Origin of the sequence: Streptomyces sp. NPDC052396, from assembly GCF_044593195.1 — a bacterium.
Lineage (GTDB): Bacteria > Actinomycetota > Actinomycetes > Streptomycetales > Streptomycetaceae > Streptomyces.
Genome location: NZ_JBIUAW010000005.1, coordinates 329,629 through 439,202 on the forward strand (window position 1 = coordinate 329,629; position 109,574 = coordinate 439,202).

109 protein-coding genes, 2 pseudogenes and 2 riboswitches (1 of these 113 running past the window's edge) are annotated in these 109,574 nt (G+C 71.1%); of the genes and pseudogenes, 64 read left to right on the forward strand and 47 right to left on the reverse strand.

All coding sequences use genetic code 11. The annotated features are described in order from the left end of the window. Window positions 1-129: 129 nt before the first annotated feature. From ACIHFE_RS15440 to paaA, 7 genes are all read right to left on the reverse strand, one after another. Complete coding sequence (locus ACIHFE_RS15440) at window positions 130-294, reverse strand: hypothetical protein (RefSeq protein ID WP_400106620.1); 165 nt, start codon at window positions 292-294, stop codon at window positions 130-132. A gap of 105 nt (window positions 295-399) precedes the next feature. Then, window positions 400-1,500 carry an acyl-CoA dehydrogenase family protein gene (locus ACIHFE_RS15445; protein ID WP_400106621.1) on the reverse strand — a complete coding sequence of 367 codons (1,101 nt, stop codon included), beginning with the start codon at window positions 1,498-1,500 and terminating at the stop codon, window positions 400-402. Between the two features lie 58 nt (window positions 1,501-1,558). Beyond that, window positions 1,559-2,635 (reverse strand): 2Fe-2S iron-sulfur cluster-binding protein, encoded by a 1,077-nt coding sequence (locus ACIHFE_RS15450; protein WP_400106623.1) that lies wholly within the window; start codon window positions 2,633-2,635, stop codon window positions 1,559-1,561. Continuing rightward, complete coding sequence (paaD, locus tag ACIHFE_RS15455) at window positions 2,635-3,147, reverse strand: 1,2-phenylacetyl-CoA epoxidase subunit PaaD (RefSeq protein ID WP_400106625.1); 513 nt, start codon at window positions 3,145-3,147, stop codon at window positions 2,635-2,637. Before paaD ends, ACIHFE_RS15450 begins: the two co-directional genes overlap by 1 nt. Continuing rightward, a complete protein-coding gene (gene paaC / locus ACIHFE_RS15460) occupies window positions 3,141-3,848 on the reverse strand; it encodes a 1,2-phenylacetyl-CoA epoxidase subunit PaaC (protein ID WP_400106626.1) in 708 nt (235 codons plus the stop codon). Before paaC ends, paaD begins: the two co-directional genes overlap by 7 nt. Beyond that, a complete protein-coding gene (gene paaB / locus ACIHFE_RS15465) occupies window positions 3,845-4,135 on the reverse strand; it encodes a 1,2-phenylacetyl-CoA epoxidase subunit PaaB (RefSeq protein WP_400106628.1) in 291 nt (96 codons plus the stop codon). The genes paaC and paaB overlap by 4 nt, the downstream gene beginning before the upstream one ends. Then, window positions 4,132-5,082 carry a 1,2-phenylacetyl-CoA epoxidase subunit PaaA gene (gene paaA / locus ACIHFE_RS15470; RefSeq protein WP_400106631.1) on the reverse strand — a complete coding sequence of 317 codons (951 nt, stop codon included), beginning with the start codon at window positions 5,080-5,082 and terminating at the stop codon, window positions 4,132-4,134. The genes paaB and paaA overlap by 4 nt, the downstream gene beginning before the upstream one ends. 188 nt (window positions 5,083-5,270) lie before the next feature. On the opposite strand from paaA, the gene ACIHFE_RS15475 reads away from it, so the two are divergent. Both ACIHFE_RS15475 and ACIHFE_RS15480 read left to right on the forward strand, forming a co-directional pair. After that, window positions 5,271-5,951 carry a DUF5819 family protein gene (locus ACIHFE_RS15475; protein WP_400106633.1) on the forward strand — a complete coding sequence of 227 codons (681 nt, stop codon included), beginning with the start codon at window positions 5,271-5,273 and terminating at the stop codon, window positions 5,949-5,951. Continuing rightward, window positions 5,948-7,144, forward strand: coding sequence for an HTTM domain-containing protein (locus tag ACIHFE_RS15480; protein ID WP_400106635.1), 1,197 nt, complete (start codon window positions 5,948-5,950; stop codon window positions 7,142-7,144). Before ACIHFE_RS15475 ends, ACIHFE_RS15480 begins: the two co-directional genes overlap by 4 nt. Here the strand turns inward: ACIHFE_RS15480 and ACIHFE_RS15485 are convergent. Together ACIHFE_RS15485 and ACIHFE_RS15490 are read right to left on the reverse strand one after the other, a co-directional pair. Continuing rightward, a complete protein-coding gene (locus tag ACIHFE_RS15485; protein WP_400106637.1) occupies window positions 7,129-7,974 on the reverse strand; it encodes a phosphotransferase in 846 nt (281 codons plus the stop codon). The genes ACIHFE_RS15480 and ACIHFE_RS15485 overlap by 16 nt on opposite strands. 9 nt (window positions 7,975-7,983) lie before the next feature. After that, window positions 7,984-8,922 carry a radical SAM/SPASM domain-containing protein gene (locus tag ACIHFE_RS15490; protein ID WP_400106639.1) on the reverse strand — a complete coding sequence of 313 codons (939 nt, stop codon included), beginning with the start codon at window positions 8,920-8,922 and terminating at the stop codon, window positions 7,984-7,986. Window positions 8,923-9,638: 716 nt separating this feature from the next. Here ACIHFE_RS15490 and ACIHFE_RS15495 point away from each other — a divergent pair. Next, complete coding sequence (locus ACIHFE_RS15495) at window positions 9,639-10,838, forward strand: helix-turn-helix domain-containing protein (RefSeq protein ID WP_400106641.1); 1,200 nt, start codon at window positions 9,639-9,641, stop codon at window positions 10,836-10,838. Between the two features lie 174 nt (window positions 10,839-11,012). After that, complete coding sequence (locus ACIHFE_RS15500; RefSeq protein WP_400106643.1) at window positions 11,013-11,753, forward strand: TrmH family RNA methyltransferase; 741 nt, start codon at window positions 11,013-11,015, stop codon at window positions 11,751-11,753. A 60-nt stretch (window positions 11,754-11,813) separates the two neighbouring features. On the opposite strand, the gene paaN is transcribed toward ACIHFE_RS15500, so the two are convergent. Beyond that, entirely contained in the window at window positions 11,814-13,484 is a 1,671-nt protein-coding gene (gene paaN, locus ACIHFE_RS15505) for a phenylacetic acid degradation protein PaaN (protein WP_400106645.1), read from the reverse strand. A gap of 195 nt (window positions 13,485-13,679) precedes the next feature. Here paaN and ACIHFE_RS15510 point away from each other — a divergent pair, with 195 nt between their 5' ends. Further along, a complete protein-coding gene (locus ACIHFE_RS15510) occupies window positions 13,680-15,185 on the forward strand; it encodes a 3-hydroxyacyl-CoA dehydrogenase (protein WP_400106647.1) in 1,506 nt (501 codons plus the stop codon). Continuing rightward, window positions 15,182-15,775: a TetR/AcrR family transcriptional regulator gene (locus tag ACIHFE_RS15515; RefSeq protein WP_400106649.1), complete on the forward strand. Its 594-nt coding sequence runs from the start codon at window positions 15,182-15,184 to the stop codon at window positions 15,773-15,775. The genes ACIHFE_RS15510 and ACIHFE_RS15515 overlap by 4 nt, the downstream gene beginning before the upstream one ends. 90 nt (window positions 15,776-15,865) lie before the next feature. Here ACIHFE_RS15515 and ACIHFE_RS15520 read toward each other — a convergent pair whose 3' ends face one another. Continuing rightward, entirely contained in the window at window positions 15,866-16,366 is a 501-nt protein-coding gene (locus tag ACIHFE_RS15520; protein ID WP_400106651.1) for an Lrp/AsnC family transcriptional regulator, read from the reverse strand. A 181-nt stretch (window positions 16,367-16,547) separates the two neighbouring features. Between ACIHFE_RS15520 and pdhA (ACIHFE_RS15525) the strand changes: the two genes are divergently transcribed. From pdhA (ACIHFE_RS15525) to ACIHFE_RS15560, 8 genes are all read left to right on the forward strand, one after another. Next, on the forward strand, window positions 16,548-17,681 hold the full coding sequence (gene pdhA / locus ACIHFE_RS15525; protein WP_400106654.1) for a pyruvate dehydrogenase (acetyl-transferring) E1 component subunit alpha: 1,134 nt from the start codon (window positions 16,548-16,550) through the stop codon (window positions 17,679-17,681). Beyond that, entirely contained in the window at window positions 17,678-18,724 is a 1,047-nt protein-coding gene (locus ACIHFE_RS15530) for an alpha-ketoacid dehydrogenase subunit beta (RefSeq protein ID WP_400106656.1), read from the forward strand. Before pdhA (ACIHFE_RS15525) ends, ACIHFE_RS15530 begins: the two co-directional genes overlap by 4 nt. Next, window positions 18,712-20,082 carry a dihydrolipoamide acetyltransferase family protein gene (locus ACIHFE_RS15535; protein ID WP_400106658.1) on the forward strand — a complete coding sequence of 457 codons (1,371 nt, stop codon included), beginning with the start codon at window positions 18,712-18,714 and terminating at the stop codon, window positions 20,080-20,082. Before ACIHFE_RS15530 ends, ACIHFE_RS15535 begins: the two co-directional genes overlap by 13 nt. A 47-nt stretch (window positions 20,083-20,129) precedes the next feature. Next, window positions 20,130-20,978, forward strand: a complete 849-nt coding sequence (locus ACIHFE_RS15540) for an NTP transferase domain-containing protein (protein ID WP_400106660.1) — start codon at window positions 20,130-20,132, stop codon at window positions 20,976-20,978. Then, complete coding sequence (locus tag ACIHFE_RS15545) at window positions 20,975-22,471, forward strand: molybdopterin molybdotransferase MoeA (RefSeq protein WP_400106662.1); 1,497 nt, start codon at window positions 20,975-20,977, stop codon at window positions 22,469-22,471. The genes ACIHFE_RS15540 and ACIHFE_RS15545 overlap by 4 nt, the downstream gene beginning before the upstream one ends. Window positions 22,472-22,636: 165 nt before the next feature. After that, window positions 22,637-23,614 carry an NAD(P)H-quinone oxidoreductase gene (locus ACIHFE_RS15550; protein ID WP_400106664.1) on the forward strand — a complete coding sequence of 326 codons (978 nt, stop codon included), beginning with the start codon at window positions 22,637-22,639 and terminating at the stop codon, window positions 23,612-23,614. A gap of 80 nt (window positions 23,615-23,694) precedes the next feature. After that, window positions 23,695-24,072, forward strand: a complete 378-nt coding sequence (locus ACIHFE_RS15555) for a hypothetical protein (protein WP_400106666.1) — start codon at window positions 23,695-23,697, stop codon at window positions 24,070-24,072. A gap of 75 nt (window positions 24,073-24,147) precedes the next feature. Next, window positions 24,148-24,711, forward strand: a complete 564-nt coding sequence (locus ACIHFE_RS15560) for a bacterial proteasome activator family protein (protein ID WP_400106668.1) — start codon at window positions 24,148-24,150, stop codon at window positions 24,709-24,711. Between the two features lie 58 nt (window positions 24,712-24,769). Here ACIHFE_RS15560 and ACIHFE_RS15565 read toward each other — a convergent pair whose 3' ends face one another. Beyond that, window positions 24,770-26,380 (reverse strand): protein kinase, encoded by a 1,611-nt coding sequence (locus ACIHFE_RS15565; RefSeq protein WP_400106670.1) that lies wholly within the window; start codon window positions 26,378-26,380, stop codon window positions 24,770-24,772. Window positions 26,381-26,659: 279 nt separating this feature from the next. On the opposite strand from ACIHFE_RS15565, the gene ACIHFE_RS15570 reads away from it, so the two are divergent. Continuing rightward, complete coding sequence (locus ACIHFE_RS15570; protein WP_400106672.1) at window positions 26,660-28,240, forward strand: protein kinase; 1,581 nt, start codon at window positions 26,660-26,662, stop codon at window positions 28,238-28,240. Between the two features lie 11 nt (window positions 28,241-28,251). Here the strand turns inward: ACIHFE_RS15570 and ACIHFE_RS15575 are convergent, their stop codons facing one another. The 3 genes from ACIHFE_RS15575 to ACIHFE_RS15585 all read right to left on the reverse strand — a co-directional run bounded on the left by ACIHFE_RS15575 (window position 28,252) and on the right by ACIHFE_RS15585 (window position 30,483). Further along, on the reverse strand, window positions 28,252-29,280 hold the full coding sequence (locus ACIHFE_RS15575) for a phosphotransferase (RefSeq protein ID WP_400106674.1): 1,029 nt from the start codon (window positions 29,278-29,280) through the stop codon (window positions 28,252-28,254). A 15-nt stretch (window positions 29,281-29,295) separates the two neighbouring features. Continuing rightward, entirely contained in the window at window positions 29,296-29,721 is a 426-nt protein-coding gene (locus tag ACIHFE_RS15580; RefSeq protein ID WP_400106676.1) for a pyridoxamine 5'-phosphate oxidase family protein, read from the reverse strand. A gap of 102 nt (window positions 29,722-29,823) precedes the next feature. Next, a complete protein-coding gene (locus ACIHFE_RS15585) occupies window positions 29,824-30,483 on the reverse strand; it encodes a response regulator (protein WP_400106678.1) in 660 nt (219 codons plus the stop codon). Window positions 30,484-30,841: 358 nt separating this feature from the next. On the opposite strand from ACIHFE_RS15585, the gene pdhA (ACIHFE_RS15590) reads away from it, so the two are divergent. The 6 genes from pdhA (ACIHFE_RS15590) (at window position 30,842) to ACIHFE_RS15615 (ending at window position 37,550) form a co-directional block, all read left to right on the forward strand. After that, window positions 30,842-31,984: a pyruvate dehydrogenase (acetyl-transferring) E1 component subunit alpha gene (gene pdhA, locus ACIHFE_RS15590; protein ID WP_400106680.1), complete on the forward strand. Its 1,143-nt coding sequence runs from the start codon at window positions 30,842-30,844 to the stop codon at window positions 31,982-31,984. Continuing rightward, a complete protein-coding gene (locus ACIHFE_RS15595) occupies window positions 31,984-32,967 on the forward strand; it encodes an alpha-ketoacid dehydrogenase subunit beta (protein ID WP_400106682.1) in 984 nt (327 codons plus the stop codon). Before pdhA (ACIHFE_RS15590) ends, ACIHFE_RS15595 begins: the two co-directional genes overlap by 1 nt. 21 nt (window positions 32,968-32,988) lie before the next feature. Continuing rightward, window positions 32,989-34,509, forward strand: coding sequence for a dihydrolipoamide acetyltransferase family protein (locus ACIHFE_RS15600; RefSeq protein ID WP_400106684.1), 1,521 nt, complete (start codon window positions 32,989-32,991; stop codon window positions 34,507-34,509). A gap of 192 nt (window positions 34,510-34,701) precedes the next feature. Further along, window positions 34,702-35,499, forward strand: coding sequence for a helix-turn-helix domain-containing protein (locus tag ACIHFE_RS15605; RefSeq protein WP_400106686.1), 798 nt, complete (start codon window positions 34,702-34,704; stop codon window positions 35,497-35,499). A gap of 84 nt (window positions 35,500-35,583) precedes the next feature. Next, window positions 35,584-36,246, forward strand: coding sequence for a GntR family transcriptional regulator (locus ACIHFE_RS15610; protein ID WP_400106688.1), 663 nt, complete (start codon window positions 35,584-35,586; stop codon window positions 36,244-36,246). Further along, window positions 36,243-37,550: a nitrate/nitrite transporter gene (locus tag ACIHFE_RS15615; RefSeq protein WP_400106690.1), complete on the forward strand. Its 1,308-nt coding sequence runs from the start codon at window positions 36,243-36,245 to the stop codon at window positions 37,548-37,550. The genes ACIHFE_RS15610 and ACIHFE_RS15615 overlap by 4 nt, the downstream gene beginning before the upstream one ends. A 3-nt stretch (window positions 37,551-37,553) precedes the next feature. On the opposite strand, the gene ACIHFE_RS15620 is transcribed toward ACIHFE_RS15615, so the two are convergent. Then, window positions 37,554-38,384, reverse strand: coding sequence for a maleylpyruvate isomerase family mycothiol-dependent enzyme (locus ACIHFE_RS15620; protein WP_400107019.1), 831 nt, complete (start codon window positions 38,382-38,384; stop codon window positions 37,554-37,556). Window positions 38,385-38,482: 98 nt separating this feature from the next. On the opposite strand from ACIHFE_RS15620, the gene ACIHFE_RS15625 reads away from it, so the two are divergent. The 10 genes and pseudogenes from ACIHFE_RS15625 (at window position 38,483) to ACIHFE_RS15670 (ending at window position 45,257) form a co-directional block, all read left to right on the forward strand. After that, complete coding sequence (locus tag ACIHFE_RS15625) at window positions 38,483-39,262, forward strand: carbon-nitrogen family hydrolase (protein WP_400106692.1); 780 nt, start codon at window positions 38,483-38,485, stop codon at window positions 39,260-39,262. Between the two features lie 187 nt (window positions 39,263-39,449). Further along, complete coding sequence (locus tag ACIHFE_RS15630; RefSeq protein WP_400106694.1) at window positions 39,450-40,067, forward strand: hypothetical protein; 618 nt, start codon at window positions 39,450-39,452, stop codon at window positions 40,065-40,067. Window positions 40,068-40,269: 202 nt separating this feature from the next. Continuing rightward, the gene (locus tag ACIHFE_RS15635) at window positions 40,270-40,539 is read left to right on the forward strand and encodes a hypothetical protein (protein ID WP_400106695.1); all 270 of its coding nucleotides are present in this window, start codon (window positions 40,270-40,272) and stop codon (window positions 40,537-40,539) included. Then, on the forward strand, window positions 40,523-41,029 hold the full coding sequence (locus ACIHFE_RS15640) for a DUF6879 family protein (protein WP_400106697.1): 507 nt from the start codon (window positions 40,523-40,525) through the stop codon (window positions 41,027-41,029). The genes ACIHFE_RS15635 and ACIHFE_RS15640 overlap by 17 nt, the downstream gene beginning before the upstream one ends. 3 nt (window positions 41,030-41,032) lie before the next feature. Next, a complete protein-coding gene (locus ACIHFE_RS15645; RefSeq protein WP_400106699.1) occupies window positions 41,033-41,881 on the forward strand; it encodes a helix-turn-helix domain-containing protein in 849 nt (282 codons plus the stop codon). A gap of 93 nt (window positions 41,882-41,974) precedes the next feature. Further along, the gene (locus tag ACIHFE_RS15650; RefSeq protein ID WP_400106701.1) at window positions 41,975-42,280 is read left to right on the forward strand and encodes a hypothetical protein; all 306 of its coding nucleotides are present in this window, start codon (window positions 41,975-41,977) and stop codon (window positions 42,278-42,280) included. A 57-nt stretch (window positions 42,281-42,337) separates the two neighbouring features. Further along, window positions 42,338-42,451, forward strand: a pseudogene (locus ACIHFE_RS15655) (carbon-nitrogen family hydrolase); the annotation flags it as partial. 68 nt (window positions 42,452-42,519) lie between these two features. Next, a complete protein-coding gene (locus ACIHFE_RS15660; RefSeq protein ID WP_400106703.1) occupies window positions 42,520-42,936 on the forward strand; it encodes a prevent-host-death protein in 417 nt (138 codons plus the stop codon). Then, the gene (locus ACIHFE_RS15665; RefSeq protein ID WP_400106705.1) at window positions 42,933-43,358 is read left to right on the forward strand and encodes a cytotoxic translational repressor of toxin-antitoxin stability system; all 426 of its coding nucleotides are present in this window, start codon (window positions 42,933-42,935) and stop codon (window positions 43,356-43,358) included. The genes ACIHFE_RS15660 and ACIHFE_RS15665 overlap by 4 nt, the downstream gene beginning before the upstream one ends. Before the next feature lie 78 nt (window positions 43,359-43,436). Continuing rightward, the gene (locus ACIHFE_RS15670; RefSeq protein ID WP_400106707.1) at window positions 43,437-45,257 is read left to right on the forward strand and encodes an NHL domain-containing thioredoxin family protein; all 1,821 of its coding nucleotides are present in this window, start codon (window positions 43,437-43,439) and stop codon (window positions 45,255-45,257) included. Window positions 45,258-45,263: 6 nt separating this feature from the next. On the opposite strand, the gene ACIHFE_RS15675 is transcribed toward ACIHFE_RS15670, so the two are convergent. The 4 genes from ACIHFE_RS15675 to ACIHFE_RS15690 form a co-directional block, all read right to left on the reverse strand. Beyond that, window positions 45,264-45,488, reverse strand: a complete 225-nt coding sequence (locus ACIHFE_RS15675) for a hypothetical protein (RefSeq protein ID WP_400106708.1) — start codon at window positions 45,486-45,488, stop codon at window positions 45,264-45,266. Between the two features lie 77 nt (window positions 45,489-45,565). Next, window positions 45,566-46,195, reverse strand: coding sequence for a DUF4232 domain-containing protein (locus tag ACIHFE_RS15680; RefSeq protein ID WP_400106710.1), 630 nt, complete (start codon window positions 46,193-46,195; stop codon window positions 45,566-45,568). Window positions 46,196-46,269: 74 nt separating this feature from the next. Continuing rightward, on the reverse strand, window positions 46,270-47,559 hold the full coding sequence (locus ACIHFE_RS15685) for a M18 family aminopeptidase (RefSeq protein WP_400106712.1): 1,290 nt from the start codon (window positions 47,557-47,559) through the stop codon (window positions 46,270-46,272). A gap of 192 nt (window positions 47,560-47,751) precedes the next feature. Beyond that, window positions 47,752-49,578, reverse strand: coding sequence for an acyl-CoA dehydrogenase (locus ACIHFE_RS15690; RefSeq protein WP_400106714.1), 1,827 nt, complete (start codon window positions 49,576-49,578; stop codon window positions 47,752-47,754). 132 nt (window positions 49,579-49,710) lie between these two features. On the opposite strand from ACIHFE_RS15690, the gene ACIHFE_RS15695 reads away from it, so the two are divergent. Further along, entirely contained in the window at window positions 49,711-50,163 is a 453-nt protein-coding gene (locus ACIHFE_RS15695) for an SseB family protein (RefSeq protein WP_400106716.1), read from the forward strand. Window positions 50,164-50,184: 21 nt separating this feature from the next. Here ACIHFE_RS15695 and ACIHFE_RS15700 read toward each other — a convergent pair whose 3' ends face one another. Further along, entirely contained in the window at window positions 50,185-51,135 is a 951-nt protein-coding gene (locus ACIHFE_RS15700) for a trypsin-like serine peptidase (protein ID WP_400106718.1), read from the reverse strand. Window positions 51,136-51,207: 72 nt separating this feature from the next. On the opposite strand from ACIHFE_RS15700, the gene ACIHFE_RS15705 reads away from it, so the two are divergent. After that, window positions 51,208-52,164 carry a pirin family protein gene (locus ACIHFE_RS15705; protein WP_400106720.1) on the forward strand — a complete coding sequence of 319 codons (957 nt, stop codon included), beginning with the start codon at window positions 51,208-51,210 and terminating at the stop codon, window positions 52,162-52,164. Window positions 52,165-52,196: 32 nt separating this feature from the next. Here ACIHFE_RS15705 and ACIHFE_RS15710 read toward each other — a convergent pair whose 3' ends face one another. Beyond that, on the reverse strand, window positions 52,197-54,317 hold the full coding sequence (locus tag ACIHFE_RS15710) for a SpoIIE family protein phosphatase (protein ID WP_400106721.1): 2,121 nt from the start codon (window positions 54,315-54,317) through the stop codon (window positions 52,197-52,199). A gap of 150 nt (window positions 54,318-54,467) precedes the next feature. Here ACIHFE_RS15710 and aspS point away from each other — a divergent pair, with 150 nt between their 5' ends. Next, entirely contained in the window at window positions 54,468-56,228 is a 1,761-nt protein-coding gene (aspS, locus tag ACIHFE_RS15715) for an aspartate--tRNA ligase (RefSeq protein ID WP_400106724.1), read from the forward strand. A gap of 325 nt (window positions 56,229-56,553) precedes the next feature. On the opposite strand, the gene ACIHFE_RS15720 is transcribed toward aspS, so the two are convergent. From ACIHFE_RS15720 to ACIHFE_RS15735, 4 genes are all read right to left on the reverse strand, one after another. Beyond that, window positions 56,554-56,919 carry a DNA-binding response regulator gene (locus ACIHFE_RS15720; RefSeq protein ID WP_400106725.1) on the reverse strand — a complete coding sequence of 122 codons (366 nt, stop codon included), beginning with the start codon at window positions 56,917-56,919 and terminating at the stop codon, window positions 56,554-56,556. Window positions 56,920-56,991: 72 nt separating this feature from the next. After that, window positions 56,992-58,704 (reverse strand): methionine--tRNA ligase, encoded by a 1,713-nt coding sequence (gene metG, locus ACIHFE_RS15725; protein WP_400106727.1) that lies wholly within the window; start codon window positions 58,702-58,704, stop codon window positions 56,992-56,994. Window positions 58,705-58,833: 129 nt separating this feature from the next. Further along, on the reverse strand, window positions 58,834-59,082 hold the full coding sequence (locus tag ACIHFE_RS15730) for a hypothetical protein (protein WP_400106729.1): 249 nt from the start codon (window positions 59,080-59,082) through the stop codon (window positions 58,834-58,836). Further along, window positions 59,079-59,303 carry a hypothetical protein gene (locus ACIHFE_RS15735; protein WP_400106731.1) on the reverse strand — a complete coding sequence of 75 codons (225 nt, stop codon included), beginning with the start codon at window positions 59,301-59,303 and terminating at the stop codon, window positions 59,079-59,081. The genes ACIHFE_RS15730 and ACIHFE_RS15735 overlap by 4 nt, the downstream gene beginning before the upstream one ends. Window positions 59,304-59,785: 482 nt before the next feature. On the opposite strand from ACIHFE_RS15735, the pseudogene ACIHFE_RS15740 reads away from it, so the two are divergent. Then, window positions 59,786-60,037: pseudogene (locus ACIHFE_RS15740) on the forward strand (glycosyltransferase); the annotation flags it as partial. A gap of 68 nt (window positions 60,038-60,105) precedes the next feature. Here ACIHFE_RS15740 and ACIHFE_RS15745 read toward each other — a convergent pair. Genes ACIHFE_RS15745 through ACIHFE_RS15755 form a run of 3 tightly spaced genes read right to left on the reverse strand, consistent with a single transcriptional unit; the run spans window position 60,106 to window position 61,141 of the window. Further along, a complete protein-coding gene (locus ACIHFE_RS15745; protein ID WP_400106732.1) occupies window positions 60,106-60,399 on the reverse strand; it encodes a hypothetical protein in 294 nt (97 codons plus the stop codon). A 2-nt stretch (window positions 60,400-60,401) separates the two neighbouring features. Continuing rightward, on the reverse strand, window positions 60,402-60,716 hold the full coding sequence (locus tag ACIHFE_RS15750) for a hypothetical protein (protein ID WP_400106734.1): 315 nt from the start codon (window positions 60,714-60,716) through the stop codon (window positions 60,402-60,404). After that, entirely contained in the window at window positions 60,713-61,141 is a 429-nt protein-coding gene (locus ACIHFE_RS15755; RefSeq protein WP_400106736.1) for a DUF6247 family protein, read from the reverse strand. Before ACIHFE_RS15755 ends, ACIHFE_RS15750 begins: the two co-directional genes overlap by 4 nt. 356 nt (window positions 61,142-61,497) lie before the next feature. Between ACIHFE_RS15755 and ACIHFE_RS15760 the strand changes: the two genes are divergently transcribed. After that, window positions 61,498-62,445 carry a hypothetical protein gene (locus ACIHFE_RS15760; protein ID WP_400106738.1) on the forward strand — a complete coding sequence of 316 codons (948 nt, stop codon included), beginning with the start codon at window positions 61,498-61,500 and terminating at the stop codon, window positions 62,443-62,445. 68 nt (window positions 62,446-62,513) lie between these two features. On the opposite strand, the gene ACIHFE_RS15765 is transcribed toward ACIHFE_RS15760, so the two are convergent. Further along, window positions 62,514-63,170: a TetR/AcrR family transcriptional regulator gene (locus tag ACIHFE_RS15765; protein ID WP_400106740.1), complete on the reverse strand. Its 657-nt coding sequence runs from the start codon at window positions 63,168-63,170 to the stop codon at window positions 62,514-62,516. A 109-nt stretch (window positions 63,171-63,279) separates the two neighbouring features. Here ACIHFE_RS15765 and ACIHFE_RS15770 point away from each other — a divergent pair, with 109 nt between their 5' ends. Further along, on the forward strand, window positions 63,280-64,215 hold the full coding sequence (locus ACIHFE_RS15770; protein ID WP_400106742.1) for a zinc-binding dehydrogenase: 936 nt from the start codon (window positions 63,280-63,282) through the stop codon (window positions 64,213-64,215). Between the two features lie 14 nt (window positions 64,216-64,229). Here the strand turns inward: ACIHFE_RS15770 and ACIHFE_RS15775 are convergent, their stop codons facing one another. Both ACIHFE_RS15775 and ACIHFE_RS15780 read right to left on the reverse strand, forming a co-directional pair. Continuing rightward, window positions 64,230-64,736, reverse strand: coding sequence for a carboxymuconolactone decarboxylase family protein (locus tag ACIHFE_RS15775; RefSeq protein ID WP_400106744.1), 507 nt, complete (start codon window positions 64,734-64,736; stop codon window positions 64,230-64,232). A 91-nt stretch (window positions 64,737-64,827) separates the two neighbouring features. Beyond that, window positions 64,828-65,667, reverse strand: coding sequence for a class I SAM-dependent methyltransferase (locus ACIHFE_RS15780; RefSeq protein WP_400106745.1), 840 nt, complete (start codon window positions 65,665-65,667; stop codon window positions 64,828-64,830). A 129-nt stretch (window positions 65,668-65,796) separates the two neighbouring features. On the opposite strand from ACIHFE_RS15780, the gene ACIHFE_RS15785 reads away from it, so the two are divergent. Then, on the forward strand, window positions 65,797-66,342 hold the full coding sequence (locus ACIHFE_RS15785; RefSeq protein WP_400106747.1) for a hypothetical protein: 546 nt from the start codon (window positions 65,797-65,799) through the stop codon (window positions 66,340-66,342). A 41-nt stretch (window positions 66,343-66,383) separates the two neighbouring features. Here ACIHFE_RS15785 and ACIHFE_RS15790 read toward each other — a convergent pair whose 3' ends face one another. Both ACIHFE_RS15790 and ACIHFE_RS15795 read right to left on the reverse strand, forming a co-directional pair. Further along, window positions 66,384-67,469: a vWA domain-containing protein gene (locus ACIHFE_RS15790; RefSeq protein WP_400106749.1), complete on the reverse strand. Its 1,086-nt coding sequence runs from the start codon at window positions 67,467-67,469 to the stop codon at window positions 66,384-66,386. A gap of 123 nt (window positions 67,470-67,592) precedes the next feature. Continuing rightward, window positions 67,593-69,038, reverse strand: coding sequence for a carotenoid oxygenase family protein (locus ACIHFE_RS15795; protein WP_400106751.1), 1,446 nt, complete (start codon window positions 69,036-69,038; stop codon window positions 67,593-67,595). 271 nt (window positions 69,039-69,309) lie between these two features. On the opposite strand from ACIHFE_RS15795, the gene ACIHFE_RS15800 reads away from it, so the two are divergent. Beyond that, complete coding sequence (locus ACIHFE_RS15800; RefSeq protein WP_400106753.1) at window positions 69,310-70,506, forward strand: alpha/beta hydrolase; 1,197 nt, start codon at window positions 69,310-69,312, stop codon at window positions 70,504-70,506. A 21-nt stretch (window positions 70,507-70,527) separates the two neighbouring features. Here ACIHFE_RS15800 and ACIHFE_RS15805 read toward each other — a convergent pair whose 3' ends face one another. Together ACIHFE_RS15805 and ACIHFE_RS15810 are read right to left on the reverse strand one after the other, a co-directional pair. After that, on the reverse strand, window positions 70,528-71,604 hold the full coding sequence (locus tag ACIHFE_RS15805; RefSeq protein ID WP_400106755.1) for an alpha/beta hydrolase: 1,077 nt from the start codon (window positions 71,602-71,604) through the stop codon (window positions 70,528-70,530). A gap of 345 nt (window positions 71,605-71,949) precedes the next feature. Further along, window positions 71,950-72,849 (reverse strand): ScbA/BarX family gamma-butyrolactone biosynthesis protein, encoded by a 900-nt coding sequence (locus tag ACIHFE_RS15810; protein WP_400106757.1) that lies wholly within the window; start codon window positions 72,847-72,849, stop codon window positions 71,950-71,952. Window positions 72,850-73,125: 276 nt separating this feature from the next. Here ACIHFE_RS15810 and ACIHFE_RS15815 point away from each other — a divergent pair, with 276 nt between their 5' ends. Next, window positions 73,126-74,517, forward strand: a complete 1,392-nt coding sequence (locus ACIHFE_RS15815; protein ID WP_400106759.1) for an NDP-hexose 2,3-dehydratase family protein — start codon at window positions 73,126-73,128, stop codon at window positions 74,515-74,517. Then, window positions 74,514-75,476, forward strand: coding sequence for a Gfo/Idh/MocA family protein (locus tag ACIHFE_RS15820; RefSeq protein ID WP_400106761.1), 963 nt, complete (start codon window positions 74,514-74,516; stop codon window positions 75,474-75,476). Before ACIHFE_RS15815 ends, ACIHFE_RS15820 begins: the two co-directional genes overlap by 4 nt. Here the strand turns inward: ACIHFE_RS15820 and ACIHFE_RS15825 are convergent. Then, complete coding sequence (locus ACIHFE_RS15825) at window positions 75,462-76,031, reverse strand: TetR/AcrR family transcriptional regulator (RefSeq protein ID WP_400106763.1); 570 nt, start codon at window positions 76,029-76,031, stop codon at window positions 75,462-75,464. The two genes, ACIHFE_RS15820 and ACIHFE_RS15825, sit on opposite strands and share 15 nt — an antisense overlap. Before the next feature lie 165 nt (window positions 76,032-76,196). On the opposite strand from ACIHFE_RS15825, the gene ACIHFE_RS15830 reads away from it, so the two are divergent. Together ACIHFE_RS15830 and ACIHFE_RS15835 are read left to right on the forward strand one after the other, a co-directional pair. Further along, window positions 76,197-77,771 carry an MDR family MFS transporter gene (locus tag ACIHFE_RS15830; protein WP_400106765.1) on the forward strand — a complete coding sequence of 525 codons (1,575 nt, stop codon included), beginning with the start codon at window positions 76,197-76,199 and terminating at the stop codon, window positions 77,769-77,771. Window positions 77,772-77,794: 23 nt separating this feature from the next. Then, the gene (locus ACIHFE_RS15835; RefSeq protein WP_400106767.1) at window positions 77,795-78,370 is read left to right on the forward strand and encodes a dTDP-4-dehydrorhamnose 3,5-epimerase family protein; all 576 of its coding nucleotides are present in this window, start codon (window positions 77,795-77,797) and stop codon (window positions 78,368-78,370) included. A 1-nt stretch (window position 78,371) separates the two neighbouring features. Here the strand turns inward: ACIHFE_RS15835 and ACIHFE_RS15840 are convergent, their stop codons facing one another. Then, window positions 78,372-78,956 carry a TetR/AcrR family transcriptional regulator gene (locus ACIHFE_RS15840; protein WP_400106769.1) on the reverse strand — a complete coding sequence of 195 codons (585 nt, stop codon included), beginning with the start codon at window positions 78,954-78,956 and terminating at the stop codon, window positions 78,372-78,374. Between the two features lie 250 nt (window positions 78,957-79,206). On the opposite strand from ACIHFE_RS15840, the gene ACIHFE_RS15845 reads away from it, so the two are divergent. Both ACIHFE_RS15845 and ACIHFE_RS15850 read left to right on the forward strand, forming a co-directional pair. Further along, window positions 79,207-79,611: a rodlin gene (locus tag ACIHFE_RS15845; RefSeq protein ID WP_400106771.1), complete on the forward strand. Its 405-nt coding sequence runs from the start codon at window positions 79,207-79,209 to the stop codon at window positions 79,609-79,611. Window positions 79,612-79,797: 186 nt separating this feature from the next. Further along, window positions 79,798-80,211, forward strand: a complete 414-nt coding sequence (locus tag ACIHFE_RS15850; protein ID WP_400106773.1) for a rodlin — start codon at window positions 79,798-79,800, stop codon at window positions 80,209-80,211. Between the two features lie 69 nt (window positions 80,212-80,280). Here ACIHFE_RS15850 and ACIHFE_RS15855 read toward each other — a convergent pair whose 3' ends face one another. After that, entirely contained in the window at window positions 80,281-80,544 is a 264-nt protein-coding gene (locus tag ACIHFE_RS15855) for a hypothetical protein (RefSeq protein WP_400106775.1), read from the reverse strand. Between the two features lie 136 nt (window positions 80,545-80,680). Next, the gene (locus tag ACIHFE_RS15860) at window positions 80,681-81,076 is read right to left on the reverse strand and encodes a helix-turn-helix domain-containing protein (RefSeq protein ID WP_400106777.1); all 396 of its coding nucleotides are present in this window, start codon (window positions 81,074-81,076) and stop codon (window positions 80,681-80,683) included. 206 nt (window positions 81,077-81,282) lie between these two features. Between ACIHFE_RS15860 and ACIHFE_RS15865 the strand changes: the two genes are divergently transcribed. The 8 genes from ACIHFE_RS15865 (at window position 81,283) to ACIHFE_RS15900 (ending at window position 88,770) form a co-directional block, all read left to right on the forward strand. Next, entirely contained in the window at window positions 81,283-81,498 is a 216-nt protein-coding gene (locus ACIHFE_RS15865) for a hypothetical protein (protein WP_400106779.1), read from the forward strand. Between the two features lie 40 nt (window positions 81,499-81,538). Further along, a complete protein-coding gene (locus ACIHFE_RS15870) occupies window positions 81,539-81,757 on the forward strand; it encodes a hypothetical protein (RefSeq protein WP_400106781.1) in 219 nt (72 codons plus the stop codon). Between the two features lie 18 nt (window positions 81,758-81,775). Beyond that, a complete protein-coding gene (locus ACIHFE_RS15875) occupies window positions 81,776-83,722 on the forward strand; it encodes a hypothetical protein (RefSeq protein ID WP_400106783.1) in 1,947 nt (648 codons plus the stop codon). Further along, a complete protein-coding gene (locus ACIHFE_RS15880) occupies window positions 83,719-84,354 on the forward strand; it encodes a hypothetical protein (RefSeq protein WP_400106785.1) in 636 nt (211 codons plus the stop codon). Before ACIHFE_RS15875 ends, ACIHFE_RS15880 begins: the two co-directional genes overlap by 4 nt. 39 nt (window positions 84,355-84,393) lie before the next feature. Further along, window positions 84,394-85,095, forward strand: a complete 702-nt coding sequence (locus tag ACIHFE_RS15885; RefSeq protein ID WP_400106787.1) for a hypothetical protein — start codon at window positions 84,394-84,396, stop codon at window positions 85,093-85,095. A gap of 125 nt (window positions 85,096-85,220) precedes the next feature. Then, window positions 85,221-86,738: a hypothetical protein gene (locus tag ACIHFE_RS15890; RefSeq protein ID WP_400106789.1), complete on the forward strand. Its 1,518-nt coding sequence runs from the start codon at window positions 85,221-85,223 to the stop codon at window positions 86,736-86,738. A gap of 124 nt (window positions 86,739-86,862) precedes the next feature. After that, a complete protein-coding gene (locus tag ACIHFE_RS15895) occupies window positions 86,863-88,527 on the forward strand; it encodes a cytochrome bc complex cytochrome b subunit (protein WP_400106791.1) in 1,665 nt (554 codons plus the stop codon). A 6-nt stretch (window positions 88,528-88,533) separates the two neighbouring features. Beyond that, the gene (locus tag ACIHFE_RS15900; protein WP_400106793.1) at window positions 88,534-88,770 is read left to right on the forward strand and encodes a hypothetical protein; all 237 of its coding nucleotides are present in this window, start codon (window positions 88,534-88,536) and stop codon (window positions 88,768-88,770) included. Here ACIHFE_RS15900 and ACIHFE_RS15905 read toward each other — a convergent pair. After that, entirely contained in the window at window positions 88,733-89,731 is a 999-nt protein-coding gene (locus ACIHFE_RS15905) for an SGNH/GDSL hydrolase family protein (RefSeq protein WP_400106795.1), read from the reverse strand. The two genes, ACIHFE_RS15900 and ACIHFE_RS15905, sit on opposite strands and share 38 nt — an antisense overlap. Before the next feature lie 195 nt (window positions 89,732-89,926). On the opposite strand from ACIHFE_RS15905, the gene ACIHFE_RS15910 reads away from it, so the two are divergent. From ACIHFE_RS15910 to ACIHFE_RS15940, 7 genes are all read left to right on the forward strand, one after another. Continuing rightward, the gene (locus tag ACIHFE_RS15910; RefSeq protein ID WP_400106797.1) at window positions 89,927-91,132 is read left to right on the forward strand and encodes a PucR family transcriptional regulator; all 1,206 of its coding nucleotides are present in this window, start codon (window positions 89,927-89,929) and stop codon (window positions 91,130-91,132) included. A 130-nt stretch (window positions 91,133-91,262) separates the two neighbouring features. Further along, window positions 91,263-93,026: a DUF4328 domain-containing protein gene (locus ACIHFE_RS15915; RefSeq protein ID WP_400106799.1), complete on the forward strand. Its 1,764-nt coding sequence runs from the start codon at window positions 91,263-91,265 to the stop codon at window positions 93,024-93,026. A gap of 467 nt (window positions 93,027-93,493) precedes the next feature. Then, window positions 93,494-94,663, forward strand: coding sequence for a cytochrome P450 (locus tag ACIHFE_RS15920; protein ID WP_400107021.1), 1,170 nt, complete (start codon window positions 93,494-93,496; stop codon window positions 94,661-94,663). A 19-nt stretch (window positions 94,664-94,682) separates the two neighbouring features. Continuing rightward, window positions 94,683-94,877, forward strand: coding sequence for a ferredoxin (locus ACIHFE_RS15925; RefSeq protein ID WP_400106801.1), 195 nt, complete (start codon window positions 94,683-94,685; stop codon window positions 94,875-94,877). Window positions 94,878-94,885: 8 nt separating this feature from the next. Beyond that, window positions 94,886-96,046, forward strand: a complete 1,161-nt coding sequence (locus ACIHFE_RS15930) for an NAD(P)/FAD-dependent oxidoreductase (protein WP_400107023.1) — start codon at window positions 94,886-94,888, stop codon at window positions 96,044-96,046. A gap of 272 nt (window positions 96,047-96,318) precedes the next feature. Then, window positions 96,319-97,512, forward strand: coding sequence for a sensor histidine kinase (locus ACIHFE_RS15935; protein WP_400106802.1), 1,194 nt, complete (start codon window positions 96,319-96,321; stop codon window positions 97,510-97,512). Between the two features lie 2 nt (window positions 97,513-97,514). Further along, window positions 97,515-98,177, forward strand: coding sequence for a response regulator (locus ACIHFE_RS15940; RefSeq protein WP_400106804.1), 663 nt, complete (start codon window positions 97,515-97,517; stop codon window positions 98,175-98,177). A gap of 57 nt (window positions 98,178-98,234) precedes the next feature. Here the strand turns inward: ACIHFE_RS15940 and ACIHFE_RS15945 are convergent, their stop codons facing one another. Then, the gene (locus ACIHFE_RS15945; RefSeq protein WP_400106806.1) at window positions 98,235-98,813 is read right to left on the reverse strand and encodes a TIGR03086 family metal-binding protein; all 579 of its coding nucleotides are present in this window, start codon (window positions 98,811-98,813) and stop codon (window positions 98,235-98,237) included. Between the two features lie 113 nt (window positions 98,814-98,926). Here ACIHFE_RS15945 and ACIHFE_RS15950 point away from each other — a divergent pair, with 113 nt between their 5' ends. After that, complete coding sequence (locus ACIHFE_RS15950) at window positions 98,927-99,880, forward strand: helix-turn-helix transcriptional regulator (protein WP_400106808.1); 954 nt, start codon at window positions 98,927-98,929, stop codon at window positions 99,878-99,880. 158 nt (window positions 99,881-100,038) lie between these two features. Here the strand turns inward: ACIHFE_RS15950 and ACIHFE_RS15955 are convergent, their stop codons facing one another. Continuing rightward, window positions 100,039-100,260, reverse strand: a complete 222-nt coding sequence (locus ACIHFE_RS15955; RefSeq protein ID WP_390777377.1) for a hypothetical protein — start codon at window positions 100,258-100,260, stop codon at window positions 100,039-100,041. 219 nt (window positions 100,261-100,479) lie between these two features. Between ACIHFE_RS15955 and ACIHFE_RS15960 the strand changes: the two genes are divergently transcribed. Further along, the gene (locus tag ACIHFE_RS15960; RefSeq protein WP_400106810.1) at window positions 100,480-101,505 is read left to right on the forward strand and encodes a DNA-directed RNA polymerase subunit alpha; all 1,026 of its coding nucleotides are present in this window, start codon (window positions 100,480-100,482) and stop codon (window positions 101,503-101,505) included. A gap of 629 nt (window positions 101,506-102,134) precedes the next feature. Then, a riboswitch (cobalamin riboswitch) is annotated at window positions 102,135-102,331 on the forward strand. 33 nt (window positions 102,332-102,364) lie between these two features. Continuing rightward, complete coding sequence (locus tag ACIHFE_RS15965) at window positions 102,365-103,501, forward strand: HoxN/HupN/NixA family nickel/cobalt transporter (RefSeq protein ID WP_400106812.1); 1,137 nt, start codon at window positions 102,365-102,367, stop codon at window positions 103,499-103,501. 74 nt (window positions 103,502-103,575) lie between these two features. Here the strand turns inward: ACIHFE_RS15965 and ACIHFE_RS15970 are convergent, their stop codons facing one another. From ACIHFE_RS15970 to aceA, 4 genes are all read right to left on the reverse strand, one after another. Further along, window positions 103,576-104,073: an acyl-CoA thioesterase gene (locus tag ACIHFE_RS15970; RefSeq protein WP_400106814.1), complete on the reverse strand. Its 498-nt coding sequence runs from the start codon at window positions 104,071-104,073 to the stop codon at window positions 103,576-103,578. Window positions 104,074-104,087: 14 nt separating this feature from the next. Beyond that, on the reverse strand, window positions 104,088-106,409 hold the full coding sequence (gene metE, locus ACIHFE_RS15975; RefSeq protein ID WP_400106816.1) for a 5-methyltetrahydropteroyltriglutamate--homocysteine S-methyltransferase: 2,322 nt from the start codon (window positions 106,407-106,409) through the stop codon (window positions 104,088-104,090). A gap of 167 nt (window positions 106,410-106,576) precedes the next feature. Continuing rightward, window positions 106,577-106,802: riboswitch (cobalamin riboswitch) on the reverse strand. A gap of 92 nt (window positions 106,803-106,894) precedes the next feature. After that, window positions 106,895-107,764 carry a 3-hydroxybutyryl-CoA dehydrogenase gene (locus ACIHFE_RS15980; protein WP_400107026.1) on the reverse strand — a complete coding sequence of 290 codons (870 nt, stop codon included), beginning with the start codon at window positions 107,762-107,764 and terminating at the stop codon, window positions 106,895-106,897. Between the two features lie 99 nt (window positions 107,765-107,863). After that, window positions 107,864-109,144, reverse strand: a complete 1,281-nt coding sequence (aceA, locus tag ACIHFE_RS15985) for an isocitrate lyase (RefSeq protein ID WP_400106818.1) — start codon at window positions 109,142-109,144, stop codon at window positions 107,864-107,866. Window positions 109,145-109,494: 350 nt separating this feature from the next. On the opposite strand from aceA, the gene ACIHFE_RS15990 reads away from it, so the two are divergent. Next, on the forward strand, window positions 109,495-109,574 hold the 5' portion of the coding sequence (locus ACIHFE_RS15990; RefSeq protein WP_400106820.1) for a short-chain fatty acyl-CoA regulator family protein. Its footprint extends 1,330 nt past the window's final position; the window shows 80 of its 1,410 coding nt (coding positions 1-80); the start codon lies at window positions 109,495-109,497; its stop codon lies beyond the right edge, outside the window.

Consider the following 109,574-nt stretch of genomic DNA (forward strand, 5'->3'; position numbering starts at 1 on the left):
GGGGGGGGGGGGGGGGGGGGGGGGGGGGGGGGGGGGGGGGGGGGGGGGGGGGGGGGGGGGGGGGGGGCCCCCCCGGGGGGGGCCCCCCCCCCCGCCCCCCCCCCCCCCCCGACACACCTACGACATGGGCTAGGACGCGTCGTAGTCCGTGTCCAAGCGCTCGCGGGCCTCCCGCTGGGCCTCGTCCTCCCGCTCCTTGCCGGGCCGGCGCCCGCGTTCCGGGGATTGGTCCTTGCCCTTACTGGTGGCCCGTCGGGCCTCCGGCGTGTCCTGGGACCGGTCCTTGTTGCCCATGGCGTCCTCCTGGCAGGGCGCGGGTGCGCGACGAGACGATGTGCTCCGTTTCCATGGACGCATCTCACGGCCGAAGCGCCACCCGGAACTGCCAACCAGGTGAAGCTACTGCTCCGCCGCCAGACAGTCCCCCAGTTCCTCCTCCCACGCCGCCGCCGGCCCCAGCGCCAGTTCCAGCTGCTTGGCCCAGGCGTGGTAGCGGTGCAGCGCATAGGTCACATCGGCGCCGAAGCCGCCGTGCAGATGCTGGGCGGTGGCCAGCACCCGCCGTACCCCTTCCGCGGCCCATACCTTCGCCACCGCGACCTCGGCCGGTGCCGGGCCCGACTCCAGGCGCCAGGCCGCCTGCCAGAGCGTGGCTTCCATGGCCAGCAGGTCGACATAGCGGTCGGCCGCCTGCATGGCCACCGCCTGGAAGGTGGCCAGCGGATGGCCGAACTGCTCGCGTTTTCCGGTGTATTCGGCGGTCATCCGCAGCGCCGCCGTGCCCGCCCCCAGCGCCAGGGCGCACACCCCGGTGGCCAGTACCGCCCGCAGCCAGGCCCAGGCGCCCCCGGCGGTCAGCACCCGCTCGGCGCGTACCTGGTCCAGGCGCAGTTCGGCCAGCGCCTCTCCGCTGGTGGACACCTGTCCGGCCAGGGTCACACCGTCGGCGGCCGGCTCCACCACGGCCAGCACCGCCCGCCCCTCGGAGGTGTGCGCGGGCAGCAGTACCGCGTCCACACACCCGGCCCAGGGCACCGCGGTGTGCAGCCCGTCCAGCGCCCAGGCCGCGTCGTCCAACGGCCGGGCCAGCACGGCCAGTTCGGCCGGGCCGTGGCCGGTGCGGCCCTCGGCGGCGACGGTCAGCGCCACCTCGCCCCGGGCGATCCGGGGCAGCAGCCGCCAGGGGTCGCCATAGCGGCCCAGGGTGAGCGCGGCCGCGCCGGTCTCCAGCAGCGGGACCCGGGCCAGCACCTGGCCGGCCTCCCGCAGGGCCAGGCACCAGGCGATGGGGCCCAGTCCCGCGCCGCCCTGCCCGCCGGGCACCGTCAGCCCCAGGACATCCGCCGCGGCCAGCCGCCGCCACAGCGCGCGGTCGAAGTCCTCGGCCACCGCGTCCCGGTTCAGCGCCGGGCTGGGCACCGTGTCCGGGGCGACCTGCGCGAAGACGCCCCGTGCCGCCTCGGCCGCCGCCTGCTGCTCCTCGGTGAAGGTGAAGTCCACCGCCCTCGACCCCCGATCTGACGTGCCGTCAAAAAGGTAGGGGCAAAAGGTAGGGCGGTCAGCGGTCGAAGTCCAGCTCCACCCGCTCGGTGGCCGGATGCGACTGGCAGGCCAGTACATAGCCGGCGTCCAACTCCTCCTGTTCCAGCGCGAAGTTGCGGTCCATCCGCACCTCGCCGGCGGCCAGGAACGCCCGGCAGGTCCCGCACACCCCGCCCTTGCAGGCGTACGGGGCGTCGGGCCGGTTGCGCAGCACCGTCTCCAGCAGTGTCTCGCCCTCCCGCACCGGCCAGCTGCCGCTGCGCCCGTCCAGGTGGGCGGTGACCGTGGCGTGCGCCGGGACGGGGGCACCGGTGCCGGTGACGGCCGGCTCGCCGCCCACATGGAAGATCTCCTGGTGGACGCGCTCCCGGGGCACGCCCAGTGCGCCCAGCGCCCGTTCCGCGCCCTGCACCAGCCCATGGGGGCCACACAGATACCAGCCGTCCACCGCCGCCACCGGCAGCAGTGCGGGCAGCAGTTCCGTCAGCCGCTGTTCGTCCAGCCGGCCGGAGGCCGGGCCGGCCTGGCGCTCCTCGCGGGAGAGGGTCTGCACCAGCTGAAGGCGGTCGGGATAGCGGTCCTTGAGGTCGGCGACCTCGTCCAGGAACATCGTGGAGGCGCTGGTGCGGTCGCTGCGGATCAGGGTGAAGCGGGCCTTGGGCTCCCGGGCCAGCAGGGTGGTGACCATGCACAGCACCGGGGTGATGCCGCTGCCGCCGACCACCGCCGCGAAGTGCCCGGGCCGTGGCCGGAGGACGAACCGCCCGGCCGGCGGCAGCACATCCACGGTGTCCCCGGCCGTCAGCTCCTTGAGCGCGTAGCCGGAGAACGCCCCGCCGTCCACCAGCCGCACCGCCACCCGCAGCGACTCGGGCCCCTCCGGCCCCGGCGCCAGGCCGCAGAGGGAGTAGTTGCGGCGGATCTCCCCGCCGTCGGTGAACCTGCGCAGCGCCAGGTGCTGGCCGGGGGCGTGCGCGAAGACGTCCCGCAGTCCGGGCGGCACCGCGAAGGTCACCGCCACCGAGTCATCGGTGAGCCGCTCCACCTCCGTCACCCGCAGCGGGTGGAAGACGCCGTGCCGGGCCGCCGTCATCACAACTCCTTGAAGTGGTCGAAGGGTTCGCGGCAGGCCTCGCAGCGCCGCAGCGCCTTGCAGGCGGTGGCGGAGAAGCGGCTGAGCAGGGTGGTGTCGGCGGAGCCGCAGTGCGGGCAGCGCACCGGCTCCGCCGGTTCGGCGGCCCGGCGCGTGGGGCCCAGCGCGACGGGCACCGGACCGGCCGGGCGCGGCGGCGCGATGCCGTACTCGGCCAGCTTCCGGCGCCCCTCGGCGCTGATGTCGTCGGTGGACCAGGGCGGCGCGAGCACGGTGCGCACCGTCACCTCGGCCATGCCCCGCTCGCCCAGCACCCGCCGCACATCGGCCGCCATGGCCTCGATGGCCGGGCAGCCGGTGTAGGTGGGGGTGAGGTCCACCTCCACCCGGCCGGGCCCGGTGACGCGGACGTCGCGCAGTACGCCCAGCTCGGCCAGGCTGATCACCGGCAGCTCGGGGTCCGGCACCGCCCCGGCCAGGGTGCGCAGTTCGTCCTCCCGTACGGTCACCATGACGCCCCCGGGTGGCTGCGGTGCAGGTGCTGCATCTCGGCCAGCATCCGGCCGAAGGGCTCGGTGTGGATGCCCTGCCGGCCGGCGCCGGCCGTCCAGGCGTCGGAGGAGGGGCCCTCGGGCAGGTCCAGGCCGGCGTCCCGCAGCGTGCCGTGGACCAGGGTCAGCCAGTCCTCGCGCAGCGCGGTCCAGTTGGCGTCCACGCCCTCCACCGGCTCGAAGAGTTCGCCGGTGTAACGCCACAGGGCGTCCAGCGCCTGCTGCATCCGGCGGTGGCTCTCGGCGGTGCCGTCGCCCAGCCGCAGGGTCCAGTGCTCGGCGTGGTCGCGGTGATAGGCGGTCTCCTTGACCGCCTTGCCGGCCAGGGCCGCGAACGGGCCGTGTCCGGCGGCCAGTTGGGCGTAGAGCAGGTGCTGGTGGACGGAGAAGTACAGCTGGCGGGCGATGGTGTGGGCGAAGTCGCCATTGGGCTGCTCCGTCAACTGGACGTTGGTGAAGGCCCGTTCCTCGCGCAGATAGGCCAGCTCGTCCTCGTCGCCGGCCATGGAGAGCAGGGTGCGGGCCTGGCCCAGCAGATCCAGCGCGATATTGGCCAGCGCGACCTCCTCCTCCAGCACCGGCGCATGGCCGGCCCACTCCCCCAGCCGGTGGGAGAGCACCAGCGCGTCATCGCCGAGGGCCAGCGCGGCGGTTCTGGTCACAGGTGCTTCACTCCTTCGGGGATCTCGTAGAAGGTCGGGTGCCGGTACGGCTTGTCGGCGGCCGGCTCGAAGAACGGGTCCTTCTCGTCCGGCGAGGAGGCGGTGATCGCGGCCGAGGGCACCACCCAGACCGAGATGCCCTCGGAGCGTCTGGTGTAGAGGTCGCGGGCGTTGCGCAGCGCCATATCGGCGTCCGGCGCGTGCAGGCTGCCGGCGTGGGTGTGGGAGAGCCCGCGCCGGGAGCGGACGAACACCTCCCACAGCGGCCAGTCGGTGCTGCTGCTCATGCCCGTTCCTTCCGGTGTTTGGCGGCGTACGCGGCGGCGGCGTCCCGTACCCAGGCGCCGTTCTGGTGGGCGGTGCGGCGGCGGGCCAGGCGTTCGGCGTTGCACGGGCCGTTGCCGCGCAGCACCTCCTGGAACTCGTCCCAGTCGATGGGGCCGAAGTCGTGGTGCCCGCGCTCCTCGTTCCAGCGCAGGTCCGGGTCGGGCAGGGTCAGTCCCAGGGACTCGGCCTGGGGTACACAGATGTCCACGAACCGCTGGCGCAGCTCGTCGTTGGAGTGCCGTTTGATCTTCCAGGCCATGGACTGGGCGGAGTGCGCGGACTCCTCGTCCGGCGGGCCGAACATCATCAGGGAGGGCCACCACCAGCGGTCGACCGCGTCCTGGGCCATGGCGTGCTGGGCCTCGGTGCCCCGGCTCAGGGCGAGCAGCAGCTCATAGCCCTGGCGCTGGTGGAAGGACTCCTCCTTGCAGATCCGCACCATGGCGCGGGCGTAGGGGCCGTAGGAGCAGCGGCACAGCGGCACCTGGTTGGTGATCGCGGCGCCGTCCACCAGCCAGCCGATGGCGCCCACATCGGCCCAGGTGAGGGTGGGGTAGTTGAAGATCGAGGAGTAGCGCTGGCGGCCGGAGTGCAGCTTGTCCAGCAGTTCCTCGCGGCCGACGCCCAGGGTTTCGGCGGCGCTGTAGAGGTAGAGGCCGTGGCCCGCCTCGTCCTGCACCTTGGCCATCAGGATCGCCTTGCGCCGCAGCGAGGGGGCCCGGGTGATCCAGTTGGCCTCCGGCTGCATGCCGATGATCTCGGAGTGGGCGTGCTGGGCGATCTGGCGCACCAGCGTGGCGCGATAGGCGTCCGGCATCCAGTCCCTGGGCTCGATGCGCTCGTCGGCGGCCACGGCGGCGTCGAAGGCCGTCTGGGGGGTCGCCGCTTCCGGCACCGTCGTCGTCATGCCGTGCCCTCGCTCTCTGCCTGCGCGGGGCCCGCCGTTGAGCGGCCCCTACCGACCGATCGTTCGGTTCAATGGTGCGGGGCCCGCTCATGAGGTGTCAAGGCGTGGCGGGCGTCGGTAGCGTGCACCGGGCAAGTCCCGGCGCGGCGTCGGTGACCGGACGGCACCCACAGGAATCGGGGCGGTTGATGTCAGTGGACGACAGGGGTACGGCGGCGGGGGAGCGGGCCGCGCCGCCGGGCTGGGCCGGGCTGTCCCGGCCGGCCCGGGCGGTGGTGGCGGGCGGCGCCGCGCTGGTGGCCATGGCCACCGCCGTTCACCTGGTGATGATGTTTCTCCATGTGGCGCCGCTGAACACGGTGAGCCGGCAGCACGCCGCCGCCATCAACCACTACGTCCTGCCCGAGTTCGAGCAGAACTGGAAGCTGTTCGCCCCCAACCCGCTCCAGCAGAACATCTCCGTCCAGGTCCGGGCCGGGCTGCGCGGCCCCGACGGCCGGGAGATCACCAGCGACTGGATCGACCTGTCCGCCGAGGACGGGGCCGCGATACGCCACAACCCCTTCCCCAGCCACACCCGGCAGAACCAGCTCCGCCGGGCCTGGGACTTCTACGCCAACTCCCATGACACCGGCGAGCATCCGCTGGGGCCGCGCGGGCAGCTCTCCGAGGCATATCTGCGCCGGCTGGTGATCTCCCGGATCGGCACCATGCGCGAGGCGCGCACCGTGGCCCGGATACAGGTGCGCTGTGTCAGCACCCCGGTGGGCCTGCCCTCCTGGAGCGGGCAGCACTCGGACACCACCCCCACCTACCGGGAGCTGGCCTGGTGGGCCGTCACCGCCCAGGACCTGCCGGGGGACCGATGAGCGTGCGCCACCACCTGGGCCGGGCCTTCGCCCGCGTCACCGACCAGGCCCTGGGCCCGTACCAGACGGCCGTGATCCGCATCGGCCTGTCCTTCACCTGGCTGTGCTTCCTGCTGCGCGAGTGGCCGCACCGGCACCGGCTCTACGGCCCGGACGGCCCCTGGAGCTGGTCCCTGGCCCGCCAACTGACCGCCGGCAACGGCGCCTTCACCGCCCTGCTGTGGTCCCGCGCCGACTGGTGGTTCGAGACCTGTTACGCCCTGGCCATGCTCTTCGCCCTGCTGCTGATGCTGGGCTGGCACACCCGTGCGGTGTCCGTGCTGTCCATGATCGGGGTGCTGTCCCTGCAGAACCGCACCGTCTTCGTCGGCGACGGCGGCGACAATGTGCTGCACCTGATGGCGCTCTATCTGGTGCTGACCCGCTGCGGCCGGGTCTGGTCGCTGGACGCCCGCCGCCGCGCCGGTTCCGGCACCGGGGGCCTGGTCCTGTGGATCAGCTGCGGCCTGGCCCTGGCCCTGGTCCAGACCCTGACCGGCGCCCATCTGCGCTGGACGGACCACGGCCCGCTGCCCGGCCTGGGCTGGGCCACCGTCCTGTGGGGCCTCTGGCTGATGCAGGCCCTGTGGTGGCTGGCCGGCGCCTACGCCCCCGGCGAGCCCCGGTCCGTGCTCGACGCCCTGGCCAATCTGATCCACAACGCGGCGCTGCTGGTCATCATGGCCGAGGTCTGCCTGATCTACGCCACCGCCGGCTGGTACAAGGTCCAGGGCAGCCTCTGGCAGGACGGCACCGCGCTCTACTACCCGCTGCACCTGGACTACTTCTCCCCCTGGCCCTGGCTCTCCCACCTGCTGGCCGGCAGCGGCGTCCTGGTCCTCGTCCTCAGCTATGCCACCGTCGCCATGCAGGTGGCGTTCCCCTTCACCCTGATCAACCGCCGGGTGAAGAACGTCCTGTTGGCGGTGATGATGGCCGAACACCTGGGCATCGCCGTGCTGTTGGGCCTGCCCTTCTTCTCCCTGGCGATGCTGTTCGCGGACGCGGTGTTCCTGCCAACGGCCTTTTTGCGGTGGGTGGGGGACAGGGTGGCGGGGCGGGTGGGGGTGAGGATTCCGGCGCAGCGGGCGGAGCGGGTGGAGGCTTTCCCCACCGCCCATGACGCGGCCGCCCGGGCCTACCATGCGGAGTGACGCCACCGAGTGCGCAGGTCTTGCGGCGCCACCTCGCGGATGCCTCGGTGGGCTGCCCATGCCTGATTCGCTGCCATCATGGCCGTGAGCCACGAGGCGTCGGGGTTCCGCTCCGCGAAACGACGATGCATCCGCAGATTGGCTACCGCGAAGGCATCGATCGCTCTCGGGTCTGCGTTTGACCATGCAGCGCAGCCAGCGACCCAGGACTCGGCGGATTCGGGGCTATGACCTGCGGCGATAAGCTGCACGACGAGACAGGCGGGGTCGAAGAATGCGGCACCGTGCGTCGGCCACGACCAGTCAACCGCCCAGGTCTCTCGGTCCCCGATCATCAAGTTGCCTGGATTGATGTCGGTATAGAGCAGGGCATCACCCCGGAAGAGCAGGGTGTCTGCCTCTTGTGCGGCGAATCGGTCCCACCGGGTTTCCGGCCAGTCTCGGGCCACTTCCGGTAGGGCCAGTTCACCAATGCGATTGAGGAGGCCGATAACCGCGGGCAGGTCAGGGGAGCCAGGTTCGAACGAAGACGACCGCCCTTCGACAAAGTCGAAGCCGAGCACGATCCACTCGTCATCCTCTGCGTGCCACCGCAGAGCGGGAGAGACCGGCACGACGGCCGGGTTGATTAGCCGTTCCCGGATGATGGAGTCACGGCGGCCCCCAGGCTGGTTGGGGACCGCCTTGACGAAGAACCGCCCCTTCTCACCCTCGGCCAGGGCTGTGACATCCGAGCTGTGGCCGCCCGGGACGGGCCGTGTGCCAGTCAATTTTCCGGTGTGCGACTGGACCAGGGCCCAGAAGTCTCGGGAGGGAAGGGTGCGGCTCATGTGTCCTTCTCAGTTCCTCGGAGAGCACGAGCTGCCCGGGAAACCCGGGGTGCACTCGTCTTCGGTGGGGCCGCAAGGACCGCTACCGCCCCCGCTGCCTCCGCTACCGCCCTTGCCGCCACTGCCTCCGCTGCTGCCTCCCCCGCTGCCCTTGTCCTTCTTGCCGGCTTCGATTCGGATGGCGGCATTGGCGCGGGCCATCTCGGCGCCGCCGAGGATATCGGCGAGAGGGGCGCTCTTGACGTTGCCGACACCCAGCCATGCCGACATAGGGCATGGTGAGACTTCACCGGTGGGGCTGACAGCTGCCTTGCCGGATCCGCACCGACCACAGAGTTGAGCCATGTCCGGTGCCCGGCCGTCGCCGCCACGCCCGAAGGGTCGGATGCGGTCGACCCTGATCCTGGTTTTGTCCACGCCCATGGCGGCGAGGTCCCGCAGGGCTTCGTCAGTGTGCCACCCGCTCCCGTTGGTAGTGATGCCGACTCGAAGGGGGACGGCGAGCCGGACGGCCTTTTCGATGTTCGCCCGGGTCAGGCGGTGACTACGTCGCTCTGTCATAGCGTCGTGCGCCTCGGCCTGAGCCGCGTAGTACGAGGTGGCGAGTGAAAACCCCTCGCGCTGGAAGAGCTTCCAGCACTCCGGGGAGACGTGGACGAGGTTGCTGTAGACCTCGACGTTCAGCCCGATGGTCAAAGCGTGGCCGAGCAGTTCCGTGAAGTGCGGGTGCATGGTCGGCTCGCCGCCGATGAACTGAATGTCGCTGATGCCGTAGGCGGCGGCCTGGTCCAGGACGCCGGCCCAGTCGTCACGGGACATGGTGCCGTGGGTCCCCTTGGGGCCCGACTCGTTGAAGCAGTGCTTGCAGGAGAGCTGGCACTTACGGGTCAGGTCCAGCCACAGAAGCCGAGTAGTGATCTGCTCGGCGGGCAATGCTTGAGTCGTCATGCCTGTGCCCTTCTACTCGTTGACCAGGATCAACGCGGGGCTTTCCCAGCGTCGTCGTGCCCTTGCTGACCCGCCCGGCCGGGACTGTCCTCACCCAACGGGGCGGCCGGACGGGAGGTCATGGGGTTGCGCTCGCGCGTGGAGCATGAGCGCCGGGGACGCCTCTACCGCTCGGGCGTGCTCAACCGTCTCGCCCTGGAGCACCTTCACCGGTACGAGGCCTTCGGGCAATTCGAGCTGCATGTAGTCGCTGAAGATGCGGCGGTACCGAAGATGGCCCGAGTCCTGGGTGTGCTTTCGCGCCCACTCTTCGACTTGAGCGGGTCCCGGCATCTCGCCGGAGTCTGCCCCACAGTCGGCATCGTCCCCTGAGACGCACACGGCACGGTATTCCGGCCAAGCGGTCAGGTCTTGGAGGAGCGTGAATGGAACGTACCGGAAGTAGCGGCTCACGGCCTGCCCCTCCATCGAGCAGATGACTCCACATGAGCGAGGCGGCGGACGGCGGTCGTCGCTTCCTTGACCTCCGCGACGGCGTTTTCGATGATCGTCTTCCCCGGCTCATCTCGCGCCCGTGTCTGGTGTTCTGCCGCAGCTCCCATACTCATCCCCTTGATGTGACTTCCTGCCTACACCCAGTCAACTAGTGGCAGTACCAGGGGACTTGCACAGAAGTTGCACAGTGGAGCTGCGCCAGGGGCTGGAACGTTGGGAACATGGAAACGACCCACTGCACCGAAGGGGATCTGATGGCCCACGAGGAACGTACGCCGGGACCGGGTAGGAACGTCGCTGTCCTCCGCAAGGAGCGCAACCTAAGCCAAGCCCAGCTAGCTCGACGTGCCGGCGTGTCGCTGTCGATGCTGAGCAAGATCGAAACCGGCGACCGGGCCCTGACTCAGGGAATGGCCGCCGCTATCGCCAGCGCGATGGGCATCACCCTGGATGAGGTCTTGGGCAAGGCTCCGGTCGTGAGCGAGGACAACCTCAAAGACCTTCGAGCGGCAATGCGCCGATTCGACCTCGCGGGCGAACCGCCGCGTTCGCTCCAAGAGCTGAAGCAGGACCTCGCGAAGCTCACCGCGCACCGCTTCAACACGGACCTCGCCGAAGTCCTCGCACTTCTCCCGGACGTCTTGAGCCGCGCCCAGAACTTCGCCCACGGCAAGGGGACGCCAGAAGCCTGGACGCTGGTGGCCGACACGTACAGCACTGTCTATTGGGTGGCCGCCCGGCACCGGTGGCTGGACGTCTGCGAGCTTGCTTCCATCAAGCAGGTGCTCGCCGCCGAACGGGCGACACCACTGGTAGGAATCGTGGCGGCTCGCGACCAGGCAGGCATGTTCCTCAACAACGGGGACTTCGCAGGCGGGTTGGCTGTGGTCGAGCAGGCCATCTCAAAGGCGGAGTCCACGTTGACCGGGCCGGAGCGGGCGTTCGGCCTGGGCTGCCTACACCTTCGGGGTCTGACCCTCGCTGGCCGACTGAGGGACAAGACCGAAGCTGACAAGCACATTGAACGGGCGCAACGATTGGCCGAGGAGTTCCCAGAGGATGTGATCAAGCACGAGATGCACTTCGGCCCGCAGAACACGGCGGTTCATGTCATTTCGACATCAGGCGATCTCCGGAGGCACAGCAAGGCACTTCAGGTGTCCCAGGACCTGCAACGACAGCGAATCACCCTTCCCGCCACGCGGGTTGGTCCGATGCACCTGGACACTTCACGTGCCCGGTTGGCGCTCGGCGATCGGGATGGCGCACTGGACTCTCTTGAGCAGGCGTGGGAGGTGGCTCCGCAACTCGCGAAGGTGCATCCGACCAGTCAGGAGCTGTTCCGCGTCCTGCTGTCGCTCCACAAGCGAAGCAATCCGCGACTCAACAAGATCGCCAAACGAGTAAAGATCTCGATCTGAGCTGGGCTGAACACGACAAAACGGCCCGCCTCGAGCGGCATGTTCGCCCGGCTAAATGCTGCCGCTGGACGGGCAATTGGTCATCGGTGGCGTACGGCGGATCAGGCTACGTTGGAGCGGTCCGGGCAAGGTGCCTGACTTCGCTCGCCAAGTCCAGTCCGTACGCTTGGGCCCATGACCCAGACCGCCCCCCACCAGTGGCAAGACCATGCCCCCACCTCCGTCCTCCTGGACGGATTCCACGCGCTCAAGCACGCCCTGCGCTTCGGCGCCGAGGTGCGGGCGGCCGTGGCCACCGACAAGGCGGCGGCCCTGGCGCTGGCCGGGAAGCTGGCGCCGGATGTGGCCGGGGAGCTGGACCGGCTGCTGGTGGAGGTGGACGCGCGGACGCTGCGCGAGCTGGTGCCCAGGGTGCATCCCACGGGCGTGGCGGCGCTGGCGGCCCGGCGGGACCGGGCGGTGAATCTGGCGGCGCTGGACGGCCGTACCGCGCCGGTCGTGGTGCTAGACAACCCCCGCAACCTGGGCAACATCGGCGCCGTGGTGCGACTGGCCGCCGGCACGGGCGCCGCCGGGGTGCTCACCACCGGGGACATGGACCCCTGGCACCCCAACGCGGTACGGGCCGGGGCCGGGCTGCACTACGCCACCGTGGTGGAGCGGGTGGCGCTGGACGAACTGCCCGCCGGCCCGCTGTTCGCCCTGGACCCGGAGGGGGAGGACATCCGCTCGCTCACCGTCCCCGACGGCGCCCTGCTCGCCTTCGGCTCGGAGCGGCATGGCATCTCCCCCGAACTGCGGGCGCGGGCCGACCGGTTGGTGTCTCTGCCGATGCGCCCGCAGGTCTCCAGCTACAACCTGGCCACCAGCGTGGCGATGACACTGTTCCACTGGACGTGCGGGAGTGCCCCGTAAAGGGGCGCGGGGAACTGCGCGATCAGCCACAGATCACCCGCACCCGAATCGTAAGCCGCCCTAGGCCGGCCGCCGCACCTCCACCGGACGGAACCGCCCGGCCACATAAGCCCCGTCGCACAGCGCCGCATTCGCGGCCGGGTTGCCCCCCGTGCCGTGGTAGTCGGAGAAGGCGGCGGTCTGGTTGACATAGACGCCGCCGGTGAGGTTGAGCGAGAGCTGGGCGAGCTCGTCCAGGCAGGCGTCCTCGACCAGGTCCGCCACCTCCGCCGAGGTGGTGTGGGCGCCCACCGTCAGGGCGCCCTTCTCCCGCACCGTGCGCCGCAGCAGTTCCACCGCGGAGGCGGTGGAGTCCACGGCCACCGCGAAGGAGACCGGGCCGAAGCACTCGGCGAAGTAGGCCGCCTCGGCGTCCGGCTTGGCGCCGTCCAGCTTGATGATGGCGGGGGTGCGGACGGTGGCGTCGGGGAAGTCGGGGTGGGTCAACGAGCGTGCGGCGAGGGCGACTTCGCCGAGGCGGGGGGCGGCCTCCAGGCGCTCGCGGACGCCCGGGTTGACGATGGCACCCAGCAGGGCGTGCGCCCGGGCGTCGTCGCCGAGCAGCTTGTCCACCGCGGTGGCCAGGTCGGCGACCACCTCGTCATAGGACTTGTGCCCGGCGTCGGTGGCGATGCCGTCCCGGGGGATCAGCAGGTTCTGCGGGGTGGTGCACATCTGGCCGCTGTAGAGGGAGAGCGAGAACGCCAGGTTGCCCAGCATGCCCCGGTAGTCGTCGGTGGAGTCGATGATCACCGTGTTGACGCCGGCCTTCTCCGTGTAGACCTGCGCCTGGCGGGCGTTGGCCTCCAGCCAGTCGCCGAAGGCGGTGGAGCCGGTGTAGTCGATGACCCGGATCTCCGGGCGCACGGCCAGGGACTTGGCGATGCCCTCGCCGTCCCGTTCGGCGGCCAGCGCCACCAGGTCCGGGGAGAAACCGGCCTCGCCCAGCACCTCGCGGGCGATCCGCACGGTGAGGGCGAGCGGCAGCACGGCGCGCGGGTGCGGCTTGACCAGCACCGGGTTGCCGGTGGCCAGGGAGGCGAACAGGCCCGGGTAGCCATTCCAGGTGGGGAAGGTGTTGCAGCCGATGAGCAGCGCGATGCCACGCGGGGCGGCGGTGAACTCCTTGGTGAGCTCCAGGGGTTCACGCTTGCTCTGCGGCTTGGTCCACTCGGCGGTGCGCTCCACCTCCGCCTGGGCGGCATAGGCGTAGGCGACGGCCTCCAGGCCGCGGTCCTGGGCGTGCGGGCCGCCCGCCTGGAACGCCATCATGAACGCCTGGCCGCTGGTGTGCATCACCGCGTGCGCCAGCTCGGGGGTACGGGCGTTGATCCGCCGGAGGATCTCCAGGCAGACCAGGGCGCGGTGGCGGGGCCCAGCGGCCCGCCAGGCGGGGATCGCCGCGCGCATCGCGGGCAGCAGCACATCCGGGTCGGCGTGCGGGTACTCGATGCCCAGCCGGGGGCCGTAGGGCGAGACCTCCGAGCCCGTCCAGCCGTCGGTGCCCGGCTGGTCCAGCTCGAAGCGCCGGTCGCGCAGCGCCTCGAAGGCCGCCTGGCCGTCGTCGGCGTACGCCTTGGGGTGCTCGGCGTGCGGAGACCAGTAGGCACGGCTGCGGATGGTCTCCAGGGCCTGGTCGAGCGTGGCCGTGTGATCGGCGGCCAGCTTGTCGATGGTGAGCTCGGCGGTCACGGCTGACCAACTCCTCGTCGAACGGCTCGGATACGAGATCGGATACGGGATCCGGATCGGATACGGAATCGGATACGGAATCGGATCGGGGTGGGGCGACTTCGGAGAGCTTTCGCAGCTACATTAACCGAACGATCGGTCGGGACAAGGGGGCCCGGCGAAGCCGTCCGCAACTCATCGGGAAGGATCACGGATATGACCGCACTCCAGCCGGACCGCGCGGTGGCCGTCGTCGGCGCCGGGACCATGGGCCAGGGCATCGCCCAGGTCGCCCTGCTCGCGGGGCACCCGGTGCTGCTGTACGACGCCATGGAGGGCCGCGCGGCCAAGGCGGCCGGGGCCATCCTGGACCGGCTGGAGCGCCGGGTGGCCAGGGACGGGATGAGCGCGGCCGACCGCGACGCGGCCGCCGCGCGGCTGCGCCCGGTGGAGACCCTTGCCCAACTCGCCGGTGCCGGCCTGGTCATCGAGGCGATTGTGGAGCAACTCCCGGTGAAACAGAAGCTGTTCGCCGAGCTGGAACCGGTCGTCGGGCCGGACTGCCTGCTGGCCACCAACACCTCCTCGCTGTCGGTGACCGCCATCGGCGGGGCGCTGCGCCGGCCCGGGCGGTTCCTGGGGCTGCACTTCTTCAACCCGGCCCCGGTGCTGCCGCTGGTGGAGGTGGTGCGGGGCTTCGCCACCGAGGAGGCGGCGGCCGAGCGGGCCCGGGCCACCTTGGCGGCCTGGGGCAAGGCGCCGGTGCGCTGTGCCGACACCCCGGGATTTGTCGTCAACCGGGTTGCCCGGCCGTTCTACGCCGAGGCCTTCCGGGTGTACGAGGAGCGGGGCGCCGATCCCGCCACCATCGACGCGGTGCTGCGGGAGAGCGGCGGTTTCGCCATGGGCCCCTTTGAGCTGACCGATCTGATCGGGCAGGACGTCAATGAGGCCGTCACCCGTTCGGTCTATGAGGCATTCAGCCATGACCGTAAGTTCACCCCGTCCCTGGCCCAGCGGCGGCTGGTGGAAGCGGGGCTGCTGGGGCGCAAGAGCGGGCGGGGCTGGTACCGGCACGGGGCGGACGCGGTGCGGCCGGAGCCGCACACCGCGGAGCCCTGCCAGGCGCCGGCCGCCGTCACGCTGAGCGGGACGCTGCCCGCGGCGGCGGCCGTGCTGCCGGAGCTGATCGAGGCGGCGGGCATCGAGATCCGCCGCGAGGACGGCGGCTTCGGGCAGCTGGTGCTGCCCGGCGGGACGCCACTGGTGCTGGCCTTCGACGAGGCCGGCGGTGACTCCGTGGTGCGCTTCGACCTGGCGCTGGACTACCGCACCTGCACCCGGGTCGCGCTGGCGCCCTCGGTCACCGCCCCGGCGGCCGATGTGGCGGCGGCCACCGGCCTGTTCCAGGCGCTGGGCAAGAAGGTGAGCGTCCTCGGTGATGTACCGGGCGCCGTGGTGGCCCGTACCGTGGCGATGCTGGCGGACTTCGCGGAGGACGCGGTGGGCCGGGGCGTGGCGGACGAGGCGGATGTGGACACCGCCATGCGGCTGGGCGTGAACTACCCGCGCGGACCGCTGGAGTGGGGACGGTCGCTGGGCCCGTCCTGGGTGTGCCGCCTGCTGCGGCATCTGGAGGCCCAGTACCCCGGCGGCCGCTACGCCGCCGGCCAGGCCCTGCGCCGCCGTGCGGCCGCCGAGAGGAGCCTGCTTCAATCATGACCATGGCCAGACGTGACACCTACACCCCAGAATCGCTGCTCGCGGTCGCCGTGGAGGTGTTCAACCGGCGCGGCTACGACGGCACCTCCATGGAGCACCTCTCCAAGGCGGCCGGGATCTCCAAGTCCTCGATCTACCACCATGTCAGGAGCAAGGAGGAGCTGCTGCGGCTGGCCATAAGCCGGGCGCTGGACGGCCTGTTCGGGGTGCTGGAGGAGCCCGGCGCCCGGGAGGGGCGGGCGATCGAGCGGCTGGAGTATGTCGCCCGCCGCGAGACCGAGGTGCTGATGGCCGAACTGCCCTATGTCACCCTGCTGTTGCGGGTGCGCGGCAACACCGGCACCGAGCGCTGGGCCATGGAGCAGCGCCGCGAGTTCGACCACCGGGTGGCCGAGTTGCTCAAGGAGGCCGCGGCGGACGGTGACATCCGCCCGGATGTGGAGGTACGGCTGGCCACCCGGCTGCTGTTCGGAATGATCAACTCCATTGTGGAGTGGTACCGGCCGGACCGCGGTGGCGCGGCGAGCGGCGAGGAAGTGGCCGAAGCGGTGGTCCGTACGGCCTTCGCGGGGCTGCGGACGGCCGGCTAGTCCGGCGGCCGGCTGTTCCCGCGGCCGGCTGGGCTGCGTCTGACGGACCTTGGGCCGCGCCATGGCCGGTCGGGAGTCATCGGGCAGGCGCTAGAAGTCCCGCGGCCGGCCCTCGTCGAGGTCGCGTTCCTCGAAGACCAGCAGGGTGCGCGTGCTGAGCACCTCGTCCATGGCCTGGATACGGGTGAGCACCAGCTCGCGCAGCGCCCGGTTGTCCTTGGTGTGCACCAGCAGCAGAACGTCGAAGTCGCCGCTCACCAGGGCGATATGGGCGGCGCCGGGCAGGTCCTGGAGCTTCTCCCGGACCGTCCGCCAGGAGTTCTGCACGATCTTCAGGGTGATGTAGGCGGACGCGCCCTGGCCGGCCCGCTCCTGGTCGATGCGGGCGCCGAAGCCCCGGATCACCCCGTCGTCGATCAGCCGGTTGACGCGCGCATAGGCGTTGGCCCGTGAGACATGCACCCGCTCGGCCACGGAGCGTATCGAGGCGCGTCCGTCGGTGCGCAGCATCCGCAGTATCGAGCGGTCTATCTCGTCCAGCGGCCGGGCGGGCGCTCTGCCCGCGGATGTGGCCATCTGTTCGTCCGGCATACCGCCCTGCCTCCCCTTCATGGACACCCTGTCCATATCTCACGGCCGGCTGAACCGTTTGTCCACAGGCCTGGGTCGCCCGTAGCCAAAATGCAGGATCAACCGAACAATCGGTAGGGAGAGCGCACGGCGCTTTTTGGTCAAGCTCGTTGTGGACGCGTCCCTTAAGGAGGTGCTCGTCATGACGGTTCTGGAGCAGCCCGGCTCGTACCGGCCCTCCTCGCCACCGGCCTGGCAGCCCCGCACTGATCCCGCACCCCTGCTACCGGACGCGGAGCCGTACCGGCTGCTGGGTACCGAGGCCGCCGACGCGTTGGATCCGGAGCTGCTGCGGCGGCTCCACCGGGAACTGGTGCGCGGCCGCCGCTACAACACCCAGGCCACCGCGCTGACCCGGCAGGGCCGGCTGGCGGTCTACCCGTCGTCCACCGGCCAGGAGGCGAGCCAGGTGGCCGCCGCGCTGGCCCTGGAGGAGCGGGACTGGCTGTTTCCCAGCTATCGCGACACCCTGGCCGCCGTGGCCCGGGGCCTGGACCCGGTGCAGGCGCTGACCCTGCTGCGCGGCGACTGGCACACCGGCTACGACCCCCGGGAGCACCGGATCGCCCCGCTGTGCACCCCGCTGGCCACCCAGCTTCCGCACGCCGTGGGCCTGGCGCACGCCGCCCGGCTCAAGGGCGACGAGGTGGTGGCGCTGGCCATGGTGGGCGACGGCGGCAGCAGCGAGGGCGACTTCCATGAGGCGCTGAACTTCGCCGCAGTCTGGCGCGCCCCGGTGGTCTTCCTCCTCCAGAACAACGGCTTCGCCATCTCGGTGCCGCTGTCCAAGCAGACCGCCGCGCCCACCTTCGCGCACAAGGCGGTCGGCTATGGGATGCCCGGCCGGCTGGTGGACGGCAATGACGCGCCCGCCGTCCACCGGGTACTGACCGAGGCGGTGCACCGGGCCCGGACCGGCGGCGGGCCCACCCTGGTGGAGGCCGTCACCTACCGGCTGGAGGCGCACACCAACGCCGATGACGACAAGCGCTACCGCAGTGACGCCGAGGTGGCCGCCTGGCGGGCGCACGACCCGGTGGACCTGCTGGAGCGGGAGCTGGTCCGGCGTGGCCTGCTGGACGAGGACGGCATCGCCGCCGAGCGGGCGTCCGCCGAGGAGATGGCCGCCGCGCTGCGCGAGCGGATGAACCAGGACCCGGTGCTGGACCCGATGGACCTGTTCACCCATGTCTATGCCGAGCAGACCAGTCAACTGCGCGAGCAGGCCGCCCAGTTGCGGGCCGAGCTGGCCGCCGCCGAGGAGGCCGCGCGATGACCGCCGCCGTGGAACAGCGGGGCGCCGCCGGCGCCAGCATGGCGCAGGCCCTCAACCGGGCGCTGCGGGATGCCATGGCCGAGGACCCGGCCGTCCATGTCCTGGGCGAGGATGTGGGCGCCCTGGGCGGGGTGTTCCGGATCACCGACGGGCTGGCCAAGGAGTTCGGCGAGGACCGCTGCACCGACACCCCGCTGGCCGAGGCGGGCATCCTGGGCAGCGCCGTGGGCATGGCGATGTACGGGCTGCGGCCGGTGGTGGAGATGCAGTTCGACGCCTTCGCCTATCCCGCGCTGGAGCAGCTGATCAGCCATGTGGCGCGGATGCGCAACCGGACCCGGGGCGCACTGCCGATGCCGATCACGGTGCGGGTGCCCTATGGCGGCGGGATCGGCGGGGTGGAGCACCACAGCGACTCCTCCGAGGCGCTCTATCTGGCCACCCCCGGGCTGCAGGTGGTCACCCCCGGCACGGTGGCCGACGCCTATGGACTGCTGCGGGCCGCCATAGCCTCCGACGACCCGGTGGTCTTCCTGGAGCCCAAGCGGCTCTACTGGTCCAAGGCCGAGTTCTCGCCCGAGCGTCCGGAACCGGTGCCGGGCATCGGCACCGCGGTCGTCCGGCGGCCCGGCAGCTCGGCCACTCTGATCACCTACGGGCCGTCCCTGCCGGTCTGCCTGGCGGCCGCCGAGGCGGCCACCGCCGAGGGCTGGGACCTGGAGGTCGTCGACCTGCGCTCGCTGATGCCGCTGGACGAGGAGACGGTGTGCGCCTCGGTACGGCGCACCGGCCGGGCGGTGATCGTCCATGAGGCGACCGGCTTCGGCGGCCCCGGCGGCGAACTGGCCGCCCGGATCGGCGAGCGCTGCTTCCACTATCTCCAGGCGCCGGTGCTGCGGGTGACCGGATTCGACATCCCCTATCCGCCGCCGATGCTGGAGAAGCATCATCTGCCCGGTGTGGACCGGGTGTTGGACGCGGTGGCCCGGCTGCAGTGGGAATCGGAATGGACCGAGGGGAGTGCGCGCGGATGGCCGTGGTGAAGGAGTTCACCCTGCCCGACCTGGGCGAGGGACTGACCGAGGCCACGGTGGTCCGCTGGCTGGTGGCGGTCGGCGACGTGGTGACCGTGGACCAGCCGGTGGTGGAGGTGGAGACGGCCAAGGCCATGGTGGACGTGCCCTGCCCCTACGCGGGTGTGGTCACCGCCCGCTTCGGCGAGGAGGGCGCGGAACTCCCGGTGGGCGCACCGCTGTTGACAGTGGCGGTGGGCGAACCGGACGCCGGGGGCGGGGAGTCGGGCGGTACGCACGGAGGCGCGGGCGGCTCCGCCGGTGCGGGCGGCTCCGCCGGTACGGCTGGTGGGTCCGGCAATGTGCTGGTCGGGTACGGCACCCAGGCGCCGGCCGCGCGCCGGCCCCGGGTGCGGCCGCCGGGGATCCATCCGGCTGCCACTGGCCACCGGGCTTCCGGCCATGGGGCCACCGGCGATGGGGCGATCGGCCCGGGGCCCGGGTACGCGGCAGCCGGCCACGGGGCCACCGGCGCGGAGCCCGCCGTCGCCGCCCCCATACCCGTGATCTCCCCGCTCGTGCGCCGGCTGGCCCGGGAAGGCGGCATCGATCTGGCCGCGGTGCGCGGCAGCGGGCCGGACGGTCTGATCATGCGGGCGGATGTCGCGGCGGCGACGAGGCGCCCGCAGCCGGTGGTCGAGGGCGAGCGGGTGCCGTTGCGCGGGCTGCGCGGGGCGGTGGCGGACAAGCTCAGCCGCAGCCGCCATGAGATCCCGGATGCCACCTGCTGGGTGGACGCCGACGCCACCGAACTGCTGGCGGCGCGCCGGGCGATGAACGACTCCGGCCGTTCGCCGGTGTCCCTGCTGGCCCTGCTGGCCCGCATCTGTACGGCCGCGCTGGCCGAGTACCCGGAGCTCAATGCGACGGTGGATGTGGAGAACCAGGAGATCGTCCGGCTGCCGGCCGTCCACCTGGGCTTCGCCGCGCAGACCGAGCGGGGGCTGGTGGTGCCGGTGGTGCGGGACGCGCACACCCGCAGTACGGCCTCCCTGTCCGCCGAGATCGCCCGCCTCACCGAGGCGGGGCGGGCCGGCAAGCTCACCCCGGCCGAGCTGACCGGCGGCACCTTCACCCTCAACAACTACGGGGTCTTCGGGGTTGACGGTTCCACGCCGATCATCAACCACCCGGAGGCGGCCATGCTGGGTGTGGGCCGGATTGTGCCCAAGCCCTGGGTGTTCGAAGGGGAGTTGGCGGTGCGGCAGGTCGTCCAGCTGTCCCTGACCTTTGACCACCGGGTGTGCGACGGGGGCGCGGCGGGCGGGTTCCTGCGGTTTGTCGCGGACTGTGTGGAGCGGCCGGCGGTGCTGCTGCGGGGGCTGTAGGGCGCCCACGGCGACGGTGGTGGGGCGGGCTTGGGGATACTCCCTCCATGAGCACGCCCCACGACGCGGTGATCCTGGCCGGCGGCAGCGCCCAACGGCTCGGCGGCGCCGACAAGCCCGCCGTGACCGTCGGCACCCGCACCCTGCTGGACCGGGTGCTCGCCGCGTGCCCGGACGCCCGTACCACCGTGGTCGTCGGCCCCCGCCGTCCCACCGTGCGCCCGGTGGCCTGGACGCGGGAGAACCCGCCCGGCGGCGGCCCCCTGCCCGCGCTCGCCACCGGCCTGCGGCACTGCACCCAGGACACCGTGCTGGTCCTCTCCGCCGACCTGCCGTTCCTGGACCCGGCCACGGTACGGGCACTGCTGGGCGCCGCCACCGGGGCGGACGGCGCCGTGCTGACCGACGCGACCGGCCGGGACCAGCCGCTGGCCGCCGCCTACCGCACCGAACCCCTGCACCGCGAACTCGGCCTGCTCGCCGCCGAACACGGCGGCCTGGCCGGGCTCCCGCTGCGCCTGCCGCTGGCCGAGCTGGAGCTTTCCCGGCTGCACCGCCCCCGGGCGTCACTGGACTGCGACACCTGGCGGGACGTGGCCACGGCCCGTGCCCGGATCAGGGACGATGGGAGCGTGCTGGATGAATGGATTGCCGCGGTCAAGGCCGAACTGGGCATCGAACTCGACGTCGACCGGGCCGTTCTGCTGGATCTCGCCCGGGATGCCGCGCATGGGGTGACCCGTCCCGCCGCCCCGCTGACCACCTTCCTGGTCGGCTACGCGGCCGCGCTGCGCGGCGGTGGACCGGAGGCGGTGGCCGAGGCGGCCCGCCGGGCGGCGGAGCTCACGGCCCGCTGGGCGGCCGAGGCGGCCGAGGTGGACGAGGCCGGGTCATGACCGACCGCGAGGGCGACGCCCTGGACCGGGCCACCGATGAGGCGCTGGCCATCCTGGCCGAGGACCGCGGGCCGGTCCGGTCCCGGACCGGGGAGAGCCCGCGCATGGGCTTCGCGCCCTTCGACGAGGACCCCTTCGCCGAACCGGCGCCGGTCCCCGCGCCCGCCCGGCAGCGTGAAGTCCCGCAACTGGACGTGCCCTTCGCCGGAGTGCGCTACTACGACCACGCCAGGCCCGGAGGTTCGGGCGAGGGGAGGCCGACCGCCGTGCCCGCAGCCGAGGTTGACCAGGACGGCTGCCCGCGCCGCGACTGGCGCACCGCCCGGGACATCGCCGCGCACGCCGCGGACCCGCTGGGCGCGGCGCGGTGCGCCCTGGCCGACGCCCTGGGCCGGACCCTGGCCGGCCCGCTGACCGCGCTCACCGACCTGCCGTCCTTCGACACCGCCGCCATGGACGGCTGGGCGGTGGCCGGGCCCGGCCCCTGGCGGCTGCCGGAGTCCCCCGAGGACGCCGCCGGGGTGCTGGCCGGGCAGGCCGGACCGCCGGCGGCCGGGCCGCTGCGCGACGGGCACGCGGTGCCGATCGCCACCGGCGCCCGGGTGCCCCCGGAGGCCACCGCGGTGCTGCGCAGCGAGCATGGCACCGTCTCCCAGGGCGAGTTGCACGCCAACCGCCGGGCCACCCAGGGCCAGGACATCCGGCCGCGCGGCCAGGAGTGCCGCCAGGGCGATGAACTGCTGCCCGCGGGCACCCCGGTCACCCCGGCGGTGCTGGGCCTGGCGGCCGCCGCCGGCTATGACGAGCTGCGGGTGACCGTCCGGCCCCGGGTCCAGGTGCTGGTCCTGGGCGATGAACTGCTCCAGCAGGGCCTGCCGCACGAGGGCCGGATCCGGGACGCGCTGGGGCCTCTGCTCGGCCCCTGGCTGGCCGCGCTGGGCGCCGAAGTGTCCGCTCCCCGGCGGCTGGAGGACGACGCCGAGGCCCTGCACCAGGCGCTGGCCACCTCCGACGCGGACCTGGTGATCACCACCGGGGGCACCGCGTCCGGGCCGCGCGACCATCTGCACCCCGTGCTGGCCCGGCTGGCGGCCGAGCTGCTGGTGGACGGGGTGGCGGTGCGGCCCGGACACCCGATGCTGCTGGCCCGCCTGGCGCCGGGGCGGCTGCTGGTCGGGCTGCCGGGCAACCCGCTGGCCGCGGTGGCGGGACTGCTGACCCTGGCCGTGCCGGTGCTGCACACGCTGGGCGGGCGGGCACCACGGGCGCCGGAACGGGTCGGCCTGGCCGGGCCGTTGCCCGCGCACCCCACCGACACCCGGCTGGTGCCGGTGGTCCGGGACGGTGGTGCGGTGCGGCCGCTGCGGTTTCACGGTCCCGCGATGCTGCGGGGGCTGGCCGCCGCGGATGGGCTGGCCGTCATCCCGCCGGGCGGCGGGCCGTCCCGGCGCGCCGGGGTGCTGCTGCTTCCGTTGCCCTGGGCGGCCGGCTGACCGCCGGTGGGCGGGCACGCCCCCACGGGGCGTGGTTTCCCCCGCCCGCCCGAGTTCCCCCCACCCGCCCGCCCGAGTTCCCCCCACCCGCCCGTCCGAGTTCCCCCCACCCGCCCGCCCGATTTGCCCGGCCACGGATGAAGGCGGCCGAGTAGCCTCAGCCGCATGCATGCGATCACCATCCCCACACCCGGCGGACCCGACGCACTGGTCTGGGCCGAGGTGTCCGATCCCGAGCCCGGCGAGGGAGAGGTTCTGGTCGAGGTCGCGGCCAGCGCCGTCAACCGGGCGGACATCCTGCAGCGGCAGGGGCACTACGCGCCCCCGCCCGGCGCCTCCCCCTACCCCGGTCTGGAGTGTTCGGGCCGGATCGCCGCCCTGGGCCCCGGAGTGAGCGGCTGGCGGGTGGGCGACGAGGTGTGCGCCCTGCTGTCCGGCGGCGGTTACGCGGAGCAGGTGTGCGTACCGGCCGGGCAACTGCTTCCGGTGCCGGACGGCGTGGACCTGGTCACCGCCGCCGCACTGCCCGAGGTCACCGCCACGGTCTGGTCCAACGTCTTTATGATCGCCCATCTGCGGCCCGGCGAGACCCTGCTGGTGCACGGCGGCGGCAGCGGCATCGGCACCATGGCGGTCCAGCTGGCCAAGGCGGTGGGGGCCAGGGTGGCGGTCACCGCGGGCGGCGCGGAGAAGCTGGAGCACTGCCGGGAGCTGGGCGCCGACATCCTGATCGACTACCGCACCCAGGATTTCGTCGAGGAACTGCACAAGGTGACGGGCGGCATCGGCGCGGACGTCATCCTGGACATCATCGGCGCCAAGTACCTGGCGCGGAACGTGGACGCCCTGGCCGTCAACGGCCGGCTGGCGGTCATCGGCCTGCAGGGCGGCCGCAAGGGCGAGCTGGACCTGGGCAAGCTGCTGGCCAAGCGGGCCGCGGTGACCGCCACCGCACTGCGCTCCCGGCCGCCGGCCGAGAAGACGGCCATCGTGGCGGCGGTGCGCGAGCATGTCTGGCCCCTGGTCTCCGGCGGCCGCGTCCGCCCGGTGGTCGACCGGCTGCTGCCCATGCGGGACGCCGCGCTGGCCCACCGGGTGGTGGAGGAGAGCGGCCATGTGGGCAAGGTGCTGCTCACCACATAGCCGGCGGCGGAACCGCGAGGGTCACCCACCCTGACCGCCTGGGCGCGCCCATCGCCCCGATCCATGTGACCGTGGAACGCGTGATCGCTGGAGCACTGTCCGCCGTGCTGCTGGCGGCCGTCCTGACCGGTACGGCGAGCCCCTCCCCGGACGCGAGCCAACTGGCCGGCACCGCCGCCGGCGTGGGCCGTGCCCACCCCGGCCGGGCCGTGGAGTCCGCCGAGGAGGAGAACCCCGAGGAGGAACCAGGGAGTTCACCCCCCACGACGGCGAGCCCGGCACCGCGCCCCGCTCCCCATGCCCCCGCCGCCGCCCGCCTGGACGGTGCGGCCGGTGAACGGGATGTGCGGGGCACCCCCGCACCGCGCCCGGTGCTGCGCATCCTGCCGCTCGGCACCGGGCTGGCCCTCACCGGGCTGGGGCTGGGCTTCTTCGCCCTGCGGCTGCGCCGTAGGTGACGCCCGGGATCCGTTCGATCACACGTGTACGGGGGCATCACCAGGGGGAAATCACTTGTGCGAGAGAATGGCGGCATGGATATGCCGAGGAATGAACGGTCGCAGGAGAGCCCGCACATCCTGGTCGTAGGCCAGGACGGCATGGCTCTCGCCAGCACCAACCCCGGCGGCGGGGAGGGTGACGACGAGTCGCGCGAGGTCCCGGTGACGGAGATGGTGGAGCAGCCCGCCAAGGTCATGCGGATCGGCAGCATGATCAAGCAGCTGTTGGAGGAAGTGCGGGCGGCACCTCTGGACGAGGCCAGCCGGGTCCGGCTCAAGGAGATTCACCACAGCTCGGTCAAGGAGCTGGAGGACGGTCTGGCACCGGAGTTGGTGGAGGAGCTGGAGCGGCTGTCGCTCCCCTTCACCGAGGAGAGCGTGCCCAGCGAGGCCGAACTGCGTATCGCCCAGGCGCAGTTGGTGGGCTGGCTGGAGGGTCTCTTCCACGGCATCCAGACCACCCTGTTCGCCCAGCAGATGGCGGCCAGGGCCCAACTGGAGCAGATGCGGCGGGCGTTGCCCGCCGGGCTGACCATGGAGAGCGAGGACGAGGGCCACCCGCAGCACGGCGGTGCCCGCTCCGGCCCGTACCTGTAGGACGGGAGTCAGGCCGGGAGTCCCGGAACGCGGGGGCGGTGCCGCCCCCGCGACAGGCTCAGCTGGAGCCGGGCTGACCGGTGGAAACGGTCAGCGTGATGGTGCTGTTGGGGTCGAAGGAGTCACCGGCCGTGGGGTTCTGGGCGATCACCATGCCCTTGCCCCACAGGTTCTCGTCCTGCTGGACCACCTTGTACCGCCAGCTGGCGGCCTGGAAGCACTGCTTCACCGAGTCGATGTACAGGTAGGTGAAGTCCGGCACGGTCTTCTTGGTCTTGTCGTCGAAGGAGTCCCGTGCCTGGGTGCACTTGGTGAGCTCGATGGTCTTGGTCTTGTCACCGTCCTTGAACTTGGCCTCGTTGCCGTTGCCCTGCGGGGCGGCCGGCTGCACGGAGTGCGACTGCTTGGGGTCGGCCTTGGTGTTGTCCGAGGAGCCGCCGTGCTTGACCACGATGGCGACGATCACGCCGATGACGGCGAGGATGGCGACCGCCGAGGAGCCCGCGATGACCGTCCGGTTGCTCTTGGCGGCCGGTGCCGGTGCCGGCATGGGCGTGGGGGCGGGCATCGGCGCCGGGGTCTGGTAGGCCGGCGCCGGCTGCTGGTAGGCGGGGGTGGGCGTGGGCGCGCTGTAGGGGCTGTTGTACGGGCCCGGCTGGTACGGCGTCTGGACGCCCTGCGGTCCCGGCGCCGCCTGCTGGTCCACCGGCGGGAAGACCGTGGAGGAGATCCCGGCGCCGTCCCGCGGCGGGGGCGCGGCGGCCGAGATCACCGGGGAGGGCGCGGTGTGCGCGGTGCCGGCGATCCGGTCGATCTCGTCGCGCATGGCCGCGGCGCTGGGGAAGCGCTCGTTCGGGTTCTTCTTCAGCGCCCGGGCCACCAGCGCGTCCACCGCCGGCGGGATGGAGTGGTTGATGGTGGACGGCGCGACCGGCTCCTCCTGGACATGCGCATAGGCGATGGCCAGCGGGGAGTCGGCGTTGAAGGGCAGCCGTCCGGTCAGCAGCTCGAAGAGCATGATGCCGACCGAGTAGAGGTCGGAGCGGGCGTCCACGCCCCGGCCCAGCGCCTGCTCGGGGGAGAGGTACTGGGGGGTGCCGACCACCATGCCGGTCTGGGTCATCGAGGTGACGCCGGACTGCATGGCCCGGGCGATGCCGAAGTCCATGACCTTGACCACGTCACGCTTGGTCATCATCACATTGCCCGGCTTGATGTCCCGGTGGACCAGACCCATCTCATGGCTGACCTCCAGGGCGGCCAGCACATCCGATGTGATCTTCAGCGCCTTGGCGGTGGGCATCGCCCCGTACTGGGCCACATCCTCGTCCAGCGCCGAGCGCAGCGGTTTGCCCTCGATGTACTCCATGACGATGTACGGCATGGTGGTGCCGTCGAGGCTGTCCTCGCCGGTGTCGAAGACCGAAACGATATTGGTGTGCGTGAGCTTGGCCACGGACTGGGCCTCACGCCGGAAGCGCTCGCGGAAGGACGATTCCCGGCCGAGTTCGGTGTGCAGCGTCTTGATGGCGACATTGCGGTCGAGCGCCGAGTCATAGGCCAGGTGTACGGCCGCCATGCCGCCCTCACCGAGGAGATCCAGCAGCTGGTAGCGGCCGCCGCCCACGGAACGTCCCGTGTAGCGGCCCTGCGCGCCGTCCTGGCTCATGGTCTTGCTTCCCCCTTGGCGCACACCTGGCTGGTGCTGATCGGCTTGATCGGGTATCCCGGCCAAGTGTGCCCCAGGCCAGGGGCACGTCAAGCCGCGTGCCCGTTCCGTGACCGGATGCGCGACAAGGTGTCACGGAATTTGCCTTGCTTGTGCCGCTGCGGGTTTGATAGCCGGTCCATCCCGGACCGGAGCGCGCCGCGGAACCTGTAGCGTGCCTTAGAAGAGCTCAACGCATAGCGCCCCCACGTGAGCGGCCAGACACGACGGCGAGGACTGATGGCACAGACGCAGAGCGCCCAGGGTCCATCCGACCCTGACGCCAACGGGGCTGGCATGCCCGATGTGCCGGAAATGTGGGGTAACGGCGGCCTGGTGGGCGACGGCCGTTACCGACTGACCCACCGGCTGGGCCGGGGCGGCATGGCCGAGGTGTTCGCCGCCGAGGACCTCCGCCTGGGTCGTACCGTCGCGGTGAAGCTGCTCCGTGCCGACCTGGCCGAGGACCCGGTCTCCAAGGCGCGCTTCACGCGCGAGGCGCAGTCGGTGGCCGGCCTGAACCATCACGCCGTGGTGGCCGTCTATGACTCCGGCGAGGATGTCGTGGGGCGCCAGACCGTGCCCTATATCGTCATGGAGCTGGTTGAAGGCCGTACTATCCGGGACCTGCTGCTCAATGCCGAGGCCCCGCCGCCGGAGCAGGCGCTGATCATCGTCTCCGGGGTGCTGGAGGCGCTGGCCTACAGCCACCAGCACGGCATCGTGCACCGGGACATCAAGCCGGCCAACGTGATCATCACCAACACCGGCGCGGTCAAGGTGATGGACTTCGGCATCGCCCGGGCGCTGCACGGCGCCGCGTCCACCATGACCCAGACCGGCATGGTCATGGGCACCCCCCAGTACCTCTCCCCCGAGCAGGCGCTGGGCAAGACCGTGGACGCCCGTTCCGACCTCTACGCCACCGGCTGTCTGCTCTACGAACTGCTGGCGCTGCGCCCGCCGTTCACCGGTGAGACCCCGCTGTCGGTGGTCTACCAGCACGTCCAGGACACCCCCGTGGCGCCCTCCCAGGTGCTGGGCTCGGTGCCGCCGGAGCTGGACGGCCTGGTGATGCGTTCGCTGGCCAAGGACCCGGACGACCGGTTCCAGAGCGCCGAGGAGATGCGCTCGCTGGTCCAGTACAGCCTGCAGATGCTCCAGCAGGCCGGCGGGCACTCCGGTGCCTGGAGCACCGGCCCGGTGGCCCATGCCACCGCCGCCACCCAGGCGCTGGGCGGGATGAACATGGCGGCCACCACGGCCATGCCGCATCCGCAGCACGGCGACACCTCGCCGCAGCGGATCCTGCCGCCGGGCATCGGTGGCCCGGGCCACGATGACTACGCCCCGGGCGGGCGCGGCGGTGGTGGTGGCGGCCGCGGCAAGATGGTGCTGATCGCGGCGCTGGCGATCCTGGTGATCGTGGCCGGTGTGGTGGCCTTGAAGGGCATGGGAGATACCAACTCCGGCTCCTCCGGCGGGAAGAAGGACCAGCACACGACGGCCCCGCCGTCGGCCAGCGCCACGCCCAGTGAGTCGGCGACGCCGGAGCAGCAGCGGTCGCGCAAGCCCAGCCGGGACACCTCGGACGACAACAGCCAGACGGACCCCGAGGTGCCTGTGCCCAGCCACCGCCACCACCAGACCGGCCAGCCGACCATGGAGCCGACCGGCCAGCCCACGGGCCAGCCGACGGGTCAGCCCACGGGGCAGCCGACCGGCCAGCCGACGGGCCAGCCGACCGGCCAGCCCTCCAAGCCGTCCGACAACAAGCCGCCGGGGACCATCGCGGGCCCGGAGCAGGGTCTGACGGGCTGACCCCCAGGGGCTCAGTCCGTGAAGGCCCTGGACACCGCCTCGTAGTCCTTGGTCCACCACACCGACAGCGCCGCCGACGCCGGGAAACCGGGGTCGGCGCGGTGGTCGTTGAGCTGGTAGCGCCAGCGCAGCATCCAGAAGTCATTGAGCCGCTCCCACCACACCCGGTGGACGGCGGCGGCGAGTTCGCCCGGGCCGGCGCCGGTGGCCCGGCGGTAGGCGCGGGCGTACGGCCGTATCTTGGCCAGGTCCAGGGTGCCGTCGGGGCGCAGGAAGAAGATCACCGCGGCCCGTACCGCCTCCTCGGCGCGCGGCTGGACGGCCAGCCGGTCCCAGTCCACGATGGCGGCCGGTTCGCCGTCCCGGTAGAGCAGGTTGAGCGGGTGGAAGTCGCCGTGCACCCAGCCGCGGGCGGGGGTGGCCGCCGCGGCGGGCCGGTGGTGGGCGTGCCGTTCCAGCAGCGCCCGGCGCTCGATCAGCCGGTGTTCGGCCAGTTCGTCGAAGGCATCCCGTTGGCGGCGCCGGATCAGCCGCAGCAGCTCCTCGATCAGGACATAGGTGTCCTCGGGGTCGGCCGCCTCATGGTCCTGGGCGGTGCCCTCGGAGCCCGCCATCACCTCTTCCAGGCTGATGTGCACCTTGCCCAGCAGGGCGCCCAGCCGGCGGGACTGAGCGGCGGTCAGTTCGCCGCCGTCCCGGTGCCGTCCGTCGATCCAGGGGTGCAGGGCGTAGCAGCGGCCGCCCAGCACGGTGACGGTGGAGCCGTCGGTACGGGCCACCGGCGGGGCCACCGGCACACCCAGCACGCTCAGCCGGAGGGTGGCGGCGTGCTGGCGGGCGATGGCGGCGTGGTCGCCGTCCAGATGGTGCTTGAGGAAGAAGCGGCCGCGGGTGGTGGACAGCCGGTAGCCGCGGTTGAGCAGCCCCTCGGTGAGCGGCTCGCAGGTGAGCGGTTCGCCGGCCTGCCGGTAACGGCGCAGCAGGGAGCGGAGCGTGCCGGTGTCGGGGGGCGGTGCAGTGGAGACATCTGAGCGCGGCACGCCGCAAATGTTAGTTCACGAAGCGTGTGCGGCCTGTCGCGCGGGTACGCCTTCGAGATGGTGGAACCTGATGAACTGCGGTGCTATGCACAGGTATTCGGGAATGAAGGGCGCGTTGTCGGCCGCTCTGGGGGCCGGGCCGAAGAGTTCGAGTTGGGCCGGTCCGGGGGTGAACACCCGGGCGGTGCCGATGCATTGGACGGACCAGACGTTCTCCTCGCCCTCCTCGCGGCCGCCGAAGTTGTCGGCCTCGTAGGCGATGACGCTTCCGTCGCCGGCTCCCGCGTAGCCGAAGCCGCCGGGCAGCCGCGCCATCACCGTCCCGTCCACGACGATATGGCGGGTGGGCACGACAAAGGGCAGCGCGTGCATGCTCAGCGAGAGCCGGCCGTAGGGCTGGCGGCCGAGCAGTTCCAGGGCCCGGTCAGCGTCGGGTGACATGGGCACCACTGTGCACGGTCACCAGGTGGACACGTAGGGGCACCCGCCCCTTTGCGCAGGGACGTTGGTCCTGAATCACCCACCCGGCGCCGCCCGGTGCGCTCAGCGCCGCTCGGCCTGGAGCCGGGCCACATAGGCGGCCGCCTGGGAGCGGCGTTCCATGCCCAGTTTGGCGAGCAGGCTGGAGACATAGTTTTTGATCGTTTTCTCGGCGAGATGCAGCCGTTCGCCGATGGCGCGGTTGGTCAGGCCCTCGCCGATGAGATCGAGAATGCGGCGTTCCTGGTCGGTGAGGGTGGACAGCCGGTCGTCACCCTTGGGTCCCTTTCCGTCACGCAGCCGTTCCAGAACGCGGGCGGTGGCGACCGGATCGAGCAGGGATTTCCCGGCGGCCACATCGCGTACCGCGGAAAGCAGTTCATTGCCGCGAATGGCTTTGAGGACATAGCCGGAGGCCCCGGCCATGATCGCGTCGAAGAGGGCCTCGTCGTCCGCGAAGGAGGTGAGCATCAGGCACTTGATGGACTCGTCGCGGGAACGGATCTCACGGCAGACCTCCACCCCGCTGCCGTCCGGCAGCCGGACGTCCAGCACGGCCACATCGGGCCGGGTGGCCGGGATGCGCACCAGAGCGTCCGCCGCGGTACCGGCCTCGCCGACCACCTCGATGTCCGCTTCCCCGGCCAGCAGCTCATGGACGCCACGGCGCACCACTTCGTGGTCATCGAGTAGGAATACCGTGATTTTTCCTTCTTCGCGCACAGAGCCAGTCTCACACATCAAGTCTTCCCCTGCCGAAGTCCTCCGGGATAACGTGCGGTCGTTCCGGCGGCCCGCAAGGCCGTGACCTGTGCATTGGCATCCGCATTGGCCCGGCTTTCTCGATTTACTTGGAAATCCAAGCAAAATCGCAGGTCAGAGGGGTTTCGCGGTTATGCCGAAGTCTGGGTAACGTGCTTATTGCAGGCCATTCGCCGGGGCACCTGTCACGCCCGGTTCCGGCCTTGGCACACCCACCCCGTGTGCTGGTCGGGACGCGAGCGAGAACCCCAGCCCCACGGCGGGGGGATCCCCTTCGGCCGCCGGCGACCCCGGGGGCCGGACAGACGGAGGAGCACACGTGACCGTGGAGAGCACCGCTCCGCGCAAGACGCGCGGCGGCAAACGCGCCGGGAGCCGGAAGCCGGCCGGCGAGCCGCAGCTGGTACAGCTGCTGACGCCCGAGGGCGAGCGGGTCGAGCACCCCGACTACTCGATCGATGTGACGCCCGGGGAACTGCGCGGCCTGTACCGGGACATGGTGCTGACCCGTCGCTTCGACGGCGAGGCCACCACCCTGCAGCGCCAGGGTGAACTGGGCCTGTGGGCCTCGCTGCTGGGCCAGGAGGCCGCCCAGATCGGCTCCGGCCGTGCCTCCCGTCCGGACGACTATGTCTTCCCCACCTACCGCGAGCACGGCGTCGCCTGGTGCCGCGGGGTGGACCCGGTGAACCTGCTGGGGATGTTCCGCGGTGTCAACAACGGCGGTTGGGACCCCAACGAGAACAACTTCCACCTCTACACCATCGTCATCGGCTCCCAGGCGCTGCACGCCACCGGCTACGCCATGGGCGTCGCCAAGGACGGCGCCGACTCCGCGGTGATCGCCTACTTCGGTGACGGCGCCTCCAGCCAGGGCGATGTGGCCGAGGCGTTCACCTTCTCCGCGGTCTACAACGCGCCCGTGGTGTTCTTCTGCCAGAACAACCAGTGGGCGATCTCCGAGCCCACCGAGAAGCAGACCCGTGTCCCGCTCTACCAGCGCGCCCAGGGCTATGGCTTCCCCGGCGTCCGGGTGGACGGCAACGATGTGCTGGCCTGCCTGGCCGTCACCCGGGCCGCGCTGGACCGGGCCCGCAGCGGCCAAGGGCCCATGCTGATCGAGGCGTTCACCTACCGGATGGGCGCGCACACCACCTCCGACGATCCCACCCGCTACCGGCGGGACGAGGAGCGGGAGTTGTGGGAGGCCAAGGACCCCATCCTGCGGCTGCGCCGGCTGCTGGAGCGCGAGGGCCACGCGGACGCGGCCTTCTTCGCCGAACTCGAGGCGGAGAGCGATGTGCTGGCCAAGCGGGTGCGCGACACCGTGCGCACCATGCCCGACCCGGACCGGATGGCGATCTTCGACAACATCTACGCCGACGGCCATGCGCTGGTCGACGAGGAGCGCGAGCAGTTCGCCGCGTACCAGGCCCAGTTCGCCGAGGAGGAGAGCCACTGATGGCCACCACCGAGAAGCTCTCCATCGCCAAGGCGATCAATGCCTCGCTGCGCACCGCCCTGGAGACCGACCCCAAGGTCCTGATCATGGGTGAGGACGTCGGCAAGCTGGGCGGCGTCTTCCGGGTCACCGACGGCCTGCAGAAGGACTTCGGCGAGGACCGGGTGATCGACACCCCGCTCGCCGAGTCCGGCATCGTGGGCACCGCCATCGGCCTGGCCCTGCGCGGCTACCGCCCCGTGGTGGAGATCCAGTTCGACGGTTTTGTCTTCCCCGCCTACGACCAGATCGTCACCCAGCTGGCCAAGATGCACGCCCGGGCGCTGGGCAAGATCAAACTGCCGGTGGTCATCCGGATCCCCTACGGCGGCGCGATCGGTGCCGTGGAGCACCACAGCGAGTCGCCGGAGGCGCTGTTCGCGCATGTGGCGGGCCTGAAGGTGGTCTCCCCGTCGAACGCCTCGGACGCCTACTGGATGCTTCAGCAGGCCATCCAGAGCGATGACCCGGTGATCTACTTCGAGCCCAAGCGGCGCTACCACGACCGCTCCGAGGTGGACACCGAGGCCATCCCCGGCCCGCTGCACACCGCCCGTACGGTGCGCCAGGGCACCGACCTGACGCTGGCCGCCTACGGCCCGATGGTCAAGACCTGTCTGGAGGCCGCGGCGGCGGCCGAGGAGGAGGGCAAGTCGCTGGAGGTCCTGGACCTCCGCTCGATCTCGCCCGTCGACTTCGACGCCATCCAGGCGTCCGTCCAGCGCACCCGCAGGCTGGTCGTGGTCCATGAGGCCCCGGTCTTCTTCGGCTCCGGCGCGGAGATCGCGGCCCGGATCACCGAGCGCTGCTTCTACCACCTGGAGGCCCCGGTCCTGCGGGTCGGCGGCTACCACGCCCCCTATCCGCCGTCGCGGCTGGAGGACGAGTACCTTCCCGGGCTGGACCGGGTACTCGACGCCGTAGACCGCGCGCTGGCGTACTGAGGGCTGAGGAGAGTCGTGACGATGACTGCGAGCAGCGAGCGCTTCCGCGAGTTCAAGATGCCCGACGTGGGCGAGGGGCTCACCGAGGCCGAGATTCTCAAGTGGTACGTGGCCGTGGGGGACACCGTCTCCGACGGCCAGGTGGTCTGCGAGGTGGAGACCGCCAAGGCGGCCGTGGAACTGCCCATCCCCTTTGACGGGGTGGTGCACGAGCTGCGTTTCGAGGAGGGCACGACGGTGGACGTCGGCGTGCCGATCATCGCCGTGGACACCCAGCCGGGCGCGGACGCGGGGCAGGGCAAGCCGGACGCCTCGGCGGCGGTGCCGCCGCCGGCCGAGCCGGCCGCGCATGCGGAGACGGCCGGGACGCAGGGCCGCCAGGCCGTACTGGTCGGGTACGGTGCCGCCCCCTCCTCCACCAAGCGCAGGCCGCGCAAGTCGCAGCCGGACAAGTCGGGTTCGGCCGTGGCCGCCGGCATCCAGGCGGAGCTCAACGGCCACGCGGCGGCTCCGGCCGCCGGGCCGGGCGGGGTCGTTGCCGGCGCCCCGGCTGTCACACCCGCCGGAGTCGGCACCGGCGCGGGCGCGGCCGTACCGCAGGTCGGGCAGGCAGGTTCGGCCACCGTACGCGCCATAGCTGCGCTCAGCGCCACGGCCGAGCGCCCCCTCGCCAAGCCCCCCGTGCGCAAGCTTGCCAAGGACCTTGGCATCGACCTGGCGACCGTCACCCCCACCGGCCCCGGCGGCGTCGTCACCCGCGACGATGTGCACGCCGCCAGCCAGCAGGCGGCCGCACCCGCCCCGGTGGCCGAGACCGCGCCCGCCACCCCCGTAAGCGAGCTCCGCGAGACCCGCATCCCGGTCAAGGGCGTCCGCAAGGCCACCGCCCAGGCCATGGTGGCCAGCGCCTTCACCGCGCCGCATGTCACGGAGTTCATCACCGTGGATGTCACGCGCACCATGAAGCTGGTCCAACAGCTCAAGGAAGACCCGGACTTGGCCGGGCTGCGGATCAACCCGCTGCTGATCGTGGCCAAGGCGCTGCTGCTGGCGATCAAGCGGAACCCGGACGTCAACGCGGCCTGGGACGAGGCCAACCAGGAGATCGTCCGCAAGGACTATGTGAACCTGGGCATCGCCGCGGCCACCCCGCGCGGGCTGATCGTGCCCAACATCAAGGACGCCGGCGCCAAGACGCTGGCCGAACTGGCCACCTCACTGGCCGACTTGGTGGCCACCGCCCGGGAGGGGAAGACCGCGCCCGCCGATATGCAGGGCGGCACGGTCACCATCACCAATGTCGGTGTGTTCGGCGTCGACACGGGTACGCCCATCCTCAACCCGGGCGAGTCCGCCATCCTGGCCCTCGGCGCCATCAAGCTCCAGCCGTGGGTGCACAAGGGCAAGGTCAAGCCCCGCCATGTCACCACGCTGGCGCTCTCCTTCGACCACCGCCTGGTCGACGGTGAGCTGGGCTCCAAGGTGCTGGCGGACCTCGCGGCCGTACTGGAGCACCCCAAGCGGCTGCTGACCTGGGGCTGACCGTCCTACGGAAGAGGGCCCGGCGCGCTGTCTCCTCACCCCCCTCCCGTGAGGAGCCCAAGCAGCGTCCGGGCCCTGGTCCGTGTTGCGGAGCGGCCTCGGGACACCACCCTGGCAGGGGGTGGAATGGCCCGTGTGCGGCAATTTACTTAAGATTGGCCGACACTTTCAGTGTCGGTTTCTGGAGGGACCGTGGAGCACCAGGGCGATTCCATCAGTCGCCTGCTGCGTGCCTGGCGGACCCGGATCGACGCACGCACCTTGCCCGAGCTGCGCTGGGTACAGCCCCGGCCGGGCAGACGGCTGTCCCAGGCGCATGTCGCCCGGATGACGGGCGTCAGCGAGGGCTGGTACCGGGCCCTGGAGGCCGGCCGCCGCCGGGACTTCTCCGAGAGCTTCCTGGCCCGGGTCGCCCAGGCGCTGCGGCTCAGTGACGCCGAGACGCTGACCCTCTTTCTGGCGGTCACCGGCCGCCGCCCGCCCGGCACGCCCGTCCGGCCCTGCGAGGAGCTGCCGGCGGGTGTGCGCAGCCTGCTCCAGCAGCAGGTGAGCTACCCCTGCTACCTCTCCGACACCGCCTGGAATGTGGTGGCCGCCAATGCCCTGATGGGCGAGTGGTTCCCCTGGGTGCTGCGCCCCGCGCCCAATCTGATGCGCTGGGCGCTGCTGCACCCCGAGGCCCGCGAGCAGATGCTCGACTGGGAGGACAACTGCGCCCGGCAGTACCTGGCGATGCTGCGGGTGGCGGCCAACAGTGACCCGGAGAACGCCGAACTGCGCGCGCTGGTACGGGAGATCCTGGACGCCGACGCGGACTGCCGGCGCATCTGGTCCGAGGAACACGATGTGGTGGAGCACCGGGACGGCCATGTCTTCCGCCTGTGCCTGCCGTACCACGGCCATACGGAGATCAGCGTGGCCAGCCATGTGCTGCTGCCCATACAGCGCCCCGATCTGCGCTTTGTCTTTATCACCCCGCTGACCGACTGAGCTCGCGCACCGGTCCGTACCAGGCGCCGTCCGGATCGCGGACAGGGTCTCATCAGGCATCTGTGTTGTATCTATGCTGTGCGCATGCCTTCCGCTCCCACCGTCCAGGACAGACAGCCACCGGCCGCCGAGCGCGTCTACGCGCATGTCAAGGAGGCCGTCCTGCACCGGCGTTACGAGGGCGGCACGCTATTGACCGAGGGTGGTCTGGCCGAGGCCGTGGGGGTGTCCCGGACCCCCGTCCGGGAGGCGCTGCTCAGGCTGGAGGGCGAGGGACTGCTCAAGCTCTATCCCAAGAAGGGGGCGCTTGTGCTTGCCGTGTCCGCCCAGGAGATCTCCGATGTGGTGGAGACCCGGCTGCTGGTGGAGAAGCACGCCGCGGCCAAGGCGGTGCCCGCGCCGCCGGCGCTGATCAGGCGCCTGGAAGAGCTGGTGGACGATATGCGGCGGCAGGCCGAGGCGGGTGACCTGGCCGCGGTCTCGGTCAGCGACCGGGCCTTCCACGCCGAGATCGTGCGCAACGCGGGCAACCAGATCCTCTCCCGGCTCTACGACCAACTGCGCGACCGCCAGCTGCGGATGGGGGTGGCGGTGATGCACGCCCACCCCGACCGGATCGCCAAGAACATCGCCGAACACACCGAGATCCTGACCGCCCTGCGGAACGGGGACGCCGAGGCGGCCACCGGGATCGTGGACCGCCATGTGAGCTGGGTGCGCAACCTGGCCCAGGGGGAAGCCCGATGAGCACCGCCACCCTCCCCAACGACCCGCCCGGCGGCCGCCGGGCGGTGTTGGTATGGGGGCTGGGCGTCGCCGTCTACTTTGTCGCCATCATCTTCCGCACCAGCCTGGGCGTGGCCGGCCTGGACGCCGCCCGCCGCTTCCAGGTCAGCGCCTCCGCGCTGTCCACCTTCTCCATCCTCCAGCTGCTGGTCTACGCCGGCATGCAGATACCCGTCGGCCTGCTGGTCGACCGGCTGGGCACCAAGAAGGTGCTGGCCATGGGCGCGGTGCTGTTCACCGCCGGGCAGTTCGCCTTCGCCTTCTCCCACACCTATGGCATGGCACTGGCCAGCCGCGCCCTGCTCGGCTGCGGAGACGCCATGACCTTCATCAGCGTGCTGCGGCTGGGCTCGCGCTGGTTCCCCGTCCGGTACGGCCCGATGATCGCTCAGGTGGCGGCGCTGTTCGGGATGGCCGGCAACCTGGTCTCCACCCTGCTGCTGGCCGATCTGCTGCACGCCCGGGGCTGGACCGCCACCTTCGCGGGCAGTGCGGTGGCCGGAGTGGTGGTGCTGGTGCTGCTGCTGGCCTTCCTCCAGGACCACCCCGAGGGGCATGAGCCGGCGCCCGTGGCGCATGCCGACGGGAGCCGGGTACGCCGCCAGATAGCCCTCGCCTGGCAGGAGCCCGGCACCCGGCTCGGCCTGTGGGTGCACTTCACCACCCAGTTCCCGGCCATGGTGTTCCTGCTGCTGTGGGGGATGCCCTATCTGGTCCAGGCACAGGGCCTGTCCCGGGGGACCGCGGGCGCCCTGCTCACCCTGGTCGTCCTGGTGAACATGGCCGTCGGCCTGGTCTACGGACAGATCGTGGCCCGGCACCATGACGCCCGGCTGCCGCTGGCGCTGGGCACCGTGGCGGTCACCGCCCTGCTCTGGGCGGCCGCGCTCGGCTGGCCCGGGCACGCCCCGATGGGGCTGCTGGTCGCCCTGTGCGCGGCGCTGGGCGCCTGTGGGCCCGCCTCGATGATCGGCTTCGACTTCGCCCGGCCCGCCAACCCGCCGGAGCGCCAGGGCACCGCTTCCGGCATCGTCAACATGGGCGGCTTCACCGCCTCCATCACCACCCTGCTGGCCATCGGCATCCTGCTGGACGCCACCGGCCAGGACTACCGGGCCGCCTTCGCCACCGTGTTTGTCATCCAGGCGCTGGGCCTGAGCCAGATCCTGCGGCTGCGCGGACAGGCCGAACGCCGGGAGCGGGAACGGGTGGTGGCCTCCCGGGTGGAGACGGTGCATGTCCCCGCCCGTGACCTCATGGCCTGACCCCTACGGGGTGACGGTGAACTCGGCGAGAATCGCCCCCGCCAGCCGGCCGTCCCCCTCCACCTTCACCTGGTCGGCCACCGCCTGCGGCCGCACCCGGCCGCAGGCCAGCCGCAGATAGGTCTCCCAGTCCAGCGAGAAGGCCACCGTGGGGCCCAGCGAGACACTGGCGTCCACCGAGCCCTGGCCCTGCTCGTCCACCCGCACCGTGCGCAGGAACTCCAGCGGACCGTGCACATCGAAGGCCACCGTGGCACCGGCCGGCGCGCCCGCGTCCTCGGCCACCACCCTCGGCAGCGCGCCCAGCAGCACATCCCGGGTCAGCTGCCCGCCCGGCGAGTCCAGGTTGCCGGGCACGCCCAGCGCCCGCCGCAGATCCTGCTCGTGCACCCACACATCGAAGGCCCGCGTGGTCAACACCTGTGCGAGCGTACGCTCGTTGCCCGTCCCCAGCGGCCAGCACACCGGCGTCTGCGGCGAGCGGCTCTCATTGCGCAGCTGCCGCGACCGGCGGATGACGGTGTACTCCAGCTCCGAGGTCATCTCCAACGCCGTATGACAGCGCCGCACATCGACCTGCACCTCGATATACCGGCTGAACTCGCTGTCCACATGGAACAGATCACGCGGCAGGGTGTGTATCGGCCTTGGCTCGCCGAGCATTTCGCACTCGACGCCGATCACATGGGAGACGATGTCGCGCACGGACCAGCCGGGGCACTCGGTGGGCCGGTTCCAGTCACTCTCCACGAGCGGCTTTACCAGATCGTTGATGGCCTCGATGGAGTGGGCCCAGGCGTCGATGGCGGGCTGCAGACTTGGGTGGACGGTCACAATGGCCCCTCGTGCTCTCAATCGCATGCTCCTTGGCTTAAGTTACGCTGCGCCCGGTCGGACCGGCAGAGGTTTCCCCTACCGAGAGCGGTGGTACTGTGCGCGCCTCCCTGATCCAGCTCGCCGTGACCGAGGACGAGACTCCCGACGCCCGCCGTTCCCGGGCCGCCGCCCTGGTCCTTGACCAGCACGGCAGCGACCTTGTGGTGCTGCCCGAACTGTGGCCGGTGGGCGCCTTCGCCTTCGACCGCTTCGCCGCCGAGGCCGAGCCGCTGGACGGCCCGACCGCCGCCGCGATGTCAACTGCCGCCCACCGGGCCGGAGTCTGGCTGCACACGGGCTCCATCGTCGAACGCGCCCCCGATGGCGCCCTCTACAACACCTCCCTCCTCTTCTCCCCCGAGGGTCAACTCGCCGCCCGCTACCGGAAGATCCACCGCTTTGGTTTCGACCGTGGCGAGGCGGTGCTGATGAGCGCCGGCACCACCCCCGTCACCGCTGCCCTCCCCGAGACCGTGCTGGGCCTGGCCACCTGCTACGACCTGCGCTTCCCCGAAGTCTTCCGCGCCCTGACCGATGCCGGCGCCCAGACCGTGGTCATCCCGGCCGGCTGGCCCGAGCGCCGCCGCGACCACTGGACCCTGCTGGCCCGCGCCCGGGCCGTGGAAAACCAGTGCCATGTCCTGGCCTGCGGCACCGCGGGCACCCATGCGGGCGTTCCGCAGGCGGGTCACAGCATCGTGGTCGACCCCTGGGGGGAGGTGCTGGCCGAGGCGGGCCATGGCGAGGAGATCCTCACGGTGGACCTGGACCCGGAGCGGGTCGCCCGCGTCCGGGAGGAGTTTCCGGTGCTGCGGGACCGGGTGCTGGGGCGGTAGCCGGACGGGCCGGCCGGATTCCAACGTTCCGCTCTCTGTAGCGATTTGGTGACATCAGCCGGATGGTGCGCTCATACCCGGTCCATAGCTTCTTCCTCAGCAGCCCCGCCAACTCACTCGCATCACAGCTGAGGAAAGCGGCATGCGGACCCCTGTCCCTCAGGCGCTGATCACTCAGGAGCCATGCATGTCTCGTCGCCGTACCGCCCTGCGCGTCACCCTCGCCACCGCCGCCCTCGCGGGCGCGGTCCTCGCCCCCGTCTCCGCCGCCTTCGCGGCGGACGCGGCCCCGGCCTCGGCCAGTGGCCACGCACGCACCGAGCAGAAGCTCCCCGACGGCAACAAGGCCATCATCTACCGGATGTCGGCCCACAGCTTTACCGCGGTCATCGTCTCCCCCAGAAATGCCGAGCTGGCGGTCCTGGGCGCCAAGTACCCGGTCTACCGGCACGGCCAGTGGCTGATCAAGCTGGACGCCCGCACCGGCAAGATCACCGCGCAGCGCGTCAAGCCCGTCCCCAACTGCCAGGTGACCAAGGAGGTAGGCACCGCCGCCTACACCATCACGGTGCTGAAGACGGACCTCAACGGCCCGCACGCCACCTTCCTCTACGGGGAGAACCACAAGCGGTTCACCATCTGGCTGGACCGCAAGCACCCGGTGCTTCCCAAGAGCTACGGCTTTATGGCCAAGATCGTTGACGCCAACACCAAGCACCCCAAGCTGGTCCTCAACTTCGAGGGCGGCCACCACCGCCCGGGCACGCTCGCGTTCCCCGAACTCCCGGCGAGCTGCCACCGCTGAGCTGTGAGCTGCTGACAACTGGGGCGGCACCGTTGCTACGGTGCCGCTTTGCGGCGTTGACGCCCCTTTTGGCGGTGGCCAGGCGGAAGTAGACGGCTTGTGCCGTAAGTCGCTGGCCAGTAGGCACCCTTGACGCCCTCCACTGAACGCGCGATGGTCGTGCAACCGGTCGCAATCACGTCGACACAGGGAGTGGGCAGGCATGAAGCTGCGGTTCCTTGGGATCATCCCTAACACGCCCGGCAACGAGTCTCCGACGATCTGGCTGGACGAGGGCAGCGGGGATCTGCTGATCCAGTCGTACCTTGCCACGGAAGAGGAAGTGAAGGCGTGCCAAGAGGTTGGTTCGATCCCCGGTCATGGGACGGAAGTTCCGGATCACGAAGCGATCGTCAGGCTCCCGAAAATCATGATCCAGTACATCCCTCGGCCTGACAGTGAGGATGAGGCGAGCGGTGGCAACGACGCTTGAGCAGGAGTGGTCTCAAGTCACCAAGAGCGCTGTGCACTTGGAGATGCGAGACAGCTACATCCGGGATGACCCCGCGTTCATCGCATGGCAAGAGGGCCGCGTATCCGATGCGGTCGCTGCCTACCAGGCGTGGACCGATCTGATGCGGGAGGCGACATCGCGCGGGGTGGTTGTGCGCCGTGCCCGGATTGTCAGCGAACCTCTCTCGGATTACTGCCGGTTCGAATACGACGTGACCCCACAGGTCAACCTCGCCGGCGGTGAACAGGTGCGCTGGCTGCCCCGGCGTCGCGCCTCGGACATCGCGCTGCCCGGCAACGACTTCTGGATCTTCGACGGCGAGCACGGGAAGTTCAACCACTTCACGGGCGAAGGGGCGTCGGCCGGGCCCGAACCTATCGGTGACCCGCGAGTGATCAAGCTGTGCGCCGATGCGTTCGAGGCTGTGTGGCAACGCGCGATTCCGCACGAGGAGTACAAGCCCGTCTGAACCATGGCAGCTTCGTCATCGTCCAGTGTCCAGGCGGCCCGGCAGGTCCTTGCGGACCGTCTCCGCGAGATGTGCCGGGACGCCGGCCTGGAAGGCAAACAACTTGCGGCGGCGTGCGGCTGGCACCCGTCCAAGGTATCCCGGATATCAACAGCGAAGACCGCGCCGAGCGCTGACGATATCCGTGCATGGTGCCGGGCGTGTGGCCGTGAGGATCAGACAGACGACTTGATCGCTTCCCTGCGTGCTGTCGAGGGAATGTGGCTGCACTGGCATCGCATGGAGCGCACCGGATTGCGGCATGCTCAGGAGTCGGTCCTCCCGCTGTATGAGCGCACCCGGCGATTCCGTGCCTACTCGCCGAACTTTGTCCCCGGCCTCATTCAGACCTACGACTACACCGAGGCCGTGCTGCGCGCGGTGCAGCGACGCCGGGTTGCGGTCGACGACGTGGCCGACGCGGTGGCCGTCCGTATGGAGCGGCAGCGGGTGCTGTACGAGGGGCAAAGGTGCTTCGCCTTTCTCTTGGAGGAGACGGCCCTCCGTAACTCCCTCGGGGGCGCGGATGTGCAGCGTGAACAGCTTGAGCACCTACTGGCGGTCGGCCAATTGCCCAATATCAGCCTGGGCGTTGTCCGCGACCGGCCAGACCGAACGCGCATGCCGGTGGAGGGGTTCTGGATCTACGACACGGCACAGGTCAACGTCGAGTTGGTGTCCGGCTATCTCACGATCACCCAGCCGAGCGAGATCGCCATGTACGCGGACGCCTTCGCCGACTTGGCCGGCCTTGCCGTCTACGGGGCGAGGGCACGCGCACTGATCACGGCAACCATGGATGCGCTCCGGTAACTGCCCTGCAATCTCGTAGAAGCTCCTGGGAGCCTGGAACCCGCGCTTCCTAGCGTGTCGTCATGCGGACGACACAAGGAGCCGGTGAATCGCATGACTGAGCAACAACAGGGCGCCCAGCGGCCCGTGAAGATGACGATGCGCGTGTCCCGGGACACCGGCCGCACCTGGGGCCCGACCGTGCAGGTACCGGCGACCAAAGAGGCCACCGGGGAGCGCGCGAGCGGTGCCTTCCCGCCCTGTGGGTGCCCCCGTTGCGCACCCGCCGAGGGCGACCGCTGCGCCGAGTGCGCCCGGATCAAGGCAGAGCGCGCGGCCGCGTTCGAACAGGGCGATGCGAGCAGGGTCAGCGACTGCATCGTGCTCATGGGCAGGCATCTGCGGGAGGCGCACGCCTGAGGCCCCGGCGGGCCCCTTGTCTGGGCGCCCCCGCCGTGGCATTGCCGGCATCCGCGCGGCGTCCCGCGGGCCGGTCACTCACTGATCGTCGACCTCTGGGGCGAGGTGCTGGCCGAGGCGGGCTACGGCGAGGAGATCCTCATGGCGGACCTGGCCCCGGGGCGGGGCTGAGTACGTCACGTACTTGACGTACTTCGCTTCTTGGCGCAGCCTGGGAGCAGGCGCAGAAGGAGGCTCCCATGTCGGCAGTGCACTACGAGAGCTACACCGAGGCCCGCGCCCACCTGAAAGACCTGCTGGACGCCGCAGAGGAAGGCCGCGTCGCCACCGTCCGCCGGGACGCCGGACGAGCCGCGATCGTCGACGTCGAGCGACTGCGGCGCTTTCTCTCGCTGGTGACTGCCTCCAAGGCGGAGGTGGTGGCCGAAGCCGGCGGCTGGTCGGTCTTCCTCCCGGGGCTTCCGGTTGCCGCCGATGGCGCGACCTTTGACGAGGCCATAGCGGAGATGGTCCAGGCACTGCGCGAATACGCCGACGACTGGCAGGACAGGTTGCGGACCGCCCCCAACCACCAGGACAACTGGGGCCTTGTGCAGCTGATCGAGCTCAGTGACGACCGGCAGCTCACCGAATGGCTGGTGGGTGACGCCCCATGACCTGGCCACAGCCGAATCGTGAACGGCACGACCGCTTCTGCCAGACCGAGGGCTGGAAGCGCGTCCGGGACGCACGCGGGCGTACCGGCACCCATCACCTCACCTATGAACTGACGCTCCACGACGGCCGGGTGCTGCGCACCAGGATCTCCCATCCGGCCGACCGCACGGTCTATGGAGCCGCGATATGGCGGCACATTCTCCGCGATCAACTGGATGTGTCCGAAGATGCATTCTGGGACTGCGTATTGCGAGGCAGTCTTCCTGACCGAGGCGCTCCGGAGCCACCGCGCCGGTCACTGCCCGCCGATCTGGTGCACCTGCTGATCCACCGGGTGGGACTGTCGGACGCGACGGTTGCCGGCATGGACAAGGAGGAGGCCCTGGAGAGGCTTCACCGGTTCTGGGCCGACGGGGAATGAACCGACAGTCTCGGTGAGCGGGACGACAGGCCAAACGCCCGTGACACCCCGTTCACACCCCAATGGCACCCTGGAAGCATGAACGCCGCACCCACCCCCCGCCGTGCCCGAGTCCGTGCCCCCGAGCTGACCGGAAAGGGCGGGTGGCTCAACACCGGAGGTGAGGAGCTCTCTCTCGCGGCGTTGCGCGGCAAGGTGGTGATCCTCGATTTTTGGACCTTCTGCTGTGTCAACTGCCTGCATGTCCTGGACGAGTTGCGGGAGCTGGAGGAGAAGCACCGGGACACCACCGTGGTGATCGGGGTGCACTCGCCCAAGTTCGTCCATGAGGCCGACCACCAGGCGGTGGTGGACGCGGTGGAGCGCTACCAGGTGCACCATCCGGTGCTGGACGACCCGGAGCTGGCCACCTGGAAGCAGTACGCGGTGCGGGCCTGGCCCACCCTGGTGGTGGTGGACCCGGAGGGGTACATCGTGGCCCAGCACGCCGGTGAGGGGCATGCGCACGCCCTGGAGAAGCTGGTCGGCGAGCTGGAGGCGGAGCACGGGGCCAAGGGGACGCTACGGCGCGGGGACGGGCCCTATGTGGCGCCGGAGCCGGTGGCGGGCGGGCTGCGGTTCCCGGGGAAGGCGCTGGCGCTGCCGGGCGGCACCTTCCTGGTGTCGGACACCACCCGGCACCAGCTGGTGGAGCTGGAGGCGGACGGCGAGGCGGTGCGGCGGCGGATCGGCACCGGGGAGCGCGGGTTCACGGACGAGCCGGCCCGGTTCAGCGAGCCGCAGGGCCTGGCGCTGCTGCCGGACGGGCGGGTGATCGTGGCGGACACCGTCAACCATGCGCTGCGCACCTTCGACCCGGAGACCGGGGCGGTGCGCACCGTGGCCGGCACCGGGCGGCAGTGGTGGCAGGGGTCGGCGACCGCCGGGGACGCCCGTGGGGTGGACCTGTCCTCGCCCTGGGACGTGGCCTGGTTCGCCGGCCGGGTGTGGATCGCCATGGCGGGGGTGCACCAGCTGTGGACGTATGACGAGGAGACCGGGACGGTGGCGGTGGCGGCGGGCACCACCAATGAGGGCCTGGTGGACGGGCCCGCCGCCGAGGCCTGGTTCGCCCAGCCCTCCGGGCTGGCGGCGGCCGGGGACCGGCTGTGGGTGGCCGACTCGGAGACCTCGGCGCTGCGGTATGTGGAGCGCGACGGGGAGGACTACACGGTGCGTACGGCCGTGGGCACCGGGCTGTTCGACTTCGGGCACCGGGACGGGGAGGCCGGCCAGGCGCTGTTCCAGCACCCCCTGGGGGTGACCGCGCTGCCGGACGGCTCGGTGGCGGTGTCCGACACCTACAACCACGCGCTGCGCCGCTATGACCCGGCCACCGGGCAGGTCGGCACGCTGGCCACGGATCTCCGGGAGCCCTCGGACGCGGTGCTGGCGGGCGAGGACATCGTGGTGGTGGAGTCGGCCCGGCACCGGCTGACCCGGCTGCGGCTGCCGGAGGAGGCGGTACGGGTGGCGGGCGTGGCCCACCGCACCCGCCGTGAGGCCACCGAGGTGGCTCCCGGGCGGCTGCGGCTGGAGGTGGTCTTCCAGGCCCCGGCCGGGCAGAAGCTGGACACCCGCTACGGTCCGTCCACCCGGCTGCTGGTCAGCGCCACTCCGCCGGAGCTGCTGGCGGAGGGCGCGGGCAAGGGCAGTGAACTGGCCCGGGAGCTGGTGCTGGCGGACGGGGTGGGCGAGGGAGTGCTGCATATCTCGGCCATGGCCGCGTCATGTGATGACGACCCGGACAACGAATACCCGGCCTGCCATGTGCATCAGCAGGACTGGGGAGTTCCGGTGCGGGTGACGGTGGGCGGTGCCGGGCGGCTGCCGCTGGTGCTCGCGGGGCTCGACGGCTGACCGGGGTCAGCGTATGAAGCGGTGGTCCTCCTCGATCACCGGGGCCGCCGGAGGCGGTGGCTGTACCCGGCGGCGCTTGTAGATGGCGACATAGGCGTTCAGTCCGATGAACCCCACCACCATCATGATCAGGCCCGCCAGGTGGACGTTGACGCCATGCATATGCCAGTCGACGGCGAAGGTGAGGATCGCCCCGACGGTGATCAGACCGATGCAGGCTGCCATGCCCATGGGGAGCACTCCTTCCACGAGTGGTCGGCCGCCCCTTCGGCTACCCCGGGGCGGGCCGGCCAACCACCCGTGGCCGGCTACCACTTGAGCGCGGCGGCCTCGCTGTCCTGCCAGTAGGTGGTCTGCGAGGAGTCGTCCACATGCAGCGAACCCGAGGGCAGTGCGGCCTGGGTCTCGCCGCCCTCCACCGGGTCGCCGCCCTCCGCCTGGAGGCCGACGTTCAGCTGCTTGGCGTCCCGCCCGGTGCCGCCGGAGCCGTCCGCGGAGGAGGTGCGCACCCCCGCGTAGGCGGACTTGCCGGCGGCCAGCTTCACCGGCTTGGCGGGCTTGCTCTGGTCCACCGAGGCCGCCGAGGCCTGGTCCTGGTCGAAGCGCAGGAAGGGGAAGCCGTAGGTGGTGCACGCCTTCTTGGCGGTGGCCACCAGCAGCAGGTGCCGGTCGGGCGAACTGACCTGCCTGGCCTCGATCTTCACATCGGCGGGCGTACAGGCGTCGCCCTTGGCCGCGCCCTTGGCGGCGCTGTCCTCGCCCTCGTCGCCGGCGTCTTCACCGCCGTCGGCGCCGTCCGCGGTCTGCGAGTCGGCCTTGTCGCTCTTGGTGCTCTTGTCCTTGTTGTCTGAACTGCCGCCGCCACCACAGGCGGTGAGGGTCAGGGTGGCGATCGCGGTCAGCGCGGCGGCCGCGGTACGCAGGGTGCGGGTGCTCATGGGAGGTTCCCCCGGAATGGGATGGCTGCGGGTGGTACGGCCAGATCATGCCGCAGTCCGGGGGAACCGTCGCGTCAACCCTCCAGGAAGGCGGTGAGCACCGCGGCCAGCAGGTACGGATCGTCCGCCCCGCACAGCTCGCGGGCCGAGTGCATGGACAGCAGTCCCACCCCGATGTCCACCGTGGCGATGCCGTGCCGGGCCGCGGTGATCGGGCCGATGGTGGTGCCGCAGGACACCGAGTTGTTGGAGACAAAGTGCTGGAAGGGCACGCCCGCCCGCTCGCAGGCGGCGGTGAACACGGCCCGGCCGGTGCCCTCGGTGGCATAGCGCTGGTTGACGTTGCTCTTCAGCAGCGGGCCGCCGTTGGGCAGCGGCAGATGCCCGGGCTCATGCCGTTCGGGGTAGTTGGGGTGGACGACATGGCCGGTGTCGGAGGACAGGCAGACGGTGCCGGCGAAGGCCCGTGCCCGGTCCTCGTAGCTGCCGCCACGGGCGTAGACGGAGCGTTCCAGCACCGAGCCCAGCAGCGGGCTCTCCGCGCCGGTGTCGGACTGGCTGCCGTTCTCCTCGTGGTCGAAGGCGGCCAGCACCGGGATGCAGGGCAGCTGTTCACCGCTCACCGCGGCGGTCAGCGCGGCCGTGGCGGCGTGCACGGACAGCAGGTTGTCCATCCGGGGCCCGGCCACCAGCTCCCGGTCCCGGCCCAGATAGGCGGGCGGCTCCACGCTGTGCGCCATCAGGTCCCAGCCGACGACCTCCTCGGCGGTGGTCCCGGCCTCCTCGGCGACAAACCGGATCAGCGCGCCCTCGTCCACCGGCCCCAGGCCCCAAATCGGCGTCATATGACGCTGTTTGTCCAGCCGGAGGCCGTCATTGACGCTGCGGTCCAGGTGGATGGCCAGCTGCGGTACGCGCAGCAGCGGACGGTCCACATGGACCAGCCGGCTGCTGCCGTCGCGCAGCGTGATCCGGCCGGACAGGCCCAGATCGCGGTCGAGCCAGGAGTTGAGCAGCATGCCGCCGTAGACCTCGACGGCCACCTGCCGCCAGCCGTGCGAGCCGGTGTCCGGCAGCGGCTTGACGCGCAGATTGGGGGAGTCGGTGTGCGCACCGGCGATCCGGAACGGGGTGGCCGGGGTGGCGCCCTCGGGCACGTACCAGGCGATGATGGCGCCGCCGCGGATGACATACCTGCCACCGGCCGTGGCGTCCCAGGGATCGGTCTCGGCGACCTGGCGGAAACCCGCCTTCTCCAGCCGCTCCGCGGTGTTGGCCACCGCGTGGTAGGGCGACGGACTTGCGGCGAGGTAGGTCAACAGGTCGTCGGTGTGGCCGCGGTCGAAGCGGTGCGCAGAGCTCATGGCCTCCAGGATAGGCACGCGGGCAAGCGGCGCCGCGGAGGCGGAAAGGCCGTGGACCCGCTCCCTCCCCGGAGCGGGCCCACGGCTGGTACGGACGGCACGGAAGCGCTCCGCGGTAAGGCGGATACGCGACCGAGGGCCGTCCGTGGCTGGTCGGGCAGTTCCCGGCGCCCCTCCGGGGCGCGGGACTGCCTAGAACGCGGCCTCGTCCAGCTCCATCAGCGACTGGTCGACCGACTCGGCGAGCGCGCGCTCGGACGCCAGGCGCGGCAGGATCTCGCGGGCGAAGAACTTCGCCGCCGCGATCTTGCCGGTGTAGAAGGACTTGTCCTTGGCCGAGGCGCCGGCCAGCTTCTCGGCGGCCACCGCGGCGCCCTTGAGCAGCAGGTAGGCGACGACCACATCACCGGAGGCCATCAGCAGGCGGGTGGTGTTCAGGCCCACCTTGTAGATGTTCTTGACGTCCTGCTCGGTGGCGGCGAGGTCGGTCAGCATGGCGCCGACGATGCCCTCCAGGTCCACCGCGGCCTTGGCCAACTGCTCGCGGGCGGCGGCCAGTTCCTCGCCGCCGGGGGCCTCGGCCAGGAACTTCTTGATCTCCTCGGAGAGGGTGGTGAGCGCCTGGCCCTGGTCACGGACGATCTTCCGGAAGAAGAAGTCCTGGCCCTGGATGGCGGTGGTGCCCTCGTAGAGGGTGTCGATCTTGGCGTCCCGGATGTACTGCTCGACCGGGTACTCCTGGAGGTAGCCGGAGCCGCCGAAGGTCTGGAGCGACTGGGCCAGCTGCTCGTAGGACTTCTCCGAGCCATAGCCCTTGACGATCGGCAGCAGCAGGTCGTTGAGGCCGTGCAGCGGCTTGGCGTCCTCGCCGGCCGCCTCCTTGGCCAGGATCTCGTCCTGGACGGTGGCGGTGTAGAGCACCAGGGCGCGCATGCCCTCCGCGTACGCCTTCTGCGTCATCAGCGAGCGGCGCACATCCGGGTGGTGGGTGATGGTGACCTTGGGGGCGGTCTTGTCGGTGAAGCTCGCCAGGTCCGGGCCCTGGACGCGCTCCTTGGCGTACTCAAGGGCGTTGAGGTAGCCGGTGGAGAGGGTGGCGATGGCCTTCGTGCCGACCATCATCCGGGCGAACTCGATGATCCGGAACATCTGCCGGATGCCGTCGTGCTTGTCGCCGATCAGCCAGCCCTTGGCGGGGTGCTTGTCGCCGAAGGTCATCTCACAGGTGTTGGACGCCTTCAGGCCCATCTTGTGCTCGACGTTGGTGGCGTAGACGCCGTTGCGCGCGCCCAGTTCACCGGTCTCGAAGTCGAACTCGTACTTGGGGACGAGGAAGAGGGAGAGGCCCTTGGTGCCCGGGCCGTGGCCCTCGGGGCGGGCGAGGACGTAGTGGAGGATGTTCTCCGCCATGTCGTGCTCACCGGAGGTGATGAAGCGCTTGACGCCCTCGATGTGCCAGGAGCCGTCCTCCTGCTGGATGGCCTTGGTGCGGCCGGCGCCCACGTCCGAGCCGGCGTCCGGCTCGGTGAGGACCATGGTGGAGCCCCACTGCTTCTCCACCGCGACCTTGGCGATGTGCTTCTGCTGCTCGTTGCCCTCCTCGAAGAGGATGCCGGCGAACGCCGGGCCCGAGGAGTACATCCACACCGCCGGGTTGGAGCCCAGGATCGCCTCGGCGTACGCCCAGATCAGGGTGCGGGGCACCACGGTGCCGCCGATCTCCTCCGGGATGCCCAGGCGCCACCACTCGGCGTCCATGTACGCCTGGTAGCTCTTCTTGAAGGTCTCGGGGACCGGGGCGGTGTTGGTCTCCGGGTCGAAGACCGGCGGGTTGCGGTCGGCGTCCGCGTACGAGGCGGCCAGCTCGTTCTCCGCGAGGCGGGTGATCTCGGACAGCACGCTCTTGGCGGTCTCGACGTCCATCTCCGCGAACGGGCCGGTGCCGTACTGCTGGTCGCGACCGAGCACCTCGAAGAGGTTGAACTCGATGTCGCGGAGATTCGACTTGTAGTGGCCCATGACGACGGCTCCGTAAGGGGTGACGGGCAGGACTGCCTCTGTGCGTACCGGTCAGTAAGCTGCATGATGCTACCGGTCGGTAATAAGGCGCAACCCCTGTTCGGGCAACTGTGACTCGTTACGCTTCTGCCCATGTACGGCTACGACCAGAACGTGGGACAGCAGGGCTATGTGCCTCCGCAGCAGCCCGGCGGCTACCCGGACCAGCCGCTTTACCCCGAGCCGTCGCCGCCGTCGCTCGCGGATGCGGTGCGGGCGTTCACGACCGGGCAGATGTCCCCGGAAGACTTCCAGATGATCTTCGCCAATTCGAAGGTGTACTGCCCGCGGGGGGACAATCCAGGCTTTCTCGCCCTGCACAACACTCAGCAGCCGGTGATCCCGATGTTCACCTCGCTGAAGGAGCTGCGCCGCTACGCGGGCAAGGAGTCCAAGTACTTTGTGATCACCGGGGCGGAGGTGATCGACCTGCTGCCGACGGGCTATGGGTTTGTGCTCGACATGGAGGGCGATCACCGGATGGTGTTCGACGCCAAGGCGGTTGAGCAGATGGTGGACTTCGCGATGCGGCGGATGTACGGGTAACGATCGGCGCCGCACCCGGCGCTACTTGGTGGCCCGCTCGTACAACGCCCGTACCCCGTCCCCGAAGTACGAGCTGTACGAGGTCTCGTCGTCACCGCCCTCGTCCTTGCCGCCGAGGACACCGTTGACCGTGCCCAGGCCGGTGGTCTGGTCCACATCGGTCAGCACCGGGCTGCCGCTGGTCCCGCTGGGCAACCCCTCGCAGTCGAAGCGCAGTTGGGTCGCGCTGTACATCCGGGTCGCGTTCTGGCAGCCCAGCGGGGTCTCGCTGTCGCTGGGATAACCCAGCACCCGCGCCGGCCGGGGCGTCGGGGGACGGAAGGCGATCCGTTCGGCCCCGGTCACCCGCTCGATCGGGGTCGCGGACCCGACCTGGCGCACATGCAGGAAGGCCACATCGTGGTCCTCGTCCCGGTCGCTGATCCACTCCGGGTCGATGTCGATGGAGGTCGGCACCCAGACCCCGTAGGGCGCCACCCCATCGTGGTAGCCGGGAACAAACGCGATGTCCGTGTGGAAGCCGTTCTGGTGAACGCAGTGCGCGGCGGTGACCAGCAGATCGGCGGTGGGGCTGTGCACCACGCTCGCGGTGCAGCCATGGCCCGGGTCCCCCTGGCCGGTGTAGAACAGCGGCCCGATCGCGGGCGAGGGAGCCACTCCCCGGGCGGCCAGCGGCTTGGAGGCGGGCAGCGGGTCGGTGCGTCCCGCCCGGTCCTCCCGGTCCGCGGCCTGCGGCACCGAGGGGCGTGCCGATGGTGTGGCGGGCGGCCGGACCGCCGACCGCATGGCCTGGTCCGTCTCCCTGCCCCGCCCGGCCGGCTCCCGGTAGTGCCCGGAGGCGTCGCCCTGGGCGAGCGGCTCGTCGGTGGCCGCGCCATGGGTGGCCACCAGCAGCCCCACAAAGGCCAGGACCACCACCGTGGCGAGGAGAACGGCGAGCCCGGCCCGGCCGGGTCTGACTTTCAGGCGCATTGCGGAATGATCCCACCTTGTGGGTTGTTCAGTATTCAACTAAGTTGGAAGCGGAACACCAAGGAGGCCGTCATGCCCGCAGTGACCGTAGAGAACCCGCTGAACCTGCCCCGCGTCGCGGCGCCCGCCGGAGAGAGCGTCACCCGGCCCGTGCTCGCGGTCTCGACGGCGCCCAGTGGCTTCGAGGGCGAGGGATTCCCGGTGCGCCGGGCCTTCGCCGGGATCGACTACACCCACCTCGACCCGTTCATCATGATGGATCAGATGGGCGAGGTGGACTACGCGGCCGGCGAGCCCAAGGGCACCCCCTGGCACCCGCACCGCGGCTTCGAGACCGTCACGTACCTGATCGACGGCACCTTTGTGCACCAGGACTCGCACGGCGGCGGTGGCGTGATCACCGACGGCGACACCCAGTGGATGACCGCCGGGTCCGGCCTGCTGCACATCGAGGCGCCGCCGGAGGAGCTGGTGCGGTCCGGTGGTCTCTTCCACGGTCTCCAGCTGTGGGTGAACCTGCCCGCGCGGGACAAGATGATCACGCCCAGGTACCAGGACATCCGCGGCGGCAGCGTCCGGCTGCTGGCCTCCCCGGACGGCGGCGCGCTGGTCCGGCTGATCGCCGGCGATGTGGCGGGCCACCGGGGCCCGGGCGCGACCCATACGCCCATCACCATGATCCACGCCTCGGTGAGCCCGGGCGCCGAGCTGGTGCTGCCCTGGCGGCCGGAGTTCAACGCGCTGGCCTACGGCCTGGCCGGCCATGGCTCGGCCGGGGCGGAGGGGCGTCCGTTCCGGATGGGCCAGACGGTGGTCTTCGGGCAGGGCGACAGCCTGACCGTACGGGCGGACCGCAGCCAGGAGTCCCGCACCGAGAACTTCGAGGTGGTACTGCTGGGCGGGCTGCCGATCAGGGAGCCGATGATGCACTACGGCCCCTTTGTGATGAACACCCACGCCGAACTCGCCCAGGCCGTCGAGGACTTCAAGGCGGGCCGGCTGGGCACCGTCCCCGCGCCGACGGCCTGAACCGGACGTCGGCGGCCTGGGCCGGACGGGGGTCAGGTGATCGACTCCAGGTCCGTCGCCACCGGCGAGGCCGACTCATAGAGCTCGAACCAGATGTTCTTGCCCTCGCCCCGTGGCTCCACGCCCCAGGCCCCGGCGAGCAGCTCCATCAGCACCAGGCCGCGCCCGGAGGAGGCCATCTCGCCCGGGTGGCGGCGGTGCGGCAGTTCATCACTGCTGTCGGCGACGTCCACCCGGATCCGGCGGTTGCCGGACTCCCCGGATATCGCCGCCATCAGCAGGGCGTCCCCGTCGGTGTGCACCAGGACATTGGTGAGCATCTCGGAGACCATCAGCACCGCCGAGTCGACCTGCTCCGCGTCCGTCCAGCCGCGCATCAGCTCGCGCACCTGGTGGCGGGCCTGGGCGATGCGCTCGGGCTCCGCCTGGGCGATGGACATCACGGTGCGGCGCGGCGGGACGGCCACCGCCCCGGCGGGCGGCGGCTCGCGGTGCAGCAGCAGCAGGGCGATGTCGTCCTCCCGCCGGTCCACCAGCGGCCCGGTGGTGTAGTGCGAGGACGGGCCGTGCACGGCCTGCACCAGCAGGTCGGCCAGCTTCTCCAGCCCGTCCTCGTGCTCGGCGAGCGGATGGCCCTCGATGATCTCGCGCAGCCGGTTCCAGCCGGTCTCCAGGTCATGGCCGCCGGTCTCGATCAGCCCGTCAGTGCAGACCAGCATGGTCTCGTCGGGCTCCAGCACCAGCCAGGTGGTGGGGTAGTCGGTGTCCGGGTCGATGCCCAGCGGCAGCCCGCCCGCCGTGGAGCGGACCAGCATGGTGCCGTCGCTCAGCCGGATGGCCGGGTCGGGGTGCCCGGCCCGGGCGATCACCAGCAGTCCGGTGGCCGGGTCCACCTCGATATAGAGACAGGTGGCGAAGCGCGGGTCCACCGCCTCCTCACCGGTGCCGTTGATGCCGGCCAGGAAGCGGGAGGCCCGGGAGAGCACGGCGTCCGGGTGGTGGCCCTCGGAGGCATAGGCGCGCAGCGCGATCCGCAGCTGGCCCATCAGCCCGGCGGCCCGTACGTCATGCCCCTGGACATCCCCGATGACCAGGGCGCTCTTGCCATTGGGCAGCGGGATCATGTCGTACCAGTCGCCGCCCACCTGGAGCCCGCCGCCGGTGGGGACATAGCGCGCGGCCACCGACATCCCGGGCAGGTCCGGCTGGACGGTGGGCATCATCGAGCGCTGCAGGCCGACCGAGAGCTCCTTCTCCGCCTCGTGGTCGCTGGCCCGGCTGAGTGCCTGGGCGAGCATCCGGGCCACCGTGGTGAGCACCGAGCGCTCGTCGGGGGTGAAGGACACCGGCACGCTGAAGCCGGCCATCCAGGCGCCTATGGTCTGCCCGGCGTGGATCAGCGGCAGAAAGGCCCAGGACTGGCGGTGGAACCGGGCCACCAGCTGCCAGACCGCCGGGAAGCGGCGCTCGTAGTCGGCGGGGGAGGGGATGTAGATGGCGCGCCCGGTGCGGATCACCTCGGCGGCCGGGTGCCGGGCGTCCAGCGGCAGGTCCAGGAAGGCCTCCAGGTCCTGGGGTCCGTAGCCGTGCTGGCCGAGCATGGCCATCCGGCCGGCCTCGGCCCCGTACACCGCCAGCGCCGAGGGCTCGAAGCCCGGCATGGACAGGCCCGCCGCCACCCGCAGCACCTCGGCGGTGGACCGGGCCTCGGCCAGCGCCCGGCCGGCGTCCAGCAGGAATGCCTCGCGGTTGCGCCGCCAGTCGCCGGTGACCATGGCGGCCCGGGCGGGAGCGGTGCCCGGCTGGGGTTCGGGGACCTCCTGGATGGTGCCGACCAGGATGGTGTGCTCGTCCTTTTGCACCTCGCGGGTGCGGCTGCGGACGGTGCGCAGCACCCGCCCCGCCTCGTCGACCACCCGCAGCCGGGCCTCGGCCAGGGTGCCCTCGGCCACCGCGAGGCTGATCACGCCCTGGATCTCCACCCAGTCCACCGCGTGGAAGCGCGCCCGGGCGGCGGATTCGGTCAGCTCACAGCGCTCGGCGGGCAGGCCCAGCAGCCGCGCGGCCTCGGCGTCGAAGGTGACGGTGCCCGAGGTGTTGTCCCAGTGCCAGAGCCCGGTCGCGACGGCGGCGAGTACGTCCTCGGTGCGCATTGCCCCACTTTATGCAGGTCTGTCCATCGCAGACCACTGAGGGCGGCGGTGGCAGTACCCTTGCTCAGTGCTGTATGCACGCTAACCCAGTGCGGAGAGCCAGTGCAGCGCCCTCTCGATCCACGCCTTCGACCACGACTTGGATGAACGATGCATCGTTACCGGTCCCACACCTGCGGCGAGCTCCGTGCGGCGGACGTCGACACCGACGTCCGGCTGAGTGGCTGGCTGCACAATAGGCGCGACCTGGGCGGCATCCTCTTCATCGATCTCCGTGACCACCACGGCATCACCCAGCTGGTGGCCCGCCCCGGCACCGCCGCCAATGAGGCGCTGAGCCACCTCACCAAGGAGACGGTGGTCCGCGTCGACGGCCTGGTGCGCAGCCGTGGCACCGAGAACGTCAACTCCGACCTGCCCACCGGTGAGATCGAGATCGAGGTCACCGAGGTGGAGGTGCTGGGCGCCGCCGAGCAGATCCCCTTCACCATCAACGCCGAGGACGGGGTGAACGAGGAGCGCCGCCTGGAGTACCGCTTCCTCGACCTGCGCCGTGAGCGCATGCACCGCAACATCATGCTGCGCACCGAGGTGATCCGGACCCTCCGCGAGGAGATGACCGCGCTCGGCTTCAACGAGCTGGCCACCCCGATCCTGTCCGCCACCTCCCCCGAGGGCGCGCGCGACTTCCTGGTCCCCTCCCGGCTGCACGCGGGCCGGTTCTACGCGCTGCCGCAGGCCCCGCAGCAGTTCAAGCAGCTGCTGATGATCGCGGGCTTCGACCGCTACTTCCAGATCGCGCCCTGCTTCCGTGACGAGGACGCCCGCGCCGACCGCTCGCCGGGCGAGTTCTACCAGCTCGACATGGAGATGTCCTTTGTCGAGCAGGAGGACGTCTTCCAGGTCATCGAGAAGGTGATGACCGACCTGTTCGAGAAGTTCGGCAACGGCCGCCATGTCACCTCGCCGTTCCCGCGCATCCCGTTCCGCCAGGCCATGCTCAAGTACGGCTCGGACAAGCCGGATCTGCGCGCCAAGCTCGAACTGACCGATGTCTCCGCGGTGTTCGCGGACAGCGGCTTCAAGGCCTTCGCCGGCAAGCATGTCCGTGCCCTGGCGGTGCCGGACACCGCGGGCCAGTCCCGCAAGTTCTTCGACGGGCTCGGTGAGTTCGCGGTCGAGCAGGGCGCCAAGGGTCTGGCCTGGGTCCGCGTCGGCGAGAACAACGAACTCGCCGGCCCGATCGCCAAGTTCCTCACCGAGGAGGACGTCAAGGCGCTCACCGAGGCCCTCGGCCTGGTCCCCGGCCACGCCGTGTTCTTCGGCGCGGGCGAGTTCGACGAGGTCTCCAAGATCATGGGCGCGGTCCGCGTCGAGGCCGCCAAGCGGGCCGGCCACTTCGAGGAGAACGTCTTCCGGTTCTGCTGGATCGTGGACTTCCCGATGTTCGAGAAGAACGAGGACACCGGGCAGATTGAGTTCTCCCACAACCCCTTCTCCATGCCGCAGGGCGGCCTGGAGGCCCTCAACACCATGGACCCGCTGGACATCCTGGCCTGGCAGTACGACATCGTCTGCAACGGCGTGGAGCTGTCCTCCGGCGCGATCCGTAACCACGAGCCTGACGTGATGTACAAGGCGTTCGAGATCGCCGGCTACTCCAACGAGGACGTGGAGCGCGAATTCGGCGGCATGCTGCGGGCGTTCAAGTTCGGCGCCCCGCCGCACGGCGGCATCGCGCCGGGCGTGGACCGCATGGTGATGCTGCTCGCCGACGAGCCCAACATTCGCGAGACCATCGCGTTCCCGCTCAACGGCAATGCGCAGGATCTGCTGATGGGTGCGCCCAGTGAGGTGGATGAGTCGCGACTGAAGGAGCTGCACCTGTCGCTCCGCAAGCCGACGGTGTAATCACTCCTGGGCTCCGCCCCGATGGCCCCCGGGTTCCCACCCGGGGGCCTTCGTATGCGCTCCTCCAGGGGTGCGGGGAACTGCGCGACCAGCGCAGGACGGCCCGCGCCTGGTCATGATGCCCGGCCCCGGGCCGGGTCGTGTTTCGGCTGCGGGCCGCCGTGGGCCGTTCGCGCAGTTCCCCGCGCCCCCAAGGGGGACGTCCCGCTTCGTTTTCGGGTGCGGGTCCGTCGTGGCTGGTCGCGCAGTTCCCCGCGCCCCTGACGGGGCCGTCGGTGGCTGGTCGCGCCCACGCGGCGGAGCCGCATATCGACTAGCACCGGAGTTAGACCAGGGCGCGCGGCAGGCGCAGCGGCGCCGGTGGGCAGCAGCCCGCGGCGGCGTGCACCGTACGGGACAGCCGGCGCGGCGTCACCCGTTCCCCCAGCAGCACCGACCGGACCCCGTACTCGGCGATGGCCATCAGCTCGGTCTCGCCCAGCTCCTGGGCCACGACCACCAACGGGGCCCAGCTCCGGCGGGCATGGCGGCTCAGGGCCTCCCCGTCGTGCCGTCCCAGCAGCAGGATGTCCACGGCCGCGCCCCCGCGCACCACGCGGATGTCGTCCAGGGTGCGCAGCTGACGCATCAGCCGGGCCCGCCCGACCTCGTCGGCGGCATAAACACTTACGGTGATTCGCTTGTCCAACACGGTCCAAAGACTGACGGACCGTGCTGAACGAACGATTGCCGATCGATCAACGCCCCCGTCGGGGGCGCCGCATCACGCCTCGGCCGAGCCGAACCGCTCCCGGTAGGACTCCAGGTCCTCCTCGGTGATCTTGGCGAAGAGCACCGGCGGCACGGTGAACGGGGTGCCCTCCGGGACGAAGGACAGCGAGCGCGCCTCGTCCTGGGTCACCCAGGTCGCGTTGTCGTCCGGCAGCTGGAAAGCGGCCCGCATCGCCGCCGCCGAGGCCGGGATGAACGGCTCGGAGACGATGGCGTAGAGGTGGATCAGGTTCATCGCGGTGCGCAGGGTCAGCGCCGCGCCGTCCGGGTTGGTCTTGATCTCCAGCCAGGGGGCCTTGGTCTCCAGGTAGGAGTTGCCCGCGCTCCACAGCGCGCGCAGGGCCTGCGCGGCCTTGCGGAACTGCAGTGCCTCCATGTGCTCCTGGTACTCCAGGAGCAGCCGGGCCACCTCCTCGCCCAGCTCCGCCTCGGCCGCACCGGCCTCCAGGCCCGCCGGGACATGGTCGCCGAAGCGCTTGCGGGAGAAGGACAGCACCCGGTTGACGAAGTTGCCCAGGGTGTCGGCCAGGTCCTTGTTGACCGAGGCGGCGAACAGCTCCCAGGTGAACGAGGTGTCGTCCGACTCCGGGGCGTTGGCCATCAGGAAGTAGCGCCAGTAGTCGGCGGGCAGCAGCTCCAGCGCGGCGTCGGTGAAGATGCCCCGCTTCTGCGAGGTGGAGAACTTGCCGCCGTAGTACGTCAGCCAGTTGAAGGCCTTGACGTAGTCGACCTTCTTCCAGGGCTCGCGGGTGCCCAGCTCGGTGGCCGGGAACATCACCGTGTGGAAGGGGACGTTGTCCTTGGCCATGAACTGGGTGTAGCGGACGTCCTCCGCCTCGTACCACCACGACTTCCAGTCGCGGCCGGCGGAGTCCTGGTCCGCCCATTCCTTGGTCGCCCCGATGTACTCCACCGGCGCGTCGAACCAGACGTAGAAGACCTTGCCCGCGGCGGCCAGTTCCGGCCAGGTGTCCGCCGGGACCGGGACGCCCCAGTCCAGGTCACGGGTGATGGCACGGTCGTGCAGGCCCTCGGTCAGCCACTTGCGGGCGATGGAGGAGGCCAGCACCGGCCAGTCCTTGCCGTGCTCGTCGATGAACGCCTCGACCTCGCCCTGGAGCTTGGACTGCAGCAGGAACAGGTGCTTGGTCTCCCGCACCTCCAGGTCGCTGCTGCCGCTGATCGCGGAGCGGGCGTCCACCAGGTCGGTGGGGTCCAGCACCCGGGTGCAGTTCTCGCACTGGTCGCCGCGCGCCTTGTCGTAGCCGCAGTGCGGGCAGGTGCCGACGATGTAGCGGTCGGGCAGGAAGCGCTCGTCGGCCAGCGAGTAGACCTGGCGGATGGCCCGCTCCTCGATGAAGCCGTTCTCCTTGAGCTTCCGGGCGAAGTGCTGGGTGATCTCCCGGTTCTCCGCGGAGGAGCTGCGCCCGAAGTAGTCGAAGGACAGGTTGAAGCCCTGGTAGATCGCCTTCTGCGCGTCATGCTGCTGGGCGCAGAAGACGTCCACCGCCAGGCCGGCTTCCTTGGCGGCCAGCTCGGCCGGGGTGCCGTGCTCGTCGGTGGCGCAGATGTAGAGCGTCTCGCGGCCGGTCTGGCGCAGGAAGCGTGCGTAGACGTCCGCCGGCAGCATTGACCCCACCATGTTGCCCAGGTGCTTGATCCCGTTGATGTACGGAAGGGCGCTGGTGATGAGGTGTCGAGCCATTGCGGCTGCTCCCTGGTCGCTGCTCGGATGGGGTGTGCCCATGGAATGACGGGCACCTTTAGCGTATCCGAGTACCTGGAAGCAGCCGCGCGGCGTGGGGCCTTACACCCGGCGGTGGCCAGCACCGGCTCAGAGCCGGTGCTGCTCGGTCATCCAGGCCCGCCAGGGCCGGGTGATGGTCTCCCGGTAGGTGTGGTGCGAGGGGTTGCGGCCCGCGTGCCGGAACGTCCACCGCTCGGCCGCCGAGAAGTCCTCCCCGGGCTCGGAGCCCGCGCCGCACACCGCGCACTGCATGGCGTAGACGACCGGCTCGGCGTCCGGCTCCCGGTCGGGCTGGAGCGTCCAGGTCCCGAACCGGAACACCCTGCGTGGGCTCACCGGCCCCACCCGCTCTCCCCGTCCTCGGCGGGCACGGTCGGACGGACGGCGGCGGGCGGGCAGTACCACTCGATGCCGCCCCTGGGTGGCCGTAGCTGTACGTAACCGGCGTGGGTGTCCATGACCTGGCCGAGGCGTCCGGTGCGGGTGTCGATGACATAGCTGCCGAGGGCGGGAAAGGCCGGTACGGCCTGGGCGCGCGGAGGAAATTCATCGTTCACGTTGTTATCGATGCCCACTTGGCGGCGACCTGATCTCCCTGTTGGTGAATACGGAGCGTAGACACTTCTTTGGGGGCCAAAGGGTCGCGAGGGGTGAGTGCGGGGTGGTTGTGGAGTGGTCAATTCCCGTGTTCTGTCGGGCGATTGTGCGACGGGGTTTCCTTTATGCGAATCATGATGGCCACGGCGGGATTCTGGGGCGATGTCGCTCCGTACACCGGTCTGGGCGCACGGTTGCGCGAGGCGCGGCATCAGGTCTCGAGGAGCTGGTGTGCGGCGCCGGCTTCGCGTTCCGGCCGCTGCCGGGTGATCCACGGGAGTTGATCAGGGTGCGCACCGCACCGGTCTCCGAGGCGGAGAAGCGGCGGGCCACCGCGGAGTTCGTGGGTGGCCTGGGCGAGGGCCTGGTCCGGGCCGCCGGGCAGGGCGCGGATGTGATCCTCAGCTGCCTGGGACAGGCCCCGCTCAGTTGCCTGGTGGCCGAGGCGGTGCGCCGGGCCGGGGTCCGGGCCGTCGTCCAGTCCGGCTGGGCCGAACTGGCCGCCGATGGAGCGGACTTGCTCACCATCGGGGATGTCCCGCATCACTGGCTCTTCCCCCGGGGCGCCGCGGTGGCGCACCACATGGGGGCGGGCACCACCGCCGCCGGTCTGCGCGCGGGACGGCCGACCGTGCCCGTGCCGGTCCTGGCCGACCAGCCGTTCTGGGCCGCCCGGGTACACGCCCTGGGCGCGGGCCGGGTGCTGCGGCGAGTGGAGGGGCTGGTTTAGCGGCTCTCCGGACTCGCCGGACGCCCGGTCCGTCAGTACAACTGCACGCGCGTGATCACGCAGTACGGCTCCTCGGCATCGGCCACCATGACGTACTCGGCGATGCCCAGCGCGCCGCCGGCGCCCAGTGGCAGGCGCCGTTGCGCGGGCCATCGGTCGGACGCCGTGCTGCCAGGCACGTCGTCCTTGCACTCGTTGATGGCCACGGTCGCCGCGATGACCGCGCTGAAGACGTCTGCAGGAAGGGCGACGTCCGACAGCAATTCGGCGACCTCGTCGGACAGCAGGCAGGTCCAGCCGTCGGGGGTGTCCTCGGTTTCACTCAACTTCACTCAACGGGAAGCCCTCGCGCCTTTCGGAGGGCGATGACTTCCTCCACCGTTGTGGTGGACAGGGTGCCGTTCAGCGCCTCCTGGGTAAGGCGGTCGCCTGCCGGGTCGCTGTCGAGCATTGCCTCGCACCACCATCGCTTGAGCACGGCTTCCGCTTCTTCCGGCGCTGCCATGCCGAGCTGCCGGTAAAACTCCATGCGGCGTGCGCCCTGGAGGGCGGCGGCGATCCCGTCCGCGTTGCGAGGCACCCGGTTATGACTGCCAGGAGCCTGGTCTCGGGGGTCGTGCGAGTGGACTGGCTGTGCGCTCATGCTCGCGTCCTTCCCTTCCCGCGCACCTGGCGGGACTTCGTGCATGTGACGGTGTGACCCTCCGGCTCGATGCCGGCCTCGATAAACGCGGCATCGTAGATGCGGCCGATCTCCGCCACCATCTCGCGAATCGTGGCGAAGTCATCGCTCTCCGCGACGAGGGCTTCCAGCTCACGCAAGCGCGCGGCGCGACTCGGGTAGCGCTCGATGGCCACATACACCGCCCATTGCCCCACGAAGCGGCGCAGCGGGGCCGAATTCAGGGTCTCGCGAGCCTCCCGCACCGCCTCCGCTCGCTCGGTGTCGAACATCGGCAGGGCTGCCGGAGCCAACTGCGCCAGGGCGGCACGCAGGTCTTCGGGGGTGCTTGCGGGTTGGGGGACGGGGGCGAACCGATCACCCATGTTGGCTGCGGTGTTTCCCATGCCGCCTTCTCTCCGGTCGGCTTGCTGTCCGGAGATCGACCGTAGACACATGGCCGCTTCTCAGGCAAGCGATCCCCAAAGCTGCGGCGGCGGTGTGTTGAGCCGGTCCGGACCGCCCGCGCTCCGAGCCCCCACCCCCGAGCCGCCTATCTATGGAATGGGTGGGTTGCCCAACCCGCCCACCCACCCTGTCGCCACCCAACTCCCGTCCCATGGACCGGAAATGACCGTTCGTGACCGGCTTGCGACGCACCGTGGCGAGCCTCTAGCGTGCGCGGCAGCACAGCAAAACGACCCCGGCCGGGTGTTAACGCCACCCAACCGGGGTCTGACCGACAAGATCAGGAGACGATCTCGTGGCTGCCCAAGACTTTAGCTCCGCCCTGCCCGCCCCCGCACCCACCATGGCCAACCCCGGCTACGGCAAGCGGAACGCACCCGGGCAATCCCCGCGCACCCGGCGGGACTTCGTACATCTGCCCGCCCGGGAGGCGGCCCTCGCGGCGCTGGTCGACCGGCTGCCGGAGGGTGCCGCGATGGACGCCAAGACGCTGGCCACGCTCAGCCCGGTGTACGGGCAGGCGGCCTGCCGCACCGCGCTGAAGCGGCTCAGCGAGGCGGGGCACGTCCGCCGGATCACGGAGCACCTCGCCATCGACGGCGGCCGCCGCTGGGTGACCCGGACGTACTTCTCCCGTACCGCCCGCTCGGACGCCTGGTGGGAGCGGTTCCTCGGCGGCGGGGTGGAGACGGAAGCGGACGCGGCAGACGTGCGCCCCACCGAGCGCCCCGAGCGCCCCGCACGCCCCGAAGGCCCCGCACGCTCCCGCGCCTACGCCGCGCTCGCCGCCCTGAGCCGCGCCGATCTCCGGCTGACCCTCTCCGCCGCCGAGTGCGCGGCCCTGGAGCCGCTGGCCGCCGAGTGGCTGGCACGCGGCGCCGACGAGGCCCTGCTGGCCGCCGTCCTCACCGCCGGGCTCCCGGACCGGGTGCACTGCGCGGGTGCGCTGGTCCGCAGGCGTCTGACCGACAAGATGCCACCCGAACTCCCGGCCCCCCGGCAGCCGTTGCTCCGGATCATGGAGTGCGCGCTGTGCGGCGTACCGGGCCGCCCGGACGCCCTGCCGGGCGGGCTGTGCCGCGACTGCCGGGGCGAGGTGCCCCGCCCGCAGTCGCCGGGCGCCCTGGCCCCGGACCAGGTGCGCCGACGGATCGCCGAGCTACGGGCCGGAGTGCGCGCCGGGTCGGTGCCCCGTAAGGGGCGCGGGGAACTGCGCGACCAGCCACCAACGGCCCGCACCTGAAAGACACCCCGACCGGCCATAGCGCGGCCCCAGGTCCGTCGGACACAACCCAGGCGCGGCGGGCCCGGTCAGCCGTGGGCGACCGCCCGTACCGTCAGCACCCCCGGCACCGCCGCGAACGCCTCCCGCATCCGCGCCGCCAGTTCCTCGCGGCCGGGCTCGTCCGGCTGGGTCGTCCAGGCGGCCAGGGCGCAGTGGAAGCCGGCGATCAGCAGGTCCATGGCCAGCCGGGGTCGGAGGTCGTCCCCGTCGAAGGCGAGGCGGTGGTGCAGCAGCTCCACCGCCTCCAGGGTGGCGCGCCGGCAGAAGTGCAGGTCGTGCGCCTCCATCGAGGGTGTGCGCTCGGCGAGTTGACGGCTGAGCCGGACCCGCTGGGACCACCCCGGCGCGGTCATCCGCTCCAGTGCGGCGAACAGGGCCTGCTCCAGCAGCTCCAGCAGCGGTCCGCCGTCCGGCTCGCGGGTGCGCAGGTCGTCCAGGAAGGCCAGCCAGAGGTCCTGGAGCGGTGCACTGGCCACATCCTCCTTGCCGGTGAAGGTGCGGAAGAAGGTCCGCTTGGAGACCTCCACCGCCGCACAGAGTTCGTCCAGCGTCACCTGGTCGAAGCCGCGCTCGGTGAACAGCCGCAGTGCCGTGTCGATCAGCGCCTGCCGGGTGCGCTGCTTCTTGCGCTCGCGCAGCGGGAGGCCGGGGTCGGGGATGTGCGGGGGCAGCGCGGTGCTCATGAGCCGAGCGTAACAGGGGTGCGAATGCCACTTGCAGGCTTGTGCCACTCAGTGGCATAAATGATCTCGTTTATGCTCCACCCCTCAACTCACCGAAGGGCATGCCGATATGCGTGCGCTGCTCACCGACCCCGCCGCCGGGCCCGCCGGTCTCCGCCTCGGCGAGGCCCCCGATCCCCAGCCGGCCCCGCACCAGGCGCTGGTGCGCGTCACCGCCAGCTCCCTCAACTACGGCGAGGTCCGCTTCGCCATACCCGGCGCGGCCCCGGGCACCGTCCTCGGCTGGGATGCCGCCGGGTATATCGAGCGAGCCGCCGCCGATGGCTCCGGACCGGCGGTGGGCACGCCCGTGGTCACCTTGGGCGCCGACGGCGCCTGGGCCCAACTGCGCGCCGTCGACACGGAGATGATCGGCATCGTGCCGGCGGGCGCGGACCTGGGAGCGATCAGCACCGTGCCGGTCGCGGGCGCCAGCGCGCTGCGGGCGCTGCACCGGGTGGGCCCGCTGCTGGGGCGCCGGATCCTGGTCACCGGCGCCACCGGCGGCGTCGGCCGCTATGCGGTCCAGCTGGCACGCATGGGCGGGGCGCGGGTCATCGCTTCGACGGGGGATCCCGCCGCCCATGGGGACGGCCTGCGCGCCCTGGGCGCCCACCAGGTGATCGCCGGCCCGGCGGAGCTGGACGAGCCGGTGCACGGCGTACTGGACATGGTGGGCGGCCCCCAACTGGTGGACGCCTACGCCGCCTTGGCCCCGTCCGGCACCCTGGTCGCGGTGGGCCACTCCGCGCACCAGGACGAGAACTTCCCCTATGGCGCCCTGTTCGGGGACGCCGCCCGTCATGACCGTTCCCTGGTCACCTTCTACCTGCTGGGGGTGGGCGGCGGCCTGGCAGACGACCTGACCTGGCTGGCGGCGCGGGTGGCCGCCGGCGACCTGGACGCGCAGATCTCCTGGCGGGGCGGCTGGGACCGGGCGGACGAGGCGATGGCGGCCCTGCTGGAGCGGCGCCTGCACGGCAAGGCGGTGCTGGAGGTGGCCTGAGCCCCGCAACCGCCTTACGCCCAGGGGTCGGTGAACGCCCGTCCGGGGACCGGCTTGGCGATCAGGGCGATCGGGATGAAGAAGCCCACCTGCCCGATGGCCAGGGTCAAGGTGGTCAGCGCCTTGTCGTCATAGTGCTCGGACACCTCGGCGTAGAGCTCGTCGGACACCCGCTCACCGTGCGCGGACGGCTGGAGCACGGCCTCCACCAGGGCCAGCGCGGCCCGCTCGGCGCTGTTGAAATACGGCGAGTCCGCCCAGGCCGCCACCGAGGCGATCCGCTCCTCCGACTCCCCGGCCTTGCGCAGGAATCCGGTGTGCAGAACGGTCAGATAGGTGCTGCCGACGATCTGCCCGGCGCGCAGCTGCACCAGGCTGATGGTGCTCCTCGGCACCGTCCGGTTCCCGGTGGCCCGGAACAGCGCCGCCGACACCTCCGCCAGTTCGGGAACGAGCTCCTGCGGGTCCTGGGCCAGGCGCGGACGGAGCGGAATCTCGGCGGTGATCGAACGTGCTTCCATGGTTTCGTTCCCTATCCCGTTGGCTTCGCGTTGCTTTCACTGCCCTGACGGATCGCGGCGAGGAAATGTGACAGCGGTCCGTGAACACGGCCTAAGCCGGCCGGTCCGCGGACCGGAACGCGAAGCGCAACAGGCGCTCCATGTCGCGCACCACCGGCATCAGGCTGATCGCACGAGCGCTCAGCCTCGCCGGCCACGCCAGCCGCTCGATGCGGGGGAGTTCCACGCTGCGTACCGCGTCCAGACAGCGCAGGCCCGGGGCGAGGGCCTCGAGTTCGCGGGGGTCGCCGACGCCCCAGCGGAACGTCGCCCCGGTGCGGCGCAGCGCCGGGACCAGCCGGGCCGCCTTCAGAGCGACCGGGTTGTAGACGTCGAAGAGCAACTGCCCGCTGGGGAACCGGTCCACCAGGCGCCGCACCAGCCGCTTGCCCTCCTCGGGGGGCAGATAGGGCGTCAGGCCCTCGAAGACGGCCACCGTCGGCCGGTCGGCGGGGACTTCGGCCAGCCAGGCATCGTCGGTGACCGAGGCGGCGAGGGTGCGGTAGTCCCCGGTGGGGCGGGTCAGCAGACGCTCGCGGATGGCGAGGACCTCGGGGAGGTCCACCTCGACCCAGCGGACGGTGGACAGGTGGGTGACCCGGTGCACCCGGGCGTCCAGGCCGCAGGCCAGGTGCAGCACGGTGGCCTCGCGGTGGGTGAGCAGGAACTCCCGGGTCCAGTCGTCGAGTTGACGGGCGCGCAGGGCGATGCCGGTGGCGGTGAGGGGCCCCAGGCCCGCCCGGCGGAAGTCATAGTCGATCCGGGGCACCACCGCGGCCGCTTCGGTGTCGCCCAGGACGGGGGCGGGGGAGCGGCTGTCCAGGGCGCGGGCGTAGAGCGTGAAGAGCATGGTTTCCGGGACGCCGTGCAGGGTGATCTTCTCGCGGTCCATGGTGGTCGGTCCCTTCCCATCGCCGTGCCCGTCTCCAACCTAACGCCGAGACCGGTTCCGCCGAGCGGTGGAGCGGGACGGTCCTACGGGGCGAGGAAACGGCCATGGGCCGGCGGCAGGATCAATGTCATGACCACCACCGCCACCGCATCCCGCTGGGCCGTCCGCGCCGCCCATCTGCCGCCGCTGCTCACCCTGCCGTCAGGGCTATGGCGCCTGTCCCTGGTCTGCGGTTTCTCCGGCGGCTACACCCCGGAGGGCCTGGACCGGCTGGGCGTCACCGGGTGGGGCGCGGCCTGGCTGATCACCCTGAGCGTGCTCAGCGAGGCGGCCGCGCTGCTGACGCTGGGCCTGGTCCGGCCCTGGGGCGAGGTGCTGCCGAGGTGGCTGGGCGGACGGCGGGTACGGCCGTTGACGGCCGTGATCGCGGCGGGTACGGGATGCGTGGCGCTGCTCGGGCTGTGGACCCCGTTCCTGTTCTGGTGGCAATTCCCCGAGTCGGGCATGACGCACACCGGCCACACCGTGGTCGGCTTCCTCTATCTGCCGATGGTGCTGTGGGCGCCGGTGCTGGGGGTGCTGACGGTGGCGTACTGGCGGCGGAAGCGGGGGGCCTCGGAGGTTGGCGGCATGGCGCAGGCCGCCCCCACCATGCACGGGGCGGCCTGCGGGTGAGCGGGTAACTCCCGCGCGGCAGGGCGGAACCACCGCCGGACCTACCGCCCGCGGATGATCCCGGCCGCGCGGGCCTCGCTGAGCCAGGCCGGGAACTCGGCCGTCAGCTCCTGGTAGAGCCGGTCGTCGGCGAGGGTGTGCGGGTCCCGGCCGGCGTGGAAGAAACCGGCGTTGTCCACCGCGCGCCGCTCGGGCACCGGCAGGGCCTCCAGGGAGCGCAGGAAGTCGAAGCCCTTGCTGCCGGGTTCGCCGAAAGCCACGAACTGCCAGAAGATCGGCAGGCCGGCCGCCTCGCACAGCACCCGCTCGGCCTGGGCCTTGCTGATCGGTCCGCCGTCGGTCTGGAAGACCACAAAGGCGGGGTCGGTGGCGCCGCAGTCGCGGTAGTGGTCGATGACCGCCCGCATGGCGGCCGCGTAGTTGGTGCGCCCCATGTGCCCATAGGACTCATGGAGGTGCTGGATGCGGCCGGCGTAGTTGGTGAGGTCCAGGTCGGCGATGCCGTCGACCTCGGTGGAGAAGAAGACGACGGGGACGGTGCCGTCGTCGTCGAGGTTGGCGGACAGGCCCAGCACCTGCTCGGCCAGGTGCTGGACGCTGCCGTTCTTGTAGTACTCCCGCATGGAGCCGGACCGGTCCAGCACCAGGTAGACCGCGGCCCGCTGCCCGGCCAGTCCCTGCTTGTGGAGGGAGACGCCGGCCGTTTTGTAGAGGCTGACCAGGCCGGGGGCGGCCTGCCGTACCTTCTCCAGGCTGATGGCCGCGCCGGCCGGGGCGGGCTCGGTCTCGGGCTCCGGGACCGGGGAGGGCTCGGGGATCGGGCTGGGGCCGTCCGGTTCGGGCACGGGCTGGGGCTCCGGCATCGGACGCGGCCGGGGTTCGGGCTCGGGCACCGGCTCGCCGGGTGCCGGGCTGGGGGTGGGCTCCAGCGGTCCGGGGTCGGGGACGCGGTCGCCGGCGGGCTGGGCGGGCACAGAAGCGGGGGCCGAGGCGGGGGCCGGGGCAGGGGCCGGGGCGGTTGGGGCAGTTGGGGAAGCCGCGCTCTGCTGGGGCAGATTGGGTTCCTGCTGTTCGTCCGCCGTCCTGGCCCGGCCGAACGCGTTCCGCAGCAGGCTGCGAATGCCCATGAGGATTCCTTGTCTGTGGAGCGTGAAAAGCGTGGAAGTTTGATAGTTGATGGGCGAAATGCCCGTTGTGATGTGCAGGCTATCGCTAACGCTCCGTCAGGTACATGCCCTGCCCGACCCGTGTTATGGCTGCTGGGCCTGGTCCGGGATCCAGTTGCCATGGGCGCCCACCGGCACCCGCACTGGCAGATGGATCCGGGCCACCGGCCCGGCCGTGAAGTCCTGGGCGGCCAGCACCACCAGATCGGTGGCGGCCCGCCGGGGATCATAGGCATAGGCCAGCACCCAGCCCTCGTCCTCGGCCGCGTCCGGCCCGGCCGGGACGAAGACGCCCTCGCCGATGTCACCGCCGGGCGGCACCGGGAACTCCTCGGCGGTGCCGCGCCACAGGTCGTACTTGAGCAGGCCGGTGCCGAAGCCGATGCGTTCCTCGCCGCCCGGCTCGCTCTGCCGCACCGCGTAGCCGAAGCGGTGCGGCAGGGTGAGCCGGCGCGGGTCCACCCGCGGGAACTCCACCGGGCGTTCGTCCAGCACCTGGCGCCGTACCGTCCCGGCGGCCGGCTCCACCGTCCACCGCTCCAGCCGGGCCGGCTGCCGGAACGGGGCCGGCCGGTCGAGGTCGAAGAAGCGGTCGTAGCGGATCAGATGGACGGTGATCACCCCGTCCTGCTCATGGGCGTTCATGGCGTGGAAGACAAAGCAGGGCTCGATCTCCAGCCAGCGCACCTCGGCCGCCGTGCCCTCGCGCGGCAGCAGGCCCAGCCGGGCCGGGCGCGCCGGGTCCCAGCGGAAGGCCGGCGGCGAACCCCAGCGGGTGGCGAAGGCCACCGGCAGGTCGTAGAGCAGCACATGGTGCCGGGTGAGCGAGAAGTCGTGCATCATCGGCCGCCCCTCGACCGGGATCTCCACACAGCGGCGCACACAGCCGTCGGTGGCGGCCACCAGGTACTGCACATAGCTCCAGGCCGGGCAGTAGGCGACCGTGTGCAGCTCGCCGGAGGCCGGGTCGATCACGGTGTGCGCGGCCAGCCCGCCGGGCAGGGTGCCATGGAAGTCGAAGGGGCCGACCGTATAGAGGTCGGGGTCCAGCTCATAGGGCAGCGAGCCGCCCTCGACCAGGGCCAGCAGATGCCCGGCGAACTCCTGGACATGGGTGTTGGGCGCGAAGTCCATGTCCAGGTGGCGCGGCCCGTGCAGCACCTTCTCGCCCAGGTGTCGGGCCACATCGTCCGAGCGCACCCAGCGGTTGCGGTACCAGGCGGCCCGGCCGTCGCGCAGCCGTACCCCGTGCACCATGCCCTCGCCGCCGAACCAGAAGTGGCCGGCCGGGTCCTCCACGCTCAGCGGGTTGGGGCCGTTGCGCAGATAGCGGCCGCGCAGCGCGTCCGGGACACGGCCGGTGACCGGCAGGTCCACGGCGGTGATCTCCTCCCGGGCCGGGGCGAACAGCCCGCTGAGCCAGGGGTTTCCCGTCTTGCCCCGGCCGTCCGTGTCGTGGACGTCCGTGTCGTGGACGTCCGTGCCCTGGCTGTCCGTACCGTGGCCGTCCCTGCCGTGGTGGTCGGTCATCCCGCTCGCCGCCTTCGCCATGCCCCGGCCCGCCCCGTGCGGCCGTGTCACCACCATCCGGCGGAAGGCCGTGTTCGACCAGACCCGGCGCCCGGTGGTCGTTTCCGGGCGGGGAACTGTGGGACAAGCCCAGGAAGCGGGCAGGCCAAGAGCCGGGGAAGAAAAGAAAGCAGGGCAACCCTGGCCACCTGTTCCCGCCTCTTATCCGGTGAACCGGACCGTTCAGCCGAACGTGAGTGCCCACCGTGAGGTGGCAGGGAGTGAGAAACACATGGGCCTGACCAGCAGGTCACTGGTGTACACGGTGGGCTTCGCCGCCGTGTTGTGTGTGGCACTCATGGTGTGGGTGTGGCCGCGCCTGGCCAGGCGCAACCTGCTCTCGGTGTTCGGACGGCTGGGTGCCATCCTGCTCACCCAGCTGATGATCATCACCACCGTGCTGCTCGCGGTCAACTCCAGCCTGGGCTTCTTCGGCACCTGGGACCAGCTGCTGGGCCGGGTGGACAAGGCACCGGTCAATGTCTACGAACAGGTGCCGGCCAACGGCCCGGCGGCCATGGTGCAGGAGTCCAAGGACGGCCTGGTCCAGCCGACCGGTGACGAGGGCCTGAGCCATGTCGGCGGGATCCCGCGCGGCCCGGAGGACCGGACCGGCCGGGTGGACTCGGTGCGCATCGTGGGCCGCCGCTCCCAGGCGATCAACCCGGCCTATGTCTATCTGCCCCCGCAGTACTTCCAGCCGCAGTACCGGCGGGCCCGCTTCCCGGTGATGGTGGTCATCAGCGGCTACCCCGGCGGCCGCAAGAGCGTGGCCCAGCATCTGAAGGTGCCGGAGACCGCCGCCAAGCTGCTGGCGGACCACAAGATGCAGCCCACCATCGTGGTGATGCTCTCCCCGACCATCGCCCAGCCCCGGGACACCGAGTGCGTGGACGTCCCCGGCGGCCCGCAGGCCGAGACCTTCTTCACCAAGGACCTGCCGGAGGCGCTGCGCAGCGCCTACCGGGTGGGCCATGACGCCACCGCCTGGGGCGTCATGGGCTACTCCTCCGGCGGCACCTGCTCGCTGGAGCTGGCCATGCGCGCGCCCGAGGTCTACCCGGTGGCCGCCTCGCTGTCCGGCGACTACAAGCTGGACAACGACATCGCCACCGGCAACCTCTTCGGCTCCGGCGAGCAGGGCAAGCAGAACAAGCGGGAGCACGACCTGATGTGGCGGCTGGAGAACAAGCCGGTGCCCCGGGTCTCGGTGCTGGTCACCACCAGCCGCAGGGGCGAGAAGAACTATGACGCCACCGAGAAGTTCCTCAAGGCGGTCAAGGGCCCCATGAAGGCGGCGACCATCATCCTCCCGGAGGGCAGCCACCACTTCACCACCTGGCGGCGGGAGATCGCCCCGGTGATGCAGTGGACGAGCGAGCAGCTCACCTTCCCGCAGGATGTGCAGGACCTGCCCAAGAAGAAGTAGCGCCCGGGCGGGGGCGGTGGCTCAGCCCGCCGGGGGTCCGCCCGGCAGCTGCTCCGCGAGCCAGGCGAAGGCCGCGGGGTAAAGGGTGACCCAGGTGCGGTAGTTGTGCCCGCCCCGGTCCAGCAGCATGGTGCGCAGCCGCACCGCGCTGCCCACCGCCTCCCGCTGGAAATCCTCGATATAGCGGGGCGGGCTGTCCCGGTCCTGCCGCGAAGTGGCCATAAACAAAGCCACCTCGGCATGGGTGTGCCGCACCAGCCAGATGGGGCTGTTGCGCCTGCGTGCCTCCTGGTCGGTGATCGCCCCGCCGTCCCCGTTGAGCGGATCGGGATCCAGCGCCGCCCCGGCGCCGAACACTTTGGGGTATTGCAGCGGCAACTTGGCCGCACAGAATCCACCGGTGGAAATCCCCAGTGTCGCCCAGGATTTGGGGCCGCTGGCAGTGCGGAAATGATGCCGCACCAGTTCCGGGACATCGGAGGCGAGCCAAGTGGCGACCTTGCGACCGCGAATATCCGAGCAATCGGTGTCCACTCCACCGGGGTTGATGATCGGCACCGCCAGGATGAACGGGCGGGTGGTGCCGGCCCGCAGCAACTTGCGGTAGGAGCCCGGCATCTTGCCCTGCTCCAGCCAGGACTGCGGGGACCCCGGCACCCCGTGCAGCAGCATCACCACCGGGAAGCCGGTCTTGCGGTAGCGCGGGTCGTCGTACTGCGGCGGGGTCCAGACCATCACCTGTCCGGAGAGCGAGGAGCGCATCCCGTGGAAGTAGGTCTCGCGCAGCCCGTTGTCACCCCGGGTGAACTTGGCGCGCTGGGCCGGCGGGCCCGGCATGGACACCGGCCCGGCGGTGTCCCCGTCCCGGCCGAAGAGGTCCTCCCAGGAGGCGTAGAGCCCATAGCTGGTGTTGATCCACACCGCCACCACGCAGATCGCGGTGACCTGGCACAGCCCGATCAGCAACACCCTCCCCAGCCAGCGCAGCGGCCGGGGGCCGGGAATCCTCGCCCAGAGCAGCAGCGTGGCCAGGACGGCCAGCACGGTCACCGCGACGAGCAGGGCGAAGAACGCGGTGCCGGTGAGACTGAGAGTCACGGGCCGACCATAACGAGAGAGAGCGGAAGCGTCGGCGGTATTGCGCCATGAGAACCCGGACGGGCCGTCATCCGGTCAAATTCCCCCGGCTTCATGCCATAGGCCAATCAACCTCAAGTCAAGCTCAGACTTTCGATCGGTCCGTAGTGTCACCACCTGATCGCGGGTAGTTTCCAGGCCGGGCAGTCCGAGCCCTGGGATGTCGTCCGGGAGAGACGTGATGGAATCCATGTCGCGCAAGGAGAGAAAGACAGTTGTCGTTCTGACCCTCATTGTGATCGCGATTGTCTGTTACTTGATCGGAAATATTCACCCCTAAGGGCCCGCAAGGAGAGTGCCCAGGCCCTATTCGGAACGGCGCATCGAGGTAATCGCGCAGGAGAACAGCAACTCCCCGTCCTGGTGGCCGGTGACGCGCGTGTCGCAGGCCCCGGAGGCGTCCGCCGGGCCCCGCTCGGCCTCGATCCAGCATGGGCTGCTCAGTTCGGCATAGCGGCGGAAGCTGCTGCTGAGTGTCACCGGGCAGAGCGGGGCCGCCGGCTCCAGGGCGAGCACCGCCTGGCGGGCGGCCTCCAGCAGCACCATGCCGGGGATGTGGTCGACCGGGTGGTCGAAGAGGATCGGGTGCCGGACGTCCGCGCGCAGCCGCCAGCGGCCGGGCGCCGCGGCCTCCGCCGGCGAGAGCACCACATCGAAGGCCGAGGCCCGGCCCACATGGTGGGGGTAGACCGGAGAACCCAGATCGGCCGGCGGCCGGTCCCGCCGGGCGCCGCGCAGCCGCCGGTAGACCCGGGGCGAGGTGCAGCTGAGCGAGGCGCTGCCGGTGGCGGCCACCGCGCCGTCCCGGCGGATCACCACGTCATAGCGCATTCCGGCGAGGGAGTCGCCGTGCCACCGCAGCTCCGAGCAGTCCACCAGCAGCTCCAGCTCGGCCGGCGTCCAGCCGACCGCCAGATGTTCCGGGTGGCTGCGGTAGTCCAGGTGCCACATCACAAACTGGTGGTCCAGCGGCACCCCGAACTCCGCGTGCGAGAGCAGCGAGCCGATCTGCCGCACCGTCTCGGCTATCAGCATCGGATCGTGCTGGGTGCCCAGCACCGGGGTGAAGAAGCTGTGCCCGCGCGGCCATTGGGCGCGCACCGCGAAGCGGGTGTCCCCCAGCCGTCTCCAGCCGGTCAGCAACACCTCGGCCACGGCGGCCCGGTGGACGAACTCCCGGGGCACGGTGGTGGTCAGCCTCGGCATCGGTACCGGACCGGCCGACGGGACGGGCTGAACGGAGGTATGACTCCAGGACATTGCTCCCCCAACGGATCGCTGATCGGATCACGTGCAGCGTGGCCGGTCGGCCGTGCTGTAAAGATACGTATCTGCCGGTTTGCCACTCAAGGTCCATGGCGTTTTCCGCCAATCATGATCCGGCACCGCGAGCATCTCGACATCGCCTCGTTCCCGGCTCCAGCCCGGTGTGAGACCCACGCTGTGACGCACGGAAGCAACCGAGTACCAGGGAGTCAGCAGATGTCGTCCAAGCTCGCCCAGCCCACCGCTGCCGGCCGTACGCCGCGACCGCGGGTGGACGCCCGCCTGCCCGAGCGCCTCGCGCTCTCCGCGGCCACTACCAAGGGCGGCACCGAGGACTTCGCCCGGTGGCTCGCCGGACGCGGTGAGGCCAACACCTTCCGGGTGGACCGCATCCCCTTCGCCGAGCTGGACGGCTGGTCGTTCGAGGAGCCGACCGGCAATCTGGTGCACCGCAGCGGCCGGTTCTTCACCGTGGAGGGGCTGCGTGTCACCGGCGGCCCGGCGCCGTTCCCCGAGTGGCACCAGCCGATCATCAAGCAGCCCGAGGTGGGCATCCTGGGCATCCTGGCCAAGGAGTTCGACGGGGTGCTGCACTTCCTGATGCAGGCCAAGATGGAGCCGGGCAACCGGAAGCTGCTCCAGCTCTCGCCCACGGTGCAGGCCACCCGCAGCAACTACACCAAGGTGCACCAGGGCGCGGATGTGAAGTACATCGAGTACTTCATCGAGCCGGGCCGGGGCCGGGTGCTGGCGGATGTGCTGCAGAGCGAGCACGGCTCATGGTTCTTCCACAAGTCCAACCGCAACATGGTGGTGGAGGCCGTGGGGGAGGTGCCGCTGCTGGACGACTTCTGCTGGCTCACCCTGGGACAGATCGGCGAACTGCTGCACCAGGACAACGTGATCAACATGGACTCGCGGACGGTGCTGTCCTGCCTGCCCTTCGCCGACCCCCACCAGCGGGCGCTGCACTCCGACACCGAGCTGCTGTCCTGGTTCACCGCCGAGCGCTCCCGGCACGAGGTGCGCGCCGAGCGCGTCCCGCTGGCCGGCCTGCCCGGCTGGAAGCGCGGGGAGAGCGTCATCGAGCATGAGGAGGGGCGCTTCTTCCAGGTGGTGGCGGTCTCGGTGCAGGCGGGCAACCGTGAGGTCACCCGCTGGACGCAGCCGCTGTTCGAGCCGGTGGGCCTGGGCGTGACGGCCTTCCTCACCCGGGAGTTCGACGGGGTGCCGCATGTCCTGGTGCACGCCCGGGTGGAGGGCGGCTTCCTGGACACCGTGGAGCTCGGCCCCACCGTCCAGTACACCCCCGGCAACTTCGGCCACCTCCCGGCCGCGGAGCGTCCGCTGTTCCTGGACCAGGTACTGGCCGCCGACGCCTCCCGCATCCGTTACGAGGCCGTGCACTCCGAGGAGGGCGGCCGCTTCCTCAACGCGGAGAGCCGCTATCTGCTGGTGGAAGCCGAGGAGGACCTCCAGGTCCCGCCGGGCTATGCCTGGGTGACCCCCGGCCAGCTCACCACCCTGGTCCAGCACGGGCATTACCTCAATGTCCAGGGCCGCACCCTGCTCGCCTGCCTCAACGCCCTGGAGGTGCAGGCCCGATGAGCACCCCCCTGCGCCTGGGCACCCTGGGCTGCGCGGAGATCGCCCGCCGCCGGATGCTGCCCGCCATGGCGGCCGGCGCCGGCACCGAGGTACGGGCCGTGGCCAGCCGCGACCTGGCCACGGCCGAGGCGACCGCCGCCCCCTACGGCGCCACCGCCGTCCGCGGCTATGCCGAGCTGCTGGAGCGGGAGGACGTGGACGCGGTCTATGTCCCGCTGCCCGCCGCCCTGCACGCCGAGTGGGTGGAACGGGCCCTGCTGGCCGGCAAGCATGTCCTCGCCGAGAAGCCGCTCACCACCGAACTCGCCCGCACCGAGGAGCTGGTGGCGCTGGCGGCGGAACGCGGCCTGGTGCTGCGGGAGAATGTGATGTTCGTCCACCACTCCCAGCACACCCAGGTGTGCGAGCTGGTACGGGACGGCGTCATCGGCCAACCGCACATCCTCCAGGCCACCTTCACCGTCCCTGCCTTCGCCGAGGACGACATCCGGCTCCGCGCCGACCTGGGCGGCGGCGCCCTGTGGGACGTGGGCATCTACCCGGTGCGCGCGGCCCTGCACCTGCTCGGCGAGGGCCTTGAGGTGGTGGGCGCCCACCTGGCCAACGGCCCCGGCCGCGAGGTGGACACCGCGGGCGCGGCACTGCTGCGCACCCCCGAGGGGGTCAGTGCCCAGCTCACCTTTGGCATGGACCACGCCTACCGCAACCGCTACGAGTTCCACGGCAGCCGGGGCACCATCACCGTGGACCGGGCCTTCACCCCGCCGGCCGACCACGTCCCGGTGGTGCGCATCGAGACCCGGGACGGTGTGACGGAGCGGCGTCTGGCGCCCGAGGACCAGGTGGCGGCCACCCTGGCCGCCTTCGCCCGGGCGGTACGAGAGCAGGAGCCCGCCGATCCCTCGGTCAGGGCGCAGGCCGCCCTGCTGGACGCGGTGCGCCGGTCAGCCGGCCGCTGACTCCAGCAGCTCCAGCGCGACCTCGAGGACGGCCAGCCGCCGCTCCTCGGGGTCGCCCCCGATGGCGTCCATGGTCAACGCCCCGAAGTGCACGGTGAGTACGGCACTGGAGTAGCGCACCTGACTGCGCATCGGCCCGCCGCCGGCATGCACCAGCTCGGACAGCCGCACCACCCGCCGCCGCAGGGTGACGCCGATGCCCAGGGACCGCAGCGAGGCCTGGTTCTCCTGGAGGATGTGGTACAGCGGCGCCGCCTTGACCAGCGATTCGCTGTAGCGGCGCAGCAGTTCGCGCTTGGTCTCCAGGGTGGGCGGTCGGCTCTCGCCCCAGGCGATCAGCGCGTCCACCGGGGCGCCGATGTCCGCGGAGAGGGCGGCCAGGATGTCCTCCTTGGTCTTGAAGTGGTAGTACAACGCGGCCTTGGTGACGCCCAGTTCCTCGGCGATCTCGCGCAGCGAGGTCTTCTCGTAGCCGCGGTGGACGAACAGCTCCAGGGCGGCTTCCTGGATGCGCTCCCGGGTGTCGCTCCGGCGGGTCTGCGGGATGTTGGCCATGCGGCGGCGTTCTCCTTCGCTGGGTGCGGCGGGGTGTGCCTACCGCCCGGTTGTTTACTTGACGCCCGGCTAGTAAGCGGCCTACGGTTGCCTCACTAAACTAGCCCGGCGGCAAGTAAGTTTGCGGTGTTGTCGGGGCTCCCGCACCCGTTCTGGGGAGAGAACATGTCGCAGGAACCCGTCCCGGCCCAGGCGCCCGCCACCCCGCCAACTTCCCGGAGCACCCGGGTGGTTATCGGTGCCGTGGTCATCGCCATGCTGCTGGCCTCGCTGGACAACCTGATCCTGGGCTCCGCGATGCCCACCATCGTCAGCGAGTTCGGCGGTCTGGAGCATCTGTCCTGGGTGGCCTCCGCCTATATGCTCGCCACCGCCGCGGCCACCCCACTGTGGGGCAAGTTCGGCGATATGTACGGGCGCAAGGGGACCTTCCTGTCCTCCATCGCCCTCTTCCTGGCCGGCTCGGCCGCCGCCGGACTCTCCCAGTCCATGGTCCAGTTGATCGCCTTCCGCGCGGTCCAGGGCCTGGGCGCCGGCGGGCTGATGGTGGGGGCGCTGTCCCTGATGGCGGCGCTGATCCCGCCCGCCGAGCGGGGCAAGTACCAGGCGCTGATCTCCGGCGCCATGGGCGTGGCCATGGTCGGCGGCCCGGTGGCGGGCGGCTTTATCACCGATCACCTCGGCTGGCGCTGGTGCTTCTATGTCAACCTCCCGCTGGGCGTACTGGCCTTCGGCATGCTGGCCTCCTGGCTGCACCTGCCCAAGCAGCGCTCCCGGGCCCGGGTCGACTACGCCGGCGCGGTGCTGCTGACCACCGCCATCAGCGCCCTGGTGCTGCTGTCCACCTGGGCCGGCACCGAGTACGCCTGGACCTCCCCGGTGATCGCCACGCTGGCGGTGGTGTTCCTGGCCGCCAGTGCCGCCTTCCTGGCGGTGGAGCGCCGGGCCGCCGAACCGGTGCTGCCCCCGCACCTGTTCCGCGACCGCAACCTCTCCCTGGCCAACGCCGTCGCCTTTCTGATGGGCTGTGTGATGGTGGGCGCGATGACCTTCCTGCCGCTGTTCCAGCAGACCGTCCAGGGCGCCTCGGCCACCAACTCCGGTCTGCTGATGCTGCCCATGGTGCTGGGCATCGTCGGCGCCAACCTCACCACCGGCCAGATCGCCACCCGCACCGCCAAGTACCGTGTCTTCCTGGTGGCGGGCTCCGCCCTGCTGGTGGCCGGGGTGGCGCTGATGCTGCGGATGGACGTGGGCACCGGCCGCACCGAGACTGGCTGCTATATGGCCGTACTCGGCCTGGGCGTGGGCCTGTTGATGCAGAACACCATCCAGGTGGCCATGGAGAGCGTGGAGCTCAAGGACCTGGGCGTGGCCTCCTCCAGCGTCACCCTCTCCCGCACCCTGGGCGGCACCCTGGGCGTGGCGGTGGCCGGCGCCGTCTTCTCGCACCAGGTGCACCGGGTGATGGCCGACCGGCTGGGCCCGGCGGCCGACCGGGTCGGCGGCGGCTCGGCGCGGCTGGACGCCGCCGGCCTCAAGAAGCTGCCGCAGACGGTCCGTTCGGCCTATGAGCACGCCGTGGCCGGCGGCATCCACCAGGTGTTCCTCTACTCCTCGGCGGTGGGCCTGGTCACCCTGGCGGTCTCCTGGTTCGTCCGCAACGGCCGCCGCGACCGCTCGGCACCCGAGCCCCCGGCCGACCGCCCGGCGTCCGACCATGCCTCCAGCGCCGCCTGATCAGGGCCCCATAGGTTCATGCCATGAAGATCACCGAAACCGCCGTCCCCGGTGCCTTTGTCATCACCCCGGATCTGATACCCGATGAGCGGGGTAACTTCTACGAGGCCATGCGTACCGATGAGTTCGCCCGGGTCATGGGGGTGGATTTCACCCCGGTGCAGATCAATTACTCGGTGTCGCGCCGCAACACCCTGCGCGGGCTGCACAGCGTCACCATTCCGCCGGGCCAGGCCAAGTTCGTCACCTGTGTGCGCGGCTCGCTGCGCGACATCGTGGTGGACCTCAGGGTCGGCTCACCGACCTTCGGCCACTACGACTCCAATGTGCTGGACGCGGACTCCGGGCGCTCGGTGTACATCCCCGAGGGGGTGGGCCATGGCTTCCTCACCCTGGAAGAGGACAGCTGTATCTGCTACGTGGTCTCCAGCACCTATGTCCCCGGCACCCAGATCGACATCAACCCCCTGGACCCGGACCTCGATCTGCCCTGGGGGTTCACCGAACCGCCGCTGATCTCCGACAAGGACGCCGGGGCCCAGAGCCTGGCCGAGGCGGCCGCCGCCGGCATCCTGTCGCACTGGCCGTCCGGGGACTGACTCAGCCGACCGTGCTCTCCCGGTAGGCGGAGGCCAGCAGCTCCTGGGCGCTGGCCAGCAGCGCCAGCCGCTTCTCCTCCGGGTCCCCCTCGATGTTCTGCAGGGCGAACACCCCGAAGTGCAGCGTCAGCAGGGCGGTCAGACAGCGCACCTGCATGGCCACCGGGGCGTCCGGCTGGTGCAGCAGCCCGGCCAGCGCCCCCACCCGGGCCTTGAAGTCCTGCCCCACGCTCATGCAGTGCAGCGTGGCCTGGTTGGTCTGCAGAATGATCAACAGCGGTGCGGACTTGGCGAAGATGGCGCTGCACCGCTCCAGCAGCTCCTGCCGGGCGGCCAGTTCGTCCCCCTGCTCACGGCCCCAGCCGATCACCTCGTCCAGCTCGGCACCCACCGCCTCGAAGAGCCCGGCGAGGATGTCCTCCTTGGTCTTGAAGTGGTAGTAGAGGGCGGCCTTGGTCACGCCCAGCTCGTCCGCGATCTCCCGCAGCGCCGTCTTCTCATAGCCCTGGTCCAGGAAGAGCCTCAGCGCGACCTCCTGAATGCGCTCGCGGGTGTCACTGCGGCGGCGCGGTGCACTGCTGCCCATCTGCTGTCCCTTCACTCGGCCGGGCCCCGGCGAGAGCGAGGCCGGACGTCCCAGCCTACCCAGCTGACCCGCTGGCAGGTAAGTCGCTCCGGTGGACTCTTCCTATGGGCCGCGCACCCGATTATTCAATTGAAATTCGGGGCGCCGTCGACTGGCTCGAATGAGTGAAAGCCCGGAACCTCTGGAATAGGCCGGAGTTAGGCAGAACGCTTTCTCAGTGGGGGCGCTACACGATCGAAAGGCTATAGACGTGCTCAAGAAGGTACTCGCCACGGCCGTCATGACGGCTTCCACGGTGGGCGTCGTCAGCGGTCCTGCGATGGCTTTCGGCAATGACCACAACCAGGACGTGGTCAACGCCAATGGCGCGCGGACCGGTTACGGCAACACAAGGACGGGCGGCAAGGAAAGCCCGCAGATGAGCCTGATCCAGGGCACGCTCAACAAGCCGTGCATCGCCATCGGCAAGGTCGGTGTCCAGTCGCTGATCGCCGTTCTGGCCAACATCGGCCTCCAGGACGTGCCGATCCTCTCCTCCGAGCAGCAGCAGCAGTGCACCGACAACTCGACGATCGACAACGGGGACAACCCGCTGTCGCACATCATCGACGACATCCCGATCCTGTCGGGCAACGGTTCGGGGAACGGTCGCTGACCTCCGGAACCGGTATCGGAATTCCCTCGGCGGCGGGTGTGCGGGCCCCGCTGCCGGGGGATTTCCGTTTTGTTTTCCGGGACGTATCCGGTGGGCCGAACGAATGAAGGCCGATAACTTTCCGGCGGATGTCCCGGTTAGGCAAGTAGCTCTCGAAATCCGTCGGCCTCCAGCGAAGGGCAATTCGTGATCAAGAAAGTAGTGGCGACGGCCGCGCTGACGGTCTCCGCAGTGGGCTGCGCGGCCGGCCCGGCGCTGGCAGCCGGTCCCATGGTCCCGCTCCGCGGTCATGACGGGGACGTGTCCAATGCCAACCAGGCGATGCAGATGTACGGCAACACCTGGACCGGCGGGTATATGAGCCCGCAGATGGGCTTGATCAACGGCTCGTTCAACAAGCCGTGTATCGCCATCGGCAAGCTCGGCCTCCAGTCGCTGGTCGGTCTGGTCAACGTCGGCCTGGAGGACGTGCCGATCCTGTCCTCGCAGCAGCAGCAGATGTGCACCGAGAACTCCACGATGCAGAACGGCGACAACCCGCTGTCGCACATCCTGGACAACATCCCGATCATCTCCGGCAACGGTTCGGCCAACGACTGAACCCGCGCTCCCGAGCACATGGAAGCCGCCCCCGACCGGGGCGGCTTCCGTCGTTGTGGAGGGGCCGGTTCAGCCCTCGTAGTAGACGGTGAGCACCGCGCCGCCGATCTCCACCCGGCGGCCACCGCCCTCGCCGCGCCGCAGGGCGCGCAGGCAGTCCAGGAACAGGGCCATCTCCTCGTCGGTGAGCACCGCCGCGGCCAAGTCGCGGAGTTCGGCCACGCTCCGGTCGGTGAGCCCGGCGGGCAGTTCGCCGGAGAGCAGCACCACGGACTCACCGGTGCTGCCCCGGACTACGGCGTTGGACGCGGAGCCACCGCTGACAACGAGCACGCTTCCCCCTGGTCGTGAGCAGAGCCGAGACGATAGCCGGGAAGCGGGCCGGTGCTCGGCGGGTTGCCGAATATTGGGCGGATTCAACCGTTCCGGGAACCGGGGCGCCCGGCCGGGGCGTCGTTGTCCGGTTGTCTCAACCCTCCTGCGGGGAGGCGGTGTTGGGGGTCCGGTCCAGCAGGGACTCGACCAGGGCGGCGACATGGCGGCGGTCCTCGGCGGACAGCCGCTGGACGCTGGCGATCAGCAGGTCCACCTCGAGGTCGGGCTGGGCGTCCGGCTGCTGGGGTGCGGTGTAGAGGTGGATGCCGCAGGCTTCGGCGGCGGCCTGGCGCACCCGGTCCAGCGGCAGTTCCAGGCCGCGGGCCAGGCCTTCCAGGGTGGCCGGCTGGGGCATCCGCACCAGGCGGTCCGAGGTGGCCAGATGGTGCACGGTCGAGCGGGGGATGCCGCCGCGGCGGGCCACCTCTCCGTAGGACCACCCTTGCCGGTCCAGTCGCTGTCTCATCAACTGCTGCAGTGCGTTGGCCACGGAAGGTCGCTTCCTGCTCGGCTCGGTGACGATCGGCTCGGGTGAACCGATTCTACGGGGGGTGTCGAGCCGAACCGCTTGCGCGGCCCCGCCGTACCCCACTACTGTCCAATCTCGTTGGACAGCTCGTCCGACCGCATCGGACGCGGGCCGGGGGGTCCTGCCCGTCTCCGTAACGCGCGGCCACGTCCCACAGGGGGATCAACATGCTTGACGCACGGGAACTTGACGCCGAGTCCGCCGAACTGCTGCCCGGCCGGGAGGCGTTGGGGAAGCTGAAGTTCAGCTTCAGCCGCACCACCCACATCACCCGGCACACCGCCCATGTGCACGCGCACAACACCTCCACGGCGCTCAACAACTGCTCGCCGGAGGCCGTCGCCCAGTCGCAGGCCTCGCAGTCGATCAGCATCCACCAGTAACGACCGCCGTAAACCGGTACCTCCAGAGAAAGGCATCGCCATGAGCATCAGCAAGGATGAGCTCGAGAACGAGTCCGGTGAACTGCTGCCCGGGCGGGAGGCGTTGGGGAAGCTGAAGTTCAGCTTCAGCCGCACCACCCACATCACCCGGCACTCGGCCCATGTGCACGCGCACAATGTCTCCACCGCGTTCAACCAGGACTCGCCCTACGCGGTGGCGCAGTCCGAGGCCGCCCAGTCGATCAGCATCCAGCAGTAACCGGAGCGGGTGCGCCGAGTGTTCGTCGAGGGGGAGGAACGGACCGTCGTCGTCGCAGGGGGCGACGGCGGTCCGGTGCCGGGCGCGGGCGGCTTTCCGTACGCCGCCTCATGGGCGGACGGAACGGGGGAGGCCGCCGCGCCGCCGCCGGTCGCCGTCCCGCGACTGGCGGCCGGACTGCGGCTGCACGGCGAGTACCAGGGCTCGGGGTTCACCACCCCCAAGTACCTGGCCCGGCGCGCCGACGGCCAGGTGGTGCAGCTCTCCCGGCTGCTCCACCTGGTCGTGACCGCTGTCGACGGCCGGCGCGACATGCGGGAGATCGCCCGGGTGGTGAGCGCCGGCTACGGGCGGGAGGTCAGCCCGGAGAACATCGCCTACCTGGTGGAGCACAAGCTGGACCCGCTGGGCGTCACGGTGCCGGAGGGCGCCGAGGACGACCAGCCGAACGCGCCCCGCTCGGACTTGCTGCTCAGTCTCAAGGGCCACCGGGTGCTGTTCGGCGAGCGGCGGGTGCAGGGGATCGCCCGCTCGCTGGCCTGGCTGCACCGGCCGCCGGTGGTGGTGCTGGTGCTGCTGGCCGCGCTCGCCATGGACACCTGGCTGTTCGCCTTCCACGGCGCCATGACGCCCGTCCTCCAAGTCCTGGAGCAGCCACTGCTGTTGCTGGCGGTGTTCGCGCTGACCGTGGCCTCGCTGCTGTTCCATGAGTTCGGGCACGCCTCGGCCTGCCGGTACTCGGGGGCGCGGCCGGGCTGCATCGGCTGTGGGCTGTTCCTGATCTGGCCGTCCATGTACACCGATGTCACCGATGTCTACCGGATCGGCCGCGCCGGACGGATCCGCACCGACCTCGGCGGGGTGTACTTCAACGTCGTCTTTATGCTCGGCCTGACCGGCGTCTACTTCCTGACCGGACAGCCGTTCCTGCTGAGCGCGGTGTACCTGGGCCACTTCGAGGTGCTGGAACAGCTGATGCCCGCGGTACGGCTGGACGGCTACTTCATCCTCGGCGACCTCGCCGGGGTGCCCGACCTCTACGGGCGTATCAGACCCATCCTGCTCAGCGCCCTGCCCGGCCGCCCCGTCCACCCGGCGGTGGCCGAACTCAAGCGCTCCACCCGGGTGATCGTCACCACCTGGGTGCTGACCATGGTGCCGCTGCTGGCCGGTGATCTGTGCTACGCGCTGTGGAACCTGCCCCGGCTGATCGACACCGGGCTGCGCTCGCTGGTGCGCCAACTGGCCGGAACCTGGGCCGCGTTCGCGGACGGGCAGCTCGCGGCGGGCCTGGCCGGGGTGCTGGGCAGCCTGATGCTGGTCTGCCCGCTGGCCGGGATGGCCTATCTGTCCGTCCGGCTGACCGGGCGGCTGCTGCGCAACGCGCTGCGCGCCACCGCCGGCCGGCCCCGGCTGCGGGCCGTGCTGGCGGTGGGCGCGGCGGGGCTGGCGGCCGGGCTGGGCCTGGCCTGGTCCAGCGGGGTCACCCCGCGGCCGCTGCCGCCCGCGCCGCCGATCGCGCCGATCCTGCAACCCCATGTGCCCACCGCCGAGCCGCCGGCGGCGGGCGGGGCGGTGGGACACGTCGAGCCGGCCGGGAAGGCCACCGGTCATGGCCGTACCGGTGGCGCGTCGGCGCTGCCCTGGCGGCCGGCCACCCTGCCGGTGCCCGTACCCCTGCTGCCGCCGGCTCCGGCGGCCAGTGCCGCACCGCCGGCCCGTCCGGCACCCCGGCCCAGTGCCGCACCGGTGCCCGCCCGTTCCCCGGCGGCCTCACCGGCGCCCCGGCCGGTGCCCAAGCCGGGCACCACACCGACCGGGCGCCCTCCGGTGTCCGTGCCGCCACCGCGTCCCTCGGCCCCGGTGAGCGCCCCGGCCAAGGCCACGGCCACCGGCGTGGCGCCGTCCGGCTCCGCGGCGGCCCAGGTGCCGCCGCCCTCACCAACAACCAGGAGGAACCCATGAACACCCACCGGAACACCCGCACCAGCTCCCGCTCCCGCAATGCCCTGCGGTTCGGCCTGCTGGCCGCCGGGGTGGCCACCCTGGCCAGTGCGGTGCCCGCCCAGGCCGCCGAGGGATTCCGGTCCGCCCGGGACGATGTGCGCACCACCGCCAACCACTTCCACCATGTCCGGGTGCGGGACTCCTTCACCGTGCACCAGCTGGGCGCGGTCGGTGCCGCGGACGTCCGCAACCAGGTGGTGGCCACCGGCGCCGGCTGCGGCGCCGACGACGCCTGCCGCTCGGTGGCGCTGTCCTTCCAGATCGTCACCCTGGCGGGGGAACACGTCCACCTCAACGCGGTGAACACCGGCCGGGCGGTCAACGACCACTGCACCGGCTGTCAGACCCTGGCCGGCGCGTACCAGTTCATCGTGGAGACCCCCAGGCCGGTCCGGCTCGACCGGGACACCCTGCGCCGACTCGACGCCGTGCACCGCCGGCTGGACGACCTGGGCCGCTCCGGGCTGCCGGCCGCCGAGCTGAAGAAGCGGGCCGACGCACTGGCCACCGAGGTCACCGGCATCCTCAAGAACGCCCACCCCGCCGAGGTCACCGTCCACCGCCACCTGCAGGGCTGGCCCGGGCACTGAGCGGTGGCGTGCCGGGGCGGTGCGCGATAGTGACGGACCATGGCACTGGGCGAGACACAGCGGCGGCTGCTGCTGGATGTGATGGCGGTCGGCGGGGCCTGGCCCCTGCTGCTGGCCGGCGGGCAGGCGGCCGAACTGCACGGCCTGGCCCGGCACGGCGGCGCCGGGCTGGAACTGGTCACCGACGCCCAGACCCCGATGGCCGAGCTCGCGTCGGCGCTGCGGGCGGGGCTGGAGGCGCGTGGCCGGCAGGTGCGGGAGCTGGCCATGGCGCCGCTGGAGGCGCGGCTGGAGGTCACCGACCCGGCCGGCGGCGCGCCGTGCCCGGTGGGCCTCCGCAAGGAGACCCTCTGGCGCCCGCCGGTGCCCGGCCCCTGTGGCCCGGTGCTGGCCGTGGAGGACCTGGTGGGCATCCGGGTGCGGGAGCTGGCCGACCGGGGAACCCCGGCCTGCCTGGTGGATGTCCGTGCGGCGGCCCGGCACCGGCCGGTGGCCGAACTGGAGGAGCTCGGCCGGCGGCACGCCCAGGACGGTCTGGAACTGGCCGAGCTCCAGGCCCGGTTGGAGGGCGTGGAGTGGCTGGACGACCGGGAGTTCGCCGCCCGCGGCCTGGACCCGGAGCAGATCGCCGGACTGCGGGCCTGGGCCCAGGGCTGGGCCGACGACATCGGCGAGCGGCTGGCCGAGGAGGCGCCGTACGAGGAACCGCCGGACGAGGAGCCTGCGGACGAGGACGTGTGAGGCCGCCGCGCTAACACCGCGTCAAGATCACGGTGTTGGGGCGTCAGGAGGCCGTCAACGCCGGTTGGACGCTCGTACATACGTCGCACACTCCCCTTCGCATATGAGGCGAAGGGGGAACGCACATGGCTGTCGCGACCACACATGGGCCGGGGACGGTGTCCAAGGCCGGCGCCCCGGCCGTACCCCCCAGGGCACCCTCGGCGGCCCCCGCCCGGGGACGCGGCGCATGGGAGTCGGTGGCCGCCGCGGCCCGCCGCCGCACCGCGAGTGTCCCGGCCCGGCTGCGGCTGCTGCGCACCGCCTGTCTGCTGGTGGCCGGCGCCCTGGCGGTGCTGTTCCTGGTGTCCGGGCTGGCCCTGTCCGGCAACTGGTCGGACATCACCGGCAGCGAGGCGCCCCGGACGCTCGGCGCCGCCGATCTCAACCTGGCGCTCAACGACATGGACGCCCAGGCCGCCAACATCCTGCTGTCCAGCGGTTCCGGCGGCCGCGACCGCAACCAGGTCTCCTATGACAAGGCGGTGCGCGTCTATGACCAGGCCCGCCGCACCGCCGCCCATCAGCTGCGCACCCTGGCGGTGGCCGCCGAGGGCGACCGGGACGCGGAGCGGGCGGTGGAGGAGCTGACCGATGGCTTCGCCCGCTACCAGGAGCTGACCGGCCAGGCCCGGGAGGACGACGCCCGCCCGGACGGCAAGCAGGCGGCCATCGTCAACTACCGTTCCGCCACCGACCTGTTGCGCGGCACCCTGCTGCCCCGGGCACGGACCCTGGTGGACCGTACCGATGCCGCCTTCGGGCGGGAGTACCAGGACGCCCGCTCCCGGCTCACCGCGGAACTGGTCACCGCGGTGGTGCTGGGGGTGCTGCTGCTGGCCGTCCTGGGCGTGCTCCAGTGGTACCTGGCCCGCCGCTTCCAGCGGGTGTTCAACCCGGCGCTGCTGGGCGCCACGGTGTGCGTGCTGGCCGCGCTGGGCCTGTGCGGGGCGCTGTTCACCGGGTCCGCGGACCGGCTGCGGGTGGCCCGGCACGACTCCTTCGACTCGGTGGTGGCGCTCTCCCGGGCGCGGGCCCTGGCCTATGACGCCAACGCCGACGAGAGCCGCTATCTGCTGGACGCCGGGCGGCGCGAGCAGTACGAGAGCGCCTACTTCGACAAGTCGCAGCAGCTCTACGGGGTCAGGGGCACCACCCTGCCGCGCTACCCGGACGACCTGGCCGCCACCTGGCGGGCGTACCGCGCCGACCCCGGTGACCCGCGGTTCACCGGTGAGTTCCGGCATGAGCTGGACAACATCACCTTCCCCGGCGAGCGGGCGGCCGCCGAGCGCACGGTGGACGCGTACCTGGTCTACCAGCGCGATGACCACCGGATCCGGGAGCTGGTGGCGGCCGGGCGGGTGCGGGAGGCCACCGACTTCGGCATCAGCTGGGATCCGGGCAAGTCCAATGCCCACTTCGACGCCTGGATGGCCGCGCTGGCCCAGGACATCGGCATCAACCAGGCGGTCTTCACCGCCAAGGCGCGGGAGGGCCGGGACGACCTGGCCACCCTGCTGCCGATGGCGGGCGGCGCGCTGCTGCTGGCGGCCGGTCTGACCGTGCTGGGGCTGCGGTCCCGGCTGGCGGAGTTCCGCTGACCGGCTGACCCGACACTCCCTGTTAAATCCCGATTTGGTCGCCAAAAGCCTGGAAGATGGAGCACTGGTGACAAGCGTGCGATTGGTCTGACAATCGCATAGACCGGACAGATCGGGCAATCTGATGTCGCAGCAACAGCGGGCTCCGGAAGCCGGCCGCACCCCCGGACCACCCCTCGGCGAGAAGCTCGCCACCTGGGCCGACGGCCGGGTCGGCCTGTTCTCCCTGGCGAAGGCCAACCTCCGGAAGATCTTTCCGGACCACTGGTCGTTCATGCTGGGCGAGGTCGCCCTCTACTCATTCCTCATCATCGTCCTCACCGGCGTCTACCTGACGATGTTCTTCAAGCCGGGCCTCAACGAGGTGGTCTACCACGGCCGTTACACCCAGCTGAACGGCGTCCGGATGTCCGAGGCGTTCTCGTCGACGATGGACATCAGCTTCGACATCCGCGGCGGACTGCTGCTGCGGCAGCTGCACCACTGGGCCGCCCTGGTCTTCATCATGGCGATGCTGGTGCATATGATGCGCGTCTTCTTCACCGGCGCCTTCCGCAAGCCGCGCGAGCTCAACTGGCTCATTGGCGCGGGGCTGTTGATCCTCGGCATGTTCGACGGCTTTATGGGCTACTCGCTCCCCGACGACCTGCTGTCCGGCACCGGCATCCGGTTTATGGAGGGCGCGATTCTCGCGGTGCCCATTGTCGGCACCTATCTGGTGATGTTCATCTTCGGCGGCCAGTACCCGGGCACCATCTGGGTGCCCAGGATGTTCACCGTCCATGTCCTGCTGATCCCCGGCGTGATGGCGGCGCTGGTGGTGGCCCATCTGATCCTGGTGATCTACCACAAGCACACCCAGGGCCTGGGTCCCGGCCGCAGGAACGACAATGTGGTGGGCATGCCGCTGATGCCGGTCTATATGGCCAAGGCGGGCGGCTTCTTCTTCCTGGTCACCGGAATCCTGTCGGTCTTCGCGGCCATCGCCCAGGTCAACCCGATCTGGGCATACGGGCCTTACCGCCCGGACCAGGTGAGCACCGACGCCCAGCCGGACTGGTACATGGGCTACTCCGAGGGCCTGATCCGGGTGATGCCCGGCTGGGAGATCAACTTCCTGGGGCACACCCTGGTGCTCGGGGTGTTCATCCCCCTGCTGGTCTTTCCCGCCATCCTGCTGTCGCTGTGGCTCTATCCCTTCTTCGAGAACTGGCTCACCGGCGACCGGCGTGAGCACCATGTCACCGAACGCCCGCGCAACAACCCCGTCCGCACCGCGTTCGGCGCCGCCTGGATCTCCGAGTATGTGCTGCTGCTGATCGGCGGTGGCAATGACCTGTTCGCCACCCACTTCCACCTCTCCATCAACATCATCACCTGGTCGGTGCGGATCGGCTTCTTTGTGCTGCCGGTCCTGGTCTTTGTGATCGTCAAGCGCTGGTGCCTGGGGCTGCAGCGCCGGGACCGGGAGAAGATCCTGCACGGCCGGGAGTCGGGGCGCATCATCCGGCTTCCGCACGGTGAGTTCATCGAGGTGCACGAGCCGCTCAACCAGGAGGACCGGTACGCCCTCAGCGCCTTCGGCCAGTACCAGCCGCTTCCGCTGCCGGCGACGGTGGACGAGAACGGCAACGTACGGAAGATTCCGTGGACCGAGCGGCTGCGGGTCCGGCTGTCCCAGTCGTACTTCGGCCCCTCCGGCCAGATTCCCAAGGTCAGCCGGGAGGAGTACCTGGCGCTGGCCGAGGCCCATCAGCACCATGAGCCGGCGGCCGGGGCGCGGCACTGACCCGCCGTGTTCGGCAGTCGCCGCTACCCCTATGGCCTGCTGGTCCCGGTGGCCCGGGTGGCCAGTGCCACGGCCGCCGAGGAGGTCCGTGCCTTCCTCGGCGGCCGCGGCATCCGCTCCACCGCCGCGCCCTGTCCCCGCCGCTCGGGCTGGCGGTTTCAGGTGCTGGTCTTCGCCCGGGACGCGGGGCGGGCGCGGCTGCTGGTCAACGAGTGGACGCTGCCGGCCGACGATCGTTCCTGAGGGTGTCCTCCAGGGCGTCCGCCACCGCGTCGCCCATCACCTGCTGGCCCTTGGCGTTGGGGTGCAGCGGCACCGCCGGGGCCTGCGGCAGCAGCCCCTCGATCCAGCGGTCGGACGAGCAGCTGTCATGGCCCTTGGTGACGCCGAAGGTGTCCACATAGGTGGCGCCGTTGGCGGCGGCGGTACGGGAGACCATGGAGTTGACCTGGTCGAGCACGGACCGCAGATAGGCGGTGTCGCCCACGGTGACGGGCACCTTGCCCAGGCACTTGAGCGGGTCGTCGGGCAGCACCGCCGGATAGCCCACCACCAGCACCCGGGCCGCCGGTGCCTTGTCGTGGATCCGCCGCAGGGCGTCGGCCAGTTGGGGCGCGGTGGCGTCCAGTCGTCCGCCCAGGGTGTTCCCGTAGTGGTGGCGGCAGGGCGCGCCCAGGGGATCGGTGATGGCCAGCGCGGTGCACATGGCCACCACATCCACAAACCCCAGGTCGGAGACGCCGATGTTATTGCCGCCGACGGTGAGGGTGACCAGTGAGGTGTCCGGGGTGACCGCGTCCAGCTGGGGGCCGTTGACCGGTATCCCGGCGTCGGTCTGCGGCGCGGTGAGCGCGCCTACCTTGGCCGCGGCACAGGTGACGTCCCGGTAGGCGGCCGGGGCGAGCCTGGCGGCCACCCGGTGGCCGTAGTTGTGGTCCGAGCGCAGGCACAGGCCCGCGGAGAGGGCGGGGATACCGGCCCCGGCCGCGTAGGAGTCCCCCAGCGCCACATACGTTCCGGACGCCGGCGGCCGGCCGGCGGCCTGGGCGGGGGTGGCGGCCAGGGCCACCGCGGTACTGAGCAGGGCGCAGCCGGCCAGCGCCAGCGGACTCTTCCCCGGGCGCCTGGCGCGGGGGTGCCGGGTGCGGTTCGACGCGGTCGCGGGCGCGGTTCCGGGCGCGGTTCCGGGCACGGTTCTGGGCACGGTTCCTCCTGGTCGGGGCAGCCGAATCGAGGGGGGCAGCTGGAACGAACTGACGAAACCGGCCGGTAACGTTGTGGGTATCGTGACCGGCCGCCGCCGCCCGGGCCATGTGCCGGAGTACAGGGCTCACCGCGCCCCGTTGTGCCCCGGCACAACGCGATCCCCGTTCCGACCCGGCTTTGTAGCCTGCCGGTCATGTGCCGTACTCCGTCTCCGCCCGTCCAAATAGCCCCCGTGGCGGCCCGGTTACTGGACCGGGCCGCCGAGCTCGGCGACCGGATGGCCGCCCGTATCCGGGCCGAGGTGCCCTACTACGGCAGTGAAGTCCATGTCTCCGCCGAGGAGTTGCGGGCCTCCTGCCGCCGCAACGCCGAACTGGTGCTGGCGCAGCTGGCCGGCGGCCAGGACATGGCGGACCCGGCCTCGGCCCGGGACACCGGCCGGCAGCGGGCCCGTCAGGGCACCCCGCTGGCCGAGCTGCTGCACGCCTACCGGGTCGGCTCCGGGCTGCTGTGGGCCGAGCTGGCCGACGCCTTCCGGGGTGCCCAGGACATCACCGCCGAGACCATCGCGGCACTGGCCGCCTGGTGGGTGCACGAGGGCCTGGCGGCGGCCGCCGGTGACGCCTATCGCGAGGCGGCCTCGGAACTGCTGCTGCAGCGCGAGCGGGAACGGTCGGTGCTGGTCGAGGCGTTGTTCTCGGGGATGCTCACGGACCGCACCACGCTCTGGGAGGCGGCCGGGGTGCTGGGCCTGCCGGCCGGCGGCCCGTTTGTCGTGGTGGCCGCCGAAGTGCCCGCGCCGGGCCGGGAGTCGCTGCCCGGCATCGAGGCCCGGCTGCTGGCCGAGCGGGCCCGCTCGGCCTGGCGCCTGCTGCCCGACCTCCAGGTGGGGCTGGTGGCGGTGCCCGGCGGGGACGGCGAGGAGGTCATTCTGCGGGTGCTCGCCCGCACCGCCGGCTCCAGGGTCGGCGTCAGCCCGCCGTACCGCCCGCTGCAGGACACCCCCCGGGCGCTGCGCCTGGCCCGGCTGGCCCTGGCCGGGCTGCGCGGCCGGGTCACCGGAGTGGCCCGGTTCGCCGACAGCCCGGTGGACCTGCTGGTGGCGGCCGCCCCCGAGGAGTCCGGGCGGGTCGCCCGGGCCGTCTTCGCCCGGCTCCTGGAACTGCCGCCCGGGGAACGGGCCCGGCTGCTGGACACCCTGGAGCACTGGTTCGCCGCCGCGGGCTCCACGGCCGTGGCGGCCGGCTCGCTGTACTGCCACCGCAACACGGTCCGTTACCGGCTGCGCAGGGTGGAGGAACTGACCGGCCGTTCGCTCCGGGACCCCGGCGCGGTCGCCGATCTGGCCGTGGGATTACGGGCGTTGCGGGTGCTGGCGCCGCATGGCGGGGCGGGGTGAACCGGCCCGTCGCCGGACGGGCGCGAACCCGTTACGGCAGTGGGCGCGGAGCCGGCTGCGACTGACGCTCCTTATGCTCTCTGTACAGACGCGACACGACCACGAGGGGGAATCGGGCGCGATGGGCGGAATGTCGCCGATAGAACCGCCGGAACCGCAGTGGGTCGGCCGGTACCGGGTGCTGCGGAAGCTGGGCGAGGGCGGCATGGGCCAGGTCTATCTCGCCCGGTCCGAGGGCGGGCGCACGGTGGCCGTGAAGGTGATCCGGCCGGAGGTCGCGCACGAGCCCGAGTTCCGCCGCCGGTTCCGGCTGGAGGTGGAGGCGGCCCGGAAGGTCGGCGCGGCCTGGACGGCGCCGGTGCTGGACGCGGACACCGAAGCCGCGGTCCCCTGGGTGGCCACCGGCTATGTGGCCGGGCCCTCCCTGCACACGGTGATCACCGAGGACTACGGCCCGCTGCCCGGGCACTCCCTGCGGGCTCTCGCCCATGGACTGGCCCTGGCGCTGCGGGACATCCATGGCGCGGGTCTGGTGCACCGCGACCTGAAGCCCTCCAATGTCCTGGTCACCGTGGACGGGCCCCGGGTCATCGACTTCGGCATCGCCCGCGCCCTGCACCCGGTGCCGGACGGGCCCGCCACCCGGACCGGCGCGGTGCTCGGCTCTCCGGGCTTTATGTCCCCCGAGCAGGTGCGCGGCCGGCGGGTCACCAGCGCCTCCGATGTCTTCTGCTACGGCGCGGTGCTGGCCTTCGCGGCCACCGGGCGGATGCCGTTCGGCACGCCGGACAGCGGACTGCACGCGCTGATGTTCCGGGTCGCCGAGGAGGAGCCGGATCTGTCGGGGCTGGCGGACGGGCCGCTGCGCGAGCTGATCGTCCGTTGTCTGGCCAAGGACCCCGGCCGGCGGCCGGACATCGCCGCGCTGGTGGAGTCCACCCACTATGACGCGGCGGCCGCCGGGCCCTGGCTGCCCGGCGAGGTGCTCGCGGGGCTGGGCCGGCACGCGGCAGAGCTGCTGGACGCGGAGTCCCCGGCCGCCGCGGTGGTGCCCACCGCCCGGTTGGTGCCCGCCACGGTGCCGGCCGCGGCCGTGCCGGTGGCCGGCCGGGGGGCTCCCATGCCTGTGCCCGTGCCCGTTCCCGCGCCCGGGCCCGCTTCGGTGCCCGGCTTCGGGCCGCCGCCGGAGCCCGCCGGGCCCCGGGAGGAGCCCGTGCTCACCGAGTCCCCGCGCGGCATGGCGATCGCCCTCCAGGCGCTGCTGGCGGTGCTGGCCCTGGTGATGCTCGGCTACCTGGCCCTCCAGGTCCGCCTGGGATACACGCTGACCCATGTCATCGCCGTCGAGGCGGACTATCCCGCGGCCCAGGCCGACCGGGCCCAGTCCCGGTTCACCAAGCTGGAGGTCCTCCAAGGGCTGCTCATGGTGCCCGTGATCGTGATGTGGCTGCTCTGGTTCTGGCGGGTCCGTATCAACGCGGAGGCATTCGCGCCCGGCCGCCAGCGCTTCCGCCGGGGCTGGGCGCTCGGCGGCTGGTTCACGCCCGTCGCCAGCCTCTGGATACCCAAGCTGGTCACCGATGACATCTGGGCCGCCAGTGACCCCGACGGCGGCAGCCCGCGGCGTGCCTCCCGGGGGGTGCTGAACGCCTGGTGGGTCTTCTGGGTGGTGGAGCTGATCTTCGGCCTGCTCAACTTCACCTTCTCCGGCCAGGCCGCCTGGTACGACACCGACGACCCCGCTGAGTCGAGACTGCTGCTGATCCCCGAGGTCCTCGACAACCTGCTGATGATCGCGGCCTGCGGCTTCGCCTTCGCGGTGGTGCGGCGCCTGACGGCCCTGCAGGTGCGGATGCGGGCGGCGGGCGCCGCGCCGGCGCCCGGCCGTCGCTGACGGCGCGGCGGCCGTCGCGGGCTACCGCGACCGGCTGCTCGGGCCGGACGGCAACGGTGGCCCGCACCACGGGAAGGGGCCCGGCGGCCCGCCGCGCTCCCAGGGCCTGTCCGACGGCTCTTGATCAACCGCTCGCAGGCACGGACGCAGCCGCCGGTGCCTTCCGGGACGCCCCATCAGGGGCGCGACCAGCCACGAACGGCCCGCACAGGAAACGCACCCCGACGGCCATGGCGAAGGCCCAAGGTCCGTAAGGCGCAACCCAGGCGCAACCCAGGCGCGCCCGGCCGCCCCGGCCGCCGTCCGCGTTCGCGGTAGCCGCTTCCGTACCCGTACCGCGGCCGCGGTAGGCCAAGTGTCTGCGGACGGGAGACGACACGCTCCGGGCGGAACGGCACGGTGGACGGCAGGACTTCGCACCGTCTGGAAGGGACCGCCTCGTGAGCGACACACCGCCGGCCAACGCCATGCAGCCCGTGAAACGGACTTGCCCGTTCGATCCGCCGCCGGAGTACCGGGTGTTCCGGGAAGAGGCCCCGATCGCGCAGGTGACCTTCCCGGACGGGGCGAGCGGCTGGCTGGTCACACGGTACGCGGACATCCGGACGGTGCTCGCCGATCCGCGGTTCAGCTCCCGGCGGCGCATGCTGCGGGCGAGCATCCCGCTGGACGAGGGTTCGGTGCCGCCGCCCGCACCGGGGTGGTTCATCCTGATGGACGCGCCGGAACACACCCGGTTCCGCCGGCTGCTCACCGGCCAGTTCACCGTGCGCCGGATGCGGGAGCTGACGCCCGCCGTGGAGCGGATCGTCGCCGGGCGGCTGGACGAGATGGCCGCCGCCGAGGGCCCGGTCGACCTCGTCCAGGCTTTCGCGCTGCCGATTCCCTCCCTGGTGATCTGTGAGCTGCTGGGCGTGCCCTACGAGGACCGCGAGGAGTTCCAGCGGAACTCGGCCCTGCTGCTCAAGATCGAGGCGAGCGCGGAGGAGGTGCAGGGGGCACAGGCGGCGATGAACCGGTACTTCCACCGGCTGGCCGCCGCCAAGCGTGCCGAACCCGGTGACGACATCCTCAGTGCCCTGGTGCACTCCGGTGACCTCACCGACGAGGAACTCGCCGGCGTCGGCTCCCTGTTGCTGATCGCCGGGCATGAGACCACCGCCAATATGATCGCGCTCAGCACCATGTGCCTGCTGCGCAACCCGGACCAGCTGGCCGCCCTGCGGGCGGACCCGTCGCTGATGGACGGCGCCGTCGAGGAGTTGCTGCGCTACCTCAGCGTCATCCAGTACGGCACACGCCGCACGGCGCTGGAGGATGTGGAGCTGGACGGCCGCCTGATCAAGGCGGGCAGCCTGGTCGTCGCCGCACTGCCGTCCGGCAACCGGGACCAGGCCCAATTCGCCGAGTGTCCCGAGCGGTTGGACGTCAGCCGGGCAAGCGGTCCGCATCTGGCCTTCGGTCATGGCATCCACCAGTGCCTGGGCCAGCAGCTGGCCCGGGTGGAGCTGAAGGCGGCGCTGTCGGCCCTGTTCCAGCGGTTCCCGGAGCTGCGTCTGGCGGTGCCGGAGGAAGAGGTGCCGATGCGCGACGACATGCTCGTCTATGGCGTCCATGAACTGCCCGTCAGCTGGTAACCACGCAGGGAGCGTCACCATGAGGATCACCATTGACGAGGACAGGTGCGTCGGCGCCGGGCAGTGCGTGCTGGCCGCCGATGAGGTCTTCGACCAGCGCGACGAGGACGGCGTGGTCGTCCTGCTCGATGCCGCCCCGCCACAGGAGCTGCTGGCCCGGGTCCAGGACGCCGCCGCCCGGTGCCCCGCGCTGGCGATAACGGTGGACGCGTAGTGCCTGCTCTGGACCGCATCGTTGTGGTGGGCGCGTCGGCCGCCGGGCTCACCGCGGCCGACACGCTGCGCCGCGACGGCTTCACCGGCACCCTGACCCTGGTCGGCGACGAACCGCGACCGCCGTACGACCGGCCGCCGCTGTCCAAGCAGGTGCTGGCGGGCGACTGGGAGCCCGAACGGACCGCCTTGCCCGCTCGGCTCCAAGCGGGGGAGCTGCGGCTGGAGTTGGGCCGGCGGGCCACCGGAGTGGACCCGGCGGCCCGCACCGTCACCCTGGACGGCGGGGAGCGGCTGCCCTACGACGGCCTGCTCATCGCCACCGGACTGCGCCCCCGTCGGCTGCCGTTCGGCCATGACCTGGCCGGGGTGCATATGCTGCGCACCCTCGACGACGCCCTCACCCTGCGCACCCAACTGCTGGCCGGGCCACGGGTGGTGGTGATCGGCGCCGGGTTCCTCGGCAGCGAGATCGCCGCCACCGCACGCGGTCTCGGCCTCGATGTCGTACTCGTCGATATCGCACCCACCCCGCTGGCCGGACAAGTGGGCATCGAGATGGGCGAGTTGGTGGCCGGGCTGCACCGTGAGCACGGTGTCCGGCTGCACCTGGGGCGCGGCGTCGCCCGGTTCGCCGGCGAGAACGGGCGGGTCCGTGCGGTGGTGCTGGACGACGGCACCCGGCTGGACGCCGAGGCCGTGGTGGTCGCCATTGGCTCGGTGCCGGCCGTCGACTGGCTGGCCGGCTCCGGGATCCCGGTCGGGGACGGGGTGCTGTGCGACCACACCTGCCGCGCGGCGCCCGGTGTCTACGCGGCCGGGGACGTCGCCAACTGGCCGCACCCCGCCCTCGGCCGCCGCGTCCGCCTCGAACAACGCACCAATGCCACCCAGCAGGCCATCGCCGCCGCCAGGAACCTTCTGGCCGGTCCCGCCGGCGCGGTGCCCTACGCACCGGTCCCGTTCGGCTGGACCGACCAGTACGACGCCAGAATCCAGATCCATGGCTGGTGCCCCGCCGGCGCCCGGGCCGAAATCGTCGAGGGCGACCCGCGGACCGGCAAGTTCGTCGCGCTCTATCACCAGGACGGCCGGGTGGTCGGCGCGCTCGGCTGGAACAGCGCGCGTGCGCTGCGCGGGTATCGCGGCAGGGTGGGTGAGCCTGTCTGAGCGCCCCGTAAGGGGCGCGGGACGGGCGCGCTCATGCGGCTCCGCCCCGTAAGGGGCGCGACCGGCCATGAACGGCCCGCACTCGGGGTGCGACGGGGGCGTCCTGACCCGGCGAGGCACCGGCCGGATCCGTCGGACCCGGGCCGGCCGAGTGGCGGCCCGGCCGGAGTGCGTACGGTCGGCCCCCCGCGCATACGGTCAACCCGCCCGTGCCTACGGTGAGTCCCCCGTGCCCAGGGTGAGTCCCCCATGCCTACGGTGAAGGAGTGCAGGTGATCGACGGGCCAGGGCGAGCGCCGGAACGGTCCTGGCCGGGGGACCTGGCGGTCGCGGCGTTCTGCTTCACCCTGGCCACCCCGCTGGCGGTGGCCATCGCCTACTACCACCGGGCCCCGGCCACCTGGTACGTCGGCGGCCTGGCGGCGGCCTGCCTGCCGCTGCTCGCCCGCAGGCGGTGGCCGGTCCCGGTGGTCGCGGCGAGCCTGGCCGTCAGCATCGCCCAGATCGTCTGGCTCGCCTTTCCCGGCCCGTCGCCCGCCGCCACCGGGGTCGCGCTCTACACCGTGGCGCTGCGCGGCGACCGCCGCACCGCGTTGCGTATCGGCGCCGGCGCCACCACGCTGCTCCTGGCCGCCTCCCTGCTCCGCAACCCCGGTCTGGACTCCCTCTGGCAGCACCTGGCCATCGTCGCCGGGCTGGCCCTGGCGGTGGCCAGCGGCGATGCCGCCCGCAGCCGCTGGCAGCTGCTGGCCTCCGCCATGGAACGCGCCGAACGCGCCGAACGCACCCGGGAGGAGGAGGCCCGCCGCCGGGTCACCGAAGAGCGCCTGCATATCGCCCGTGAACTGCACGATGTCGTCGCCCACCACATCACCCTGGTCAACGCCCAGGCGGGCGTGGCCCACCATCTGATGGGCGCCGACCCCGACCACGCCTACCAGGCGCTCGAACGCATCCGTGACACCAGCCGGGCCGCCCTGGACGAACTGCGCGCCATCGTGGGGGTGCTCCGGCACGGCGAAACCACCGACGAGCCCCGTGAACCGGCGCCCGCCCTGGACGAGCTCGGCCGGCTGCTGGACGCCTTCCGCCACAGCGGCCTGGACCTCGCCCTGGAGCGCACCGGCCGGCCCGTGGAACTCGCGTCCATCACCGACCTGGCGGCCTACCGGATCATCCAGGAGGCGCTCACCAACACCCGCAAGCACGCCGGTTGCGTCCCGGCGCGGGTCCGCCTGGAGTACCGCACGGACGTCCTGCGCATCACAGTCGAGAACGACGGTCCCGCCGGTACGGGAGGGGGCCCCGGAACCGGCCCCGGCACCGCTCCCGGCACCGGCCACGGGATGATCGGGATGCATGAGCGGGCCAAGGCCGCGGGCGGCGTCCTCACCGCCGGACCACGTCCCGGCGGAGGCTTCCGCATCGCCGCCGACCTGCCGCTGAACCCCGGCCGAAAGGGCTGACCATGACCATCCGCGTGCTGCTCGCCGATGACCAGGCCCTGCTGCGCGGCACCTTCCGGCTGCTGATCGACGCCACCGCCGGCATGGAAGTCGTCGCCGAGGCCGCGACCGGACGCCAGGCCGTCGAACTCGCCCGCAGCCGGCGCGTCGACCTGGTGCTGATGGACATCCGGATGCCCGACCTCGACGGCCTCGCCGCGACCAGGCTGATCACCGAGGACGAGGACCTCGCGGGCGTCAAGGTCCTGGTGCTCACCACCTTCGAGAACGACGAGTATGTCGCCGAGGCCCTCCGCGCCGGTGCAAGCGGCTTCCTGGGCAAGGGCATCAACCCCGGTGAACTGCTGGACGCCATCCGGCTGGTGGCCGCGGGCGACGCACTGCTGTCGCCGACCGCCACCAAGGCCCTGATCGCCCGCTTCCTGTCCCAGCCCGCCGCACCCGGCCCGGAGCGGACACCGAGCCTGGCCGCCCTCACCCCGCGGGAGCGGGAAGTGGTCACCCTTGTCGCCACCGGCCTGTCCAACGACGAGATCGCCGAGCGGCTGTATGTCACCCCGCTGACCGCCAAGACGCATGTCAACCGGGCGATGGCCAAGCTGGGCGCGCGCGATCGGGCCCAGCTCGTGGTCATGGCGTACCAGGCGGGACTGGTCCGGGTATGAGCGAACCGGGCCGTATCTGACGGGACTTGACCGCACCGGTGCCGGGCCGGGCGTCCCCTAGACCGCGCGGCCCAGCCAGGCCGCCAGCCGGCCGTAGGCGTCCGCACCCTCCGGAGCGGGCCGTACCGGGCCGAAGGGCACGCCCTCGCCGCGCCGTTCGGCGGGCAGCACCCGGTGCGCCCACTCCAGCGCCCACTCCGCCAGCTCCTCGTCCAGCGGCAACGGATCGCCGAGCGCCCGGGACAGGTCCCAGGTGTGGGCGGTCATCTCCATCACCCGGCCCGAGAAGAGATAGGCCCGGCCCGGCATGGTGCCCCACGGCACGGTCACCGGCATCTCCAGCTTGGCGTCGTCCGCCCAGGCCGCCGTCAGCCGGGCCAGGGCCGTGTCATAGGCGGCGGCCCAGCCGTCGTCCGGCACGTCCAGGGCCGGCTGGGGCACGCCCGCCCGTCCGGTCTCGCCGAGGTCGGCGGCCGCGTTGACGCCGCCGACCAGGTGCGCCAGGAGGGCGCGCACATCGAACTCCTCACAGGGGGTGGGGTCCTGGAGCCGTTCGGCCGGCACGGCCGCGATCAACTGCCCCAACTGGGCCGCGGTGCGGGCGAGAAGGGGGCGCGGGTCGGTGGTGGTGTCCATGGGCTGCTGTCCTCCGTCAGGGATCTCGGTGAGCGGTCAGGACAGAGTCTGCGCACATAAGCTGACACCTGCCGTCAAGTTTTCCGGCGGGCTTCCAGGAGGGTGGGGACCAGGTGAAATCCGATCGTCTGCTGTCGGTCCTGCTGCTGCTCCAGACCCGTGGCCGGGTGCCCGCCGCCGAACTGGCCCGGCGCCTGGAGGTGTCCGTCCGCACCATCTACCGCGATATCGAGGCCCTGTCCGCCGCCGGCGTCCCCGTCTACGCCGAGCGCGGCCGGCACGGCGGCATCGCCCTGCTCCCCAACTACCGCACCGATGTCACCGGGCTCACCGCCGACGAGGCCCGCGCCCTCTTCGTACTCGCCGCCCAGGGCGGTGCCCATGCGGCCCTCGGCCTGGACGGGGCGCTGGGCTCCGCCCTGCGCAAGGTGATGGCCGCCCTGCCCGCACCGCACCGCCCGGCCGCCGAGGCGACCAGCCGCCGCATCCTGGTCGACCCGGTCCGCTGGATGCCCGGCCCGGCACCCGACACCGGCCTCGGCGAACTCCATGACGCCGTCTTCGCCGACCGGCGGCTGCGGCTGCGCTACCGCCACAGCGGCACCACCGAGCCGCGCGGCTACACCGTCGACCCCTATGGCCTGGTCGCCAAGGCGGGCGTCTGGTACCTGGTCGCCGACCACCGGGGCCGGCCCCGGCTCTTCCGCGCGGACCGGGTGGTCTCCATGACCGTCACCCCGGCGCCCGTGCGCCGCCGGGCGGGCGCCGAACTGGCGGACGTATGGGAGGTGCTGCGCCGCCAGGTCGAACAGCGGCGGACGGACGTCCTGGTGACGGCCCGGGTGCGCCGCTCCCGCCTGGACATGCTGCTGCGGCTGCGCGGCCACCAGCTGACCGGACCGCCGACCGGAGACGACCCGGCGACCGTCGAGTTCGCCTTCCCCGCGCCCGGCGCGGCGCGGGTGCTGCTGGCCTACGGCCGGGACGTGGAAGTGATCGCCCCGCCCGAGGTCCGCGAGGAACTGGCCCGGGCGGCGGCGGAGGCGGCGGCGCTGTACGGGGCGTGAGGCCGGTTACGGCGCCGATGTGGCTCGGTGGCCCGCATGGCCTGACAGGTCTGGACAACGAAGAAGGCCCAGGTCGCAGACCTGGGCCTCCGAAGGGCACGGATGGGGCACGAAAGGGGCCCGGCGTGCCGTGACCGGGCGCAGCGGTCCTGCGGTCCTTACAGCTTGGTCATCTTGGTGTACGGGCTCAGGATTCGCATTTGCGCCGAGCCGAAGTCCACGAGCGCAGCGATTCCGTCCTCGATGCCGATTATGCGGCCGAGGCCGTACATGTCGTGTGTGACCTGGTCGCCCACGGCGAAGTGCTTGGGAGCCGGTGTGACCGGGGCCTTGAAGGGGCTGGTGGGCAAATGGCGCTTCGGTGCAGCAGGCTTTGTCATTGACCCCAGTATGCGCCCTGCGAACTGCGCTGGTGGCTGACTCTCAGGGCAGGAGTGGTTGATTGCCGGATTTTGCTCCGGCAGGCGCTGATCCTGTCGGCCGGCCGGCAGACGGGCGGGATACGGGCGGTTCGGCCTCGTTGGAGGCCGAACCACCCGTACTCTTCGTGGTGTCTACGGCGTCATATAGCGGGCGCCAAACACTGGAGGCAATACCTCGTGCTGATTGCTCAGCGTCCGTCCCTGACCGAAGAGGTCGTGGACGAGTTCCGGTCCCGGTTTGTGATCGAGCCGCTGGAGCCGGGCTTCGGTTACACCCTCGGCAACTCCCTGCGCCGTACGCTCCTCTCCTCGATCCCGGGTGCGGCGGTCACGTCCATCCGCATCGACGGTGTCCTGCACGAGCTCACCACCGTGCCGGGCGTCAAGGAGGACGTCACCGACCTCATCCTGAACATCAAGCAGCTGGTCGTCTCCTCGGAGCACGACGAGCCGGTCGTGATGTACCTGCGCAAGCAGGGCCCGGGTCTGGTCACCGCCGCTGACATCGCCCCGCCGGCCGGTGTCGAGGTGCACAACCCCGACCTGGTGCTGGCGACCCTGAACGCCAAGGGCAAGCTGGAGATGGAGCTGACCGTCGAGCGCGGTCGCGGCTATGTCTCCGCCGTCCAGAACAAGCAGGTGGGCCAGGAGATCGGCCGTATTCCGGTCGACTCCATCTACTCGCCGGTCCTCAAGGTGACCTACAAGGTCGAGGCGACCCGTGTCGAGCAGCGCACCGACTTCGACAAGCTGATCGTCGACGTCGAGACCAAGCAGGCCATGCGCCCGCGCGATGCCATGGCGTCCGCCGGTAAGACCCTGGTCGAGCTGTTCGGTCTCGCTCGCGAGCTCAACATCGACGCCGAGGGCATCGACATGGGCCCGTCCCCGACGGACGCCGCCCTGGCCGCCGACCTGGCGCTGCCGATCGAGGAGCTGGAGCTCACGGTCCGCTCCTACAACTGCCTCAAGCGTGAGGGCGTCCACTCGGTGGGTGAGCTCCTGGCGCGCTCCGAGGCCGACCTCCTGGACATCCGCAACTTCGGTGCGAAGTCGATCGACGAGGTCAAGGCGAAGCTGGCCGGCATGGACCTGGCGCTCAAGGACAGCCCGCCCGGATTCGACCCGACCGCTGCCGCTGCCGCTGCCTACGACGCGGACGATCACGCGAGCACGGATTTCATGGAAACCGAGCAGTACTGAGGAAGATCCATCGTGTATTTGTGCGGCGGGGAGGAACTGCCGCGTACAGCAGCGTCTTGCCTGCCCCCTCGCTGCGGAGGCTCCGCGCAGACTCCCGGCCACGCTGGCACGGCAATTCCTCGCGATGCTCTGCACTGAGGTGCCGGAATACGGCTCGCAAAGGCACGGCAGAATCCAGGCGGGGAAGCAGCAGGTCGAGAAGCTGATCGCGCAACATGCCCGGTCTGAGGCCGGCCTGGCTGCGGACCTCTGGTGCGGATCCGGTGCACGACGCCTATCCCCAGGCTGACCACCTGGGGGTTTGTTGTGGAGCGGGCGGCGGCATGGCTATCGGCCTCCGCTGGGGAGGGTGACGGTGAAGGCGGCGCCCTGGGCTGTGCCGGCAGTTCGATGTCGCCGCCCGCGGCTCGTGCGAGGCGGCGGGCGAGGGCGAGGCCGAGCCCCGCGCCGTCGTGGGTACCTGTTCACGGTCACCGATATCGTCGACGGCGCAGACCGTGCGGTCGTCAACGGCGCGGTGATGCACGCTCTCGGCGCGAATCGGATGCATACGCCCCCTCTCTGCGCCTTCTCATGCGCTGGCGACACCTGCCGAGCTACGGAGGCTTGTCGCCAAAGTGGCGGGAACTCTACGGTGTCCTCGCCGTGGTGTTCGGGAAGACCGGTGCGAAACCGGAGCGGCCCTCGCCACTGTGATCGGGAAGTTGCCGCACTGCCCCCGCTCCCGCCTGTGGCGGGGAAGCCACGGGACTCAGGTCCTGGAAGGCCAGGTGCGGCGGCGTTCGACCCGTCAGCCAGGAGACCGGCCACGGCACCGCATGATGACCCATCCACGAGGTGCTGGAGAGGCTGCCCTGACATGACTATGCCCGCGAACTCCTCCGCGACGGCGGCTCCCGATGCCGCCGTCGCGATCCCGGCGACGCCGGTGATCCGCTGGGAGCGCAAGGACTGGATACGCACCGGTGGCCTGCTGGCGGTGATCGCCGCCATGCATGTCGTCGCCTTCGCGATCCTGGTGGTGATGGTCGCCCCGCACCACTACACCGTCGGCAAACAGGCATTTGGCCTGGGCCTGGGCGTGACCGCGTACACGCTGGGCATGCGGCATGCCTTCGACGCCGATCACATCGCCGCGATCGACAACACGACCCGCAAGCTGATGGCCGACGGCAAGCGCCCCATCTCGGTCGGGTTCTGGTTCGCCCTCGGCCACTCCAGCATCGTCCTCGCCCTCGCCGCACTGATCGCCACCGGCGCCCGGGTGGTCGGGACCCTCACCAACGACACCTCCAGCACCCACCAGACGCTCGGCATCGTCAGTACCTCCGTCTCCGGTGGCTTCCTCTACCTCATCGCGGCGCTCAACCTCGTCTCGCTGGGCGGGATCCACCGGGTCTTCAAGGCCATGCGGGCCGGGGAGTTCGACGAAAGGGAACTCGAGAAGCATCTGGACAATCGCGGTTTCCTCAACCGGATCCTGGGGCGGCTGACCAAGTCCATCACCCGGCCCGGACAGATGTACCCGGTCGGTCTCCTCTTCGGCATCGGCTTCGACACCGCCACCGAGGTCACGCTGATGGTCATGGCCGGTTCCGGAGCCGCCGCCGGCCTGCCCTGGTACGCGATTCTGTGCCTGCCGCTGCTGTTCGCCGCCGGGATGAGTCTCTTCGACACCCTCGACGGCACCTTTATGAACTTCGCCTACCACTGGGCGTTCTCCAACCCGGTGCGCAAGGTCTACTACAACCTCACCGTCACCGGACTCTCCATCGCCGTCGCCTTCTTCATCGGCACCATCGAACTCATCGGTGTCCTCCATGAACAGCTGAGCCTCGACGATCCCGTCACCGGGTGGATCTCCGGCATCGACCTCAACAACGTCGGGTTTGTCATCGTGGGCCTGTTTGTCGCGGTGTGGGCCTGCGCCCTGCTCTACTGGCGCGTCGCCAAGGTCGAGAACCGGTGGAAGGCGTCGGGGACCGACGGTCGGTGAGCGTCGACGGCGGATCTTCCCGATCGCGTGGGGAGCGGGGCGAGGGGGCCGAGTCCGGCCCCTCGCCCCGCGGGTCAGCCGGCGGCCGTGCGTCGGTCAGCGCGTAGTGCGCGGCGCCGTACGGCCTGGAGATGGCGCCGGTGTTCCTCGGCGGTGACCGGTCGCAGCTCGGGTACGGGCCGGGGGGCTCCGTGCTCGTCGATGGCGACGAATGTGAGCCGGGCGGTGGCCACTTCGGCGGTGGGCCCGGAGGCGTTCCACCGCTCGGCGGTCGCGCGCACGCCGACGTCCATGGAGGTGCGTCCCGCGTATTCGACGCTTGCGTGGACGCTCAGCAGGTCGCCCGCGTGGACGGGGGTGAGGAAGGTCATCCGGTCCACGGAGACGGTCACGGCGGGTCCGCCCGCGTGCCGTCCGGCGGCGGCCGCGGCGGCGTCGTCGATGAGTTTCATGATGACGCCGCCGTGGATGGTGCCGTACAGGTTGGTGTCGTGCTCGCTCATGATGTGGGCGAGGGTCACCTGTGAGTCGGCCGGGGCCTTGTGAGCCGGGCCGGTGGTGCTGCTGTCCATGGTCCGGCGGCCTCTCAGCCCTCGGTGGAGAGCTGGTGGCGGGCGTGCCGGGCGGCTGCGGTCATCAGTTCCAGGGCTGGGCGGACCTCGCCCCAGGAGCGGGTCTTCAGACCGCAGTCCGGATTGATCCACAGCCGTTCGGCGGGTACGGCGCGCAGTGCCCGGTCGATGAGGCCGGTGATCTCCTTCTCGGCCGGGACGCGGGGGGAGTGGATGTCGTACACCCCGGGCCCCACCTCCCGTGGATAGCCGGCGGTGGCCAGCTCGGCCGTGATCTGCATATGGGAGCGGGCCGCCTCCAAGCTGATCACGTCCGCGTCGAGGTCCTCGATGGCAGCGAGAATCTCCCCGAACTCCGCGTAGCACATATGGGTGTGGATCTGGGTGTCCGGCCGGACGCCGCTGGTGGCAAGGCGGAACGCCTGGGTGGCCCAGCTCAGGTAGGCGGGGCGGTCGGCGCCCCGCAGTGGCAGGGTTTCGCGCAGGGCAGGCTCATCGACCTGGATGACGGAGGTGCCCGTCGCTTCGAGGTCACGCACTTCATCGCGCAGGGCGAGAGCGACCTGGCGTGCGGTGTCGGCGAGGGGCTGGTCGTCGCGGACGAAGGACCAGGCGAGCATGGTGACAGGCCCGGTGAGCATGCCCTTGACCGGGCGGTCGGTGAGCGACTGGGCGTAGCGGGTCCAGCGGACCGTCATCGGCTCGGGGCGGGAGATGTCGCCGGCCAGGATCGGCGGGCGGACGTAGCGGGTGCCGTAGGACTGGACCCAGCCGTGCTGGGTGGCGAGGTAGCCGGTGAGCTGTTCGGCGAAGTACTGGACCATGTCGTTGCGTTCGGGTTCGCCGTGCACCAGGACGTCGACTCCGGCCTTCTCCTGGAAGGCGATCACCTCGCGGATCTCGGCCTCGATGCGTGCCTCGTACGCCGCGGTGTCGATACGGCCCGCGCGCAAGTCGGCGCGGGCGGTGCGCAGTTCGCCGGTCTGCGGGAACGAGCCGATGGTCGTGGTGGGCAGCAACGGCAGGCGCAGATGCGCGCGTTGGGCGACGGCCCGCTCCGGGTAGGGCTGGGAACGGTGGCCGTCGGCGGCGGTGACGGCGGCGGTGCGGGCGCGGACGGCAGGGTCGTGGGTGATCGGCGATTGGACGCGGGAAGCGAGGTCGGCCCGGTTGGCGGCGAGCTCCGCCGCGATGGCCGTGGTTCCCTCGGTCAGACCGCGGGCCAGGGTGACGATCTCGGCGGTCTTCTGCCGGGCGAAGGCGAGCCAGCGGGCGACCTGCCGGTCGATACCGCGCTCGGCCGCCGTGTCCAGGGGGACGTGGAGCAGGGAGCAGGAGGCGGAGACGTCCACCCGGTCGGCGAGGCCGAGGAGCGTGGCCAGGGTGGACAGCGACTTCTCCAGGTCGTTGATCCACACATTGCGGCCGTCCACGACGCCCGCGACGAGGCGCTTGCCGGGCAGGCCGCCGGCCGCCGCGAGGTCGTCGAGGTTGGCGGCGGCGGGCCCGGTGAAGTCCAGAGCCAGCCCTTCGACGGGCGCCTTGGCGAGTACCGGCAGGGCCTCACCGAGCCGGTCGAAGTACGAGGCGACCAGCAGCTTCGGCCGTTCGGTGAGCGCACCGAGGTCGCGATAGGCGCGGGCGGCGGCGTTCAGCTCGGCGGGGGTGCGGTCCTGGACGAGGGCGGGTTCGTCCAGCTGCACCCATCCCGCGCCGGCCGCCCGCAGGTCGGCGAGCACCTGTGCGTACACCGGCAGCAGCCGGTCCAGCAGGGTCAGCGGCTGGAAGTCCGCGGGGGCGCCGGGTGCGGGCTTGGCGAGCAGCAGATAGGTCACGGGCCCCACGAGCACGGGGCGCGCGGAGAGACCCAGTGCGGCCGCTTCCGTCAGTTCGGCGACCTGCTTGGCGGAGTCGGCGCTGAAGACCGTGCCGGGCCCGAGTTCGGGGACGAGGTAGTGGTAGTTGGTGTCGAACCACTTGGTCATCTCCAGTGGCGGCAGGTCCTCGGTGCCGCGCGCCATGGCGAAGTAGCCGTCCAGCGGGTCCGCCGCGACGGCGGCACGGTGGCGGTCGGGGATCGCGCCGACCATCACGGTGGTGTCCAGCACATGGTCGTAGTACGAGAAGTCGCCGGTCGGCACCTCGTCCACACCGGCCTCGGCGAGCTGCTGCCAGCTGGTGCTGCGCAGCACGGACGCGGTCCGGTGGAGTTCGGCGGCGCTGACGCGGCCCTTCCAGTAGCCCTCGATCGCCTTCTTCAGTTCCCGGTTCGGGCCCTGGCGGGGGTAGCCATACACGGTGGCGCGTACTGCCGCGGCTGCGGACTTGGCTGTCACAAGACTCTCCTTCGCGAGCTCTTGGCAAAACGACCCCGGGATGAGGCGAAGGCGCGAAGGATGGCAGACCGGGCGGACCACGCAGCCTGTGCCACCGCACACGCTCGTGCCCGCCTGATATATGCGCCGACCCGCCCTCGAGGTCACCGGGATCTCCGCGTACGCATGGGCGCACACGGGCAACGGGCAGGTCTTCGGACTCGCGGGCACGTCCGCCGGTCTCCCGGCGGGCACCTACTGGCCGTCGCTTCCCGGATCCGCGGCACGGATCCAGTGCGTATGACGGCGGTCGTTCCCACTCACCGCTGCGGGGCAGTCCCGGATTTCCACCGGGTTCCCTCTTACGACGCGCCCGCCTGGCGGACGGGGCGAACCTGTTGCCCCGCCAGATTAGGACGCGGGCCGTGCTTGCGGGTATCGCTGTTCCGGATTCCGGAAGGTGACCTGGGACACGGAAACCTCAGCTCTGGCCGCACCCGGGTCCCTCAGCCCCGGTCGTAGGGGTGGAACCCCCGGCCGGTCTTGCGGCCGAGCAGCCCGGCTTCGACCATCCGCAGCAGCAGCGGCGGCGGGGCGTACAGGGGTTCCTTGAACTCCTCGTACAGCGCCCGGGCGATGGAGGCCACGGTGTCCAAGCCGATCAGATCGGCGAGCCTGAGCGGTCCCATCGGATGGGCGCAGCCCAGCTCCATGCCCTGGTCCACGTCGGTGGCGGTGGCGAAGCCGGACTCCGCCATCCGGATGGCCGACAGCAGGTAGGGGATGAGGAGGGAGTTGACCACAAAGCCGGCCCGGTCCTTGGAGCGGATCGCGGTCTTGCCGAGCGTGTCGCGGGCGAATGCCTCTGCCGTGGCGGCTGCTTCGGTGCTGGTGTGCAGCGAGGTGACGATCTCCACCAGGGGCATGACCGGCACGGGGTTGAAGAAGTGCAGCCCGAGGACCCGGTCGGCCCGGCCGGTGGCCATACCCAGGCGCATCACGGGGATGGAGGAGGTGTTGGTGGCCAGGATGGCCCCCGGGTCCTCGACGATCTTGCTGAGGGCGGTGAAGATCTCCGTCTTGACCTCCGGGTTCTCCACGACGGCTTCGACGACCAGGTGCCGGTCGGCGAGATCTTCGAGGCTGGTGGTGAAGACGAGCCGGGCCAGAGCGTCTTCGGCGGTCGCCCGGTCCGTCTTGCCGCGGTGGACGGCGCGTTCCAGGGAGGTGGCGACCCGCTCGCGTGCGGCCCGGGCGGCGGCGGTGCCGGCCTCGCACACGACGGTGTCCAGTCCGGCGCGGGCACAGACCTCGGCGATGCCGGCGCCCATCCGGCCGCCGCCGACGACGCCCACGCGCTGGATGCCGGTGGTCATGACCGCTCGGACGCGGTCGGTCAGTGTGCTGTTGGGCATGCGGGGGCTCCTCGGTGGGAGCGGCGGGGCCGGGGCCCGGCCCCGCCGCGAACGGGTCGGCTAGTGAAACTGTTCTTCCTCGGTGGAGCCGGTCAGCGCCGTGGTCGAGGAGGCGGGGTTGACGGCGGTGGAGACCAGGTCGAAGTAGCCGGTACCGACCTCGCGTTGGTGCTTCACTGCGGTGAATCCGTGCCGCTGGGCGGCGAACTCGCGCTCCTGCAGGTCCACATAGGCGGTCATGCCGTGCTCGGCATAGCCGCGGGCGAGGTCGAACATGCCATGGTTGAGGGAGTGGAAGCCGGCCAGGGTGATGAACTGGAAGCGGTAGCCCATCGCGCCCAACTCCCGCTGGAACTTGGCGATCTGGTCATCGTCCAGCGCGGCCTTCCAGTTGAAGGACGGCGAGCAGTTGTAGGCCAGCATCTGGTCCGGATGCTCGGCGTGGATCGCCTCGGCGAACTCTCGCGCCTGGGCCAGGTCCGGGGTGCCGGTCTCCATCCACAGCAGGTCGGCGTACGGGGCGTAGGCGAGCCCGCGGGCGATGACCGGAGCCATGCCGTTGTGCACCCGGTAGAAGCCCTCCGCGGTGCGCTCGCCGGTGCAGAAGCGGGCGTCGCGCTCGTCGACGTCGCTGGTCAGCAGGTTCGCGGCAAGCGCGTCCGTACGGGCGACGATGACGGTCGGCACGCCGGCGATGTCCGCGGCGAGACGGGCCGCGTTGAGGGTGCGGATGTGCTGGGCGGTGGGGACGAGGACCTTGCCGCCGAGGTGACCGCACTTCTTCTCCGAGGCCAGCTGGTCCTCGTAGTGAACACCCGCCGCACCCGCCGCGATCATCGCCTTCGTCAGCTCGAAGGCGTTGAGCGGGCCGCCGAATCCCGCCTCCGCGTCGGCGACGATCGGGGCCAGCCAGTCGGTGCCGTCCCGGGAGCCCTCGGCGGTGGCGATCTGGTCGGCGCGCAGCAGCGCGTTGTTGATCCGACGCACCACCTGCGGCACCGAGTTGGCCGGGTACAGGCTCTGGTCGGGGTAGGTGTGTCCGGCCTGATTGGCGTCGGCGGCGACCTGCCATCCGGACAGGTAGATCGCCTGCAGTCCGGCCTTCACCTGCTGCACGGCCTGGCCGCCGGTGAGTGCGCCCAGCGCGTGGACGTAGTCCCGCTCCTGGAGCTGCCGCCACAGCCGCTCGGCGCCGCGCCGGGCCAGCGTGTGCTCCTCGCGGACGCTGCCGGAGAGCCGGATCACCTCCTCGGCCCGGTAGGTGCGCTCCACGCCCCTCCAGCGCGGCTCACTGGCCCACCGCTGCGCGAGCTCCTCCGCCGTCGTCTGTGCCTGTGTCATGACCGTCTCCCGGTTCGCATCTCTGCCAAGGGTGTGAAAGGCGACGTTCCTGCCTCTGGGATGCGGCCCGCTGTGCCCCTCGCTCGTGCCCGAGCAATGCGAGACGTGGACGGAAGACCGACCGGATGTGCCGGGATCTCCGACATCAGGGCGTGAATCGTGCCCGGTTACCGGTCCGTTCGCCGTGGGCTCCGGCGGGCCGCACCACGACTCTCGCAGCGGCACCGAGTGCCATCAACTGTGGCCTCGTGCCAACTTCTGCCAATCTTCGACGCCGCAATTGCCAAGGCTGCGAAGGCTTATGAGCCCCTGCTCGCACCTACGATGCGGGTGGCGGGAGGAGGCCCGGGGTGAGCAAGACCTACGCAGGGACACGGCTGCGGCGACTGCGCGAGGACCGTCGGATGAGCCAGGCCGAGTTGGCCCGCGT

What these genes read in the sequence shown, in the direction of transcription:
- ACIHFE_RS15440 (WP_400106620.1), bottom strand. Translation starts at nt 294, where the DNA reads ATGGGCAACAAGGACCGGTCCCAGGACACGCCGGAGGCCCGACGGGCC.
- ACIHFE_RS15450 (WP_400106623.1), bottom strand. Translation starts at nt 2,635, where the DNA reads ATGACGGCGGCCCGGCACGGCGTCTTCCACCCGCTGCGGGTGACGGAG.
- paaD (WP_400106625.1), bottom strand. Translation starts at nt 3,147, where the DNA reads ATGGTGACCGTACGGGAGGACGAACTGCGCACCCTGGCCGGGGCGGTG.
- paaB (WP_400106628.1), bottom strand. Translation starts at nt 4,135, where the DNA reads ATGAGCAGCAGCACCGACTGGCCGCTGTGGGAGGTGTTCGTCCGCTCC.
- paaA (WP_400106631.1), bottom strand. Translation starts at nt 5,082, where the DNA reads ATGACGACGACGGTGCCGGAAGCGGCGACCCCCCAGACGGCCTTCGAC.
- ACIHFE_RS15475 (WP_400106633.1), top strand. Translation starts at nt 5,271, where the DNA reads ATGTCAGTGGACGACAGGGGTACGGCGGCGGGGGAGCGGGCCGCGCCG.
- ACIHFE_RS15480 (WP_400106635.1), top strand. Translation starts at nt 5,948, where the DNA reads ATGAGCGTGCGCCACCACCTGGGCCGGGCCTTCGCCCGCGTCACCGAC.
- ACIHFE_RS15485 (WP_400106637.1), bottom strand. Translation starts at nt 7,974, where the DNA reads ATGAGCCGCACCCTTCCCTCCCGAGACTTCTGGGCCCTGGTCCAGTCG.
- ACIHFE_RS15490 (WP_400106639.1), bottom strand. Translation starts at nt 8,922, where the DNA reads ATGACGACTCAAGCATTGCCCGCCGAGCAGATCACTACTCGGCTTCTG.
- ACIHFE_RS15495 (WP_400106641.1), top strand. Translation starts at nt 9,639, where the DNA reads ATGGAAACGACCCACTGCACCGAAGGGGATCTGATGGCCCACGAGGAA.
- ACIHFE_RS15500 (WP_400106643.1), top strand. Translation starts at nt 11,013, where the DNA reads ATGACCCAGACCGCCCCCCACCAGTGGCAAGACCATGCCCCCACCTCC.
- ACIHFE_RS15510 (WP_400106647.1), top strand. Translation starts at nt 13,680, where the DNA reads ATGACCGCACTCCAGCCGGACCGCGCGGTGGCCGTCGTCGGCGCCGGG.
- ACIHFE_RS15515 (WP_400106649.1), top strand. Translation starts at nt 15,182, where the DNA reads ATGACCATGGCCAGACGTGACACCTACACCCCAGAATCGCTGCTCGCG.
- ACIHFE_RS15520 (WP_400106651.1), bottom strand. Translation starts at nt 16,366, where the DNA reads ATGCCGGACGAACAGATGGCCACATCCGCGGGCAGAGCGCCCGCCCGG.
- pdhA (WP_400106654.1), top strand. Translation starts at nt 16,548, where the DNA reads ATGACGGTTCTGGAGCAGCCCGGCTCGTACCGGCCCTCCTCGCCACCG.
- ACIHFE_RS15530 (WP_400106656.1), top strand. Translation starts at nt 17,678, where the DNA reads ATGACCGCCGCCGTGGAACAGCGGGGCGCCGCCGGCGCCAGCATGGCG.
- ACIHFE_RS15535 (WP_400106658.1), top strand. Translation starts at nt 18,712, where the DNA reads ATGGCCGTGGTGAAGGAGTTCACCCTGCCCGACCTGGGCGAGGGACTG.
- ACIHFE_RS15540 (WP_400106660.1), top strand. Translation starts at nt 20,130, where the DNA reads ATGAGCACGCCCCACGACGCGGTGATCCTGGCCGGCGGCAGCGCCCAA.
- ACIHFE_RS15545 (WP_400106662.1), top strand. Translation starts at nt 20,975, where the DNA reads ATGACCGACCGCGAGGGCGACGCCCTGGACCGGGCCACCGATGAGGCG.
- ACIHFE_RS15550 (WP_400106664.1), top strand. Translation starts at nt 22,637, where the DNA reads ATGCATGCGATCACCATCCCCACACCCGGCGGACCCGACGCACTGGTC.
- ACIHFE_RS15560 (WP_400106668.1), top strand. Translation starts at nt 24,148, where the DNA reads ATGGATATGCCGAGGAATGAACGGTCGCAGGAGAGCCCGCACATCCTG.
- ACIHFE_RS15565 (WP_400106670.1), bottom strand. Translation starts at nt 26,380, where the DNA reads ATGAGCCAGGACGGCGCGCAGGGCCGCTACACGGGACGTTCCGTGGGC.
- ACIHFE_RS15570 (WP_400106672.1), top strand. Translation starts at nt 26,660, where the DNA reads ATGGCACAGACGCAGAGCGCCCAGGGTCCATCCGACCCTGACGCCAAC.
- ACIHFE_RS15580 (WP_400106676.1), bottom strand. Translation starts at nt 29,721, where the DNA reads ATGTCACCCGACGCTGACCGGGCCCTGGAACTGCTCGGCCGCCAGCCC.
- ACIHFE_RS15595 (WP_400106682.1), top strand. Translation starts at nt 31,984, where the DNA reads ATGGCCACCACCGAGAAGCTCTCCATCGCCAAGGCGATCAATGCCTCG.
- ACIHFE_RS15600 (WP_400106684.1), top strand. Translation starts at nt 32,989, where the DNA reads ATGACTGCGAGCAGCGAGCGCTTCCGCGAGTTCAAGATGCCCGACGTG.
- ACIHFE_RS15610 (WP_400106688.1), top strand. Translation starts at nt 35,584, where the DNA reads ATGCCTTCCGCTCCCACCGTCCAGGACAGACAGCCACCGGCCGCCGAG.
- ACIHFE_RS15615 (WP_400106690.1), top strand. Translation starts at nt 36,243, where the DNA reads ATGAGCACCGCCACCCTCCCCAACGACCCGCCCGGCGGCCGCCGGGCG.
- ACIHFE_RS15630 (WP_400106694.1), top strand. Translation starts at nt 39,450, where the DNA reads ATGTCTCGTCGCCGTACCGCCCTGCGCGTCACCCTCGCCACCGCCGCC.
- ACIHFE_RS15635 (WP_400106695.1), top strand. Translation starts at nt 40,270, where the DNA reads ATGAAGCTGCGGTTCCTTGGGATCATCCCTAACACGCCCGGCAACGAG.
- ACIHFE_RS15645 (WP_400106699.1), top strand. Translation starts at nt 41,033, where the DNA reads ATGGCAGCTTCGTCATCGTCCAGTGTCCAGGCGGCCCGGCAGGTCCTT.
- ACIHFE_RS15650 (WP_400106701.1), top strand. Translation starts at nt 41,975, where the DNA reads ATGACTGAGCAACAACAGGGCGCCCAGCGGCCCGTGAAGATGACGATG.
- ACIHFE_RS15660 (WP_400106703.1), top strand. Translation starts at nt 42,520, where the DNA reads ATGTCGGCAGTGCACTACGAGAGCTACACCGAGGCCCGCGCCCACCTG.
- ACIHFE_RS15665 (WP_400106705.1), top strand. Translation starts at nt 42,933, where the DNA reads ATGACCTGGCCACAGCCGAATCGTGAACGGCACGACCGCTTCTGCCAG.
- ACIHFE_RS15670 (WP_400106707.1), top strand. Translation starts at nt 43,437, where the DNA reads ATGAACGCCGCACCCACCCCCCGCCGTGCCCGAGTCCGTGCCCCCGAG.
- ACIHFE_RS15675 (WP_400106708.1), bottom strand. Translation starts at nt 45,488, where the DNA reads ATGGGCATGGCAGCCTGCATCGGTCTGATCACCGTCGGGGCGATCCTC.
- ACIHFE_RS15680 (WP_400106710.1), bottom strand. Translation starts at nt 46,195, where the DNA reads ATGAGCACCCGCACCCTGCGTACCGCGGCCGCCGCGCTGACCGCGATC.
- ACIHFE_RS15685 (WP_400106712.1), bottom strand. Translation starts at nt 47,559, where the DNA reads ATGAGCTCTGCGCACCGCTTCGACCGCGGCCACACCGACGACCTGTTG.
- ACIHFE_RS15690 (WP_400106714.1), bottom strand. Translation starts at nt 49,578, where the DNA reads ATGGGCCACTACAAGTCGAATCTCCGCGACATCGAGTTCAACCTCTTC.
- ACIHFE_RS15695 (WP_400106716.1), top strand. Translation starts at nt 49,711, where the DNA reads ATGTACGGCTACGACCAGAACGTGGGACAGCAGGGCTATGTGCCTCCG.
- ACIHFE_RS15700 (WP_400106718.1), bottom strand. Translation starts at nt 51,135, where the DNA reads ATGCGCCTGAAAGTCAGACCCGGCCGGGCCGGGCTCGCCGTTCTCCTC.
- ACIHFE_RS15705 (WP_400106720.1), top strand. Translation starts at nt 51,208, where the DNA reads ATGCCCGCAGTGACCGTAGAGAACCCGCTGAACCTGCCCCGCGTCGCG.
- ACIHFE_RS15710 (WP_400106721.1), bottom strand. Translation starts at nt 54,317, where the DNA reads ATGCGCACCGAGGACGTACTCGCCGCCGTCGCGACCGGGCTCTGGCAC.
- aspS (WP_400106724.1), top strand. Translation starts at nt 54,468, where the DNA reads ATGCATCGTTACCGGTCCCACACCTGCGGCGAGCTCCGTGCGGCGGAC.
- metG (WP_400106727.1), bottom strand. Translation starts at nt 58,704, where the DNA reads ATGGCTCGACACCTCATCACCAGCGCCCTTCCGTACATCAACGGGATC.
- ACIHFE_RS15750 (WP_400106734.1), bottom strand. Translation starts at nt 60,716, where the DNA reads ATGAGCGCACAGCCAGTCCACTCGCACGACCCCCGAGACCAGGCTCCT.
- ACIHFE_RS15755 (WP_400106736.1), bottom strand. Translation starts at nt 61,141, where the DNA reads ATGGGAAACACCGCAGCCAACATGGGTGATCGGTTCGCCCCCGTCCCC.
- ACIHFE_RS15765 (WP_400106740.1), bottom strand. Translation starts at nt 63,170, where the DNA reads ATGAGCACCGCGCTGCCCCCGCACATCCCCGACCCCGGCCTCCCGCTG.
- ACIHFE_RS15770 (WP_400106742.1), top strand. Translation starts at nt 63,280, where the DNA reads ATGCGTGCGCTGCTCACCGACCCCGCCGCCGGGCCCGCCGGTCTCCGC.
- ACIHFE_RS15775 (WP_400106744.1), bottom strand. Translation starts at nt 64,736, where the DNA reads ATGGAAGCACGTTCGATCACCGCCGAGATTCCGCTCCGTCCGCGCCTG.
- ACIHFE_RS15780 (WP_400106745.1), bottom strand. Translation starts at nt 65,667, where the DNA reads ATGGACCGCGAGAAGATCACCCTGCACGGCGTCCCGGAAACCATGCTC.
- ACIHFE_RS15785 (WP_400106747.1), top strand. Translation starts at nt 65,797, where the DNA reads ATGACCACCACCGCCACCGCATCCCGCTGGGCCGTCCGCGCCGCCCAT.
- ACIHFE_RS15790 (WP_400106749.1), bottom strand. Translation starts at nt 67,469, where the DNA reads ATGGGCATTCGCAGCCTGCTGCGGAACGCGTTCGGCCGGGCCAGGACG.
- ACIHFE_RS15795 (WP_400106751.1), bottom strand. Translation starts at nt 69,038, where the DNA reads ATGACCGACCACCACGGCAGGGACGGCCACGGTACGGACAGCCAGGGC.
- ACIHFE_RS15800 (WP_400106753.1), top strand. Translation starts at nt 69,310, where the DNA reads ATGGGCCTGACCAGCAGGTCACTGGTGTACACGGTGGGCTTCGCCGCC.
- ACIHFE_RS15810 (WP_400106757.1), bottom strand. Translation starts at nt 72,849, where the DNA reads ATGCCGAGGCTGACCACCACCGTGCCCCGGGAGTTCGTCCACCGGGCC.
- ACIHFE_RS15815 (WP_400106759.1), top strand. Translation starts at nt 73,126, where the DNA reads ATGTCGTCCAAGCTCGCCCAGCCCACCGCTGCCGGCCGTACGCCGCGA.
- ACIHFE_RS15820 (WP_400106761.1), top strand. Translation starts at nt 74,514, where the DNA reads ATGAGCACCCCCCTGCGCCTGGGCACCCTGGGCTGCGCGGAGATCGCC.
- ACIHFE_RS15825 (WP_400106763.1), bottom strand. Translation starts at nt 76,031, where the DNA reads ATGGCCAACATCCCGCAGACCCGCCGGAGCGACACCCGGGAGCGCATC.
- ACIHFE_RS15830 (WP_400106765.1), top strand. Translation starts at nt 76,197, where the DNA reads ATGTCGCAGGAACCCGTCCCGGCCCAGGCGCCCGCCACCCCGCCAACT.
- ACIHFE_RS15835 (WP_400106767.1), top strand. Translation starts at nt 77,795, where the DNA reads ATGAAGATCACCGAAACCGCCGTCCCCGGTGCCTTTGTCATCACCCCG.
- ACIHFE_RS15840 (WP_400106769.1), bottom strand. Translation starts at nt 78,956, where the DNA reads ATGGGCAGCAGTGCACCGCGCCGCCGCAGTGACACCCGCGAGCGCATT.
- ACIHFE_RS15865 (WP_400106779.1), top strand. Translation starts at nt 81,283, where the DNA reads ATGCTTGACGCACGGGAACTTGACGCCGAGTCCGCCGAACTGCTGCCC.
- ACIHFE_RS15870 (WP_400106781.1), top strand. Translation starts at nt 81,539, where the DNA reads ATGAGCATCAGCAAGGATGAGCTCGAGAACGAGTCCGGTGAACTGCTG.
- ACIHFE_RS15880 (WP_400106785.1), top strand. Translation starts at nt 83,719, where the DNA reads ATGAACACCCACCGGAACACCCGCACCAGCTCCCGCTCCCGCAATGCC.
- ACIHFE_RS15885 (WP_400106787.1), top strand. Translation starts at nt 84,394, where the DNA reads ATGGCACTGGGCGAGACACAGCGGCGGCTGCTGCTGGATGTGATGGCG.
- ACIHFE_RS15890 (WP_400106789.1), top strand. Translation starts at nt 85,221, where the DNA reads ATGGCTGTCGCGACCACACATGGGCCGGGGACGGTGTCCAAGGCCGGC.
- ACIHFE_RS15895 (WP_400106791.1), top strand. Translation starts at nt 86,863, where the DNA reads ATGTCGCAGCAACAGCGGGCTCCGGAAGCCGGCCGCACCCCCGGACCA.
- ACIHFE_RS15910 (WP_400106797.1), top strand. Translation starts at nt 89,927, where the DNA reads ATGTGCCGTACTCCGTCTCCGCCCGTCCAAATAGCCCCCGTGGCGGCC.
- ACIHFE_RS15915 (WP_400106799.1), top strand. Translation starts at nt 91,263, where the DNA reads ATGTCGCCGATAGAACCGCCGGAACCGCAGTGGGTCGGCCGGTACCGG.
- ACIHFE_RS15920 (WP_400107021.1), top strand. Translation starts at nt 93,494, where the DNA reads ATGCAGCCCGTGAAACGGACTTGCCCGTTCGATCCGCCGCCGGAGTAC.
- ACIHFE_RS15925 (WP_400106801.1), top strand. Translation starts at nt 94,683, where the DNA reads ATGAGGATCACCATTGACGAGGACAGGTGCGTCGGCGCCGGGCAGTGC.
- ACIHFE_RS15940 (WP_400106804.1), top strand. Translation starts at nt 97,515, where the DNA reads ATGACCATCCGCGTGCTGCTCGCCGATGACCAGGCCCTGCTGCGCGGC.
- ACIHFE_RS15945 (WP_400106806.1), bottom strand. Translation starts at nt 98,813, where the DNA reads ATGGACACCACCACCGACCCGCGCCCCCTTCTCGCCCGCACCGCGGCC.
- ACIHFE_RS15955 (WP_390777377.1), bottom strand. Translation starts at nt 100,260, where the DNA reads ATGACAAAGCCTGCTGCACCGAAGCGCCATTTGCCCACCAGCCCCTTC.
- ACIHFE_RS15965 (WP_400106812.1), top strand. Translation starts at nt 102,365, where the DNA reads ATGACTATGCCCGCGAACTCCTCCGCGACGGCGGCTCCCGATGCCGCC.
- ACIHFE_RS15970 (WP_400106814.1), bottom strand. Translation starts at nt 104,073, where the DNA reads ATGGACAGCAGCACCACCGGCCCGGCTCACAAGGCCCCGGCCGACTCA.
- ACIHFE_RS15980 (WP_400107026.1), bottom strand. Translation starts at nt 107,764, where the DNA reads ATGACCACCGGCATCCAGCGCGTGGGCGTCGTCGGCGGCGGCCGGATG.
- aceA (WP_400106818.1), bottom strand. Translation starts at nt 109,144, where the DNA reads ATGACACAGGCACAGACGACGGCGGAGGAGCTCGCGCAGCGGTGGGCC.